Consider the following 114,588-nt stretch of genomic DNA (forward strand, 5'->3'; position numbering starts at 1 on the left):
CGACTGTTCGGTGGCCAACGCGCAGGCTACCCAGAGCGTTCCGCAGGGAATCGTTCCGGTGCCGGACTACGACGGCTGGCAGGACGTACTCGAGCGCTCACCGCTGCGTCCCTATGTCTCACCCGAGCTGGTGATCGAAAGCTCGCGCGGCTGTTGGTGGGGTGAGAAGCATCATTGCACCTTTTGTGGGCTCAATGGCTCGCTGATGGCATTCCGGAGTAAGTCGGCCGATCAGTTCTGGAACGAGCTGAGTACGTTGGTCGCGCGTCACCAGATCCTTGACGTGGTAACGGTCGACAACATTTTGGACATGGACTACTTCAAGACCTTGCTCCCTCGCATGACCGAGGCCGATTGGGATCTGCGGGTCTTCTACGAGATCAAGTCAAACCTGAAGAGTGCGCAGATCGAGGCGTTGAGCTCTGCCGGAGTCATGTTGCTCCAACCCGGGATCGAGAGTTTGAACGGCCATGTGCTGAAGCTCATGGACAAAGGAGTCGACGGCGCTACCAACGTGCGGCTTCTGCGGGACTGCGAAAACAATCACGTTACCTGTGAATGGAACTACCTCTACGGGTTTCCGGGCGAGCTTCCAGAAGACTACTGGAGTGTCATAGACCAGATGCCCGCTTTGGTCCACCTCCAGCCGCCAAGCTACTCCGATCGAATCATCATGGAGCGGTTCAGCCCATACTTCGAACGCCCCGAGCTGGGTTTCACCCGCCGCGAGCCGGCCAAGTTCTGCCGCCACATCTATGACCTGCCGGAGGCCGAGCTGGCCGACCTCGTGTATTTCTTCGACTGCGACGACGCCGGCATCACCGCGGAGGTGGCGCAGGCGTTGACGGAGGCGATAGAGCGTTGGCAGCGCGGCTATCCGCACTCAGCCCTGGTTGCCGATGATCAGGGCGCCGAGATCCTGGTGGCTGACCGACGGGTGGGCTGGCCGCCGGTCGAGCATCGGCTCACCGGCTGGCACGCGGACGCTTACCGCGCTCTCAACGGACGCCGCACCGTCAAGGGCTTGGTCACCCATCTCAGCGAGCGTGGACACAGCGTTGAGCGCGACGTGGTCGGCACCTGGTTGCAGGGTTGCCTGACGGCCGGCCTGGTCTTCCACGACGGAGACGCCTGGGTGTCGTTGGCGACCACCGACGTTCCCCAAAAGATCCACCTCTGCGAATCGGCGCGGGCGGGAGTCTCGGCATGATCCCCCTCGCCGGCGAGGTGATGCGATTGGGAGGGCGGCCCGAGCCGACGCTTCGCTTCATATGCCTGCTGCGCGACCACCTGTCCAAGGGCGTCATCACACAGTGGCGGGGCGAGCTCGCTGACACGATCGACGTGACCGCGTTGCACCATCTCCCGCCACCGACCGGCGGCGATCCGCGAATCGACGAGTGGCGAGCCGCCTTCCGGGTGGGCCTGTGCTACTTCCGGAGGGGGCCGGCGTTCATCCAGGTCAAGGATGTGCGGAACGCCGATGCTTCCGCGAACTTCGTCCTCGACGATCCGGCGCTCGTCGACGCCTTCACGCATTATCTCCAGCCGAGGTCGCTGGCCCGCCTGGAGCCCGCCGAGCGGGAAGCGACCGATGCCCTGTTGGCCGAAGGGTTGCTGCTACGCATAGGCGACCACGCCACGACGCTGCCCTATCGGATGTCGCGTTGGCCGGTGCCCGCAACGCTCATCTGAAGCGCCCGGGCCGTCGAGGAACGACCAGAGTCAGTGCCGCGTCAGCGAGATGAAAGCCGCGAGCAGTTCGATGGAGATCGCATCAGCCATCCACGGTGGGAGGAACGTGCATCATGACACCTGGCAGAACCGTCACTGCCCGGCCAGGTTGGCCGAACACTCGCAGGTTGGGGCGGCTCGTCCTCCGTCGACTCCTGCCGGTGGCGTTGGTTTTCGCCGGATCCGTCGGGGGCGCGGCCGGCCCCGCGGCTGCCGACCAGTCCAGCGTGTTGCCCACTGACTCCTACCGTTCGCACCCCGGCGGGCTGATCACCCGGAACGTGTACGACTACGCGCCGGCGGTCATCGCTGACGGCCCCTACCGGATGTGGTGGTGCAGCCAGCTCTCGGGAGGGACGGTACCCGGCGACGACATCCTGTACGCCGAATCGCCCTCCCTCGGCGGACCCTTCCGCGCTCCCGGCGGCGGCCAGCCGCTGCGGGTTTTCGACGGCACCGCGACTGGCTGGGATCAGCACACCTGCGACCCGTCGGTGGTGCGGGTCGATGGCACCTATTACATGTACTACGGCGGCTCCCGGGACGGATCACCGGATTTGACCCAGATCGGCGTGGCCTCAAGCACCAACGGCCTGCAATGGCAAAGGCTCAACCAGGGGCGCCCGATCATCACGCCCGCCTTCGAGGTCGATCGGCCCAACAGGTACGGCGCCGGCCAGCCCAGCGTCGTCCACCTCGACGGGATGTTCTACCTGCTGTTTACCGACACGACCGCCAGCGGCGCTCTCGACAACGGTGCGGGGCAGTTCGCCTGGCGCTCCACCGACCCCACCTTCCAGAGCGGCGTCGAAGTGTTCAGCGCGACCGGCTGGCAGCCACGGACGGCGGACAACGACCGCAGCTTCTCCGTGCTCAACGGTTTCTCGGTGGACTGGCAGTACTCCGACGTATTGCAGGCGTTCATCGTCGCGAGCAACGGTCCGAATTCAAGCGGGACGGTTCTGGAGTTCCTGGACCGTAACGACCTGCGCATCCACCCGCACCCGAACGGATTGCTGCCCGGCACCTGGACCGAAGGCCCCGCCCTGGTCGCCAAGCCCGACAAACACGCGATCGTCACCCCCCAAGGCGAATGCGGCCGGGTACCCATCGACGTGATCCAGTCGACCGCCACCGCACCACCGCACACCCTGGGCCACTTCGGGTTCGACCTGCTCACCGGCCGCACTTGTGGCCAACTGACCGACGCCCAGGTGGCTGCTCTGTTCAACGGCTACGGAATCGAAAGTGCCGGCCTGCCGGCCACGTACATCACCGGCGGCCGACGCCTACAGATCCAAGAGCTCGGCGTCTACACCGCCCTGACAGGTAACAGGGTGAATGTCTCTTCCCAGACGTTCCACCAAATCCCGTATGGAGCCTCCCTGCACACCGGCGTCCCGGCCGTCAGAGCCGCCGGTAGGCCGGCCGGCTACCTCCTCGACGACGGCCGGCTCTGGCCGGTGGCGGACAACCGGCTGATCACCGCCAACAGGTCGCCGGTCACCACCATCAGCGTTCAGCAATACGACAGCTACCCCAAAGCGCCGACGCTACGACACTCCTGGCAATGATGCGGGCAGGTGGGTTCTGTCGTTGATCCGCAGCCATTCGGCGATTCTGTTCCGCTGGAAACGTAGCTACAGTCGCGCGGCATGGGAGCCGCCGAGCCTGTGTCAGCTGTGCCGGACGGGGCGGGTTGGGCCGGCGGTGAGCTTCGTGACGACGCGCTCGCCACGCTGGCCGAGATGGAGCAGTGGCGGCTTCCGGCCGAGGGGTGGCGGCAGGTCGCGGGTGCCCTGGGTGACATGGCCGGTGCCATCGCCGACCGAGACGGTGACGCGCTGGATCGAGCGATCACCGATCTCGACGCGTTGAGCCCGGGGCGCATCATCCCGATCGACCTGACCTCTCCCGCCCCGAGGTCGCTGCGGCTGCGTTCGAACATGCTCGTGCACGCGTTGACCGGTGCGGAGACACTTCCGGCGCCGCCCCGTCGCGGTCCGGCGCTCGTGTCCTCCGCGCCGGTCCGGCAGGAGCTGGTGGTCCATGCGATCGCGCCGTTGGACGGTCCGTGGGCGGAGGCCGCCTACCGGCAGGTGCGGCGGATCTGGGTGGGCGTGGGAGACCTGTTGGCCGCGACCGAGCCGGTCGACGACCGCCGGCCGCCCGTGGACCTGCCAGCCACATGCGCCCTGCTGCCGACCGGTCCGATCCTCGCCGCCCGGCAGCGACCGGATCAGCGGGTCCAGGCGATCCTGCGCCGGGAACACGACGTCGTCGTCCTCTCCGTCGGCTGGCGTGCCGATCCTGACGCGCCCACCTGGGCCGGCTGCGAGCGGGAGTGGGACGCGGTCGCGGCGGGCGGCACCGGCGAGTTGCTCGGCGTCGTCCGGCTCTACCTGGGCATCACGCCGACCGCGACAACCGATGCCGTGGCCGCAGGTGACCTGTGGCAGCGAGACGGCGTATCGGTCGCCGGCTGCACGCTGTGGGAGCTGCCGCCGTTCGACGATCACCACCGGGCCGAGCGGCGCATCCTCGCGGTCGCGCCGGACGAGAGTCACGAGGTGCTCAGCGGGCTGGTGTGGTCGGGCGGCGGAGGAGCGATCGCACCGCTGACCCGATACCTCGTCGACGCCGCCAAGATCCGCTACGAGTTGCGCGTCCGGATGGCCGCCGACGGCGCCCTCCGCGCCGCCGCGGCGGGCGGCACGGAGGCAGCGGCGCTGACGGTGTTGCTGACCAAGCTTGACGACCTTTACGGCACGGTCGACATCGCGCGGTCCAACATGGCGACCGCGATGCGGGCGGTCGCGCCCGGCGCCGCGCCGCTCGGCGGCTTGTTCGCCGACGACCGCGAGACCGCCGACTGGGTGGCTTCGACCCTCGCCGACGACCAGCGCTACCTCCGAAACGCACGGGAACGTGCGCTAGCCACAAGCCGGCCATCCACGGGCGGCACGGCACCATCCCCGACCATCGGGCTGGTCGCCGCGCTGCCCGAGGAGTACGAGGCGATGGCGATGCTGATCGACGACGCGACCGAGTGGCCGATCGCCGGCGACCGTTCCCTCTACACCCGTGGCACCGTCCCCAGCGCCCAGCCGGGCCAGCCCCATCACGTGGTGCTGACGATGCTCGGTGACACGGCCAACAACGCCGCCGCGGCGGCCGTGGCCCACCTGCTGCGCAGCTTCGGATCGGTCGACCAGGTGCTGATGACCGGCATCGCGGCCGGCGTGCCCATGCCCGCCCGGCCGGACAAGCACGTGCGGCTCGGCGACACCGTCGTGTCCACCTGGGGCATCGTCGACTACGACCACGTCGTGGATCGGGACGGCGGCCTCGCCTTGCGGCAGGGCTTTCCAGTGCCGTCGCCGCTGCTGTGCGGCCGCGCGAAGGCGTTGGCGGCACAGGAGATCCGCGGACACCGGCCCTGGGAGGACGAGCTCGCCCGGCTGATCGAGCGGCGTCCGGCGTTCGCCCGCCCCGATCCCGCCACCGACGTGCTCCGCGCGTACGACGGGGACGACGTACACCCCGACCCGGCGCTGACCGGACACCGCCCCGGGCGGTCGAAAGTCCACGAAGGACGGATCGGCTCCGCGAACCGTTCGCTGCGCAACGCGAAGCTGCGGGACGCGCTGGCGGAGAGGTACGACCTGCGCGCCATCGAGATGGAAGCGTCCGGGATCGGGTCGTCGGCCTTCGCCAGCGGCCGCGAGTGGTTGGTGGTCCGCGGCATCAGCGACTACGGCGACAGCCGCATGGGCACGCTCTGGCGGCCTTACGCGTCGGCGGTCGCCGCCGCATACATCCGAGCGCTGCTGGGCTGCTGCCCGCCGCTCGATCCACACGGCGGCCGCACCGCCGGCAACGCACCCATCTAAACCAGCCGAGATCCCCGACCCAAAGTCCACGATCTGACAGCGCCGGTCCCGAGCCGGTGACTCCGTTGTGGACAGACGCCGGACCTGGGCCGATGGCACTGCCGCGGCGGTGTGTTTGGTTCGCGGTCCATCGAACGGCTGGCGGCGATGGCCGCACGCCCGTCAATGCGAACAAATGGGCATGCCGTTCCGGCTATCGCCTCGTTACCTTCCGAATTCTCCGGTGCACACCGATTGAGGGCGAGGGTTTGTGGAAGAGCACGATCGGCAGGTGCCAGAGCCGGATCCGGTCGCCGCCCGGCTCGAGCGGATAGAGGAACAGCTCGCCGAGTTCCACCGGCGTTCGGCCCATCGTGAGTCGATCATCGACCGGCTCCACGCGGAAAACCAGGAGTTTCGCGACGGCCTGCGCCGCGTGATTCTGGAGCCGGTGGTGACCGACCTGATTCGCCTCCACGACTCGATGGCGCGCGAGGCGCAGCGGCTGGCCACCGAAGAGCCGCTTGCCGCCCGGCTGCTGGAGAGCTACGCCGACGGGATCGAGCTGGCGATCGAGCGGTGCGGCTACGAGATGTTCGCGGCGGTCGCCGGCGAGGCCTACCAGTCCGGACGGCACGGCCCGGCGGGCACGGTGCCGACCCGCGATCCGGCCCTGGACAGCACGGTGGCCGAGCCGCTCTCGGCCGGCCTGCTCGAGATCGAGTCCGGCAAGGTGCGCCGCCCGGCCCGGGCCCGGGTGTACCGCTTCGAGCCGCCGGCCGGCGACGCGATCGACGTCCCGCTCGCGGATGTCGACCAACCCATCCACCCAGACCCCGTCGGGAAGTGAGTAATCCGTGGCGACTTTCGGCATCGACCTCGGCACGACCTATTCCTGCGTCGCCCGCATCGACGAGACCGGCCGACCGGCGATCATCAAGAACGCGATCGGCGACGACACCACGCCCTCGGTGGTCTACTTCGAAGAGCCGGATCACGTGGTGGTCGGCAAGGACGCCAAGGCAAACGCCAAGCTGCGCCCCGACCTCGTCGTCTCACTGATCAAGCGGCAGATGGGCAAGTCCTTCGAGATCACCGCGCACGGCCAGACACACTCGCCGGAGTCCATCTCCGCGCTCATCCTCCGCGAGCTCGCCCGCGCCGCGAGCGAAAACTGCGGCGAAGAGGTCAAGGACGTGGTGATCACGGTGCCGGCCTACTTCGGGGTCGCGGAGCGCGACGCCACGCGGAAGGCCGGCGCGATAGCCGGCCTCAACGTACTGAGCATTGTGGACGAACCGGTCGCGGCCGCCCTGCACTACGACGCCCTCTCCACCGGGCAGACCCGCACGCTCTTCGTGTACGACCTGGGCGGCGGCACCTTCGACACCACCGTCATCAAGGTGTCGCCCGAGGAGATCCAGGTCGTCTGCACCGACGGCGACCACCACCTCGGCGGCGCCGACTGGGACGACCGGCTCGCCGAGTACCTGCTCGAACAGTTCCTCGCCGAACACCCCGACTCCACGGCGGCCGACGACGAGGAGTTCCTACAGGAGCTGGCCGCCGGCGCCGAAGACATCAAGAGGCAGCTCAGCAGCGTGCAGACCCGCCGGTTCAACGCGCGGTTCGCCGGCGACGTCTCGAAGATCGAGGTGACCCGGGAGAAGTTCGAGGAGCTGACCTCGGAGCTGATCAAGCGGACCTTCACGATCACCCAGCGCACCCTGGAGACGGCTCGGGAGAAGGGCATCACCGAGTTCGACGACGTGCTGCTGGTGGGTGGGTCCAGCCGGATGCCGGCGGTCGCCGCCGGTCTGGAGGCGCTGGGCCTCGCGCCGCGGATGCACGACCCGGACCTGGCCGTGGCCAAGGGCGCGGCGCATTACGCGCTCATCGAGTCGATCAAGGTGCAGTTGCCGGAGGAGGGCACGGAAGCGCCCGAGGCCGCCGTCAAGGATGTCGCCGACCAGCTCAACATCTCGGTCGAGAAGGTGCGGGCGCTGGCCGGCAAGCGGGTCGCCACCGTCGTGCCGCGGGCCTTCGGCATCAAGGTGCTCAACCGCGACGCGCAGGGCGCCGAGTTCTACACGGTCGAGCACGTGCTGCGCGCCAACACGCCGCTGCCGGCGGAGACCGAGCCACAGCGGTTCGGCACGGCATTCCCGGACCAGGTCGAGATCGAGGTGGAGATCTGGGAGCAGTCCGGCTCGGTCGAGTCGGACGTGCTCGAAGACAACGAGCACATCGCCGAGGGTCTGATCAGCGGGCTGCCGCCGCTGCCACAGGGTTCGCCGATCGACGTCACCTTCCAGATGGAGACCGACGGTCTGTTGCGGGTGCACGCCATCGAGCTGAAGACCGGCAAGGACCTGCGCATCGAGCTCCAGATCAAGAGCGGGCTCTCCGACGAGCAGGTCAGCGAGGCCCGCTCCGCGGTGGCCCGTTACAGCGTTTCCGCGTGACGGCGGCCGGCCGATGTTCGATCAGGAGCGCTACCGGCAGGAGGTGCTCGATCCGGCGCGGAAAAGCCAGAACACCCCGCCGGCGGACCTCTTCATCCGGTACGGCATCGACACCGACCGGCTTCCCCGCGGCGACCAGTTCGACGCGCACCTGGCCACGGTCGTCAAGTACTGGCAGTCGCTGAGCCAGAAGATCACGTACCGCCGGCTCGTCGAGGCGCTCAACGCCGCGCACAAGGCACTTCAGCAGGCCCGGCAGCTCACGGTCGAGCACTTCGCGGCCGAGCGGGACCGGCTCTCCGCCGAGGTCGGTCGCAAGCTCGACGAGGCGGTGGAAGACCTGGCGGCCGGCGGCTCGGTGGTCGCCGCGTCCACCGTGGCGAAGGTGGCGGCCCGGCTCAGCGGGGCGATGGTCGAGTCGCAGCTGCGCGAGCGGCTCACCAAGCGCCGGGTGCGCATCGTCGACGAGATGTGGCCGCTGCCCGAGGCGCCGCCCGCCAAGAGCCGCGAGGTGATGCGGTCCGTGCGGATACTCGGCCTGCCGCTGTCCCTGTACGCGGTGGCCGGCGAGAAGGTCGGCGAAGGCTTTACCCTGCGTGCCGGCCTGCGGGTGACGGATGGCCCGCTGACCGTCACGATGTTCGAAGACGCGAGGGCACGGGCCGAGCGGCGGGCCCAGGACGACCGCAAGACCGCCACCGAAAACCTGCTGACCAACCTCCGCGACGCCTACGACCAGGGCACGCTCGACCAGCTCGTGCTCTGGGAGCTGATCGAGGTGTTGGCGCCGGCCGCCGAGCTCCCGATGGCCTCGGTCCGCCGCGTCGCCCGCGAGGCGACCCAGCTGGGGTTGAAGCGGGAGGAGGCCGAAGAGCTCGCCCTGGCCGTGCTGATGCGGGGCGCGGCCGCCGCCCCGGCTCGCCGCGACCCCGCTGGCGAGGTCGACGAACTGCTCGGCGGTGGTTCGCTGCGCGCGGCGGAGCGGCTGCTCGGCACCCTGCCCACCGAAGAGACCGGCGAGGTGCGGGCCCGCGTCGAGGCGGTGGCGAAGCGGGTGGCCACGCTCGCGAGCCAGGCGCAGAAGGAGATCGCCGCCGGCCGGCCCGAGCACGCCGCCGAGCTGCTCACCACCGCGCTGCGCGACGCCGCCGACGACACCGATCTGACCGGGCGGCTGCGCGCGCTTGCCCCACCGGCGGTGCCCGCGGTGACCGCCGGGACTTCCGCCGGCGACCGGGTCGCGATCGGCTGGACGCCCAGCCCGGCCCGTACCGGTGGCGTCACGTACCAGGTGGTCCGCACCCGCCGACGGCCGGCCGGCTCGGCGACCGACGGCGACGTCGTGGGGCGCACCGACGGCAACGAGCTCGCCGACAGCGCCGCCCCGGCTGGCGACGACCTCTACTACACCGTCTTCGCCTCGCGGTCCGACGGCGTCTGGTCGGCCGGTGCCAGCGCCGGTCCGGTGGCGCTGCTGCCCGAGGTCACCGGCGTGACCGTGACGGCGGGCGAGACCGGTGTCCGGGTGGGCTGGACGGCACGGGCCGACGCCAGCGCCTTCAGCGTGGTCCGCGAGCCGGGCGGAGCTCCGGTGAGCGCCACCCGCACCGGGTTCACGGAGGAGGGGCTGAGTCCGGGCCACGACTACCGGTACGTGGTCCGCGCCGGCTATCCGGGCTCGCGCGGCGCGGTCGTCCAGTCCGCCGGCGTCACGCTCACCGTCACCCCGCAGGCACCGCCGAAGGCGGTTCCGGATCTGGGTGTCGAGCCGTTGCCGGGCCAGGATCCGGGCCGGCTGCGGCTGGTCTGGACACCGCCGGCCAGCGGCAAGGTCACCCTCCGCGCGGCGGCACACCGGCCGCGCTGGCAGCGCGGCGCGGAGATCACCGAGGCGGAGCTGAGCGGGTACGGCCAGGAGCTCGCCGGGCACGCGGAGCCGGCGACGAACGACCGCGTCGCCCTGGCGGTGCCGATGCCGGCGGGACGGGTCTTCGTCACCGCGTTCAGTGCCGGCGGCGGCCGGGCGGTCGTCGGGCCGACCGTCTCGGTGACCAACACCGTGCCGGTCACCCGGCTTGCCGCCCGCCGGGTGGGTGACCGGGTGCGACTCAGCTGGGAGTGGCCCTCCGGCGTGGCGCTGGCCCGGGTTCGCTGGTGGCCGGCCGAGGCCGGTGCCGACGCACACGCGCAAGAGATCGACTGCTGGCTCCGCTCCTATCGCGACGACGGCGGCCTCGAGATCGCCACCGGGTCCGGCGCCGTGCACGTCGCGGTCGCCACCGTCAGTCGCGACGCCGAGGGCGAGAGCGTGGGCAGCCCGGTGACCGTGCTGGTGACCGGCGTCGGCGTACCGGTGAGCTACCGGTTCGTCGAGCGCGGCGTCCCCTTCCGGCGCCGCACCCGGATCGAGCTGAGCTGCGAGCAGCCGTGTTCCCTGCCCGACCTCGTGGTGGTGCAGTCGCCGGGCCGGGTCGCGCCGCTACGGCCGGAGCAGGGCACCGCGGTCGCGCGCGTGCCGGCCCAGCGCCTGGATCCGGGGCGCCCGCTGAGCGTCGACGTGGCGGTGCGGGCCGCCCGCGGACCGTACCGGCTCGGCTGTTTCGTCGACGACCATGCCGGCGCCGGGTCGGCCGTGGTGCTCATGGGTATCCCGGGAGGGCACTGAGCATGTCCAAGCTGACCTGCCCGTACTGCTACGGCACCTTCGCCGAGAAGCAGATGCGCTTTCGGTGCGGCGGCCTGCGGGCGCCGGATGGCAAGGTATGCCCGCAAAAACCTGACCCGGTGCGCGCCAAGCTGGGGGACAACAGGGTCGTGCCGCCCGTCGTGGAGGCCAACGGCAAGCGGCTCTCCGCCGTGTGCAAGGGATGCGGCAACATCGCCACGATCCAGATCTGTCCACATTGCCACAGCCAACTTCCGGTGCACTACGGCAAAATCGACAACCGCATGGTGGCGATGATCGGCGCCAAGTTCAGCGGCAAGTCGGTCTACATGACGGTGTTGCTGCACGAGCTGATCCACCGGGTGGGCCGGCGCTTCGACGCCGCGGTGATCGGCGCGGACGAGCGGACCCGGCGCGAGTTCGGCAGCGAGGAGCGCACCCTCTACTCGGAGGGCGTGCTGCCGGTGACCACCCGCACAGCGGCGGCGGACAAGGGTAGAGAGCCGTTCGTCTTCAAGTTTTCGCTCGGCGAGCGGCGGCGGTTTCGCAGCACCCTGCGACACACCGTGCTGTCCTTTTTCGACACCGCTGGCGAAGACCTGGAATCGGAGCAGGGCGTCGCGCAGAACGTCCGGTACCTCGGCAGCGCCAACGGCATCATCGTGCTGCTCGACCCGCTGACGATCCCCGGGTTGGTGGAGACTCTCGGGCTGGATCCGTCCGTGCTGCCCACCGAGAGACAGCGCGAAGCGGCGAAGGCGGACAGCCCGATCAACATCCTCACCCGGGTGACCGAGGTGCTCCAGAAGGTGCCCGGGGTGGGCCCCAACCGGATGATCGACACTCCCGTGGCGATCGCCTTCTCCAAAGTGGACGCGTTGTGGGACGCGCTGCCCGAGCCGAGCCCGCTGCGGCAGCCGGCGCCGGCCACCGCGTACTTCGACGACAACAACAGCCTCGCGGTGCACGCGTACGTCCAGGCGCTGTTGCACGACTGGGAGGGCGGGCAGATCGACCAGTTCCTGGCCAAGCACTACCGCACCTACCGGTACTTCGGCGTCTCGGCTCTCGGCGCCGTGCCACCGGCCCTCGAGCCGGGGCAGCTACGGCAGAAGGTCGCCAAGTCCGGCATCCAGCCACACCGCGTGGAGGACCCGTTTCTGTGGCTGCTGAGCCGGCTCAAGGTGATCGAGACTGGGAAGGACTGAAATGGGCGTGCCGCAGATGTACTACACCTCCTGCGAGGTGGGTCTGGCCGGCTACCCCGGCTTTCAGTTCAACGCCGCCACTCCGGGCATCGACGACGCGGTGCTGCGCCGGGTCGAGCAGTCGACGTCCTACGAGCCGCCGCGTTCGCTCGGCTACCAGCCGACCGCCGAGCAGATCGCCGGGTGCCCGGTCAACCTCTGTTATCTGCCCGGCGAGGATGGCGAGCCGTCGATCCTGGCCAACACCGCCTTCGTCGGCACCGACTACTCGCACCGCTTCGGAAACTACTTCGTGCACGCCATCAGCCTCGCTTCGGCGGGGCGCGACCTCGGCGGCGCGCTGCCGATCGACTTCTGGCGGGCCGCCTTCTGGGCCCGCTCCGAGTCCAGCCACACCCAGCTGTCCGAAGTGGACGCCGTGCCGTCGGCCCCGTTCGGCCGGGCTTCGACCGACGCGTTCCTCCAGCAGAGCGGGCGGCTCGGCTGGCTGCCGCGGATGCTGACCGCGGTCGAGCGGGCGATCGCCACCGGCGACCGGCCGGTGATCCTCCTGGAGGCGGACAGCGAGCGGGTCGCGCGCTGGATCGCCGCGATCTGCCACCTGCTGCCGCCGCCCATGGCCCGGCGCCTGTCCTTCGCCACCTACAGCTTCCGTCCCGGGCGGGGTGGTGAGCACCTGGTGGGCACCGTCCCGGAGACCGACTTCGTGGCGGACGAGTCGGCCCTGCGCAGCTATCGCCTCTTCGATTTCGTCGACGGCCACGCCTCCGACGGCGCCAGCCACCCGATGGCCGAGCTGCTGACCGCCCTGGGCCCGGAGGCCATGCAGACCGTGTGGACGCTCGCCGCGCCGCTCGCTTCCGGCCAGGAGCGCGACTTCGCCGGCTGGTACCCGCTGGCGGCCGCTGGTGCGCTCTGCGCCGACCTGCCGGTGAGCGCGGACGACCTGGCCGCGGTTGTGGACTGGCTGCCGGCCAACACGGGCAGGCTGGAGCCGGGCCTGGTGGTCGACGTCGCCGAACGCTGCCTGGACCACGACGCCATCACCGTGCCGCAGAGCATCGCCCTGATCCAGGTCGCCGCGGCGGTGCGCGACGACAATCTCCGCGCGGCGGCCGAGATCTGCGCGTTCAACCTGCTGGTACGCGATCCTTCCGCGGCACCGGCGGACCTTCCGCGGCCCGTGACCGAGGCGGCCATCCGGCACGCCACCGGCCTCGTCACCGCCAGGCTGACCCGGGCCGGTCAGCTCCCGGAGGCGCTGGCGCTGCTGACCGTGGCCGTCCGCGCGGAGCTGCCGCTCGATCGCGGCGACCTGGAGGGCTACGGCCGCGAGCTTGTCGCGCCGATGCTGCTGGACCGCCCCGACGAGCCGCTGCCCCAGGTGCTCGGCAAGGTGCCCGCGCTGCGCCGCGGCATGCTCACCGCGCTCGGCGACGCACTGTCCACCAGGGAGGCCGCGGTCCTGGCCGTCGCCACGAAGCTCGACGGCACGGTGTCGCAGGAGGAGCTGGCCGCGTACCCGCGGCTGCGCCGGCTGCTCATGGTGGCCCGGGCCGCACGCGAGCCGGAGCGGCGGATACCAACGCTGTTGCGGCTCTGCGAGACCGACCTGCCGGATCGCGCGGTGCTCGGCGCGCTGTGGCCGGAGGAGTGGAGCGTCGAAGACGCGGTCGAGGTCGTGCGCCGCGTGCCGGAGCGGTTCTGGGAGTCGCCGGCCATGGTCGACCGGCTCGACCAGGTGCTGCGCCGGCCGGACGCGCCGAACGGGCAGTGGCGGGAGTACTACGCCCTCTGCGACTTCGTGGTGGATCGAAAGCTCACCGACGACATCTCCGCCGCGGCCGCCGCCCACGCGCTCGGCATCCGGCGGGCGCGAAAGCTGGTGCAGCAGACGGGCGCCGCGCGCGGCCGGCAGCTGACCGAGCTCGTACGCAAGGCGCTCGACCAGATGCAGCGCAGCGAGCCGCTGGTGCGCGGTTGGCTCGAGGCGCAGCTCCCGCCGGTGCTGCTCGGGCTTGACGCGCAGCCGCTGGCCGACCTGCTGCCGCGGATGCCCGGGGCCCTCCGGGTCAGATACCGCGAGCGGCTGACCGAGACCCTGCGCCGGCGACCGCCCGACCTGGCACTGGCCACGACCGTGTTCGAAACGTGCGTGCTGCTGTCCCGCGTGCAGCCGGCGCTCGTGAAGGAGCTCAACGAGGTGCTGACCGCGACGGTGGCGCGGTGGAAGTCGCGCGACCTCGACCAGCTGGACAAGTGGGTCGGCGGCTCCGACAACAAGAACCTGGCGAAGTACTACACGCAATGGCGGGAGTCACGGGTGCCGCGCGGGCTCGGACGCTTCCTGCCGCGTCGGCGGCACTGAGCCTGTTTGTCGGGAGGGCAACATCCGATGTTCTATCTGTTTCTCCTGCTCATGTGGTGGGCGCTGGTCGCCACCGTCTTCATGGTCCTGAGCGTCCCGCTGGTGGTCGTGACCAGCGCCGTCTTCCTGGTCCTCTACGTGAGCGCCTACATGCGGGCCAGCGGCCGCGCGCTGGGTGTCCTGTCGCCCGGCCAGGCCGTCGCCGTGCCGGCACCGAGCATGACCGGGCCGGGCGAGCCGGCGTACGTGCACTACCTCTCCGGACCCGCGGGCCGAGACCTCAAGCAGGTCGTCCGGCTGTCCTGGGAGGAGATGCGGCTCCAGGCCCGCAAGCGGCGCGACTGGCTCAAGGCCAAGTTCTTCGGGTACGGCAAAAACAACTACTGGCGGGCGATCGGCGTGCTGTTCGGCGCCGGTCTCGTCGTGAGCTCGCTGATCACCGCCGCGGTCATGGGATTGGTGATTGTCGGCGAGCTGGCGATCTGGGGGCTGCTCTTCGTCCTCGCCAAGACGGTGCTCTACCTGCTGCGCGGGCTGGACGCCGGTCTGTCGTACCTGCGCGGGATCAAGCTGAGCTGCCCGACCTGCCACAACCGCGTGGTCTACCCGGCGTACGAGTGTCCGGGGTGCGGCACGCGGCATCACGACGTGCGGCCCGGCAAGTACGGGCTGCTGCGCCGGGTCTGCGCATGTGGCCACCGGATGCCGACGCTGCTGCTGCTCGGCAGCCACCGGATGACGGCGTACTGCTCCAACCAGGTGTGCGGCGCACCGCTGGCCGAGGGCGCCGGCACCGCGCGGGAGATAGTGGTGCCCATGGTCGGCGCGACCACGGCGGGCAAGACCCGCATGATGCTCGCGCTCGCGGCCACCCTTGTGGACGGTCACCCGATGCCCGGCATGCACGCCGAGCCGGCCGACCAGGAGACCAAACGCCGGCTCGCCGACCTACAGGAAAGCCTGCGCAAGAAGGGCGGCACCGACAAGACGCTGGCCCAGGACGCCATGCGGGGCTTCTCGTTCAACCTCAACGGCGGGAAAGTGCGGCGCCTCGTGCACATCTACGACCCGCCGGGCGAGCGGCTCAACGACTCGGCGCTGCTGCACGAGCTGCGTTTCATGCGGATCGCCGACGCGTTCGTGTTCGTCGTCGATCCGCTGGCGATCCCGGACGTGTGGGACTCGCTCGACGCCGGCGCCCAGAGCCGCTATCTGCCGGTCCGGTCCGCGCGACCACCGGACTTCATCTTCTCGCAGGTGGTGCAGAGCCTGGAGGGCATGGGTGTGCAGCCGCGGAAGAAGGCGCTGGCCGTGGCGGTCACCAAGAGCGACCTCACCGCCGGCATCCCGATCTGCGGTGAGCTCGGCGACGGCAGTGACGCGGTCCGCGGCTGGCTCAACGAGCGGGTCGGCATGGGCAACATGGTCCGCGCCATCACCAAGGCCTTCGGCGAGGTGCGCTACTTCCACACCACGGCGCGGTTCACCGGCGGCGACACCGACGACAACGTGCGCGACCTTCTCATGTGGACCCTCGGCCGGTACGGAGTGAGCTGACATGAACACCTTCAACCCCTACCAGCGCTGGCGGCACGCGGTATACGTGGGCGGTGTCGCCGTGGTCGGCCTGCTCACCGCCGCGGTCCTGCTCACGATGGTGGGCTGCCTGTTCGCGTGGTTCGGTGGCGCCAGCTCCGGGCAGGCGGGGTACTAGCGTGACCGCACCGCGGCGGAACGGGCTGACGTCCGTGCCCGCGCTCCCGCTGGCCGGTGACTCCGTCGACGTCACGCTGCCCGTCCCGGCCGGACCGGTGCGGCCGTTCGCGTTGCTGCTCGACGGACGCGGCCGGGTGATGTCGGAGTTCGACCTGGTATTCCCCGGCATGCCGGCGCACCCGTCCGGCGCGGTGCGATGCGGCGAGGCCTCGATGCGGGTGGTGCCGGCGGCCGGCGGCGATGGCGTCCGCCGCATCGCGATCGGCCTGCTGCGCGGGCTCGACGCACCGGCCGAGGCCCGGCTCGACATCGCCGGCACCTCCTTCACCGTCCACACCGATCCGGGTGACCCGGTGGTGGTGGTCGCGGAGCTCGTCCGGGATACGGCGGGCGAGTGGCGCTGCCGGCGGGCCGGCTACGGGCTCGCGTCCGCCGCACACCTGGCCACCCGGTTCCGGGCCGAGCCGGGCGGGCCGTTGCAGCGGCGCCTCACCACCTACCTGGCCGCGCTCGCCCCGCCACCGGCGACCGCCGGAGCAGTGCCGGCGCAGCGGACGGCGACAGCGGGGCTGATCGTCGGCAGCGTGTCGCTCGACCGCGGCGAGCACGCCGCGGTGGCCCGCGCCGGCGACACCTTCCGGGCGTCGCTCAACTGGAGCAGGCGCAGCAAGGATCTCGACCTCTACGCGCTCTATGTGGACGGTGCCGGGCGCGGCGGAGCCTGCTACTACCGGCAGCAGGGATCGCTGCACGCGGCGCCGTACATCTGCCTCACCTCCGGCGACCAGCGCGGGCGGGAGACGGTCGAGATAAGCCGCACCGCACACTTCCGCTACGTGCTGATCTGCGCGTACTCCGCCGTGGAGAACGGGTTCGGCTCGTTCGCCAGCTTCCACGCCTTCGTCGAGGTCGACAACGGTGACGGGTCACAGGTCCAGGTACCGCTGCACAGCCGCAACCGCTACGCGTACTGGGTGGTGATCGCGCTCGTCGACCTCCGCACCGCCGACCGGATATCGGTGCGGCACGTGGAGCGGTACTCGGCGCCGGGCAGCGAGGCACGGCCGGTGCTCTACCCGGACGGCTCGTTCCAGATGGACGCGGGTCCGGTCGAGTTCAAGACAAGGCCGGTCTGGTGACCCGCGCGACGGACGAGCGCGACGACCTCCTGCGCCGGTACGCGGACATCGCGCTGGCCGCGTCCGGAGACGGCGACCTCGACGCGGCGGCCTCGGGGCTGCACCGGCTGCCGGCCGCCCTGCCCGGCCGTGGCCGGCTGGCGGCCGCGCTTCTCGGCGCCATGGTCCGCGAGCCCAAGCTGGACATGGCGCGGCTGCGCCGCTTGGAAAGCGTCCTCGCGGTGGCCGAGAGCGACCCGCCCGCCAGTCCGAAGTGGACCAGCACGCGCGCCGCCGCGCGGGCGGTGGCGTTGCTTGTCGCGGCGGCCGAGGACCGGGTCGCCGACCCCCGCGAGGCGATGGCCGAGCTGGAGAAGCTCGCCGCCGAAGCGGGTGCGGACGCACCGGCCGCGCCGCTTCTCGAGGCGGCGCGGCAAGGTCTCGCGTTCATGGCCGCCATGCACGAGGGCGACGAGTCGGCGCTCCGCCGGCTGCCGGAGCAGTTCGAACGCCTGCGGTCCATGGGTGGCATGGCGACGCACCCCCTCGCCCAGCGGCTGACCGACCTGGTGGCGGCGACCACCGAGTTGATGGCGGCCAACCAGCGCGGCGACGACCTGACCGAGCCGATGGGCCGCGTCCGGGAGGCGGCCGAGCACCTACCGCCCGACGATCCGGTGCGGGTGGCGGCGCTGGAGGCGCTTTCCATGGCCGCCGATCTGCGCGGCGTGCCATCGGGCGGACAGTCGACGGGACCGGGCGAGGCGGATCCGGTGCTGCGCCACACGCACGCCGCCGCGATGCTGCTCCGCGACGGCGAGGAGACCGACGTCGGCAAGATCGAGGCAGCCATCGTCTCGCTTCGCGAGGCGCTCCGCCTCAGCGGCCCGGACGACACACGCCGGCCGTTCCACCTGGCCGGCCTGGCGCTGGCGATCTTCCGGCGGACCGAGGTGACCAACTCGATCGCCGGGCTCGACGAGGCCGTCACGTTGCTGACGGAGGCACGCGAGCTGGCCGGTGGCCCGCACCATCCACAGTGGTCCTGGATAGGCGACATGCTCTCCGGCGTCCAGCAGCGGCTCGGCACCTCGGCACCGCCGCACCGCACCGGCCTCGACGCGATGCGCGGCCACGCGTTCCGGGTGATGTTGCAGTCGGACCTGGCGGCCGCGACGGTCGCGGCCGCCGACGCCGCCCGCTCGGCCGTCGACACCGCGCGCTGGTGCCTACAGGCCGGTGAGCCGGCCGACGCGATCACGGCCCTGGACGCCGGGCGCGGCCTCGCCCTCTTCGCCGCGACCGAGGTGGGCACGGTCGGCACACGGCTGCGGATGGCCGGACGGGCGGCACTGGCCGACCGCTGGGACGCCGCGGTGGCCTCCGGCGACCCCGACCAACTGCCCACAGTCCTTCGCCGCGACGCGCTCGCGGTCCTCACCGAGCAGGGCTCGCCGGCCGTGCTCGACCCGCCGGGCCTGGACGAGATCCGCGAAGCGCTGCACACCCTCGACGCCGACGCGCTCGTCTACCTGGTGCCGGGTCTGCCCGGCTGGGCGGTGATCGCGCCGGCCGATGGCCGGCCCGGCTACATCCCGCTGCCCAACCTCCAGCCCGACGGAGACCTGGACGTCGAGCGGTACCTGAACGCCGCCGCCCGCCGGGCCTCGCGCGGCGACCCCGACCGCGACATGGAAGCGGACGACGACGCCGACGACGCGTTCACCGACAGCCTCGACGCCTTGTGCCGCTGGGCCTGGCGCGCGGCGATGGGTCCGCTGGTCGAGCAGTACCTTCCCCGGCTCCCTCGGCGAGCTGACGGTCGCCCGCCGCGCGTGGTGCTGGTGCCCATGGGCAATCTCGCGCTCATCCCGTGGCAGGCGGCCCGCCACCCGGACGGCCGGTATGCCGTCGAGCTTGTCGCGATCTCGCAGGCGGTCTCGGCGCGGATGCTGTGCCACGCCGCCACGCTGGCGCCGGTGCCGCTCGCACCGACCGGCCTCATCGTCGGCGACCCGGACACCGGCGACCCGTCGCGCGACCTGCTCGCCGCGCGAGCCGAGGCACACGCGATCCGGCGTGCGTTCTACCCGGGAGCCCGCTACATCGGGCGCCGGCCCGACGGCAGCAAGAGCCCTTCGGGCTCGGGCGGGGCCGACGAGGTGCGAGCCTGGCTCACCGCGACCGGTCCGGCGGCCGGGGCGATGCTGCACCTGGCCTGCCACGGGTTCACGTCCGCCAGGGCCGGCACCGGATACCTGCTGCTGGCCGGCGGTGACCGCCTGGCCGCGGAGACGCTGGGCGCGGTGATGGCCCGAAACCCCGAGCGGGCCATCGGGCTCGTCGTGCTCGCGGCCTGCCGCACCGGGCGCACCATCAGCGGCTACGACGAGGCGTACAGCCTGGGCACCGCCTTCCTCGCCGCGGGCGTGCGTTCGGTGCTGTCCACCCAGTGGAGCGTGCCGGACCGGGCCACGTCCGTCCTGATGTTCATGTTCCACCACTACCTGATGGCCGGCCGGCGGCCGGTGTGGGCGGCGCTGCGGGAGGCCCAGCTGTGGATGCTCGACCCGCGCCGCCAGGTGCCCAGCGGCATGCCGGACGAGCTGCGCGCCGAGTTGACCGGCGCGGACCTGACCGCGGTGGCGGCCTGGGCCGGGTTTGTCCACTGGGGACGATGATGCGGACGGAGGATCTGTGGCCGAGGACATCGACGGTTTGCGTGCCAGGCTCGCGGGCATGCGCGGGCCGGCCCGCACGCACACCCTGCACGACCTGGCGCGGCTGCTGGCCGACCGGTACTGGCGCACCGGGCCGGGCAAGTCCGAGGCCCTGCCGGACCTCCAGGAGGCGACCGAGGCGCTCACCGAGGCGTACGGCTACTTCGAGCCCGGCGACGAGCTGAGGGGGATGGTCGCGGCGCAGCTTGGCTGGCTGCTCGCGGCGCGGCACACGGCGCACGGCGGCCTGGAGAGCGACCGGGAGACGGGGATCGAGCGACTCCTCGAAGGCCTCGCCTACCCGCGGCTGCCGCCCGCCATGGTGCCCATCGCCCGGCTCATGCTCGGCCAGCTGTACATGAGCCGGGTCACGGGCGGCTTCATCCAGGGGGCGATGACCCTGGCGGTGCGGCCGGGCAAGGGCAGCCGCAAGCAGGCCGACGACGCCCGCCGCGCGGCCGAGTGCTTCCGGCAGGTGCTGGCCGAGTCGAGCCTCGGGCCGCAGATCACCGCCGCCGCCGAGGCGATGCTCACGCTGGCCGAGGCGCTCGCGAGCATGTTCGGCGGCGTCCCCGGCTTCGACCCCGGAACGGTGACCCGAGCGGCCCAGGCCCTTCAGCGGCTGCGCAAACAGAGCGGCGGGCCGCTGCTCTCCATGGGCAGCCGGATGGCCGGCATGGACCCACTGGACCGCCCGGTCGTCGTGATGGACGGCCCGGCCACGACACCGGCCGCGCCACGCCCCCGTCCCGCCGCTCCGGTCACCGACACCGAGGCGCTCCGGCAGGCACTGCGGGAGCGGCTGGGCGCGGACGCCGAACCCTGCGCGGCGGCGGGTGCCCTGCTGGCCGACGGCGCGCCACCGACCGATGTGGACACTGCCGACGAGCTTGTCGCGTTGGCCACCACCGTCGTGCACGCCGGCCCGGCCGTGGCCACCGACCACCTCCTGCTCGCGGTAGCGCTGATGCTGCGCGGCCGCGCCGACGACGGCCCTGGCGCGGCCGCCGATGCCGACGCCGCCCTCGACAGCGTCCGCGCCGCCACCGCGGATGTCCGGTCGCTGCCGGCGCCGGCCTTCACCCTGCTGCTGCGGCTGAGCATCTACCTCGCCCACCGGGACACCGCCGGCATTTTCCGACGTACCCTCGCCGAGATCGCCTCCGCGCTGCGGAGGGTTGGCGCCGACGCGCTCGCCTGCCCCCAGCCGTCCGGGATGGTACTGCTGCACGCCGCGAGCGGTCGGGTGTCGCTCGGTACCGAGCGCAGCCTGCCGCGCCGCACACTCGTCGTCGGTGACCGGCCACCGGCCGCCGGGATCGCGATCGTCTCCACCATCGCCAGCCACGCCCAACTGCTCGACCTGGCAACGCGCCAGCGGCGGCCGGTCACCGAGGAGCCGGTGTTCGTGGTCGACCCGCGCGCTGACCGCGAGCGGGCCACCGCGGAGGTGGAGCCGCTGAAGCGTTGCTATCCCCGCGCCGAGGTCCTCACCGGAGGCACCGCGTCCGCCGTGCTCGCCCGCCGCGGCGCGGCACTGCTGCACCTGGCCTGCGCGGAAGGTCCGGACGGGGCGCTGCGGCTCGCGGGCGGCACCGAGCTGCGCGCCGAGGCGATCGCCGCCGCTGGCCGCTGCCGTCCCGGTGGCGGGCTTGTCGTGCTGCCGGCGACCGGCGCCGCGTTTCCGGCATTGGCCGACGCCTTCCTGGCCACCGGCTGCGCCGGCGTGATCGGCTGGCTGCGCCCGGTGTCGCCGCGAGTGGCGTCCACTGTGTACCTCGCCCTGCACACCCGGCTCGCCCGGCAGCCACAGGAGCCCGCCGCCGTCGTGCACGCGGTGCGCCGCTGGCTGCGCGACCCGGATCGCAAACCGCTGCCGGGCTTCACCGCGCATCTCACCGGGATCGACACCCGCGACGTCGCCAGCGCCCTGGCGCACCGCGGCATCTGAACCCCGTTTCCCACCCCTCGCGGCAGGCCCGCGGACCACCAGATCCTTGGCATCCAACGGTCCTCGACTTTGGCGGTTTGGCTGGCTTGAGGCCCGGCCAAGCAAGGCTCCGCAAACCCCGATGCCCACCGCGCGCGGTGATCGTTAGCCCGCAAACCGCATTCTCGCCCGCGTGTCACACAGGTTTCGGGCTAACGATCACCACGCCTTCCACATGCTGACCCGATGGTCCCGTCCCGTGGGAGCTCCGGGAATGCGACGGCTGGCCGGCATGATCGTTAGCCCGATTAGGGCGTTGTCTTCGGTGTGTCACGCCCATTTTAGGCGAACGATCATGGCGCCGCCCACATGCTGAGCCACCGCCGCAACCAGTGGGAAGGGTGGGCCGGCACGGCGAACACCGCAACCACCCACCAAGAAACCAAACAAGCCGGGGACGGCCCGGCCGGAGCCCGAGGCCCCGCCGGAGGCGCCGAAGTAACCGCGACCAACAGCGGACGGGTAAGGCCGCGGGAGCAACGGAGGGTGACCACCGCGGACGTCGCGGTAGCTCAAATCTCCATTAGTCCAATCCACTATGGACGAACTGCCCGCGGTTCGGGGCCGTGCCTGACGAAGCGACCTCGACCCGAAAGCTCCATGGGTCAGCGCCGGGCCGGCACCTCGGTGACGACCGGGAGGGTGAGCGTGGACCAGTCGTACCCGCCGGCGCCGTCCACCTCGTCGTCGCGGTCGACGATGATCCGGCCGAGCCGGTCGAGTAGGCCGTGCAGCGCCATCGGTCCCCGGCGCGCCGGCCGGGCCTCGCCCAGCGGCGGCAGGTCGAACGGCGCCGAGCCGAACTGCTCTTCGGCGACCAGCAGCTTGAGCACGTCGCGGACGCTGCGGCCGGGCTCCGGCGGCTGGCTCTTGGGCAGCTCGACGCGCACCGTGCGCCCGCCGCGGGCCCATGCGGTGGCCCCGGGGTCGACGAAATCGCCGGAGTACAGCGCCGCGTGTACCCGGTAGCCGCTCGTCAGGTCGAGCAGCACGCAGAACAGGCGGCGCGTGTGCCTGTTGTGCAGGCGGATGAAGATCCTCGGCGGCACCCACGTGGTGCCCTCCCGCGTGTACCGCAGCCGGATCTCGCCGTTTTCGGCGACGAGCGACTCGGCGGTGTCGCTGGGTAGGCGACCCGGGACCGCCGGGACGATCTCCAGCGTGACAAGGCCGGCCAGCCTCGACGTCGGGTTGTCCAGGGCGTGGATCTGCCGCCATCGGGCGATGTGCTCCAGCTGCCGCACCACAGCCGAGGCCGCGCCGGTGAGCTGCCCGCCGATCACCGCGCCGTCCGGTCCTTCGACCCAGGCGGCGTGGCGGCGGGTGGCTACCCGTAACTCGGGTGTCGCACCCCCGTCGACCACGTGTACGTGCGGGGACGGGCAGCCGCCAGGGCCGGCGGTGCGCAGCGCCGCGAGGACCCGCTCGGCCGCGGCCGGGTCGTCGCCGGGCCGCCCGCCGACCGCGACCGCCGTGGGCGGCAGCGGCACCCGGGAGAGCACGACCTGGTATTGCCTTTCCTGGTCGGGCGACCAGCCGATCGGCTCCACCAGGCTGCGCTCGGTCAGGACGCTGACTACCCGGGCCTCGCGCGGCGGCCGCACGCCCGACTCGGCCACCCGCAGCACGTCGGCGCCCGTGGGCACCGCCGGCAGGCCGTGGCAGGAGCCGGCATCCAGCTCCCAGCCGGACCGGGTGTACCGGATCAGCATCCCGGTGCCGGGCGGCGCGATCACGCCGCCGAGGAACGGCTGGTCGGCCGGCCCCGGGGCCTCCGGGTGGAGCTGTGGCACCTGGCAGGTGGCCCGCAGCTCGACGTCGGTCCGTGCGGCGATCAACAGCTGGCGGTAGGTCGCCGCGCCGCCGAGGCGGCCGAGCGCCCGCAGCAACGACCAGCTGAACAGCCCGCGCCGGGCGCCCTCCAGCCGCCGCTCCTGCGCCACCTCGAACCGCCGCGCGGCCGCGAGCGCCACATGCTCCACTTCGGACCGGCCGACCGCGGACGCCGGGCGCCCACCCAGCTCGGGCAGCAGGACCTCCGGCAGCTCGGCGGCAGGCACGCCGGGCACCCAGCGCACGCCCACGTCCGGCGCCCGGCTTTCCAGGTCGAGGCGGGTGGCGCCGGCGCTGTGGCAGCTGTCCAGCACGACCGCGACGTGCGCGCGGCGCTCCGCCACCTCGTCGAGCAGCACCGACAGCTCCTTGTCGAGCAGGTCGGGTACACCTGGCGTGCGGCTGTCGGCGCACACGAGGGTCTGCATGAGCGGGCCGCTCTCGATGTGCCGAAACCGTCGTGGCACCGGCATCTCCGAGCCGTGGCCACAGAACCAGAACAGGGCGGTGTCACCCTGGCGGGCCTGGCCGAGGTGCCGCCGGATCCCGTCGATCACCGCGGCCCGGGTCGCCGCCTCGTCGTGCAGCTCCCGCAAACGCAACGTTGTGCCCGGGACCATCCGGCTGCGGAGGAACGCGGCGGCGGCCACGACGTCGTTGCGGCAGCCTCGGAGCGCCGGCACACCCGCCGCCTGGTATGTGTCCACACCCACCAGCAAGGCGTACACCGCGGTCAACGCGCACCATCCTTCTGAAAGCGATGGCTGAAGACTGCCGTGGGACCGCGGCGCGAACGAGTCGGCGAAGCGCCCGTCTTTCCGGACCGAAGAGGCCTGGCATACCGGCGACCGGATCAGCTGAGGCCGCGGCGGATGCGCCAGAAGGCGAACCCGGCCAGGAGACCACCCAGCAGCAGGTAGGTGCCGAACTCCAGCCACTGGAACGTCCAGTACCGGCTGGCTGGCTGGTACTTGACGGTGAAGTGCAGGTTCTTCTGGGCTACACAGGCCATGTCACGGCGGATGTCGCCCTTGAAGCAATCGTTGATCTGGCCGCGGGCGACCTGCTTGCCGTCAGCGTCGAGAAGGGGCACGCGGCCGGAGAGCATCCAGGAGCCGGGGACCGCGTTTCCGTACCCGCTGATGCTGATGCCGTCGGTGCCGGCGCTGAACTCGGAGACCTTCGTGTCGGCCGTGAAGGCGACGGTCTCGGTCACCGGCGGCCGCAGGTGCGGGCGGATGGTGGTAGGCACCAGGATCTGTAGCGCGGCGAACACAGCGAGCGTGATGGCCATCGCCGGGATCGTGCGGCGGGTCAGCAACCCGATGACGATGCCGGCGGTGACGGCGAACGCGGCGTAGGCCAGCGGCACGATGTTGCGCGTCGGGAAGAGCAGCGGGTCGAAGCGGCCGCCGATCAGCTTGTCGTACGGGCTGGCCGCCCAGGTGAGCAGCAGGCTGAGCGCGCCGGCCAGCGCGATGCCGGCGAGCGCGACGAACCCGAGCTTGACCGCCAGCCACCGGGTGCGGGTGACGCTCTGGTTCCACACCAGACGGTGGGTGCCGGTCTCGACCTCGCGGGCGACCAGCGGTGCGCCCCAGAACGCGCCGATGATCGCTGGCACCAGCACGACGAGGAAGCCGGACAGCAGCAGCGTCTCGAAATAGGCGTCTTCCATCACCTCGCGGGCACTGCTGAGGGAGCAGGACGCGACGCAGTCGGTGACGTTGGCGTCGTAGGTACTCCGGATCCGCAAGCCGAGAGCCACCAGGAAGATCGTGAGCGCGGCGAGGGCGGCGAGCGCGATCAGCGCCTGGCCGCGAAACTGGCGCCAGGTGAGCCAGATCATCGTTGTGCCTCCAAAGGCTGTGCGGCGTAGCCGCGGACGGGGGCGCCGGCCGCGACGGTCGCGGCCCGGGTCAGGTAGGCGAGGACCATGTCCTCGAGGTCGATGCGCTCGAAGCTCGCCTCGGGAACGAGCTGGGCGAGCATGCCCGTCGTGTCCTTGACGACCAGCGTGCTCTGGCGGGCGGTGTGCTCGGCGTGGACGATCTCGATGCCCGGCGGCAGGGCGTCGAGCTCGCCACGGGCCGCGATCACCCGCTTGTGCATTTCCAGCAGGTCTTCGACGTCGCCGGCGAGCTGGACCCGCGAGCCGGCCAGCACGACGAGGTGGTCGCACACCCGCTCGACGTCACCGAGCAGGTGTGAGGAGAGGATGACGCTGACCTCGAGCTCGGCCACGAACTCCATCAGGCTCTGTAGGAACGCCCGGCGGGCCAGCGGGTCGAGCGCGGAGACCGGCTCGTCGAAGATCAGCAGCTGCGGCCGCTTGGCCGCGGCGAGCGTCAGGGCCAGCTGGGCGCGCTGGCCGCCGGAGAGGCGGCCGGCCTTCTGCGTCGGGTCGAGGCCGACCTGCTCGATGCGCTGGCGGGCGAGCGTGGCGTCCCACTTCGGGTTGAGCCGGGCCCCGAGCCGCAGGTGGTCGGCCACCGACAGGCCCGCGTAGACCGGTGTGTCCTGCGCGACGAAGCCGACCCTCGCCAGCTGCGCCGCGCTCGCCGCGGGCTGCGCGCCGAGCACCTCGATCGTGCCCGCGGTCGGCCTGATGGTGCCGGCGGTCAGGTTGAGCAGGGTGGACTTGCCCGCCCCGTTAGGCCCGACGAGGCCGACGATCCGCCCGGCGGGAATGGTGATCGTCGCCTCCGTCAGCGCGGCGCGCCGGCCGTATCGCTTGGTCAGGCCGTCGGAACGCAGGACCGGTGTCATCGGGTCACCTCTGTGGCCTCTCGAAAGGTCGTCATGAACAGGGCCTCGATGCTGTCCGCGTCGAGGCCCGCGGCACGTGCCTTGGCCAGCCAGGCACGCAGCTCCACGCGGAGCGGCTCGTGCGCGGCCAGCGACTCGCCGGCGAGCGACTGGGTCACGAACGTCCCCACCCCGGGGCGGGGCGTGACAAGGCCGAGGTGCTCCAGCTCGCGGTAGGCCTTGAGGACGGTGTTGGGGTTGATCGCGAGCTTTGACACGACCTCCTTGACCGTCGGCAGCTGGTCGCCCACCGACAGCAGGCCGAGCCGCAGCGCCCGCTGGACCTGCTGGACCAGCTGCTGGTACGGCGAGACCCCGGAACGGAGGTCCAGATGGAAGTCGATCACGGCTACTCACTTTAACTAGGGTACTAGCACTATAGAACTATGGACCGCTCACCCGTCAAGGACGGGGTCGGCCGAAGTGCCCGTCCCGCGTACCCGTGCGGGTCTAGGTTGGTGAAATGCCTTCGCATCAGGCCTTTTCGCGGGGCTTCTTCCGTGACCGGGACCTGGACTACATGACCCGGGTGCTCCTTGGCCGAGCGGCGTACGGCGGCAGTGAAGTCGGCGATGTGCTCGCCACGATCGACCGGATCGAGGGGCGGGTCGACTGGCGGCGCGAGTGGACGCGGACCGCCCGCCGCGCCCGCGTGTCGGCCGAAAGCCAGCGGTCGCGCGGCGACGTCGTCGGCGCCGGACGGGCCTACCTGCGCGCCGCCACCTACTGGGCTTGCGTCGCCGAGGCGTACACGGAGGGAGACGACCACGAGGGGCTGCTCGGCGCGTTCCACGCGCACCGGGCCTGCTGGGACGCGTTCGTCGACTCCTTCGGTGGCGCCCACGTGCGCGTCGACGTGCCGTACGAGGACACGACCCTGCCCGGCTACCTGCTGCGTCCCGACGCCACCGGCATCCCGCGGCCGACGCTCGTACTCACCAACGGCAGTGACGGCGCGCTGAGCGGGCTGTGGAGCGGCGGCGCCGCCGGTGCGCTCGCCCGCGGGTGGAACGCGTTCGTGTACGACGGGCCGGGGCAGCAGTCGATGCTGTTGGACCGCGGCGTGCCCTTCCGGCCGGACTGGGAGGCCGTGCTCACGCCGGTCGTCGACGCGCTCGTGGCGCGGCCGGACGTCGACGGCGAACGCCTCGTCGCGTCCGGCATCAGCCAGGGTGGCTACTGGGTGCCGCGGGCGCTGGCGTACGAGCACCGGTTCGTCGCGGCGGTCGCCGACCCGGGCGTCGTGGACGTGTCGACGCGGTGGATGCACGCGGTCGGCGTGAGCATGCGCGGCATGCTCGACCGGGGCGAGCGGGAGGCGTTCAACCGGGACATGCGCATCGCCACGCTGCTGCCGGGGCTACGCCGCGCGCTGGCGTACCGCAGCCGCGCGTACCGCTCGCGGGACGACTGGTTCGACCTCTTCCGCGAGGTGCGCACGTACGCGCTGGACGACGAGACGGTCAGCCGGATCGCGACGCCGCTGCTGGTGACCAACCCCGAGGGCGAGCAGTTCTGGCCCGGGCAGCCGGAGCGGTTGGCCGCGCTGCTCGGTGACCGGGCCCAGCTCGTCGACTTCACGGCGGCGGAGGGGGCCAGCCTCCACTGCCAGCCGCTCGCCCGCCAGCTCACCGACGAGCGCGTCTTCGGCTGGCTGAGCGCTCAGTTACCGGGCGCGGCCCCGGGATCCGAAGCTCCCCAGGGCCGCGCGTCCGGTGTTTCAGGTCAGGCCTCGCAGGGCTGACCCTCCACATTGGCCTTCGACTCGGCGATTACCACGTCGGTCAGCAGGGTGTCCAGGAAGACGGCTCGCCGCACGACCGTGCCCCCGCTCGTCTGGGTGCTGTTGAGCTGGAGCGAACCCACCACCAGCGGGATCGTCAGCGGTGCGGTGCCCACGGCTACCGGTAGGCCGTTGATCTTCAGGCTGGCGATGGACGAGGCACCGGCCAGCGCCGGCTTCAGGCCACCCGGCCCGTCCACGCAGGTCGCCGACGCCGACGACCGGACCACACCGAGCTCGATGACCACCAGGCCGGCGATGATTTTCGTGGAGTCGACCTGGGCCGTCGCGGCGCCACTGTCGCCCACCGCGGGCGGCGCGCTGTTCAGGATGTCCGGGGTCTGGTCGGTGCGGGCGTCCAGCCGGCTGGTCTGGACGCTGACGATGCCCGCGCCGAGGCTCGACTGGGCGACCGTCGCGACGTCGTCGGCGCAGGGCACGTCGGCCGGGTTGGCCTGGGCCGCCTTCAGACCCGCGATCTTCACCGCGGTCGCCTGGCAGGAGAACGAGCCATCCCGCTCGTCGTCCAGGATCCGGCCCTGGCCGACACCGTCGACGATGGCGGCGCCGGTAGGTGCCGAGAGGTGCACCGCGAACGTCTCGTCCGGCTCGTTCACCGCGTCGTCGTTGATCGGCACGGAGACCTGTTTGGTCGTCTCGCCCAGGGCGAAGCCGAGCGTGCCGTTTACCGCCGTGTAGTCGCCGGGCGCCGTCGCGGTGCCGTTGGCGGTGGCAAACTTGACGGTCACCGGGTTGTCGGTCGGCCCTGTGCGGGCGACGGTGAAGACCGCCTGGCCGCCCGTCTCGGAAACCTCGACATCGTCGATCCTCAGACCGGGTACCCCGACGGTGAGCTTCTGGACGAACCCGCGGCTCTTACCGTCGACCAGAAAGTCCACAGTGCACTCGTGCGTACCGGCCGGGACGGTGCCGGCGAGCGCGACGTGCTCGGCGAACGTCGCGTCGCCGCCACTCGTGACGGTGCGGTTGGCGGGGGAGAAGGTCACGGAGACGCCGGCGGGGCAGGAGACCACCTTCGGCGTGACGGTGACCTTGATTGCCCTGATACCGGCGAGGACGGCGTCGGCGACCTTGTCACGGGCGACATCGGCGAGCAGCACCCCGCCGGTCGCGGCGGTGAGGTTGCTGAACTGGCCGGCGCCGTCCAGCGCGCCCAGGTCCACCGCGACGAGCCGGATGCCGGCCGCCTGGAGGGCTGCCGAGGTGTCGGCGAGGGAGTGGCCCCCGCTGGGGTCGTGTGACGGGGCGTCCCCGATGAGGACCACGACGCGGGTGCTGTCCGGCCGGAACGTGACGGCGCCGGTGGCCAGCTTGTAGAGCGCGTTGAAGTTGGCCTCGGGCAGGTCGCCTCCACCGACGGCCACCCACTGGTTGATGCCCGCGCGCACCGCCGCGTGGTCGTCGGTCAGTGCCTGGTTGACCCGGAACGGAACGGCGTCTGTGACGTCCTTGTACTCGGCGACCGCGAACTGGGCGGTCGGCTGGGCGGCACTCAGCTGGGCGAGGATGTCGGCGGCGTTGGTGCGGACGTTCGTGATAGCGGGCGGGAACCTGGAAGGCGTCGGATCACTATGGAGAGTGAAGCAGGCGCTACTTTGTGCCAGCAGTCTTGACTAGCGATCAATGGTCTTGTACGCAGCGCCTCGCCGTGTCGGATTGCCGACGGCTGCGAGCGTGCGCCCGGCCATTCGGGCGACCCAAAGGGGGTGGACGTTTCCGCGCGCCGGCTGGCCGTCCGGCGAGTGGACTTACTGGTATGGATCGGTGATCTCGCGCAGCTGGGTCAGGATGCCGCGCAGCTGGCTCATCCGCCGCGCGCCAAGATGCGCGACCCACTCCGCCTCGACCTCGGCGACGGCGGCCGCCGCCAGCGGGATGGCCTTGGCGCCGCGCGGGGCCACCCGGACCAGGCGCGCGCGGGCGTCGGTGGGATCCGGGACGCGCTCGACGTAGCCCGCGCGCTCGAGCTGGTCGACGAGAAAGCCGGCCGACTGCTTGGTGATCTGCGCCTGCTCGGCCAGCTCGGTCAGCCGGCTGCCCTCGGGCGCGATGCGCTGGAAGACGCGCGCCTGCGCCGGCGTGAAGTCGTCGAACCCGGCCGCGGCCAGGGCCTCGAAGACGCGCGCCTCCATGGCTCGATAGGGGATGTAGAGCAGCAGGCCGACGTTGAGGGACAGGTCAGGCACGGGTCGGCCTCCCTTGACAGCTCGCCGTGTGCTTGACACATGGTCAGAGTATCTGATTAAAGTAGTCAGAGATTCTTACTAAATCTCTGCGCTGGAGGGTCGCCATGGACAGCGAGGAGAGCTGGCGGGTGATCGCCGGGCAGCGGCGGGCGCTCGCCGACCTGCTGGAGGGCCTGTCGCCGGACGAGTGGGAGCGGCCGTCGCTCTGCGCCGGCTGGCGGGTCCGCGACGTCGCCGCACACATCGCGATGGCGCCTCAGGTGCTGAGCGTCCGCACGATGGCGGTGGAGGCGCTGCGGGCGGGCGGCCGCTTCCACCGGCTCAACCACGATGTCGCCGTGCGGCACGCCGAGAGCCGGCCGACCGGACGCCTGGTCGCCGAGCTGCGCGAGCACGCCGACTCCCGCCGGCTGCCGGTCGTCACCAGCTACCGCAACATCCTGTTCGACATCCTCGTCCACGGTCAGGACATCGCGGTGCCGCTCGGTCGCGCCCACCCGATGCCGCTGGCCGCCGCGAGCGCCGGCGCATCCCGCGTGTGGTCGATGGGCTGGCCGTTCTGGGCTCGCCGGCGGCTGCGTGGCGTGCGGCTGGTCGCCACCGACGTCGAGTGGTCCGCCGGGGCGGGGGCCGAGGTGGACGGTCCGATCGGCGCACTGCTCCTGCTGCTCACCGGCCGCGTCAGCACCGCCCTGCCACACCTGACCGGCCCCGGCGTGCCCACTCTCGCGCGTGCCGCCGCCTAGCGATGGTCACCTCGACATCGTCAACTTAGGGTTGACGATGTGCTCGCGTCAACTTAGGGTTGACGGCATGACGACGCCAACCATCAAGCTCGACGAGCTCATCGCCGCGATCAAAAACGTGCACAGCGAGCCTCTGGAGCAGCTCACCGACGCGGTCCTCGCCGCCGAGCACCTCGGCGAGGTCGCCGACCACCTGATCGGTCACTTCGTCGACCAGGCCCGCCGCTCGGGCGCCTCGTGGACCGACATCGGCAAGAGCATGGGGGTCACCAAGCAGGCGGCACAGAAGCGGTTCGTGGCAAAGGGCGAGCCGTTCACCATCGACCCGGACGAGAGCTTCCGCCGGTTCACGCCCCGCGGCCGCGTTGTCGTCCTCGAGTCGCAGGAGGCGGCCCGGTCCGCGGCCAACCCCACCATCGGACCGGCACACATCGTGCTCGGCCTGCTGACCGAGCCGGAGGCGTTGGCGGCCAAGGCGATCGTTGCCCAAGGTGTACCCCTGGATCGGGTCCGGGAGGCGGCGACCGCGGCCCTGCCGGCGGGCGGCGACCCGGTCGAAGGCCCGATCCCCTACGACAGCGAGGGCAAGAAGGTCATGGAGCTGACCTTCCGGGAGGCGCTGCGGCTGGGGCACAACTACATCGGCACCGAGCACCTGCTGCTGGCACTGCTGGAGCACGAAAACGGCAGCGGTGTGCTTTCCGACCTCGGCGTCGGCAAGGACGCGGCGGAGCAGGAGATCGCCACGCTGCTGGACGCGTCCCGGCGTGGGCAGGGATAGACGCAGCTACGCCCCCGTCCGAGGGCGGCGTCGTCCGGGCCGTGCAGCGGCACGCGTTCTGCGAGGATGCCGGGATGGCCTACGACGAAGATCTTGCCAATCGGGTCCGCGAGCTTGTCGGGCGGGAGCCGGTGGTGGAGAAGCGCATGTTCGGCGGGCTTGCCTTTCTCGCGCGCGGCAACATGGCGGTCGTCGTGCGGGGCAAGGGCGGGCTGATGGTGCGCGTCGACCCGGCTGAGTCCGGCGACCTCCAGGCCCGGCCGGGTGTCGACGCGATGGTGATGCGTGATCGCGAGCTGGCCGGCTGGCTCGTGGTGGAGCCGGCGCGGCTGGCGCTGGACGCCGACCTCAAGGAGTGGGTGGACCGGGGCTTCGCCTACGCGAAGACCCTCCCCGCGAAATGACCCCCGAAGCCCACGCGACGAGCCGCGAAGCCCACGTAACGAGCCCTGGAGCCCGCGAAACCAGCCGCGGCGTCCACGGCAACACGCCGACCGCCAGCAGCAGCGACAGCATGGGGAGCGCCCACCACCAGGGGATGCCGGCGGGAGGCGGGTCTCGCGGGGCGGCGACCCACGGCCGGGCTGTCTTCGACCAGGCCAGAAACGCGTCGCCGATGGGGAGCAGGCCGAGCGCGTACCGTTTGGTGCGCGGCGTGTCGATCGGCGCGCCGGCCACCTCGCCGTAGTTGGCCAGCGCGCCGGCGAGCCGGGCGTCGCCGTGCACCTGGGCGGCGCCGATCGTGACGACGGTCGCGGAGAGGCTGACGCCGAGCGGCAGCGGTCCCGAGTCGACGTCGCCGGGGCCGTCCATGCCCTTCGGGTACTCCCGCACGGCCGGCCCGAGGCCGAGCGGCCGCACCACGTACCGGTCGCGGAAGCGCAGGTACTGCTCGGCCGCGAAGGCCGGGTCGATCTCCACCAGAAAGCGGTGGATCACGCTCTGCGAGGTCCCTCGGGCCACCTCCTGAGGCTCGCCGGTCGCCGGGTCGACGCGGTGCGGCATCAGGCCGGTACGCGGATCGAGGCGCTCGCGCACGCCGGCGAGCCAGCGCGACACCGTGCCGGCGAAGCGGGGTGGCAGCAGCGTGTCGTGCAGCCGCAGTGACGCGACCGCCACGGTGGAGTCGACCGGCCAGGCCTGTGCCGGGTAGGCGGTCAGGTACGGCGAAGCCGCACCGTCGAACGCGGCACCCAGCGCGGCCGAGTCGTCGGCGAAGCGGCGCAGCTCAGCGGGATCGCGGTCCAGCGTGATCAGTCCGCCGCGCAGCCAGTTGGTCCAGCCGCGGTAGAAGACGCCGTACTCCGGCGTGAGGCCAGGGCTGAACGGCTCGCGGCCGGCCGGCGACTCCAGCCGGGCCAGCGCCCAGCGCGCCTCCCGTGCCGCCTCCGCCCGCCCGCCGGCCGGGCCGCGGTGGCCGAGTTCGACCCAGCTCAGCCCGTACAGCACGTGCGCGAAGTAGTACCCCTCGGGAAACAGCTCCTGCGCCCGCTCGCCCGCGCCACCAGCCAGCTCCGCGCGGAGGAACGCCAGCTGGCGGCGTACCCCGAATGGCTCGTCGGACGTGCCGGCCGTGACCGGCACGACGAGCCGGGCCACGCCGACCAGCGCGGCCAGGCTGACCACGACGGCGGCCAGCCGGCGCGACAACCGCCACATGTCAGCGGGGCGTGCTGAACGTGCTCAGGAACTTGTCGCGGAACGTGTCCATCCGCCAGACCGGTGCCTTCGGGGCGGGCTGGAGGCCCTCGCTCCAGCGCCAGCCCGCGATCCGGTCCAGCACCGCCTGGTCGCGGGTGACGATCGTGATGGGAACGTCGCGGGTGGCGCCGCCGCCGGTGAGCAGCGGTGCCGGCTGGTGGTCGCCGAGGAAGATCAGCACCAGGTTGTCGTTGCCGTAGCGTTCGACCCACTGGGTGAGCGCGGTGAGCGAGTACTCGAGGGACTGGCCGTAGGCGGCGCGGGTGCGGTCGGTGTCGCCCCACACCTTGTCCGAGGGTTCGGCGGCGTCGTGGATGGGGCCGTAGACCGAGCCGTCGCCGACGTCGTTCCAGTCGATCATGTGGGGCAGCGGCGCCCACGGCGCGTGGCTCGAGGTGAGCGGCATCTCGGCGAACAGCGGCCCGCGCTCGGCCCGGCCGTACTCCAGCCGCTGGAACGCCGAGAGCGTGTACTGGTCGGGCATCGTCGCCAGGGCGAACGGCGGCCCCTGGTAGCCGACGTTCTTGGCGTCGTAGACCTGGTCGTACCCGTAGAAGCGCCCCTCCGGCCAGGCCTGCGTGACGCCCGGCATCATGCCGACCGTGCGCCAGTCGGCCCGCCGGAAGGCGCTGCTGAGCGTGAGGCGGTCGCTGGAGACCAGCGAGCGGTACCGCTTTTGGTTGTTGATCCAGAGGCCGGAGTTGAGCGTCGCGTGCGCCAGCCAGCTGCCCCCGCCCGCCGTCGACGAGGTGAGGAACGCGCTGCGCGAGTCGAAGCCGGCAGCGGTGAGGCGGCGGGCGCCGTCGGCGAGCACCGCGTCGACCCTCGGCGCGTACAGCGGGTCCTCGATCGCGTCGCGGCCGTAGCTCTCGATGAACGTGAGCAGCACGTCCTTGCCGCGCAGCGCGGTCAGCAGCTGGTCGCCGGGCGTGTTCCGGAACGCGTCGACCGCCGCCTCCGCCTCGAAGGCCTCCTGGTCGCGCAGGCTCGCCCGGATCTGGGCCGCGTGTCCGCGCATGAGGCCGGCGGTGTCGCTGGCGGCGACCGGCGCGTCGGAGACCACGTGCGCGCCCAGCGCGGCGCAGACGAACCACGCGAGAGCCAGCGCGGCGGCGGTGCGCGTGGCGGTCTGCCGGTGCGTCACCACCTGGCGGGTCGCCCGCAGCACCGACAGGATCATCAGCACGACCACGGCGATGACCAGGAGCACCGCACCGACGACCGCGGCGATCGCGCCGGCCTTGCCGATCGCCTGGGTGAGGAAGACCACCGCGGGGTCGAAGAGGCTGACGTCGAAGATCGGGTCGAAGGGCCGGTCGAGCACCGAGTAGAAGCCGATGTCGACGACCTTCAGGATCGTGACGAGGCCGAGGCCCGCGCCGCCGGCGACCGCCACCACCCGGCGCGGCCGGGGCGGCAGGGCGAGCAGCACCGCCACGCCGAGTACGGCCTCGACCGGGATCCGGAGGAACGTCCACGGGCTGACCTTGGCCAGCTCGTTCGGGAGCAGGAGCGCACCCACCACCAGTAGCCAGGCCAGCACGGTGACGGCATGCCTCACGACCCGGCGCGTGCGGGCGAGCCTCGGCGGCCTGCTGGGCTCCCGCACCGGTGCCGGCGCGGTCGAGGCGGGCTCTACCTGGGCCGTCAACGTCCGCATGACAACTAGAACGGCCGTTTGACGGGAACAGTTCAGCGCCTCTCCGCGCCGCGAGACGCTTCCGGTAAATTTACGGAACAGTCTGATCGGGGAGGTATCCGTGAGCACCGATGACCTCGACGGCGTGCACCCGGCCTGGCTGCCGCCGGAGGCGTTCCGGGCGATAGCCGCGCGCCAGGTGCGGGTGGCGGGCACCGGCCCGCTGGTCGAGACGGTGCGGGCGGAGGTGACCCGCGCCGGAGCCACCATCGCGGAGGACGCGGAGCTGGTCCTCGGCTTTGCCGGCGAGGTGGGCTCGCTGGGTGACGAGGGGTTCGCCCTCTCCCGGCGCGATGGCGTGACCACGGTGCTGGCCGACGCGCCGGCCGGCCTGCTCTACGGCTTCTTCCACGTCGTGCGGCTGGGCGAGGCGGCGTTCACCGGCGACCGGCCCGTGGAGCGGCATGTGCCGGCGATGCGGCGACGGATGCTCGACCACTGGGACCACGTCGACGTGCACCCGGTGATGGGCCAGGTGGAGCGCGGCTACTCGGGCGGCTCGATCTTCTGGCGGGCCGGCGCGGCGCGTGACCTGGCCCGGGTGCGGGCCTACGCGCGACTGCTGGCCGCTGTCGGAATCAACGCCATCTCCGTCAACAACGTCAACGTCCACGCGACCGAGGCGAAGCTGCTCACCGAGCGCCTCGGTGACGTCGCGGCGATCGCCGACGTGCTGCGGCCGTACGGGATCCGGGTGCACCTCTCGGTCAACTTCGCCGCACCGGTCATCCTCGGCGGGCTGCCCACCGCCGACCCGCTCGACGAGGGTGTGCGCGCCTGGTGGGCGGAGGCCACCCGCCGGGTGTACGAGGCGATCCCCGACTTCGGCGGCTACGTCGTCAAGGCCGACTCCGAGGGCCAGCCCGGCCCGTTCGGGTACGGGCGCAGCCACGGGGACGGCGCGAACGCCCTCGCTGACGCCCTGGCGCCCTTCGGCGGCGTCGTGCACTGGCGAGCGTTCGTCTACAACCATCGGCAGGACTGGCGAGACCGCTCCACCGACCGGGCACGCGCCGCGTACGACCACTTCGCGCCGCTCGACGGCCAGTTCCGCGACAACGCGATCCTCCAGGTCAAGTACGGCCCGATCGACTTCCAGACCCGCGAGCCCATATCGCCGGTCATCGCCGCGATGCCCGCCACCGCCGTGGCGGTCGAGCTTCAGGTCACGCAGGAGTACACCGGACAGCAGCGGCACGCGTGCTACCTCGGTCCGATGTGGAGCGCGATACTCGGCTTCCCGCTGACCGAGGCGGCGGATGTCGCCGGGCTCGCCAAGGAGGTCGTCGCGGTCTCGAATGTCGGCGACGATCCATTTTGGACCGGTCACCCGCTCGCACAGGCAAACCTGTACGCCTTCGGCCGCCTCGCCTGGGATCCGGCGCTCGACCCGGTGTCCATCCTGGACGAATGGATCGACGTGACGCTCGGGACGGAGGTCGACCGGGAGGCGCTGCACGCGATCCTCGACGACTCCTGGCGTACCTACGAGTCGTACACGGCGCCGCTGGGCGTCGGGTTCATGGTGCGGCCGGGTCACCACTACGGCCCGGACGTCGACGGATACGAGTACACGCCCTGGGGCACGTACCACTTCGCCGATCGCGACGGCGTGGGCGTCGACCGCACCCGGGCGACCGGCACCGGCTTCACCGGGCAGTACCCCGAGCCGTGGTCGGACGTGTACGAGTCGCTGGAGCGGTGCCCCGACGAGCTGCTGCTCTTCTTCCACCACGTGCCGTACGGGCACGTGCTGCGGAACGGCTCGACGGTGATCCAGCACATCTACGACACGCACTTCGCCGGGGCCGAGCGGACCGTCGAGATGCGGCGGCTCTGGGAGCGGCTCGCCGGTCAGGTGGACGCCGGCCTCGACACGCGCGTCCGCGAGCGCCTCGACGAGCAGGTGCGTTCGGCGGCGGAGTGGCGCGACCAGGTCAACACGTACTTCTACCGCAAGTCCGGGGTGCCCGACGCGAAGGGCCGCCGCATCTACTGACGCAGCACCATCACGCCGCGCGGGTCCAGCCGGATCACCTGTCCGATGTGGACCCGTGCGCCGGTGAGCAGGTCGACGCCGCCCGCCCGGGCCACCACCTCGACCGGCTCGGTGTTGTGGTTGAGCAGGAAGAGCAGGTGCGTGCCGTCGCGGGTGACCCGCACCGCGGTCTCCAGGTCTGGCACGTCCGGGTACGGGCCGCTCAGGTTGTGCCAGTCGAGCACCTGCCGGACCACCCACGAGACGCCGGCCTGGTCCAGCCCGGCGGCCACGTACCAGCCGTAGCCCGCGCCGAACACGTTGCGGGTCACGGCGGGCGTGCCGGCGTAGAAGTCGGCCTCGTAGGTGCCGACCACGTCCGCGCCCTGCGGGATCACCAGCTCGAAGAGGAGCCGCGCGTCGACGACCGGGCCGTTGTCGAAGCGCACCGGGTTGACGAACTCGGGGCCGCGCGCGTCCCACTCGTCGACGCGCACGCCCATCAGCGGACCCAGCGGTCCCGGCACGTCCATGAGGAACGCGTTGTCGTCCTCGTCGACCCGCGCGGACAGGAACGTGGTCACCACCGAGCCACCGCGGCTGGCCACCTGCTCCAGCCGCTCCGCCAGGTCGCCCTTGACCATGTGCAGGGCCGGCGCGATCACCACGTCGTAGCGGGACAGGTCGGCGGTCACCGGCACCACGTCGACGTCGGTGCCGGCATCCCACAGCGCCTTGTGGTACGTGAGCACGACCTGCTGGTACCGGACCAGGCGGGAGGGCCCGTCGGAGAGCTCCAGCGCCCACCAGCTGTCCCAGTCGAAGAGCAGGGCGACCCGGGCCGGCGTACGTGCGCCGAGCGTGACGCCGCCCAGCCGGTCGAGCTCCGCGCCGAGCTCGGCGACCTCGCGGAAGACCCGGGTGTCCGACCGGCTGCCGTGGCCGATGACCGCGCCGTGGTACTTCTCGCAGGCGCCCCGGGACGCGCGCATCTGGAAGAACAGCACCGCGTCGGCACCGTGCGCCACCGCCTGCCAGCTCCACAGCCGCATGAGTCCGGGCCGCTTGAGCGGGTTGACGTCGCGGGAGGCGGTGTAGCTCGGCGTCTGCTCCATCAGCCAGAACGGCTGGCCGTCCTTGAGCCCGCGCATCAGGTCGTGGGTGAGCGCCATCCGCGCCTGCGACGTGTCGTCCGGCGGATAGTTGTCCCACGAGGCGAAGTCGAGGTGCTCCGCCCAGCGGTGATAGTCGATCGGCCGGAACATGCCCATGAAGTTGGTGGTGACCGGGGTGTCCGGGTCGGACTCGCGGATCGCGGCCTTCTCGTCGCGGAAGTTGGCGAGCATGGCGTCGGACATGAACCGTAGGTAGTCGAGCGTGATGCCTTGGAACGCGGTGTGGCCGGGCCCGCGCCAGTGCTCGGTCAGCGCGGACGGCGGCTCGACCTCGTCCCAGTCGGTGAACGTGTGCGACCAGAACGTGGTGTTCCAGGCGGCGTTCAGCCGGTCCAAAGTGGAGTAACGCGCCCGCAGCCAGTCGCGGAATCCGGCCGCGCACAGGTCGCAGTAGCAAGCGCCGCCGTACTCGTTGCCGACGTGCCAGGCGATGACGGCCGGGTTGCCGGCGTACCGCTCGGCGACGCGGCGCGCCATCTCCGCCGAGAGGCGGCGGAAGACGGGCGAGCTGGGGCAGGCGTTGTGCCGCTGCCCGTACCGGTGGCGCCGCCCGTCGAAGTCGGTGCGGTTGACCTCCGGGTGGGCCTTGGCCAGCCAGGGCGGGAGCGCGCCGGTGCCGGTGGCGAGGCAGATCTGCCGGCCTTCGGCGGCGGCCCGCCCGACGATCCGGTCGAGCGTGGTGAAGTCGTACACGTCGGGGGCCGGCTGGCTCTGTGCCCAGATGAAGACGCCGAGCGTGACCGTGTCGATCCGGGCCGTGTCGAAGAGCTCGTAGTCCTGCTTCCACACCTGCTCGGGCCACTGCTCGGGGTTGTAGTCCCCGCCGTACGGCACCTTCGACGTAGCGGGCAGGGCGCTCATGCGGTGAACTCCTCCGTGATCTTGTTGATCATCGGTCGGGAGGTTAACAGCAGCACGAGCGCGAAGACCGAACCCAACAGCGCGACCACGGCCTCGGAGGTGGCCGCGGTGAGAAGGCCGGTCAGCACCAGCAGGCAGGCGTTGCCGAGCGTCACTCCCGGCGTGCGGGCGATGAAGAGCAGCGCGAGCCGGGCGATGTCGATGGTCCGAAACGAGAACAGCGAGGTGATCACCAGGGCGTTGCCGAGCCAGAGGGTCACCACGATCCCGATCGCGACGAGCAGGCCGGCCCACCACCCGGGCACGCCCGCGGCGCCGAAGTTGGCCAGGCTCATGCCGATGAGAGTCAGCCAGACCAGGCAGGGCACCCAGATCCGGAGGCTGCCCAGGAAGTTGAGCCGGTATCCGCGCCAGAACGCCGCCGCCGGGTGCAGCTCGGTGAGGTCGTCGCTGCGGTTGCGCAGCGCGTACAGGGCGGCGGACAGGGCCGGGCCGAGCGGGATCGCACACGCGGCGAAGAGCGGGATGTTGGACCGGTCCGCGGCGAGCAGGAGGAGCGGCACCAACCCCGGCAGGGTGGTGAGCAGGATGAGCAGCTCGACGACGAGCAGCGTGTAAATGAACGCGGCGCCCTGCGACAGGGGGCCGTTGCCGAAGTGACGTTTGGCTCCAGCGAGCTCGCTCATCCTTCTTCCTCCCCGGTGCCCAGTAGCCGGTCGTCGTCCCACCACGGCGGGGTCTCGTCGGTGACGGCGGTGATCTCCACCAGCGTCACCTCGTGGCGGTCGAGGGTGAGGTCGAGGTCGACGCGCCCGCCCACGATCGGCAGCGCCTGATGGCGGCGGGCCGGCTCGGCCAGCTCGCGCAGCGCGTCGAGCTGCCGGCGGTCGGGGGAGCGCGGGCGGCCCATCGCGGACCACGCCGCCCAGGCGTTGCCCGCCTCGTCGCTGACCGACGAGCGCAGCGCGAACGCAGTCCCTTGTGGAGGGTCGAGCGGGATCGACAAGCTGACCGTGTGTCCGGCGGGCGCGGTGCCGAGGTCGGTGACGTCCACGGGTGCCCACGCCAGCACCGTCACGCGGCCGGTGGCGTCCCGGGTGACGAGGTGGTCGAGGCCGCGGGTCAGGAGCAGCTCGCCCATGCGCGCCATGAACGCGTACAGGTGGTACGTCGGCTTTTTGACCTGGCGGTGGGCGAGCAGCCCGAAGCCGCCGTGCAACAGTGCGGTCGGCACACCCACCTCCTCGAACACGTCGCTGAACGTCCAGTACGAGAAGGAGTCCACCAGGTCACCGCCGGCGGCCAGCACCGGGGCGAGGTAGGCGGCGTTGAACGCGGTGTCGTGCACCGGGTTGTCCGGCCGGTAGGACGAGTTGAACTCGGTGATGTGCACCGGCAGGCCGGCCAGTGCGGTGCCGCGCAGCTTGCGTCCCGGCCGGGCGAACTGTTCCAGCAGGCGGCTCGACGGAGCCAGCCGCTGGTACGTGCCGAACGGCACGTGCTGGGCCGGTCCGGAGGTGTACGCGTGCTGGCTGACGAAGTCGATGGGCACGTCGCGTGCGGCGACGAAGTCGGCGAAGCGGAGCAGCCAGTCACCGGCGTCGGGGGCGAGGGCCGGGCCGCCGACCTGGAGCCCGGCGTCGACCTCCTTGACGGTGTGCGCGGTCAGCTCGTACAGGCGGTGGTAGGCGTCCTGGTCGGCGCCGGCCCAGAACTCCTTGAGGTTGGGCTCGTTCCACACCTCGATCGGCCAGCCGCGCACCTCGTCGAGCCCGTAGCGGTCGACGAGGTGGGAGATGGTCGCGCGGACCAGGTCGGCCCACTCGGGCCAGGAGCGCGGCGGCGTGACGTTGCCGTCCCACCAGAAGACGGTCTGCTCGCCGGAGGCCAGCTCGGCGGGCATGAAGCCGAGCTCCAGGAACGGCTTGACGCCGAGTTCGAGGTAGGCGTCGACGACCTGGTCGACGTAGGTGAACGCGTGGTGCACGCGGCGGGCGCCCCGGTGCTCGAACGGCCGGTAGACGCCGACGCCGTCACTGAGCAGGCCGTGCCCCCGGATGTGGCGAAAGCCGATCTCGCGCTGGACCAGCGCCAGCGAGTCCTGGTAGTCGCGGCGGAGGGCGAGCTCGAACCGGCCGGTGCCGACGCAGTGGCGCCAAGCGCCGGACAACCGGCCGGTCGAGTCTTTCGGTACGGAGACCCGCACGGTCAGCCGTGTTCCTTCTTGTAGCGTTCGTACGCCTTCTGCTGAAGCTCCATGTACTGGTCCATGTTCTTGCTCTTCAGCTCGGTCAGGTACTTGTCCCACTCGGTGAGGGGCCGCTGGCCGAGGATGAAGCGCAGGGTCTGCTGCTCGATGTAGTCGCGCAGCGCGGTCTCCCACAGCGTCGCCTGCTCGCGCTCCTCGTCGTTGAACGGGGCCGGCGGTGGCACCACCCACGGCGCCGCCGGACGGGCGTTCAGCACCTTCTGGTACTCCTGCTCCTCCGGCGAGAAGAACGCCTGCACCAGCTCGGGCTTGCCGCCGTAGGCGAACACGCCGTTGTAGAAGCCGAAGTCCTTCTGGAGGTGCTTGGGCGCCTTGGGGTGCAGGCCGACGACGTTGACGCTGTCGACGATCTGCGGCTTGCCCGAGGCGTCCTTGGTGTAGGTCACGCCCTCGACGCCCAGCTTGGCGAACTCCTGACCGGCGTCCGAGTAGAACAGCCAGTCGATGAGCTGCATCATGGCCACGAAGTTCTTGTTGTCCTTGGCCTTCGTGGAGATCATGACGCCGTTCTCCAGGCGGCTGGCGGGGTTGACCTCACCGGCCGGCCCGACCGGCAGCGGGATCTTCTTCATCTGTGCCTTGGGGTTCTTCGAGAGATCCGCCCGGTAGTCGTTCACGAGAGCCTGCGCGTTACCAGTGATCACGAACGACTTGTCGGTGGCGATCTTCGAGCGCGCCTGGTCGTCGGTCTGGGTGAAGCTCTCCGGGTCGAGCAGCTTCTCCGACACGAGCTTGTTGAGGAAGGTGACCCACTCCTTCCACTTGTCGCTGGCGGCGGTGTAGAAGAACTTGCCGGCGGATGCGTCCCACCTCGCGTGCTCGAAGCCCCAGCCGCCCGGAGCGCCGTAGGACGAGCCGAGGATGTTGTACAGGTTGCCGGTCGGGCGGGGCTGGCTGTACCGGTCGGTCATCGGGTAGACGTTCGGGTACTTCGCCTTCATGGCCTTGAGCATCGTGTAGACCTCGTCCCAGGTCTTCGGCTCCTGTAGGCCGAGCTCCTGGAGGATGTCGGTGCGGACGACAAGGGAGTAGTCCTGCCACGCCTTCTCGTGCACGCCGGGCAGCAGGTAGTACTTGCCATCCGCCTGACGGAGACCGTCGATCTCCGGCCCGAGGTTCCACTTCGCGATCTTGTCCTTGTAGTTGGGCATGAGATCGATGTAGTCGCTGACCGGCAGGATCGCGCCGGAGGAGACGAACGCGTTCTCCGACGGGTGGTACGTCTTCGGGATGATCAGCGGGGCGTCGCCGGCGCTGATAAGCACGCTGCGCTTCTGCTCGTAGTCGCTTCCCGGCACCGCGACCTGATCGAACGTGACGTTGGTCCGCTTCTCCAGCTCCTGCCAGAAGAGCCAGTCGGGCTTGACCGGGTAGTTCGCGTTGTTGAGGAGGAGGATCGAGAACTTCACCGGCTCGGTCGCCTTGAACTGCTCGCCGACCTTGAAGTTCTCCATCGCGCCGGACCGGTTCGCGGAGAGCTCCTCGGCCGGGTCGCTGTCGTCACCGCAGGCGGCGAGGCCCAGCGTGAGAGCGAGCGCGCTGGCCGTGGCGGCCACCACGCGACGCCGGGATAGTAGGAACATCGCACCGTCCTTTCAGGAGGATGAGTATCTCGGGGTGGGACGTAAGGCTTTCGGGGCTAGCCCTTCACGGCGCCGAGCATGATGCCGGAGACGAAGTACCGCTGGATGAAGGGATAGACCGTGAGGATGGGCAGAGTGGTGAGCACGATGGTCACGGACTTGATCGTGGCGTCGACCTGCGCTTCGTCCTGTTCGGCGATGGCGCCGGCCATCTCGGAGCCGGTCGAGCCCGCGATGAGGTTGCGGAGATACACCGTGACCGGGAAGAGCTCCTGCCGGTCCATGTAGAGGAACGCGGAAAACCAGGAGTTCCAGAAGGAGACCGCGTAGAAAAGCACCATCGTCGCGACGATCGCCTTCGACAGCGGCAGCACGATCCGGAACAGGATCCCGTATGTGTTGAGGCCGTCGACGGCCGCGGCCTCCTCCAGATCAGTCGGCAGGCTTTCGAAGAACGCCTTCATGACCAGGAGGTTGAAGACACTGATGGCGTTCGGCAGGGCGATGGCCCAGACCGAGTTCTTCAGACCCAGGCTGGTGACCAGGATGTAGTTGGGGATCAGGCCGCCGTTGAAGAACATGGTGAAGACCGCGATGGTGATCAGGAACGTGCGGCCCTTGAGGTGCTTCTTGGACAGGACGTAGGCGTAGGTGGTGGTCAGGACCAGGGCGACGGCCGTCGCGACCGTCGTGTAGAAGACGGTGTTGCGGTAGTTCCTCCAGAACATCGGGTCGGACATCACGTGGTCGTACGCCGAGAGGTTGAACCCCTTCGGGAGGAGGTTCACCTGACCGCTGATGATGTACGCCTGGTCGCTCATCGAACGGGCCACGATGTTGATGAAGGGGTAGAGCGTCACGATTACCACGCCGGTCAGGATGATCGCGTTGACCACCATGAACGCGCGGTAGCCGCGGCTGGGCCGGATGCCCTTCTTCCGCCGGATCGGGCGCCGGATCGCGTCGATGGTTACCACAGGCTCGCCCCCACAGCGCGGCGGGAGATGTAGTTCGCCGACAGCACGAGCGTCAGCCCGATGATCGCCTCGAAGAGCCCGATCGCCGCGGCGTAGCTGAGGTTGCCGGAGACGATGCCGACGCGGTACACGTACGTGGAGATGACGTCCGCGGTCTCGTAGGTGAGCGGGTTGTAGATCAGCAGGATCTTCTCGAAGCCGACCGCCATGAACGTGCCGATGTTGAGGATCAGCAGTGTCATCATCGTCGGCCGGATGCCGGGCAACGTCACGTGCCAGGTCTGGCGCCACCGGTTGGCGCCGTCGATCCGCGCCGCCTCGTACAGATCCTGGTCGATGGTGGTGAACGCGGCGAGGTAGAGGATCGTGCCCCAGCCGACGGTCTGCCACGCCTCCGACGAGACGTAGATGGTGCGGAACCACTCGGGTTTCTGGATGAACGCGGCGGGTTCGCCGCCGAGCGCGTTGACGAGCTGGTTGACCACGCCGTCGACGGACACCATCTGGAGGATCATGCCGGCCACGATCACGATCGACAGGAAGTGCGGCAGGTACGACACCGACTGGACGAACCGCTTGAGGTATCGGGTGCGCACCTCGTTGAGCAGCAGCGCGAGCACGATCGGCAGCGGGAAACAGACCAGCAAGGTCAGGCCGCCGAGGATCAGCGTGTTGGTGAAGACGTCCCAGAAGGTCGGATCGCTCAGGAACATCTTCACGTACCGGAGGCCGACCCAGTACTCGCCGAAGATGCCGCCGCCGGGCCGGAAGCGCCGGAAGGCGATCACGTTGCCGACCATCGGCAGGTACCGGAAGATCACGAAGAACAGCAGCGGAAGGAGCGCGAGCGAGTAGAGCTGCCAGTCCCGGCGTATCGCGCGGCGCCACGGGTACCGGCCCTTGCGGACCTTGCGGGCTATCGGTGGGAGCGTCGGCTCCGCCAGTGTCGTCGGTGGTGGATCTAGAGTTTTCGGAGTACTCATGCGGTGCCCTCCCCGCCGTGTCCCTCCCGAACGGCTTGCTTGACCGGCACGGCGCGGTCCACGCGCACCTGGGCCAGAAATCGGCGCTCGTGGCCGACCTCGCGCTCGGCACCGGCGAGGCGCAGCGACAGCTCGGCCACCGTGTCGCCGGCCGACCGGCCGAAGCGGAGCTCCACGTCGCCGGGCTCGACGACGCGGCGGCCATGCACCCCGGTGAAGGCGGCGACGTCGGCGGGCACGGTAAACGTCACCCGCGCCGTCTCACCCGGCTCCAGTGGCACCCGCGTGTACCCGACGAGGCGGACCACCGGCCGGGTGATCTGGGCGACCGCGTCGTGCAGGTAGAGCTGGACCACCTCGGTGCCGGCCCGCGAGCCGGTGTTGCGGACCGTGACCTGCACCGTGGCGTCGCCGTCGACGGGCCACTCGGTGTCGCCGGCCGCGTCGCACCACTCGAACGCCGTGTAGCTGAGCCCGTGCCCGAACGCGAACGCCGGCGTCGGGTCCACAGAGGACACCTGGTTGCGGCGGCCCAGCGGCGGCGCTAGATAGGTGGTGGGCAGGCCGCCCGAGTCGCGGGGGATGCTGACCGGCAGCCGCCCGGACGGGCTGACCGCGCCGGTGAGTACCTCGGCGAGTGCCTGCCCGCCCCGCTGCCCGGGGAAGAACGCCTGCACGATGCCGGCGGCGGCGTCGAACTCTTCGCCGATCGCGTACGGCCGGCCGGTGAGCAGCACGAGCACGACCGGCTTGCCGGTGGTCAGCACCGCGTGCACCAGATCGGCCTGGACGCCCGGCAGGCGTAGGTCGGCGGCGTCGCAGCCCTCGCCCGACGTGCCCCGGCCGAAGAGCCCGGCCCGGTCGCCGACGGCGACCACGCAGACGTCGCTCTCCGCCGCCGCGGCGGCCGCGACCGCGATACCGGAGGTGTCGTCGCCGGTGATCTCGCAACCGGGCTCGTACACGAGGCCCGGGACCAGACGGCCGAGCGCCTCGCGCAGCGTAGGGATCTCCACGCCGACCTCATGGTCCGGGTGTTTCACGCCGACGTGGGTCGGAAACGCGTAGCAGCCGAGCATGGCGAGTGGGTCGTCCGCGACGGGGCCGACCAGCGCCACCCGCGCGCCGGGCGCGAGCGGCAGCACGCCGCCTTCGTTGCGCACCAGCACGATCGACTGGCGGGCCAGGCGCAGCGCGATGTCCCGGCCGGTCTCGTCGTCGAAGCTCAGGTCGTCGGCGCCCTCGGGCAGCGGCCGCCACCCCTCGTCGAGCAGCCCCAGCTCGGCCTTCTGGGTCAGCACCCGGTACGCGGCGCGGTCGATCAGCGCCTCGTCGACCACGCCCGCGCGGACGGCCTCGACCAGCGCCGGGCCGAACGCGTCGACCGTCGGCAGCTCGACGTCGATCCCGGCGCGCAGGGCGAGCGTGGCGGCGTGTACCGCGTCGGCGGCCACGGCGTGCAGCGTCTGTAGGAACCGCACCGCGAAGTAGTCCGAGACGACCGTGCCGGTGAAGCCCCACTCGTCGCGGAGCAGGCCGGTCAGCAACGTCTCGTCGGCCGCGACCGGGAGGCCGTCGATCTCGGCGTACGAGTTCATCACCGAGCGGGCGCCGCCGAGCCGCAGCGCCATCTCGAACGGCGGCAGCACCACGTCGGCCAGCTCCCGCCGCCCCATCTGCACGGGACCGTGGTTGCGGCCGCCGCGGGACGCCGAATAGCCCGCGAAGTGCTTGAGGGTGGCGACGACGCCGGCCTTCTCGAGGCCTCGCACGTACGCGGCGCCGATGGTGCCCACCAGGTACGGGTCTTCGCCGATGGTCTCCTCGGTGCGGCCCCACCGGTAGTCGCGGGTCACGTCCACCACGGGTGCCAGCCCCTGGTGTACGCCGGCGGCCCGCATCGACCGGCCGATGTGCCCGGCCATCTCCTCGACGAGGTCGGGGTCGAAGGCGGCGCCCCAGCTCAGCGGCGTCGGGTACGCGGTCGCGCGCCAGGTGGCGAAGCCGGTCAGGCATTCCTCGTGCACCTGCGCCGGGATGCCGAAGCGGCTGTTGGCCACGATCTCGGCCTGGGAGACCGCCAGCGAGCGGGCGCCGAGCACCGGGTCGACCGGCGCGGTGCCGAACGGCCGGGTGAGCTGCCCCAGCCCGTGCCGGATCATCTCGCTCCACGGCGCGTCGCCCGTCATGTCGGCCTGGTGCGGCGCGACCCCGCCGCCGTCGGCGTCGGCTCCCACCCAGACGCCAACGAGCTGGGCGATCTTCTCCTCCAGCGTCATGTGCGGCAGGAGTGCGCCGGCGCGCTCGGCCGGTGACAGCTTCGCGTCGCGCCACCGCGTGGCCTCGGGCGCGAGCTCCGTATCGACCGGTACCTGACTCGTCATGCCGCCCCCGGGCTCGCACACTCGAAAGTTTCCGCAACAACTCCGTTACATATGGCGGCAACTTAGGCGTCGCCGCCGATCGATGTCAAGAGGCTCGATTGCAATGGTCAACTTGGTGTATGGTCCTGTGGGTCATGCCTGGGCGTGACTGTCCCCGGCTTTGGCGAGGCTGGCCAGGGCCGGGTCGCCCACGGCGGAGTCTGCCGAAACTTCCGAGTAGGCTGCGTGAGTTTTCGATGACCGTTCCACGTCCGGTCGCCAGGCCCGGCTCCACCACGATCGCGACCATCGCCGGCGAGGTCGGCGTCTCCGTCACGACCGTGTCCAAGGTCCTCAACGGCCGTTCGGACGTCGCGCCCGAGACCCGCGCGCGCGTCGAGGAGAGCCTGGAGCGCCACAGCTACCGCCGCCGCACCAACCGGCAGTCCAGCACCTCCCAGATCGACCTCGTCTTCCACCGGTTCGACACGGCGTGGGCCATCGAGATCATCAAGGGCGTCGAGACGGTGACTGCCGCCGCCAAGGTCGACATCGTGCTCTCCCAGCTCGACGGCGCGCACAGCCCGTCGCAGCAGTGGCTCGACACCGTGTACGCCCGGCGCCCGCTCGGCGTGCTCCTGGTGCTCTGCCACCTCGGCCAGGCACAGCAGCGGCAGCTACAGCGCCAGCGGATCCCGTTCGTCGTCGTCGACACCGACAGCGCGACGTCCGCGTCGGTGCCGACCGTCGGTTCCAACAACTGGAACGGCGGCCTCCTCGCCGCCCGCCACCTACTGGACCTGGGCCACCGCCGGATCGCCGTCATCTCCGGCCCGGAAGACGTGCTGTGCAGCAAGGCTCGGGTCGCCGGCTTCCGCTCCGCGCACGACGAGGCCGGCGTACCGGTCGATCCCGCCCTCGTGCGGTTCGGCAACTTCGCCGCGTACAGCGGCAACGACATCGGCCTGGAGCTGCTCCGGCGGCCGGATCGCCCGACGGCCATCTTCGCCGGTTCGGACATCCAGGCCATGGGCGTGATGCGTGCGGCCCGGCAGCTCGGCCTCGACGTGCCCCGCGACCTCTCCGTGGTCGGCTACGACAACCTGCCGGTGGCCAGCTGGCTCGGGCCGGCGCTCACCACCGTCAACCAGCCGCTGCGCGACATGGCCGGCGCGGCGACCCGGATGCTGCTCGACCTGGCCCGCGGCGAGGAGCTGGCCACCACCCGGATCGACCTCGTGACGGAGCTGATCGTGCGGGAAAGCACGGGGCCGGTGGGCTGATGGCGCTCTTCGACCTCCCCCTGGAGCAACTGGAGCGGTACACCCCGGACGTGGCCGAGCCGCTCGACTTCGACGCCTTCTGGCACTCCACAGTGGAATCAGCGGCCGCCAAGCCGATCCTGCTCGACGTGACGCCGTATCAGAACGAGCTGTCGCTTGTGGACACGTGGGACGTCACGTTCGCCGGATACGCCGGTGACCCGATCCGCGCGTGGTACACCCGACCGGCCGGTGTGGACGATCCGATCCCCGCCGTCGTCGAATACCTGGGCTACGGCCGCGGCCGCGGGCTGCCACACGAGCGGCTGACCTGGCCGGCCGCCGGATACGCACACCTGCTCATGGACTCCCGCGGGCAGGGCGGGCAGTACGGCACCGGCGGCGACACGCCGGATCCGCACAACGGCGCGCTCGGCGGTCCGGGCCCGGTCACCCGCGGCATCCTCGACCCGCACGACTACTACTACCGCCGGCTCATCACCGACGCGGTACGCGCGGTCGAGGCGATCCGCGCGCTGCCTGGCGTAGACCCGGCGCGGGTGGCCGTCGCCGGTAACAGCCAGGGCGGCGGCCTCGCGCTGGCGGTGGCCGGGCTCGTGCCCGACCTGGCCGCGTTGCTCACCACCGCGCCGTTCATGTGCCACATCCAGCGCGCGATCGACGTGACCGACGCCGCACCGTACGGAGAGATCGTCACGTTCCTCGCCGTGCACCGCGAAGCCGAGGAGGCCGCCCGCCGCACGCTGTCCTACGTGGACGGTGTCGCCTTCGCCCGCCGCGCCAACGCGCCGGCTCACTTCGGTGTGGGCCTGCGCGACACGGTATGCCCACCGAGCACTGTGTACGCCGCCTACAACCAGTACGGCGCGGACGACCGCGCGCTCTACGCGTACCCGTTCAACCACCACGAGGGTGGCGAGGCGGTACACGTACGGCGCCAACTGCGCTGGCTCCGCTATCACCTGGAGTCGTGATCGGCCCACGGGCGGGGGAACGAGTCGCCGTCCAGCCGCTGACCCGGTGTGAGGCCGAGCGGGTCGGTGACGACATGGGCGGTGCCGCTGTAGGTCGCCGCCGCGTCCATGTAGATGACGACGTGCGCGAGCCGGGCCAGGTCGGTGCGGTTGGGCAGGGCCATGTGACCGGTGTAGCCGCTGTGGAAAGTGCAGTCGCCGGCCCGCAACGGCACGGTCACGCGGGGGACCCAGCGTAGCGAGGGGTCCAAGGCGAAGAGATCCTCCTCGTGATGGAGGTCCTGCGGGCGCAGGCCGGTGCGATGCTGGGTGCCGGGCAGGAAGGTCATGCAGCCGCGCTCGGGCGGCACGTCGACGAGTGCTATCCACGCCGACAGCGGGAGCCGGTCGCCGGCGTGTGGCCAGTACGGACGGTCCTGGTGAAACTCGGTGGCGACGTTGTTGTGCGGCTCCTTGACCAGCATCTGATCGTGCCAGAGCCGCAACGGAAACCCGGCGAGCTGCTCGGCGATCCGGCCGAGCCGCGAGTCGAAGGTGAGCGCGCGCAGGTCGTCGTCGCGCTGCCATACGTTGACGAGCTGGCTGAAGGCCCCTTGCTTTTCCAGACTCTCCGCGCGGTGCGCCGTCAGGAACGCCTCGGCGCTGGCCCGAAAGCGCTCGACCTGATCCGGATCGAGCACCCCACGCACTCGAACGAAACCGGATTCCCTATACGCCGCCACGAGTGCGTCCGGCACCCGGCCGTCGGCGCCGACATCGCTTTCACTGGATTGGTTTGTCATGCCTCCAAGTCTCGTCGGGGTGTGCCGTCGCGGGCTAGGCCGATCCCTGCCAGTAGTCGTACGATCCCGACATGCCCCACACCGCGCATGAGCTGCGGACCCTGCACGAGCACGAGCTGTTCGCCCGGGGGCCGATCTGGGGCGGCGTCCACCACCTGGGCGCGGACGTCGAGTCGCACGCGCACGACTTCGTCGAGATCGCCGTGATCGGGAGCGGTCGCGGCCGGCACGTGACAAGCAAGGGCGAGCACGAGTTGCGGCCGGGCGAGGTCGTCGTGCTGCGCCCCGGCGCCTGGCACGGATTTCGGGACTGCGTCGACCTGACCGTCGCCAACTGCTGCCTCTCCGCCCACGCCCTCCGCACCGACCTGGCTGGGATCCACGACATCCGGATCTTGCGACGGATGCTGTGGATCGAGCCGACGGCGTCCGGCGCTCAGGGCGTCGCGACAGTCACCGTCGATCAGACCGCCGCCGAGGAAGCCATCGCGCAGATCGGCCAGCTCGAACGGGACCTCGCGGGCGCGGGAGCGAGGCCCGGCCGCCTCTTGGGCCGGCTGGTCACGGTCCTGGGCATCCTCGCCGACGGCCGTAGGCCCGAAGCCACGAGCGCTGAGTCGACCGTCCACCCCGCCGTCGCGGCGACCGCCGCCCGGCTGGAGGCGACACCCGCTCGGCAATGGCGACTGGACGATCTCGCCAGGGCCGTCAACCTGGACCCCGCATACCTCGGCCGCCTCTTCACACAGCACATCGGATTGACGCCCATGGGTTTCCTCGCCCGGGTGCGGGCCGAGCGCGCCGCGACGTTACTGGCAAACTCCACCCTGTCCGCCGCCCAGATCGGCGTCGCCGTCGGCTGGGACGACCCGACGTACTTCGCCCGCCGCTTCCGGACCCTCGTCGGACTGACGCCCAGCGAATACCGCCGACGCAGCCGAGCCGTCGCCACACGCCGCGGCTGAGCGCAGCAGTGCGGCTCCGCCGGATGCCCGCGGTCCGGACCACGACGGACGTCGCGGTAGCTCAAATCTCTGTCTGAATAAGGGATTCAGCGGTCGAAGTTACCCCGACTCCGAAAGGTCTCTAGGTGGGTGGGGGTTCGAGGTCGCAGCTCAGGCGGGACCAGTTGGCCGCCGCGATGGTGTTGGGGTGGTCGTCGCCCAGCACGCGGCGGTAGCTGCCGTGCAGCGACTCCATCAGCGCGTTGGCGCCTGTGCGGTCGCCGTCGGCGCGGCGGCTGATCGCCAGGTTGCTGCCGGCGGCCAGGGTGTCCGGGTGTTCGGCGCCGAGCACCTCGCGGATGCGTGGGTAGGCCTGCTCGTCGCTGGCCCGCGCGCCGCTGAAGTCGCCGGACTGGAAGAGTTCGTCGCCGAGGTTGACCGCGGCGGCCAGCGTGTACGGGTGGTCGGGTCCGACGGTCGCCGTGAAGCGTTCGACCACATTGCGGGTGAGCTCGCGGGCGGCCGCGACGTCGCCGGCCTTGCGCATGAAGATGGCCAGGTTGTTGCCGTACGCCAGCGTGAACGCGTGGTCTTCGCCCATCGACGAGCGGTACCACTCGTACACCGGTGTGGCCCGGCGGCGGGCGCTCAGGTCCTGGCCGAGGGCCGACTCGTCGCAGGCGAGGTTCATCGCGCAGGCCAGCGAGTCGGGATGCTGCGGCCCGTGCACGCGCAGCGAGCGGGCCAGCGTGTCGGTGCTCAACGCGTACGCCTGCTCGAACTCGCCGAGCTTGCGGAGCGTCACCGCGAAGTTTTTCGCCGCGCGCAGTGACTCGGGGTGGTCTTCGCCGAGCACCCGGCGGTGGCCGTTGAGCGCGGTCTCCAGCACCCGCCGCGACTCGCGCAGGTCGCCGGTGTCGCGGAGGTCGCGCCCGTAGTTGCCGGCCGAGTAGAGCGTCCACGGGTGCATCTCGCCGTGTACGGCCCGCCGGCGCTGGAGCGTGCGCTCCTGGAGGATCAGCGCGGCCCGCAGGTCGCCGACGAGGCGCAGCGAGATGGCCAGGTTGTGGCCGGCGGTGAGTGTGCGCGGGTGCTCCTCGCCGAAGGCCTCCCGCCACCGGGACTCGATCTGCTCGTCGAGGTCGCGGGCCCGCTTTACCTGGCCGAGCGCGCGCAGGTCGGCCGCCAGGCCGCCGCCGGCCATCAGCGTGTACGGGTGGTCTTCGCCGGCCGTGCGGGTCAGCCGGTTGTAGACGTCGTCGTCGATGGCGTACGCCGCGGTGTAGTCGGCCTGGAGGCGCAGCGCGCAGGCCAGGTTGTATCGCATCATCAGCGTGGACTGGTCGTCCGGGCCGTGCTCGCGCTCCCACTGCGCGATCGCCTGCTCCGCGAACGCCTGCGCGGTGGGGTAGTCGGAGATCTTCCACAGGTAGCGGCCCACGTCGAGGACGAGCTGCCGGACATGTGGCGAGTCGGAGTCGAGCACGCCGGAGGGGAGCAGGTGCGGCCACAGGTCGGCGTAGAGCGGCCAGTACTCGGCGTTGTCGGCGTCGCCCGGGTTGGCGGCGGCCAGGATCTCGTGTACCTGGTGCAGGTTTTCCGCCCGCTGCTCCGGGGTGAGCGTGGCCCGGATGATGGTCTGCATCAGCCGGTGGAGCTGGATGCTCTGGCCGCCCCCGTCGTCGCCGCGGTCGGCGATCCGGCGGCGTACCGAGGATGTGGGGCCGGGGCGGCCGGAGTCGATGCGGGCCAGGGCGTACCGGCTGATCTCGCGCATGGCGCGGCCCATCAGCATGCGCTCGCGCAGCGCCGGGTCGAACGGCAGCAGCGCCTCGATGAACCGGTCACTGTAGACCAGCGAGACCGGGATCGGCTCGGGCGCGAAGAACGCGCAGATCTCCAGGAGCTTGGCGGCGGCGGGGCTGCGCCCGCGGAGGCTGTCGAGCGACACCAGCCAGGGCTGGGCGGAGCTGGCCTGGTAGTCAGGTGGCAGCTCCTCTTCGAGCATCCGCAGCGGCTGGGTCTCCAGCAGCTCCAGGTAGTGCGAGACCGGCATCGCGGTGGCGGCCAGCCAGGCGCCGGCCTGCTCGATGGCGAGCGGGAGGTCGCCGAGCCGCTCCGCGACGAGCTGGGCGTCGGCGTCGGCCAGGTGCGGGATCCGCCGGTGGAGGAAGGCGACGCTCTCCTCGCGGGTGAAGACGCCGACCTCGACGACGTGTGCCTCGCGGGCCCAGGCCTGGTCGCGGGTCGTGATGATCACGTGGCCGGGGCCCTGCGGCAGGTAGTCGCGGAGCTGGGCCGGGTCGTCGGCGTTGTCGAAGACGAGCAGCCACCGCCGGTGTGGCCGGCCCTGGCGCAGCGCCTCCAGGCCGGCGCGCACCCGCTCGCTGACGTTGTCGCCGGTGGGCAGTCCGAGCTGCTCGGCGAGGGCGGCCAGGGAGGAGCGGACGACGCTCGTCTGCTGTGCGGAGACCCACCACACCACGTCGTAGTCGGCGCGGAAACGGTGTGCGTACTCCAAGGCGATCTGTGTCTTGCCCACGCCGCCGAGACCGTGCAGCGCCTGCGGCACCACCGCGGTGCCTGTGGCGGAGAGGCGGTTGCGCAGGGCCTCCAGCGTGCGGCGCCGGCCGGTGAACGTGCCGTTGCGTTGCGGGACGCTCCACAGTGGTGGCTCCAGCGCGGGGAAGCGTCGCCGCGGCGTGGCGCCCTCCTCCTGGGCCGGGGCCGCCGGGCGCGGGTAGACCGGCTGGTCGAGCGCCTCCAGCAGCACCTCGGTGGCCCGCTGCTCGGTGAGCCCTGCGAGGTCGACCGGCACCCGGTCGTGGAACGGCGGCCCGACGCGCACGTTGTCGAGCCGCACCGGCACGAGGAAGGGCGTGCCGCTCACCGGGTCGCGGCTGGCCAGGAGCTTCCACAGCTCGGCCGCGTTGGGCGACTGGACGTAATCCTGGGAGAGCAGCACGATCGCCCGGGTCGCGTCGGTGAGCAGCGCGGCCACGTCGCCGCCGGCGTCGGAGTCGGCCGGGAAGTCGACCTCGCGCATCGCGACCCGCAGGCCGGCGTCGTCGAGCTCGCCGCTGATCCACTCCGCCCACATCCGGTCGACGGCCGCGTAGCTGATGAACACGTCGGAGGTGCCCGCCGTGCGGCGCCGCTCGAACGCGGCCAGCCACCGCCGGCGCACCCGCTCGTCGAGCGGCGTCATCTGCTCCACGTCGCCTTCGGTGACCACCTTGGCCAGCCGCTCGTACGCCGCCAGCAGCGAGTTTTCCTGGCGGGACCGGTCGCCGAACGCGGACAGGATCTCCTCGTACGCGTAGAACGGCTTGTACGGGATCTCGACGTCGCCCCAGTACTCGTTGACGTCTTCGGGCGACTGCCGGCTGAGGAACGGCGCGAAGCTCTGGCGGGCGTAGTCGCGCCCGGCCTCCAGCTTGCCCTGCTCGGAGTCTTCGACCCGCATCGGCACGGGCAGCAGCCGCACCGGGCGGTCGGTGCGCTGCCGGGCGATCGACTTGGCCACGGACAGGGCGCCGTCGATGCTCTGCGCGTTCATCGTGAAGCAGTCGATGACCACGTCGGGCAGGCGCACCGTGCAGATGCCGCCGCCGTCGCTCACGCCGGTGCGGCTGTCGATGAGCACGTAGTCGTAGTTTTCCCGCATGTTGCGGCGCAGCGCGTCGAGGAACGTGTTGCCGGCCATCCGCTCGTAGAACGCCGACCAGTCGAACGTGCTGACCACCCGCGTGTACGACGAGTCCTGCTGGCCGGCCGGGAGGAAGTCGAGGAAACCCCGGCCGGGAAACTGCCAGTCGAGCGAGACCGCGTAGCGCAGGACGTCGGCGTGCGACTCCAGCCACTCGGTGGTCTCCGAGTCGTGGATCGGCTGCATCATCGCGGTCGCGTAGTCGCGGATCATGTCGATCACGCCGGGCGAGGTGCGCAGCTGCTTGTCCAGGAGGAACGGGTGGTAATACTTGTGCAGCCCGGGCGACTCCAGATCCCAGTCGACCGCGAGCACGCGCTTGCCCTGGCTGGCCAGGATCCACGCGACGTTGGCGAGGGCCATGGTGCGGCCGGTGCCACCCTTGTACGAGTAGAACGTGACGATGGTGCCGCCGTTGCTCTCCGTCACGGTCGTCCCTCCCCTTTGGAAACCCTTCGCTCAAACCCGTTCTCGCTGCGCTGCGGGCGGGCCCGAGGCTCCAAGCGCTCTGCAATTTTGATTCGCTCGCTGCGCTCCCTCATGGCGCGTCGAGCATGGGGCGGTCGGAACTGACCTCCCCGCCTGGCTGCCGCTGGATGTGGCCACTCACGAACATGCGGTTGACCGCCACCTCCAGCACAGCCGGCAGATCCTGCTCGAACGCCTGGAAGGTGGGGATGTTGGAGCGGTAGAGCTCGTCATCCTCCGAGGTGCGCCGGAAAATCCGCCGGCACTCCTCGGAAAGTCGACGCCAGTGCGCCACTGTCTCGCGGTCGTCGAGGCTGCGCGGGATCAGCACGGCCGTGGTGGGCTCACGGTCGCGCGTCTCGCGGGTGTTGTACGCCGTGAGCGCCTGGGTGGCCTCCTCCAGCTCGGTCACCCAGGCGTCGACCAGCAACACGACGATCTGGTTGTGCTGGCTTGCCACCTCGGCCCGCTCGGCCAGCTCCTCCAGGTCGCCGACCCGGGAGGCGAGGCTGCGGCTCTCCGCGATCGCCGACGCGTACTCGGCGAGCGGGCTGGACCGTGTGGGTAGGTAGGGCGCCCAGTCGCGCGGGCGGTCGCCGTACACGGCGCGGTCGGAGCGGACGGAGTGCGCCTTGCTCCGGGTCAGCGCCGCGACGACAAAGTGGACGGTGAGGGGGTCGAGGGCGGCAGCCCCCTCGGATCCGTTGAGCGACTCGGGACGGCTCGGGGCCGGTGCGTGGAAGACGCTCGGCGCGCTTTCCAGGTCGGGATAGCTGTGTCCTTCCGGGATCGGGTGTGCCTCGGCGCTGTCGACGATCTGGCCGGCGAGCTCGAACACGAACTCCCGGTAGGCGTCCTGGTGGCGCTGGAGCCGCATCAGCTGGCGCACGCAGTTGTCGCCGAGCAGGTCGGAGGAGAACTGGATACGGGCCGCGACGGGATGCATCTTGCTGGGTGGAAGGGGCACCCAGAGCAGGGGCTTGAGGACTGAGGGGTCCACGCCCATCTCTTCCACGTAGCGGGCCACGCGATCGGAGAAGATCTGCCACTCCTGGCCGCAGGGACGGCTCAGAAAGTAGCGGGGGGACAACAGTGCGATGAACGATCGGCATTGGGAAAGGGCGTCCGCGAGCTCGGCCGACCAAATCGTCCCCGACTTCATGCGGGCGTCGATGAAGCCCACCTCGGCGTCTTTGTGCAGGCCCGCGCGGACCCGCACTTCCACGCTGAGATCGTTGTAGAACTGCCGGACCAGGTCGTCTTCGTCTCCGCGGGCGTAGCTGAGAAAGAAGTAGAGCAACCGCACCTCCGAGCCGGGCTTGGCCGGTCCAACCCCGGCGTTGCCGGGCGAAGCGCTCCGGCACCGAGAGACACTTAACGGTGAGTATAAATGCCGAAACCAAGCGCGACAGACCCATCTTCACCCGCAGGCGTCGTGGAGGGTCAATTCCAAGATAGAGATTTGAGCTACCGCGATGTCCGTCGTGGTCCGGACCGCTGCTCCCGCGGCCTCACCCTCCGCGGTTCACAACCCAACCCTGCCCCTGGTCGCCCACACACGCGGCTCGCAACCTCGCCTGCCCGCCGCCGGCGGGGGGGCTTCCCGTGGGGAAGCAGAGCAAGCGTGCCCGGGTCCAGGCCCGCAATGTCCCCGACATTGCCCGTTCCCGGCGCGAGGAGTGGGCGCGGAGGGTGGGGCCGCGGGAGCAGCGGTCCGGACCACAACGGACATCGCGGTAGCTCGAAAATGTCTTGGAATGGATCTTTTAGGCCCGGCGTGCTCCGGCCGGCCACAGGACCACCACGGGTACGCCTTCCGCCTGTGCCGCGGTGACGACGTCGGCGGTGTCGCCGAGCTTGCGCGAGGGCAGCCCGTCCCAGACGGCCAGGAGCAGCTCGGACTGGCGCAGCACCTCTACGCTGGCGGCCTTGAAGGCGCGCCGGTCGGAGTGGCGAAACGGCATCCGCGACACGTGCGTGGCCTTGCCCAGCAGGCGGTCGAAGTCGTCGCGGTCGACGAGCCGCTCGCGGTAGTCGTCGGCGGGCAGCACCACCGCGAGGTCGCCACCCCGCTCGATCACGGCCCGCGCGAAGATCTGGTCGGCGCCGTCACACAGACAGGTGATGCCGCGCAGCTTGCCGCCCGCGTACCGGCCCAGCTCGGTCGACAGCGCCTCGTAGACCAGAGCGGCGGTGTCCGCCTCCAGCCGGGCGTGTCCGGTGATCCCGATGCGCGCCATTACGAACCTTCCCTCATCCGTACGATGCGAAAGCCGGAGTCGGCCAGCATCGCGGGCAGCTCGCGGATGGCGTCGGAGTTGACGGTCCGGATGCTGTCTGGCAGATCGGCCCAGCTCCGGATCGCCGGGTGCAGCATACGGTCGTCGTCGCGCTCCTCGGCGAACCGCCAGCCCTCGTGCAGCCGGGCGCGTAGCCACCGATCGTGCTCCATACTGGCCAGTCGAGACACCTCGTGGCCGGTGAGCGAGTGCTCGCCACCGGCGGCCACGCGCGGCGCCAGCACGCAGTCGATCGCCCGCAGCTTGCGGCCGATGTCCGCCGCCTGGGCGCGGTTTTCGCCCTTGAGGCGGTCGGGCAGGCGGTGCCAGGGCACCATCGACGGCGTCTCGTCCGCTCCGTCGCCGCGGCGCTGCCGCGCGACGAGGTAGCTCTCGTGGATCACCCGGGCGAGGCGCTCGCCCAGGTCGTCGCGGATCAGACCGGGGTCGCAGGCCGCGTCGACCACGCCGAACAGGCGCAGCGTGCCGGAGACCTCGTCGAAGAGCCGCTCGTCGCGGGCGCCGTCGAAGGCGGCTTGCAACGTGGCCAGCTGGTCCTGTCGCACGATCACGGTGCCCGCGCCGCCCCGCCACAGCCGGTCGGCGATCAGCGCGGTCTTCAGCGCCCGCTGCTCGTCCTCGTAGCAGATGAACACCCGGTCCGGCGCCGCCGGCGCCGCCTCCGACGCGAGCACGGTGAGCAGATCCTCGTCGTACGGCGTGAGGTCGCAGGCCTTGCTGAGGAACGGGTAGCGGAAGGTCAGCTCGTCGATCAGCTGGGTGGCCGCGGCGTCGACCACGGCCACCTCGACCCGCCACATCGCGGCCGGCGCGAGCACCCGCCACTGCCGGGCGATCTCCACGATGATGGCGCGGCCGAACGCCGTGGCGCCGACGACGAGGAACCGGGGCGGCCGGTCGAGCGGCGGGATGATCGGGTCCTTGGTGAGCAGGTGTCGCGCGGCCAGGTCGTCGATGTTGAAGAAGTCGAGCCGGATCTTGGGCGGGTCGGTCGTGCCGAGGTGCCGCGCTTGCAGTGCCAGGCACAGCTCGGGATCCTGCACCTGGGCGTACACGGCGAGTGGCCGCTCGCCGCGCTCCCGGCGGCCGGCCGCGAGCGCGACCGCCGTGTTGGTGGCGCTGTCTTCCGCGCACGCGTAGAGGGCGCTGGCGTGTGCGACGCCGGCCGCCCGCAGCACGTCCGGGTTGCGGGCGTCGCCGAGCACCCACAGTGGTCCGCGCCGGCCGTCGGGCACTCCGATCCGGCTCTCGGCGATGTGCACCACCCGGTGTCCGGTCGCGCGCAACTGCCGGGACAGGCTCATCGCCATCGGGCCGTCCCCGCAGACCACCACGTGACCGCGGGCCCGCCGGGCGCGCAGCCGCTGCGCCTCCGCGGCGAAGACGAGCCGGAGGGCCTCGACGAGCGCGTAGAACGTGACGCCGGGTGCCGCGAAGCGGGCGATCTCCAGCGAGATCGGGTAGGGCCCGTTGTCACCCGTCGTCGGCGACTCGAGCACGAAGAGCTGGAGCGCGCCGTAGAGGACGTCCGGGAACCGGGCCGAGGGCCCCATATACTGATGAAGCCCTATGTATCCAAACAGGAGGGACAGGGCCGCGGCGGTGGCGAAGAGGGCACGCATGCCGACGACAGGGGTGTACCGCTTGTCACCGGCCACGCCCACCTCCCCATCGGTGCGTAGTCATTCTATTACTGAAAGCGATCAATGGCTCTCATGATTTTGTTCAGCATGGCTGTACGATGCGGGGCGTGACCACTGCTCTGCCGCCTGTCGGCGAGCGCATCCGTGAGGCGCGGATGCGCCACGGCATGAGCCTGCGTGCCTTGGCGCGGGCGGTGGGCGTGTCGGCAAGTCTGATCTCCCAGATCGAGACCGGCAAGAGTCGCCCGTCGGTCAGCACCCTCTATGCCATAACCCGGGCCCTGGAGATCTCCGTCGAAGACGTCTTCGACGGCGCCGAGCCGGACGGGGCGGCCGACCTCGGCTCACCGGCCGGTGTCGTGCTCCAGGCGGTGCACGGCGTCACCCAGCCGGCCGGGCACCGCATCGGCCCCATCGTCCGTCCCGAGGCGCGTGAGGTGCTGCAACTCGACTCGGGCGTGACCTGGGAGCGGCTCGGTCACCTGCCCGGCACCCGCATCGACTTCCTGCTGGTGACGTACGCGCCGGGCGGCAGCTCGTCCAGCGGCGACCAGCTCATGCGCCACTCCGGCCTGGAGTACGGCTTCGTGCTGGAGGGCGAGCTGACCCTCACGCTCGGGTTCGAGGAGCACCTGCTGCGCCCCGGCGACGCGGTCTCGTTTCCGTCGAGCACGCCACACCGCTACCGCAACGACGGGGTCACTCCCGCGGTCGGCGTCTGGTACGTGCACGAGGAGCCTTGAGAAGTGCTGTGAACCGTTAAGTGACGCTTGACACGGGCCATTAACACGTCCTTCACTGAGGGGGTCGCCTCAGTGAGGAGGACGCGGTGGCTATCCGCACGTTCGGGACCAACGCCGTCGACTGGGAAGAGCGCATCGACCTGGATCGGCTGCGCCGTGAGCGCCTTGACCGGCTCAAGGCCCAGCTGGACGCGTCGGAGTTCGGCGCGCTGCTCACGTTCGACTTCTCCAACATCCGCTATCTGACGTCAACACACATCGGCACCTGGGCGATGGACAAGCTGATCCGGTTCGCCGTGCTGCCGCGCGGCGGCGAGCCGGTGATCTGGGACTTCGGGTCAGCCGCCCGCCACCACCAGCTCTACAACCCGTGGCTCGACGGCACCGAGCGGGCCCGGGCCGGGATCTCCACGCTGCGCGGGGCGTTCCACCCGGACGCGGGCATCGCCGCCGACGTGGCCAAGAAGGTCGCCGACGTGCTGCGCGAGCACGGCGTGGCCGACGCGCCGGTCGGCGTCGACATCGTCGAAATGCCGATCCTGGCGGCGCTCCAGGCCGAGGGGCTGACGGTCGTGGACGGTCAGCAGGTCTTCCTGGAGTCCCGGCGGATCAAGACGCGCGACGAGATCAGCCTGCTCGCGCAGGCCTGCGCGATGGTCGACGCGGCGTACGAGGAGCTGTACGAGTTCCTCCGCCCCGGCGTGCGGGAGAACGAGTGCGTGGGCCTGGTCAGCAAGGTGCTCTACGACCTCGGCAGCGAGTACGTCGAGGGAGTAAACGCGATCTCCGGCGAGCGGTGCGCGCCCCACCCGCACGTGTACAGCGACCGGCTGATCCGTCCCGGCGACCCGGCGTTCTTCGACATCCTGCACAGCCACATGGGCTACCGCACGTGCTACTACCGCTGCTTCGCCGTGGGCAGCGCGTCGCGCGGGATGCGCGACGCCTACACCCGTTGCCGGGAGTACATGGACCAGGCGATCGCGCTGGTCAAGCCGGGCACGACGACCGCCGACATCGTGTCGCTGTGGCCGCGCGCGGAAGAGTTCGGCTTCCCGGACGAGATGGCCGCGTTCGCCCTCCAGTACGGCCACGGCGTCGGCCTCTCCATCTGGGAGAAGCCGGTCTTCAGCCGGCTCGTCTCGCTCGACCATCCCGAAGTGCTCGAAGAGGGCATGGTCTTCGCGCTGGAGACGTACTGGCCGGCGGGTGACGGCTACTCCGCGGCCCGGATCGAGGAGGAGGTCGTGGTCACCGCCGACGGGTGCGAGGTGATCACGAAGTTTCCCGCCGAAAAGCTGCTGATCGCCGGGCGCCGCTACTGGACCGTCGACGGCCCGCTGCCCGGCGAGCGCGAGGCACAGTCGCATCTCAACACCCCGAACGGGAGCCGCCAATGACGCCCGAGGAGCTGCTCGACGCGTACGCGGAGATGGTCCTGATCCGGCGCACCGAGAAGGCGGCGCACGACCTGTTCATGTCCGGGCTGGTCAAGGGCACCACCCACCTGGCGGCCGGGCACGAGGCGGTGGCGGTCGGCGCGAGCGCCGCGCTGCGGCCGGACGACTACGTCTTCGCCACCTACCGGGGCCACCACCACGCGCTCGCGCGGGGTGCGACGCCCGAGGAGTGCCTGGCCGAGCTGATGAGCCGGGCCACCGGCCTGTGCCAGGCCAAGGGCGGCTCGATGCACCTGACCAAGGCGGCCAACGGCATGCTCGGGTCGTACGCGATCGTCGGCGCCCATCTGCCGATGGCGGCCGGGGCGGCCTGGTCGGCGAAGCTGCGCGGCAGCGGCCAGGTGGCGGTGGCGTTCTTCGGCGACGGCGCGACCAACATCGGCGCGTTTCACGAGGCGCTCAACCTGGCCGCGGTGTGGTCGCTGCCCGCGCTGTTCATCTGCGAAAACAACCTCTACATGGAGTACACGCCGATCGAGGCGGTGACCGCGGTGCCCAACCCGGCCGCCGACCGCGCGGGTGGCTACAACATGCCGGCCGAGATCATCGACGGCAACGACGTGGTGGTCGTGCACGAGACGGTGGCGCGGGCGGCGGAGCGGGCGCGCAAGGGCGACGGGCCGACGCTGATCGAGGCGCAGACCTACCGCCACTTCGGGCACAGCCGGGCCGACCCGGCCAAGTACCGCCCGGCCGACGAGGTGGAGCGGTGGATGAAGCACGACCCACTCGACGTGGCCCGCGCGCGGCTCGAGGCGCTGGGCGTGTCACCCGAGGTGATCGCGGACCGCGACCGGCGGGCGGCGGCCACTGTGGACGAAGCCATCGCGGCGGCCAAGAAGGCGCCGGAGCCGGAGCCGGCGCTGGCGTTCACCGACGTGTGGGCGGACGGGGGAGCGGCATGGCGGACGTGAAGTTCACCTACCGGGACGCGGTGGCCGAGGGGATCGCCCGCGAGATGCGCCGCGACCCGAGCGTCGTCTGCCTGGGGGAAGACATCGGCGCGGCGGAGGGCGTGTTCAAGACGACCGTCGGGCTCTTCAAGGAGTTCGGGCCGTCGCGGGTGTGGGACACGCCGATCTCCGAGCAGGCGATCGTCGGAGCGGCCATGGGCGCGGCGATGACCGGCATGCGTCCGGTCGCCGAGATCATGTTCAGCGACTTCCTCGCCTGCTGCTGGGACTACCTGGCCAACGAGATCCCCAAGGCGCGCTACATGACCGGCGGCCAGGTGACCGTGCCGCTGGTGGTGCGCACGGCCAACGGCGGCGGGCTCGGCTTCGGCGCCCAGCACTCGCAGGCCGTGGAAAACTGGGCGTTCACCGTACCCGGACTGAAGATCGTGGCGCCGTCCACGCCGGCCGACGTCGTCGGCCTGATGGCGGCGGCGATCCGCAGCGACGACCCGGTCGTCTTCTTCGAACACAAGGCGCTGCTCGCGGGCTCCGGGCCACGCCCACCGGAAGATCACCTGGTCGAGCTCGGCCAGGCGGCGGTCGCCCGGGAGGGCACCGACGTCACCATCGTGGCGCTGGCCTCCACCGTGCCGATGTCGCTGAAGGCGGCCGAGCAGCTGGCCGGCGAGGGCATCTCGGTCGAGGTGATCGACCTGCGCTGCCTCATCCCGCTCGACATGCGCACCGTCCTGCGTTCGCTCGAGCGCACCTCCCGGCTCGTCGTCGTGGAGGAAAACCCCTACCAGGGCGGCTGGGGCGCGACCGTCGTCTCGGTCGTCGCCGACGAAGGTTTCGAACTGCTCGACGCACCGATCAAGCGGGTCGCCGGGGCCAACGTGCCACTGCCGTTCGCCGACTCGCTCGAGGCCGAGGTGATCCCGACCGTCGACAAGGTCACCGACGCGATCCGAAGGCTTTCCGCATATTAAGGGAGACCCTCATGCCCAACCGCATCCTGCTCCGCGGCGGCCATATCCTCACGATGGACCCTCAGCTCGGCGACCTCCCGAAGGGCGACGTGCTGATCGAAGATGACAAGATCGCCGCGATCGAGCCGCAGATAGCGGCGGACGCCGAGGTGGTCGACGCGAGCGGGCGGATCGTGATCCCCGGCTTCGTCGACACCCACCGCCACACGTGGGAGGCGGCGATCCGCGGCGTCGCGCCCAACGCCACGCTCGACGACTACTTCGTCGACGTCCTCGACACGTTCGCGCCGGTGTACACGGCGGAGGACGTGTACGCGAGCAACCTCGCCGGCGCGCTGGAGTGCCTCAACGCGGGCATCACCACGCTCGTCGACTGGTCGCACATCAACAACACGCCAGACCACCCGGACGCCGGCATCCGCGGCCTACAGGAGGCGGGCATCCGGGCGCAGTACGCCTACGGCAGCGCCAACACGTCACTCGCCGACTACTGGTTCGAGAGCAAGATCGTGATCCCGAAGGACGACGTGCGCCGCATCCGGGACACGTACTTCTCCTCCTCCGGCGGGCTGCTGACGATGGCCCTGGCCACCCGCGGTCCCGGCTTCTGCACCGACGACGTGGTGCGCGCCGAGTGGGAGATGGCCCGCGACCTCGGCATCCCGATCACCGTGCACGTGGCGATGGGCCGGCTGGCCGGCCGCTTCGGCATGATCAAGCAGCTCGACGGGCTGGGCCTGCTCGGCGCCGACACCACGTACATCCACTGCTGCTACTTCAGCGAGGAGGAGTGGGAGCTCGTCGCGCGCAGCGGCGGCACCGTCTCCATCGCGCCGCAGGTCGAGGTGCAGATGGGCCACGGCTGGCCGCCGGTGGCCAAGTCCATCGAGTACGGGCTGCGCCCGAGCCTCTCGATCGACGTGGTGACCACGGTGCCGGGCGACATGTTCACCCAGATCCGCAGCGCGTTCGGCACCGACCGGGCGCGGCGCAACGAGGTGTACTGGCAGAAGAACGAAGCGGCCGAGGGGCACCTCACCGCCCGCCAGATGCTGGAGATCGCCACGCTCAACGGCGCGCACGTGGCCGGTCTGGAAGACCGCACCGGCTCGCTGACGGTCGGCAAGCAGGCCGACATCGTGCTGATCGACGCGGGCGCCATCAACATCGCGCCGGTACACGACGCGGTCGCCGCCGTCACCCTGTGCGCCGACGTGTCCAATGTGGAGGCCGTACTGGTGGCCGGCGAGTTCCGCAAGCGCGACGGCAAGCTCGTCGCGGACGTCGCGCGGGCCCGCCAGCTGGTGGAAAACTCCCGCGATCGCCTGTTGGGCGCGGTGGCCTCCCGGAAGGCCGTGCCGGCGTGAGCGAGCGCAGCGAGCGAACCGTTAGGCACAGCCGGCTTGGAGCCTCGCGGCCGCCCGCGGCGAAGCGAGGACGGCCGTGAGCGATTCACGCCATGTCGTACGGCGGGCGTCGGAGGCGGCGTTCGCCGCCGTCTCCGACGGCTTCTCGCAGTGGTCCATCGTGGACGAGAGCGTGCCCGGCGCGGTGCACACCGGGTTCGCGGTCTGCGAGCTCGCCGCCGGTGCCTCGGTGCCCAGCCGGGTCAACTGGTTCGAGGAGTCGGTCTACCTGCTGAGCGGGTCGGCCGTGATGGACACGCCGGGCGGCTCGTACCGGCTGGAGCCCGGCGACTACGGCCTGGTCAACACCGGCGTGCCGTACGCCTGGCGCAATCCGGGCGACGAGCCGGCCCGGTGGGCGCGGATGCAGGCGCCGCAGCCGCGCGAGCGGTTCGGCGGCGACGCGCTGGCGGTGCCCCTCGCCGCCGCGGGGCCGGTGCTCCCGGTCGACCCGCGCGACCCGCGCACCCAGGCGTTCGGCCACATCTCGCCGCGGCACATGGACCCGGGCAAGCAGAGCCAGGACCTGCTCGCCGTCTCGGCCAGCATGCGTACCGCCCTGCTGGTGTACAGCGGCATCACCGTGAAGATGATGGTGGACAGCGACCTCGGCGCCGACCTGTCCACGATGTTCATGGTCCAGTACGAGCCGGACGGCGTGGCGGGCGCGCACGACCACCCGTTCGAGGAGACCTACCTGATCCTGGAGGGCGCCACCGACGCGACCTTCGACGGCGAGACGTACCGCCTCGAGGTCGGCGACGTGGCCTGGGCCGGGGTCGGCTGCGTGCACGGCTTCGCCAACGCGGGCGACGGGCCGGTGCGCTGGCTGGAGACTCAGGCGCCGCAGCCGCCGCCCCGCCATTCCTACCGCTTCGCCCGTGACTGGACGTACCTTCGCGAGGTTGTCGACAGGGAGGCTCGATGAGTGTTGTGGTTGTCGGCGGTTCCGCGGGCATCGGCCTGGAGGTCGCGCGGTTCTTCGCCGACCTCGGCGACGACGTCCTGTTGACCAGCCGGGACGCCGGCCGGGCCGAGCGGGTGGCCAAGGAGGTCGGTGCCCGCGGCGCGGCGCTCGATCTCGCCCAGCCGGAGACGATCGCCGACGCGCTCGCCGGGGTGGAGCGCGTCGACCATCTCGTGCTGGCCGCGATCGAGCGCGATCACAACACCGCCGCCGAGTACGTGATCGAGCGGGCGCTGCGGCTCGTCACGCTCAAGCTCGTCGGCTACACCGAGGTCGTGCACGCGCTGCTGCCGAAGATGCACGCGGGCAGCTCGATGGTGATCTTCGGCGGCCAGGCGATGCAGCGGCCCTACCCGGGCTCCACCACGGTGTCCACGGTGAACGGTGGCGTGGTCGGGCTCGTGCACACGCTCGCCTGCGAGCTGGCCCCGATCCGGGTCAACGGCATCCACCCGGGCATCGTGGGCGACAGCCCGTACTGGGAGGGCAAGCCGCTCGACGCGGTCGTGGCACGTACGCCGCTCGGTCGGCTGGCGGTCATGAACGAGGTCCGCGACGCCGTTGTCTTCCTGCTCCGCAATGGGGCGATCAACGGTGTCAACCTGCCCGTCGACGGAGGCTGGCTGCTCAAGTGAGAGTCGCGATCATAGGTACCGGCCGGATGGGCGGCGGGATGGCGGTCCGGCTGCGCGAGTCGGGCGCCGACGTCGTGGTGTGGAACCGCACTCCCGAGAAGGCTTCGGCGACCGGCTGCGCCGTGGCACCCACCGCCCGCGAGGCGGCGGCCTCGGCCGACGTCGTGATCGTGTCGCTCGCCGACGACGCCGCGGTGCTCGCCGCCTACGACGGGCCGGACGGCGTCGCGGCCGGGCTCCGCGCCGGCACGGTCGTCGTGGAGAGCAGCACGGTCGACCCGGAGACGGTACGCCGGCTGGAGCCGCTCGTGTCCGGTCGCGGTGCCACGCTGCTGGACGGCCCGGTGTCGGGCAGCATCGCGCTGGTCGAGAAGGGACAGCTGACGTTCATGGTCGGCGGGCCCCCTTCCGGCGTCGACAAGGCGCGGCCGGTGCTCGACCTGCTCGGCCGCCAGGTCTTCCACGTCGGCGAGCTGGGCTCGGGCGAGGTCGTCAAGCTGGCCGTCAACACCGTCGTGCTCGCGCTCAACCAGGCGCTCGCCGAGGCGCTCGTGCTGGCCGACCGGGCCGGGGTGCCCCGCGAGACCACGTACGAGGTGCTCGCCAACAGCGCGATCGGCTCGGCGTTCGTGTCGTACAAGCGCGCGTCGTTCGAGCGGCCGGACGAGACACCGGTGGCGTTCAGCCTCGACCTCGTCGCCAAGGATCTCGACCTGGTCCGCCAGCTCGCCGAGCGGGTCGCCGCCAGGATGCCCCAGGCGGACACCAACCTCGGCGTGGCTACCGCGGCGGTGGCCGCCGAGCTCGGCGGCCGCGACATGAGCGCCGTCGCCGAGTACCTACGGCAGCTCTAGCCACTGGCGGGTGCGCTTGCCCGGCAGGTAGGGCGAGTCGAGGCGCTTGGCCAGCACGCCGCCGACGCCCTGCTCGCGGCTGGCCTGCCGGGCGAACTCGCCGCCGCCGGTGAAGTGCGGTGGCACGAGCCAGTGCGGCCCGGCCAGCTCCAGCGCGGCCAGCAGCTCGCGCCGCTCGGTGTACGGCAGGTCCACGGTGGAGCGGCCTTCGACCCAGAGCAGGTCGACGACGAGGTACTGCACCGGCACCCGGGAGGCCAGGCGGCGGGCGGCCGCGCCGTCGGTGACCCGGGCGCGCGGGCGCAGCGCCGCCTCGCTCACCCGGCCGGCCGCGTCGAACGCCACGATCACGCCGTCGAGCACGCACTCGGTGGGCGCCAGCGCCTCGGCCATCTCGCGCAACTCCGGGTACGAGGCGGTGACGTCCTTCTCGTCGCCGCCGAGCACCCGCGGCCGGCCGCCGGACACGTAGGTCACCGCGCGCACGCCGTCCCAGGCCAGCTCGTACGCCCACGCGTCGTCGTCGGCGGGCAGCTTCGCGGCGCGTACCGGCAGCATCGGCGCGACGAGGTCGGGCATCGGGCTGAACCCGGCCGGCGGCGGATCCATCCGGTGGATCATCCAGTTCTTGCCGTCGGTGCGAAACAGTACGTACCGGCCGGAGACCCGCTCGCCGTGCAGCGTGACGATCACCTCGCGGTCGCGCCACTTCTCGGTCTCGTACGTGCCGCGGTCGAAGATGGTCATCCGGCCGCCGCCGTACTCGCCCGCCGGGATCTCCCCGTGGAAGTCGAGGTACTCCATCGGATGATCCTCAGTCTGTACTGCGAGGTTGTTGCGCGCCGGGTCGCGGGGCACGCCGCGCGGCACCGCCCAGGAGACGAGCACGCCGCCGCGCTCCAGCCGCAGGTCCCAGTGGAGGCTGCTGGCGTGGTGCTGCTGGATCACGAATGCGTCGTCGTCGCCCGCCGCCGGCCGCCCCTCCGGCACCGGCTCCGGCGTGCGCTTGGCATCCCGCTTGCGGCGGTACTCGTCCAGCCGGTCGCCCATAGTCGCAATTGTGGCCGCGTCGTGGCGGCATCGCATGGGCCCCATCTGGGTACCGTGGAAAGCACCTAGCCACCTGGCCCCAGGGGCTGGCGACGTCCCGGTCGGCGCGAAGCGACGATAAGGGACGGAGCCGGCATCCCGGGGCCTAGGCGAGCGGAGCGAGCCCAGCTAACTCAGCCCCGGGGGTGAGGCGTTGGCCTACTTCACCGTCATCCGCCTCGGCGAGGCCGCCCTGGTCTACGCCGAGGGTCCACTCGATGCCACCGTCGCCGCCAGCCTCCACGACGCGCTCGCCGACATCGTCGACGAGCGGGCCACTCCGATAGTCATCGACCTTGTCCGCGTGCCGACCGTCAACGACGGCATCGTCACGGCTCTCGCGGCGGCCGCTTCACGCGCCGCCCAGCAGGGCCGGGGCCTGGAGCTGCGGCTGGCCGCCGGCCAGCGCTTTACCGTGACCGGCGCGGCCCAGCTGCGCCAGGTGATGGGGAGGGCCTACCCGACGGCAGCCTGACCGGTCTCCAGCCGGCGCAGTGCCGCCTCCAGGTGGGGCGGCACCCGGCGGCGGTGCCGCAGCACCCAGGGCAGCTCGGCGAGCGCGTCGTGGAGGCCGCCGCGCCCGTCCGAGGTGGACAGCGCCCGCGCGGCCTCCCGCACCGCCCTGGTCGCCGGCCGTCGCAGCCACGTCGTGAGCAGGTCGTTGCGGATCATCATGCGCCGCCGTGCCGCCGGATCACGGCCGGTGGGCAGGGGCAGGTGGCGCACCACGAGCGTGGGCAGGTAGGCCAGCCCCCAGCCCCGCACGGCCAGGTCCATCGCGAGGAGCGCTTCCTCGCCGTACACGTGGAGCTTGGGCTGGAATCCGCCGACCGCGAGGAAGACGTCTCGCCGGACCACCGCGGCGCAGGCGAGAAAGCCCAGCACCGACGGGCCCGGCTGGGTCGGCGTGGTGCCGAGCGGCGCGGCGGCCATCGCGGCCGAGACCGGGTCGAGCCGCGCCGTGGGCCCGACCAGCACGCGGGCCGCGAGCAGCGCGGTGCTCGGATGCTTGTCGAGCGCGTGCGCGGCCTGGTCGAGGGCGTCGCCCTCCCAGTAGGAGTCGTCGTCGGCGAAGGCCACGTACGGCGTATGGGCCAGAGCGGCACCGGCGTTGCGCGCCGCCGCGCCGGCGTTGACTGGCAGGCGCAACACCCGCACCCGCGGGTGCCGCGCCGCGACGGCCGCCGCGGTGCCATCGGTCGACGCGTTGTCCACGAGGATCACCGGCGCCCGATGCCGAGGGAGCGTGTCGAGCAGCTGCTCACGCCGGTTGTGGCTGGCTACGACGACCGTCACTTTACGCACGGCGCGCTGGATACCCCGCTTCCCGCCGGACATGCGATCGGGGGCGCCCGGTTGGGCGCCCCCGATCAGTGCGGAGAGAACGAGGTCAGGTGGAGCAGGCGGTGCCGTTCAGCGTCCAGCCCGTGGGGGCGCCGTTGGTGCCGCCGTGCGTGCCCTGGAAGCCGAACGTGGTGTTCGCACCCGGGGCGATCGAGCTGTTGTGGCCGACGTTGCGGGCGCTGACCGAGGAGCCGCTCTGGGTGACGGTCGCGTTCCAGCTGTTGGTGATCTGCTGGCCGCTCGGGAACGAGAAGCCGAGCGTCCACCCGTTGACCGTGCTGGAGCTCGTGTTGGTCACGGTCACGTTGCCGGTGAAGCCGTTGTTCCACGAGTTCGCCGTGTACGCGACCCGGCAGGCGCCACCGCCGCCCGGCGGGGGCGTCGTGTTCGGCGGCGGTGTGGTGTTCGGCGGCGGTGTGGTGTTCGGTGGGTTGCCCTGGTTGACGGTCGTGGAGAACGAGTTGACGCCCAGGCCGACGCCGCCGTTCCACGGCTCGAAACCACCCTGGATGCTGGTCAGGTACCAGGAGTTGGTGATCGCGCCGCGGTTGCGGATGTCGTTGATGAAGTCCAGGACGTTGAAGCTCCAGCTGTTGATCGGCGACGGCGCCACGTACGAGATGACGTTGTTGGAGCCGTTGCTGCCGCGCCAGACGTCCCAGGTGCGTCCGCCGACGTTGCCGGAGCCGACCGAGGAGCCGATCGGCTGGATCGGGCCCTGGCGGTTGAACCAGATCATGATCTCCATCTGGTTGACCCCGTCGCGCTTGGGCGTCGGGTCCAGCCAGATGTCGAACGAGGCGTTGTACGTGCCGCTGGCGTACGTGTAGCTGATGTTGGTCGGGATGCTGCTGATCTGGCTGACCTGGAGCGGCAGGTTGGTGCCCGGCGAGCAGTTGGTGTAGTGGCAGCCGAAGAAGACCGACGGGTACGACAGCGGCGCCCCGTTGGTCGCCGCGCTGCCCTGCTGGCTCACGATCGAAAAGCCGGTGTTGGTTACGTTGATGCACTGCTCGGCGTTGGAACCCCAGCGGTTGTTCTGCACGACGTAGCGGCCCTGGATCGTGGTCGAGCCGAACTGCTCACAGATGCGGACGTCAGCCTGCGCCGGCGAAGCGGCGGTGGTGATGACCGCGGCGGTGCCCGCGAGGAACAGGCCGATCGCGGCGAACGCGCGTATCGGGCGTTTCATGGGTGCTCCTTCTCGTGGTGGGACGGGTCCGGGTGGGTCGGACGGGAGCGCTCCCATGAGGTTAGGACATATTCACGCTTATGAAAACATGCTGCGCGCCGCCCGTAACTGATCCGTGGCCCGGGCGAGCGCGTCGGTGATCCGTTGCTCGCTCTCCGGTCCGATGCGGGCGGCCGGTACGGACAGGCTGATCGCGTCGGTCGGCGGGTCGGCGAGGGGCACCGCGATCGCGAAGCACACGATGCCGTCGGTGTTCTCCTCGCGGTCGACGGCGTATCCCCGTTCCCGGGTCAGCTCCAACTCCGCGTGGAGCGCCTCCCGGTCGGTGATCGTACGGGCGGTGAGCCGGGGGAGCGGCCAGCGCAGCTGGCCGTCGGGGTCGGGGCTCCGGGCGAGCAGCGCCTTGCCCAGCGCGGTGGCGTGCGCGGGCAGCTTGCGCCCGATCGCGCTGTACAGCCGCAGCCGGTGCACCGATTCGCGTTTGGCCAGGTAGACGACGTCCGGGCCGTCGAGCCGGCCGAGGTGCACGGCCTCGCCGAACCGCCGGGACAGGTCGTCGAGCACGCCGGACACCACCCCGACCGCGTCGTCCGCGTCGAGGTAGGCGGCACCCACCTCCAGCGCGCGCACGCCGAGGCCGAAGCGGGTGCCGGTCGGGTCGGTCTCCACCCAGCCGCGCCGGGCCATCGTGCGGAGGATGCCGTGCAGGCTGCTCTTCGGGATGTCGAGCGCGCGGGAGAGCTCGACCAGCGAGCGGCGCCCGGGGGACGCGGCCAGCGCCTCGAGCACCTCGAGGGTGCGGTCGGCGGACTTCACGGGGGGTTGGACCGACGTCATGCGTTCCATTATGGTCATGTACGTGACCGACGTTCAGTATGTTGAACAGACCATCGGTAAGAACCGGCTGCTCCCGGTCGTTGTGCTCGAAGACGCGCGTGCTGCCGAGCCGCTCGCCGCCGCGCTGACGGCCGGAGGGCTGCGCAGCGTGGAGGTGACGTTCCGGACCGACGCGGCCGCCGAGGCGATCCGCGTCATGGCGGAAAACCCCGAGCTGCTCGTCGGCGCCGGCACGGTGCTGACCCGGGCACAGGTCGACGCGGCGGTCGAGGCGGGGGCGAAGTTCGTGGTCAGCCCCGGGTTCAGCCCCGTGGTCGTGGCCCACTGCCGGGAGGCCGGCCTTCCGGTGTACCCCGGTGCGGCCACGGCGACGGAGATCCAGATGGCGCTCGACGCGGGGCTGTCGATCGTCAAGTTCTTCCCCGCCGAGCAGGTCGGCGGGGCCAAGATGATCAAAGCGCTGGCCGCGCCGTTCCGGTCCGTGCGGTTCATACCCACCGGCGGGGTAAACACCGGCAACCTGCCCGACTACCTCGCGCTCAAGGCGGTCTTCGCGGTCGGCGGCACCTGGATGGTCGCGCCCGACCTGCTCGCGGCGGGCAAATGGGACGAGGTCACCCGACTTACCGCGCTAGCGGTCGCGCAAGCGGAGCAAGTGGCAACAGCGGTCGCGATGACGAAGGAGAACCGGTGACGCTCCAGATCAAGAACGCCGAGGAGTGCCGTTACGACCTTGTCTCGCTCGGCGAGATCATGCTGCGTCTCGACCCGGGCGAGGGGCGGGTGCGCACCGCGCGCAGCTTCCGCGCCTGGGAGGGCGGCGGGGAGTACAACGTGGCCCGCGGGCTGCGCCGCTGCTTCGGCATGCGCACGGCGGTGGTCACCGCGTTCGCCGACAACGAGGTGGGCCGGCTGCTCGAAGACCTCGTGCTCCAGGGCGGCGTGGACACCACGTTCGTGAAGTGGCTGCCCTACGACGGCATCGGCCGCGCGGTGCGCAACGGGCTCAACTTCACCGAGCGCGGCTTCGGTGTGCGCGGCGCGGTGGGCACCTCCGACCGCGGGCACACCGCCGCCAGCCAGCTCCGCCCCGACGACGTCGACTGGGACCACCTCTTCGGCACGCTCGGCGTCCGCTGGCTGCACACCGGCGGCATCTACGCCGCGCTCTCCGAGACCACACCGGACGTGATCGAGGCGGCCATGTCCGCCGCGCGCCGGCACGGCACCGTCATCTCGTACGACCTGAACTACCGGCCTAGCCTCTGGAAGGCGGTCGGTGGCAAGGAGCGGGCGCAGGAGGTCAACCGGCGGCTCGCGCGGTACGTGGACGTGATGATCGGCAACGAGGAGGACTTCACCGCCTCGCTCGGCTTCGCGGTGCCGGACACCGACGAGTCACTGTCCACGCTGGAGGTTGCCAACTTCCGCCGCATGATCGAGGAGGTCACGAAGGAGTACGGCAACTTCGCCGTCGTGGCCACCACCCTGCGGACGGTGCGCAGCGCGACGGTCAACGACTGGGGCGCGATCGCCTGGGCCGACGGCGCGTTCGCCGAGGCGACCCACCGGCCGGAGCTGGAGATCCTGGACCGGGTGGGCGGCGGCGACAGCTTCGCGTCCGGCCTCATCTACGGGCTCATCAGGACCGGAGACCTCCGCACGGCGGTCGAGTACGGCGCGGCGCACGGCGCGCTCGCGATGACGACACCTGGCGATACGTCGATGGCGAGCCTCAAGGAGGTGGAGGCACTCGTGCGCGGCGGCGGTGCGCGGGTGCAGAGGTGAGCGTGCGCCAAAACGTGAGACTTGCGTAGCGCAATTGCGTGTTCGGGGGACTACCCTTAGCGCCATCGGGGCCTATCCTTGGCCGGTCGCTCCGAGTAGTCTCTTGGCTTCAACGCGTTGCCCCTCCCCCGCGCCGGGGCTGGAACAATCTCCGGAGGCGTTCGCACATGCTCGGATCCAGCCTGCGGATCCTCGTTGTCGGTGCCGGCATCGCCGGCCTGGCAGCCGCCCGCGCACTGCGCCTTGCCGGCTTTCGCCCGGAGGTGGTCGACAAGCTCCCCGCGTCCACTGTGGCGGGTGCGGGCATCTACCTGCCGGGCAACGCCACGCGCGCCCTGCGCGAGCTCGACCTCGACGCCCCGGTGCGGCCGTGCGGTGAGGTGGTGACCCGGCAGCGCTTTCTCGACGCGGAGGGGCGCCAGCTCTGCGAGGTCGACCTGGCCGAGCTGTGGGAGGGCGTGGGCGAGTGCCGCGCGCTGCCCCGCGCCGACCTCCACCGGGTGATGCTCAGCGGGGCCGGCGGCGCGGTGCGGCACGAGACCGAGGTGACCTGCCTCGAGGTGGTGGCCGGCGAGACCGCCAAGGTCCAGTTCGGTGACGGCTCCAACGCGGAGTACGACCTGGTGGTCGGCGCCGACGGCCGGCGCTCCTCGGTGCGCACGATGGCCGCGCTCGGCGGCGCCGCGGTCCCGGTCGGCCAGGTCATGTACCGCAGCGTGGTGACCGGCGGGCCGAAGGTCGGCGAGTGGACCGCCGTGCTCGGCAAGCGGGCCGCGTTCGTCGTGATGCCGATGGGCGCGGGGCGGCTGTTCTGCTACGCCGACGAGGCCGCCTCGGCCGCGCCGGCCGACCCGCTCGACCGGGTGCGGGAGGTCTTCGGCGGCCTCGGCGGCCCGGTGCCCGCCGTGCTCGAAGCGATAGAGAAGGTGCAGGTCGCGGTTACCGACGAGGTCGAGATCGGCAGCTGGTCGGAGGGGCCGGTCGTGCTTGTCGGCGATGCCGCGCACGCCACCGCGCCGACGCTCGCCCAGGGTGCGGCCATGGCCCTCGAAGACGCCGTGGTGCTGGCCGAGTCGCTGCGCGGGGCGGCCTCGGTGACCGACGCGCTCGACGAGTACGAGCGGCGCCGCCGCCCGCGCACCCGCTGGGTGCTGGAGCGCACCCGCGACCGCGACCGGCTGCGCGACGAGGCGCCCGCGATCCGCGACCCGCTGCTCCGGGAGCGCGGCGAAGCCATCTTCGCGGAGCACTACAAGGGACTCGTGGCTCCCTACTAACCCCCGTAGTTGATGGCCGCCGGCGGAGGACTATCCTGCCCGTTGGACCGCCAGATCAAGAGCCAGCACACACCCGGAGGCCCTGCGTGACCACCGTCGCACCGAAGCCGATCGTGACGCGGCCGTGGCCGGTCCGAGAGCCGGTCAAGGGTTCCGCGATCGCCCGCATCCTCCGCACGACGGACGCGAAGCAGATCGGGATCATGTACATGATCACGTCCTTCGTGTTCTTCATGATCGGCGGCCTGATGGCGCTGCTGATGCGCGCCGAGCTGGCCCGTCCGGGCATGCAGTTCCTCTCGCCCGAGCAGTACAACCAGCTGTTCACGATGCACGGCACGATCATGCTGCTGTTCTTCGCGACGCCGATCGTGTTCGCCTTCGCCAACTTTGTCGTGCCGATCCAGATCGGTGCGCCGGACGTGTCGTTCCCCCGGCTCAACTCCTTCGCCTACTGGCTGTACGCGTTCGGCGGCACGCTCGCCCTGGCCGGCTTCATCACGCCGGGTGGCGCCGCCGACTTCGGCTGGTTCGCGTACGCGCCGCTCAACGACGCGGTCAACTCGCCCGGCGTGGGCGCCAACATGTGGATCGTCGGCCTGGCCATCTCCGGTCTCGGCACGATCCTCGGCGGCGTCAACATGATCACGACGATCCTCACGCTGCGCGCGCCGGGCATGACGATGTTCCGGATGCCGATCTTCACGTGGTCGATCCTGATCACCGCGCTGCTCGCGATCCTGGTCTTCCCGCTGCTGGCCGCCGCGCTCTTCGCGCTCGCCGCCGACCGCATCCTCGGCGCGCACGTCTTCGACCCCGCCACCGGCGGGCCGATGCTGTGGCAGCACCTCTTCTGGTTCTTCGGGCACCCCGAGGTGTACATCGTCGCGCTGCCGTTCTTCGGCATCATCAGCGAGGTCGTGCCGGTCTTCAGCCGCAAGCCGCTCTTCGGCTACAAGGGCATGGTCGGCGCGATGATCGCCATCGCGGCGCTGTCGATGAGCGTGTGGGCGCACCACATGTTCGCCACCGGCCAGGTGCTGCTGCCCTTCTTCAGCTTCCTGAGCTTCCTGATCGCCGTCCCGACCGGCATGAAGTTCTTCAACTGGATCGGCACCATGTGGCGCGGCCAGTTGACCTTCGAGTCGCCGATGCTCTTCGCGATCGGCTTCCTGGTGACGTTCCTCTTCGGCGGCCTGTCCGGCGTGCTGCTGGCCAGCCCGCCGGTCGACTTCCACGTCTCCGACTCGTACTTCGTGGTGGCCCACTTCCACTACGTGCTCTTCGGCACGATCGTGTTCGCGGTGTACGCCGGCGTCTACTTCTGGTTCCCGAAGATGACCGGCCGGATGCTCGACGAGCGGCTGGGCAAGATCCACTTCTGGCTGACGTTCATCGGCTTCCACACCACGTTCCTGGTGCAACACTGGCTCGGCAACGAGGGCTTCCCGCGGCGGTACGCCGACTACCTGCCCGATGACGGCTTCACCACGCTCAACACGATCTCCACGATCGGCTCGTTCGTGCTGGGCGCGTCCACGCTGCCGTTCCTTTACAACGTGTGGAAGTCGTACAAGGCCGGCCAGGTCGTCGAGGTCGACGACCCGTGGGGCCACGGCAACTCGCTGGAGTGGGCCACGACCTCGCCGCCCCCGCTGCGTAACTTCGACCGCATGCCGCGCATCCGCTCGGAGCGCCCGGCCTTCGACGCGAAGTTCCCGCACCTGGCCGCCGGTTCCCAGTCGGTCGCCGGCCCGCCGGAGGGCGGCGCGAAGCCGCTGACCAGCGAGTCGCGGGGCGGCGCCACCTACCAGGAGGACACCTCCACCGAGATCGACCGCTAGCCCTACAAAACGGATCGCGGTGCCTGCCTTGCCGGTGGGGCACCGCGATCCTTCTGTTTGGTGCGGCCGCTATCGTGCTGTCCGTTACCTAAATGTGATGTCGCTCGCGGTAGGTGTGTCAATGTTCATAATTTGGACATAGCGCCTGCGAATTTCGAGATGTCGTGACGCTATGTGCTCGTCCCATGGGTTTGATATTTCATCGGGTTGAGGTCGCCGCCAACCGGTCTCTATGCTCGCCGCGCCTCGGCCGGGCAGGTTAACAAATTGACCCATGGAGGAACTCGTGCGACTACGCCTAACTCGCAGGTTACTGTCCATTCTTGGTTTTGCCACGCTGGCCTTAGCGGCTCCATCCGCTGCGTTAGCGGTCAATGTCTCGTCAAACGACGGTTCCGGTACGCAGAACGTCACGCAATGGTTCGGCAACGGCGCGACGCTATCTGGGACTCTGAAGTCAACCAGTGGCAGCGCCGTCTACTACTCCGGACTCGTGGCAATCAACAACTGTGACGACAGCACTTATGGCCGTTACTCCTCCAACACCACCAGCACCAGCGGTCAGACGAGGGGTGGGACGATTTCCGCTCTCATCGGCGTCTGGCCCTGTAGCTTCGAGGGAGTGAAGGCGCGGGTCTGCAAGGACGTCAACAACCTTCCTGACCCGTGTGGATCTTGGTCCTCCACCATTAGGCCCTAGCATCTCGCAGATGCTCGGGCGGCCGGGTAACATCACCACAGCAAGGTCGGTCCTATTTTCCGTCGGTCCAGGATATAGGTCCGAGTTCGCACAATAAGCCGCGAAAATCGCCCGACGGCTCACTGGGCTCGACAGTCCGTCGGCCCAGTGAGCCACCACTTCGTGCCGGAGCCTGTTCGGGGGCAAAGTGCTAGAGGTCAGAGACGTTCAGTTTCGTTACGGTCCGAAGACCGTGCTCGTCGGAGTGTCGCTGGATCTGACGAACGGAGCAAACCTGTTCCTGGGCAGAAACGGGGCCGGCAAGACCACCCTCATGCGCGTCCTTGCCGGTGCCGTCCGCCCTGACGCGGGAGATGTGCGGCTGAACGGCAGGTTGTTCAGTGGGCGGTCCACGTCGGGGCGGCAGGTGCTGCGACACATCGGGTGGCTCCCCCAGGACTTCGGCTTTCCGCCGCGTATGAAAGTCGACGAGTTCGTCGCGTATGCGGCGTGGCTGAAGCAGGTGCCAGCGGCGCAGGTTCTGGCACGGAGCAGCGCCGTCCTCGAAGTCGTCGATCTCGTGCGGCAAGCCCACCAGCCGCTGAAGAGCCTCTCTGGCGGGCAGCTGCGAAGGGCCGGCCTCGCCGCCGCGCTCGTAGCCGATCCGGACGTGCTCATTCTGGATGAACCAACCGCGGGGCTGGATCCTGAGCAGCGCGACGCGTTCCACGAGCTCATCCGACAGATCGGGCACGAGAAGGTCGTCGTCGTGGCGACGCACCTCTTGGAGGACGTCGAGGCATTGGCGGGGCACATCGTGGTGATCGACCATGGCTCGGTCCGGTGGCAGGGCGATCCAGGCGGGTTGGAGCGACTTGGCGGCGGTGGTTCCGGCCTCAGCGGTCTGCGGGCCGGTTTTCAGGCGGCGATCGGCCAGAAGCCGTGAGAAGCCTCGCGCCCGGCAGGTTGACCTCCGTCGACCTCCTCATCGGCCTCGCCGTAGCGGTGGTCACAGCCGCTCAAGGCATCCTGGTGGTGGCGACGAAGTCGGAGCGGTGGGCAGGACACTGGCCGAGCAGCAGCGCGGCGGTCGGCTGGGCCACCATTTGGGGATGTTGCATCGGGTCGGCCGCGGCCGCGTTGCTGGTCGCCGCCGCCCGGCGCCACAACTATGACCATCTGATCCAGGGGTCGTCCCGAGGCCGTCCGGCGATCTTCGGTGCCGGGCTGCTGGCCATCGGCGCCGGCAATCTCGCGGGCTACCTTGCCGTGACCGGCTACCTGCTTTCGACAACCGGGCCGGAGGCTACCCACGGACGGCTCAATGTCCTCGACTTGCTGTCCACGCTGGCCGCGGTGCCACTCGCCGTTGGCCTCGGTGCCGCGGCCGGGCGGGTCCTGCCAACGCGGCTGGCGCCGGTCGCGGCGGCGGTCCTCCCGTACGCGATCTACATGCTTCTCGTGTATGGGAGCGCGTACAGCGGAAACATCGTGTTCACGGACATCTCCCTGGCCGATGACACCGACCGTACCTATCTGCGACTGCCGACCGAGTTGGTCATCGGTCGCGGGGTTTTCTGGTTGGCCGTGGGGGCCGCGTTGATCTGCTGGGCGCTGCACGCCGGCCGTTCGGCATACACGGCGGTCCTGATCGCCGGATTCGGAGCCTCGGCCGTCCTGCTCACCGCGGGTACGCGGTATGAGGTGCCGAGCGAGCACCAGGCAGTGTGCGTCGAAGGCAGGCCCACGGTCTGTCTCGACCGCGCACATGATCATCTCGTCGACGAATACGTCCGTCGCGTCCGGGCCAACGCCGCCGCGCTTTCGGGGATCGACTTCACCCGGCTCACCGTGACGCCGATCGAAAGCTTCGGCGACACCGCGCCCGTAAGCGGTGAGGTCGTCTTCGCGCCCATCGTCAAGCGAAACACCTCACCGGCACACCAGATCGATTCCGCCTCCTTCGACGCCGCGTTCGGCGCTGGTCTATTCCTCACCTCGTGTCACGACGCCAACGACGGTGAGCGGCCGGCCGGTGCCGAAGACAGCCTCCGGACTGCGGTGGCGTTGTACCACTGGTGGCTCAGTGCCCGCGACCTGCCTCTCGACGGCAGCAACTATCCAGGTGAGATCGACCTGAAGTCGGTCCTCGCTGCTGATGCCTCGACAGCGGCTGTGGACAAGAGGCTGTTCGCGCTGTCGCCGGGCGAGCGGATGGCCTGGCTACGGGAGCATCAGGCCGCCATCCTGAGCTGCCGGGCGGGTCCGCTGCCGTGACGGTGCCGCACAGCCTGCGGGTACGCGCCCGGATCGTGCTCGCATTCGCCGGCGCGCGCGGCGTGACGCCGCGGTCGGTCGCCGCATACGCCGGGCTCTGGCTTGCCATCGGCCTGGGCTCCCGATTCAGCATGTCCGCGCTGGGTCTGCGGTTTGCTCCGCCGGGCAGCTCGTCGCTGGATACCGTGGCGGTGGTGTTCATGTTGCTCCCGGCAACCGCTCTGGCGAACGGCACCGCGAGTCGACTTCCGGCGCTGGAGTCGGTGCGGTCGCGCGGAATGCTCTATGCGAATTCCCTATGGGTCTTCGTGCTGGTCGGTGGGGGCACGCTCGTCGCGTTGGCGACCGCCTTCACCTGGCACGCGTCGATCAACCAGCTTTCGCTCTTCTCGACCTGGTTGATCGTGCTCTCGGTGACGCTGGTCCTCGGCGCGGCCCTTACGACCACCGCCGCGGCCATGGGCACGCTCGCACTTGTCGCGGTCTTTGGCACGCCAGGCCTCGTGCCGTGGCGATTCAACCTGCTCTACAACGTGACAAACGCCCGCGTCGCGGCGGTCGTCGGCCTGCTGCTGCTGCTGACCGGCGGCGCCTTGCACGTGGCAAGGCATACCAGGCCACAGGCCGGATGAAACCTCAAGGGGTGAGGGTGACGCCGGCGGCCTTCATCTCGCGGAGAGCGGCCTCCGTCGTCGCCGGTGCCACGCCTGCGGTCAGGTCGACCAGCACTGTCGTGTCGAAGCCCTCGCGGGCGGCGTCTACGGCGGTCGCCCGTACGCAGTGGTCCGTGGCGATGCCGACCACGTCGACCTGTGTCACGTCGCGGGCGCGGAGCCAGTCGGCGAGGCCGGTGCCCTCGTCGTCGTGGCCCTCGAAGCCGGAGTAGGCCGCGGCGTGTTCGCCCTTGTGGAAAACCGCGTCGATGCGGCCCGTCGCCAGGGCCGGGTGGAAGTCGGCGCCGGCCGTGCCCACGACGCAGTGGCGCGGCCACGAGTCGACGTAGTCGGGCGGGCTGCCGAAGTGGGCGCCGGGGTCGATGTGGTAGTCCTTCGTCGCCACCACGTGGTCCCACGGGCCGTTGGTCAGCGCGCCGGAGATGCCGGCGGCCACGGCCGCGCCGCCGTCGACGGCGAGCGAGCCGCCTTCGCAGAAGTCGTTCTGGACGTCCACGATGATCAACGCACGAGTCATGAAGGGCTCCTAGGAAGCGGGAACGATCGTGACGGGGACGGCGGGGTCTCCCGCGGAGAGCTTGAGGCCCTCCCACGGGATCGAGATCAGGCATTGGCGCAGGTGGGCACGCGACTCGGCCAGCGTGGGCAGGCCCATGGGCTCGCCACCGGCGACGTACTGGTGCTGGAGCAGGCGGTCGCCCAGATGGCGGTCGGGCACGCCCTGGGTCACCACGATCTCCTCGGTGGCGGTGCCGGTCGGCTTGTGGCGCCGCACCGCCGTCTTGCGGCCGCCGACCGTGGCCTTGTTTTCCGAGCGTTTGACCACCGGGCGCCCCTCGACCTCGACGAGCTTGTACACAAGGCCGGCCGTGGGCGCGCCGGAGCCGACCACGACCGCGGTGCCGGCGCCGTACATGTCGACCGGCTCGGCGGCGAGCGCGGCGATCGCGTACTCGTCGAGGTCGCCGGAGACGATGATCTTCGTCTCGGTGGCGCCCAGCGAGTTGAGCAGGTCGCGGGACTGCTGAGCGAGCACCGAAAGGTCGCCCGAGTCGAGGCGGATGGCGCGCAGCTCCGGGCCGGCGACCGCGATCGCGTTGCGGATGCCCTGGCTGATGTCGTACGTGTCGACGAGCAGCGTCGTGTCCTTGCCCAGCGCCTCGATCTGGGAGGCGAAGGCGGTCGGCTCGTCGTCGTGCAGCAGCGTGAACGCGTGCGCGGCCGTGCCCGCGGTGGGGATGCCGTACCGGAAGCCGGCCTCGAGGTTGGACGTGTACTCGAACCCGGCCAGGTACGCGGACCGCGCGGCGGCGACCGCGGCCTCCTCGTGGGTGCGGCGCGAACCCATCTCGATCACCGATCGGCCCCGGGCGGCGGTGACCATGCGGGCGGCGGCCGCGGCGATCGCGCTGTCGTGGTTGAGCACCGAGAGGATGAGCGTCTCCAGCAGCACGCACTCGGCGAACGTGCCGGTGACGGTCAAGATCGGCGAGCCGGGAAAGTAGAGCTCACCCTCCGCGTACCCCTCGATGTCGCCCGAGAAGCGGTAGGCCGACAGCCACGCGGCGGTCTCTTCGTCGACCACGCCGCGGCTGCGCAGGTGGTCGATCTCGGCCTCCGTGAACCGGAAGTCGCGCACCAGGTCGACGAGCCTGCCGGTGCCGGCGACCACGCCGTAGCGGCGGCCGGTCGGTAGGCGGCGGGCGAAGACCTCGAAGACGCACCGGCGGGCGGCGGTGCCGTCCTTGAGCGCGGCGCTGAGCATCGTCAGCTCGTAGTGGTCGGTCAGCAGGGCGGTCACGCCACACAGCCTATGGCTCCGGCACCGCTCGCAGGGCGTGAGCCAGCTCGCTCCGGTTGGTGACGCCAAGTTTCCCGTACACCCGTTGAAGATGGTTTTCGATCGTGCGGGTGGAGAGAAAGAGCTGGTCGGCGATCTGCTTGCTGGCGACGCCGGCCGCCGCGAGGCGGGCGATCTGCCGCTCTCGCTCGGTGAGCGCGGGGCGCGCCGCCCGGAGCGCGGGCGTGCGGAGGGTGTCGCAGCGGGCGAGCAGGTCGCCCAGGCGGGCGCTCGCCTCGGACCGCTCGGCGCCGTTGGCGGCCCGCAGCCGCACGACCGCCATCGCGGCCGCGTCGGCGGCGAGGAGGAGCAGGCCCCGCTCGGCGAACGCGTCGGCCACCGCCAGCAGCTCGGTGCCGTCGCCGGCGGCGGCCGCGTGCCGGGCCAGGAGGGCGGTGAGCGGGCCGTCGACCACGGCGGTCAGCTCGGCGAGCCGCTCGGCGACGGTTTGCGGCCCGCCGACCGGCAGGTTGGCACAGCCCAGCCGCACCAGATCGTGCAGGATCAGCGCCTCGTGGGCGGCGAAGCCGTCGCCGCGCAGCCGCTCGACGAGCGTGACCAGCCTCTCGATCGCCCGCTCGACCTCGCCTCCGCAGGCCGCCACCCAGGCGCGGGCCTGCTCCCGCCACGGGTAGAGGACGGCCATGCCGGGGCGGTGGGTCTGGTCGGAGTCGGCCATCGCCGCCTTCGCCTCGTCTGCCTCGCCGAGCAGGGCCGCCGCGTGCGCCCGCTCGGCGTGGGCGAGGCCGGCGAAGACCCGGCTGCCGGCGAGGACGGCGCAGGCCTGGAGGCTGCCGCGAAGCGCCTCGCCGGTGCGACCGCGGAGCCGGGCCGCCTGGGCGCGCACCACGGACATGTAGCCGGAGCCGAGCCGGAAGTCGCCCGCGTCGGCCAGGTCGGCGAACTCGTCGGCCACGATCGCGTCGATGCCGGCCACGTCGCCGGCGAGCGCGAGGCGGGTGCCCCGGGCCAGCTCCAGGGCGAGCTGGAGGTATGGCATCTCGGTCTGCCACCGCGGCGCGTCGGCCTGCACCTGGTCGGTGACGCGGGCGCTCTCGGCGAGCTGGCCGCGCACGGCGTAGGCGTGGGCGAGCACGCACTGGGCCAGCGCGTGCGCGGAGGCCGGTGCGGTCGGACTGTCCACGATCGACTGTGACAGCCGGCAGGCCGTTTCGGTCTCGAGCCGGTGCATCCGCATGATCGCCTCGAACGAGTGCACGCGGGCCCGGAAACCGGGATCGGCGACGGTCGCGGCGTCCGCGGCGATCTGGTCCACAGCGGACTCAAGGCCGAGCCCCCAGTAGGAGACCAGCCCGCGCACCACCAGCCACCGGCTGCGCCGCTGGTCGGAGTCGATCTCGTCGCGCACCGACTCGAGGATGGGGAGCGCCTCCTCGGGCCGATCCATGAACATCAGGATCGCGGCCAGCAGGTCGGCCGCGTCGAACCCGCCACCCGTGTCGAGCGCGGCCCGGGTGAGGCGGGCGCCGAGGTGCATGTTGTATCGGCTGAACGCCTGCGCGCCCGCCTGGAGCAGCATCGCCGGATCGGTGGCCGTGCCGGAGTCGAGCCGCCACTCCGCCACCCGGAGGAGGTCGTCACGGCGGCGGATGCCGGCTCCCTCGACGAGCGTGGCGAGGCGGGCCTTGAGCCGCATGGCCCGGGTGACCGGGCAGCGCTGGCGCACCACTTCGCCGTAGAGCGGGTGGGCCAACCGGACATGGTGGCGGCGGTCGCTCGCGGCGACGCGGATGAGCCCGCGCTCCTCCGCGCTCTCCACTGGCGCCTCGCCGGCCGCCTCGATCAGCAGCGACAGCCCGATCGGCTCGCCGAACGCGACGAGCTCGATCGCCTCCCGCACGTCGTCGCTGAGGTCGCCGATGCGCGCGTCGATCAGGTCGGTGAGGCGGGGCGCGAGGTCGAACTCGCCGGTCCAGCGCCACACCCCGTACGGCCGGGTCAGCTCGTCACCGGTCGCGGCGGCGATCACGAGCTCGCGCAGCAGCAGCGGGTTTCCCGCCGAGAGGCGCCACAGGCGGTCGGCGGAGGCCGTGTCGACCGGGCCGCCGAGCATCTCGACAAGCAGCGCATGGGTGTCGGCCGCGGAGAGCGGGGCCAGCTCGTCGTGGTCGACGAGGTCGTCGGTCCACAGTGCACGAACCGGCAGCGGCACCTGCTCGCCGGTGCGCAGCGTGCCCAGCACGGTGGCGTGCGCGTCGCGGGCGACAAGGTAGACAAGCGCGGCGGACGAGGGGTCGAGCAGGTGCGCGTCGTCGATCGCGAGCACCATCGGACGGCCCGCGGCCTCGCGGTGCAGCGAGTCGACGGCCCACCGCAGCAGCCCGGCCGGCGACACACCGACCGGCTGGTCGCCGGGGAGCACCTGCGCCAGCCCGCCGAACGGCAGCCCGGCCACCGCGATATTGGCCGTGGCATTCCAGACCGCGTATCGCTCGGGGGGCAGGACGCTGACCGCCTCACGCAGCAGCCGGGTCTTGCCGATGCCGGCCGTGCCGCTCAGGATGAGGCCGCGGCGGCCACCACTCGTGGCCGAGGCGACGATGCGGCGCAGCTCATCGGCTCGGCCGACGAAGTGCCACGGGCCCACTCGCGGAGCATATAGAGCCTCCTCATGACACGCGGACCGCCGGATGTGCCAACTTGAGTAGCGGAGTGGTCAGCGCTGAGTAGCGGCCGGGCTGCCATGCGCCACCGCGGACCAATAGCGTTCCGATGCGCGGATGAGGCGGCGTCCTGGGAGGCGTAGATGGCGGCAGCGGTTGGCGTGGTGGACTCGGTGGGGGCCGAGCCGGGCGCCGAGGGTCGGCGCGGGATCCGGCTCCGTGTCGACCCGGTGCAGTCCGTGCCGGACGAGCCGACAGCGGTGGTGGTGGCCGGGAGTGGGCGCGGCCTCCTTCTCGACGCGCTGCTCGGCGCGTCCGGCCCGGCGCCAGACCTTCCCGAGGGCGCCTATCTCGTGGTGCGGCCGGGGCTCCGGGTGGCGGCCTGGGCGTACGTGCCGGGTGCCCGGCTGCCCCAGCCGTACGACCTGGCGGGGCCCAGATCGGGCGGTTTCGTCCGGCCGCCGCGGCGGGTGGAGCTCTCGCTGCCCGACCCGCTGCTGCGGCACTTCACGCTGATCCGCGCGCCCGATATGTCCACACTGGACATGGCCGGCGGCCGGATCCTGCTCGACGTGGTCCGCCGCGCCGGCGCCATGGTCTACGCCGGAGACGACGAGTCGGATCTTGTCACCCGCGTGGCCGAGTCCGGCGCGGCGGTCTTTCGCGCGGTGCCCGGCGAGGAGGTCGAAGGCCGGGTCTTCGACGTCGGTCCCGACATGGCCGACGTCGCACGGCTCCGGCGCGCGCTGGTCGAGTGGGCGGGTGCGGAGGCGCTGGCCCGGGCCAGCGCCAACCCGCCGATGCTGCCCGGCGCCTACGGCACCGTGCGGGTGACCGGCGGCGCCCACGAGTCCGGGTGGGCCGAGCGGCTCGACCGGGCCTGCGTTTCGGCCGCGCACACCGTCCGGCAGCGGCTCGCCATCGAGCTCGCCAACGTGCACCTGCGGGGGGTGCAGGAAATTGTCTTCGGAGTCGGCTCGGCCGGCCTGCCCGACGCGCTCGACCGCGAGATGCACGCGGTATCGCTGCGGGCCGTGGCCGAATGCGACGCCGCCGTCGACCGCATCCTCGACGACGCCCTCACCCAGGTGCTCGGCGGGATCCCGCCCGAGGGGGTACGCCGCCGGGTGGCGCTCGCCGTGCGGCGGGAGGTCGCCGCCGAGGGCGGTGCGTCCGATCCGGCCCGGGTCCTGCTGGTCACCAGCACCGGCGGTGTCGCCACGATTACCGGCACCGGTGCGGTGACCGCGCTCGCCGCGTACCGGGAGGAGGCCGACCGCGCCGTGCTGCCGCCACTCGGCGTCGGGCTCTCCGGTGCCTGCTACCAGTACTGGGCCGCGCCCGAGCGGTCCGACCCGGGACACACCCGCAGCTGGTTGCAGCAGGCCGTGCGCGGTGTGGAGCTGGAGCTGCTCGCCGAGGTGTCGCGCCGCTTCGAGGCCGTGCGGAGGTCGCTGAGCGCTCTGCTGACCGAGGCCGTCGACCACGGGATCCTACTGGCTTGAGTAGTTAAACCACTCATTCGCCCCAAAGCGGGACGTTGGAGTTCCTCGGTTCCGCGATTGCGGTGGCACGATGGGGGGCATGGCGGCTCCACAGGTTGCGCCGGTCGAGACTCCGGACATTGACGAGGTGCCGGTCGCGGACCGGGCATGGGTGACGATCGTGTGGGACGATCCCGTCAACCTGATGTCGTACGTCACCTGGGTCTTCCAGAAGCTGTTCGGCTACAGCAAGGACAAGGCCGAAAAGCTGATGCTCGACGTGCACCACAAGGGAAAGGCCGTGGTGTCGAGCGGTGCCCGGGAGAGGATGGAGCACGACGCCTCCCAGCTGCACGCGTACGGCTTGTGGGCCACGGTCGACCAAGCCTGAAGGGGCTTCCATTCTCGTGAGTATGTTCCGCCGGTATGGAGAGCACTGCGTCGCCTCGTTCGCCGCGGACGAGGTGCGGGTGCTGCGCAAGGTGGCCTCGGAGGTGGTCGGCCTGCTGAGCGAGGGCTTCGACCACGAGGACCCGGTGGTCGAGCGGCTCTTCCCGGACATCTATCCCGAAGATCCGCACAATTCGGCCGAGTTCCGGCGCTACACCGAGGGTGACCTCAAGACCAGCAAGATCGACCAGGCCGGCGCGATCCTGGCCGTGCTCCCCTCCGACGGCGGCGGCGAGGTGCGCCTCGACTGGGACACCGCCGAAGCCTGGCTCCGCGCGCTCAACGACGCCCGGCTCGCGATGGGCGTGCGGCTGGAGATCAAGGCCGAGACCGACCTGGGCGAAGAGCTGGACGAGGCCGTCCTCCGCGACCCGACCTCGTCCCGCGTCTTCCAGCTCTCGGTGTACGCCTACCTCGGCTACCTCCAGGAATCCCTGCTCAACGCCCTCACCGACTGAGGAGCGTCAGCTCCTCGGGGGTGAGCTCGAGGTCGACGGCGGCCACCGAGTCCTGGATGCTCGCCGGGCGGCTGGCGCCGGGGATCGGGATGACGACCGGCGACTTCGCCAGCATCCAGGCGAGGCACACGCGCTGCGGGCTGACCCCGTGCGCGGCGGCCACCTCCGCGAACGGCGCGAACCGGCTGCCCAGGTCGCCGGCCTGGGCGATGCCGCCCAGCGGTGACCAGGGCAGGAATGCGATGCCCAGCTCGTCGCAGAGTTCCAACTCCGGCTCCGAGAAGCGGTACGCGGGGGAGAACTGGTTTTGCACCGAGACCAGCCGGCCGCCGAGGATCTCCTGGGAGAGCCGGATCTGCTGCGGGTTGGCGTTCGAGATGCCGGCCATGCGGATCTTGCCGGCGTCGAGCAGGTCGCGGATGGCGCCGACCGAGTCCTCGTAGGGCGTGCGCGGATCCGGACGGTGGAACTGGTACAGGCCTATCGCCTCGACGCCCAGCCGCTTGAGCGACGCCTCGCAGGCTTCCTTGAGGTACTCCGGCGAGCCGTCGAGCGTCCAGCTGCCGTCGCCCGGCCGCAGGTGGCCGCCCTTGGTGGCGACCACCACGCCTGACGTGTCGCCGCCGTAGCTGGCCAGCGCGCGGGCGATCAGCGTCTCGTTGTGGCCGACGTCGTTGGCGTACAGGTGGTAGGCGTCCGCGGTGTCGATCAGGTTGACGCCGGCGTCCAGCGCGGCGTGGATCGTGCGGACGGAACGCTCCTCGTCGGGCCGGCCCTCGATGGACATCGGCATGCCGCCGAGCCCGATCGCGCTTACCTCGACATCTCCGATGCGGCGAAACTCCATGGCAACCACCCTGGACCCGCTCGCGCCCCCGATCCAACAGAAGAAACTGCTGAGATTGAGCGCATAGACTGCTGAATCGTGGAGTTGAGGCACCTGGAGTACTTCGTCGCCGTCGCCGAGGAGCAGCACTTCACCCGGGCGGCGGAGCGGATGCGGGTGGCCCAGTCCGGGCTCTCCGCGTCGATCCGCTCGCTGGAGCGGGAGCTTGGCGCGCCGCTGTTCGTCCGGTCGACGCGGCGGGTCGAGCTGACCGAGGCGGGCCGGGCGCTGCTGGCCGAGGCGCGGCGCACGCTCGCCAGTGCCGACGCGGCCCGCCAGGCGGTCGCCGCGGTCAAGGGGCTGCTGCGGGGCACGCTCGCGGTCGGCGCCGAGCAGTGCCTGGGCGTCGTCGACGTGGCGCGGCTGCTGGCCGACTTCCGCGACCGGCACCCCAACGTCGAGATCATGCTGCGCCAGGGCGCCTCCGCCGACCTCTGCGCCGAGCTGCGGTCCGGCCGCCTCGACATGGCTTTCGTCGCCACCGACGCCAAGCCGCCCGAGCAGCTCGACCTGATCCCGCTCGCGGCAGAGCCGATGATGGTGGTCTGCCACCCGGCGCACCGCTTCGCCGACAGCGCGGCGGTCGACTGGGATGAGCTGGAGAAAGAGATCTTCGTCGACTTCCATCGCGGCTTCGGCGCCCGCGAGCTGACCGAGGAGGAGTGCGCCGACCGGCGGCTGTCCCGGCGCGTGGCGGTGGAGGTCAACGACGTGCACAGCCTGCTCGACTTCGTCGGCGCCGGGCTGGGCGTGGCGGTCGTGCCCCGCCCGATCGCCCGCAAGCGCCCCACGCAGGTGCGCGCGGTGCCGCTGACCGGCGCCTCGGCGTACACGTGGCGGGTCTCGGTGGCACTGCCCGGCGGCCGCCCGGCCAGCCCGCCCGCGTCGGCGCTGTTGCGCCAAGCACAGCTCACCGGGTGACCAGCGGGCTACAAGGTAAGCTGTACGCCGTGCTGACCATCGACCGGGCGATCGTCGACGCGATCTTCGCCCACGCCCGCCGGGATCACCCGGATGAGGCGTGCGGCGTCGTCGCCGGCCCGGTGGGCAGCGACAAGCCGGTCCGGCACATCCCGATGCAAAACGCGGCGCGCTCGATGACGTTCTACGAGTTCGACTCGATGGAGTATCTGCGGGTGTGGCGGGAGATGGACGACCGTGACGAGGAGGCGGTGGTGATCTACCACTCGCACACCGCCACGGAGGCCTACCCGTCCCGCAGCGACGCCTCCATCGCAGGCTGGCCCGAGGCGCACTACCTGCTGGTCTCCACGCGCGATCCGGCCGTCGAAGAGATCCGGTCGTTCCGCATCGTGGACGGCGCCGTAACCGAGGAGCCGGTCCGGATCGTTGATGCGACCGTGGATCCGCACGCCGTCCAGACCTACATGTTCGGGCAGAGCCCGGCGACGGTCGACTACGAGTGTTCCGGCCGCTGAGCACTCGCGCCGTTAAAGCCGTTGTCGATCTTTCTCCGAGGAGTTTCTGTCATGGCCATCGAGGTTCGCATCCCCACCATCCTGCGCAATTACACCGGCGGCGCGAAGGTCGTCGAGGGCAGTGGAGACACGCTCAGCGATCTCCTGTCCGACCTTGACGCGCGCCACTCCGGCCTGCGTGGCCGGCTCGTCACCGAAGAGGGCAGCCTGCACAGGTTCGTCAATGTGTACGTCAACGACGAGGACGTCCGTTTCCTCGGCGCGCTCGACACCAAGCTCTCCGACGGCGACACCGTGACGATCCTGCCGGCCGTGGCCGGCGGCGCGTTCGGGTTCGCGGCCGCCGCCGCGATCCTCGGCAACCGCCTCTAGGCGGCGCGCCATGGCGCGATACGACAGCCTGCTCGACGCTTGCGGGGGCACGCCGCTGGTCGGCCTGCCCCGGCTGTCGCCGGTGGTGCCCGAAGGGGCGCCACCGGTGCGCCTCTGGGCCAAGCTCGAAGATCGCAACCCGACCGGCTCGGTCAAGGACCGGGCGGCGCTCTTCATGGTGCGCGCCGCCGAAGAGTCCGGCCGCCTCCGGCCGGGCGACACGATCCTTGAGCCGACCAGCGGCAACACCGGCATCTCGCTGGCCATGGTGGCCAAGTTGCGCGGCTACCGGCTGGTCTGCGTGATGCCGGAAAACGTCTCCACCGAGCGGGTCCAGCTGCTCCGCATGTACGGCGCCGAGATCATCTTCTCGCCCGCGGCGGGCGGTTCCAACCAGGCGGTGGCGACGGCCAAGCAGATCTCCGCCGAGCACCCCGACTGGGTGATGCTCTTCCAGTACGGCAACGAGGCCAACGCCCGCGCCCACTACGAGACCACCGGCCCGGAGCTGCTGCGTGACCTGCCGTCCGTCACCCACTTCGTCGCCGGGCTGGGCACCACCGGCACGCTGATGGGCACCGGTCGATACCTGCGGGAGAAGGTCGAAGGCATCGAGATCGTGGCCGCCGAGCCGCGATACGGCGAGCTCGTCTACGGGCTGCGCAACATCGACGAAGGGTACGTACCGGAGCTTTACGACGCCACGGTGCTGACCCGCCGCTTCTCGGTCGGCACCCGTGACGCCGTGCTGCGCACCCGCCAGCTCGTCGAGGTGGAGGGCCTGTTCGTCGGCTTCTCGACCGGCGCGGTGCTGCACGCCGCGCTGGCCGTGGCACACGAGGCGGTCAAGGCCGGTCGCCGGGCCGACGTGGCGTTCGTCGTCGCCGACGCGGGGTGGAAGTACCTGTCCACCGGTGCGTACGGCGGCACCCTCGCCGACGCCGAGGAAGCCCTCGAAGGCCAGCTCTGGGCCTAGGCCGGGGCTTCCCGGCCGCATGACTGGAACACCAGTGCTGTTATCCGGCTGCTTTTACAGCACTGGTGTTCCAGTCGTGGAAGGCGGTCGGGCGGCGGCGTGGGTTCGTGGGTCCGTCCACAGTGCCGCCGCGCCGCGGGCTTGCACCGCAAGGTCGGCAATGGAGACCGGGCGAATCCTGGGGCACCACGCGGGGCTAGACCGCGCGTACCGTAAGCACGATCGAGGCGATCAACGGGATCGTGGCGAGGGCCAGCATCACCCACGGGAGGCGGCGGCGCTGGATGGACATAAACGCGCCCACCGTCAGCCCGATGCCGATCAGGCCCACGGCGATAAACGACGGTTCGTACCAGGTCGCTGGATTGCCCCGCCACAGCAGCAGCACCGCCCGGGTCGCCACAAGCAGGCCCACCAGGCCCAAGCCGGTCGCCCAGGCGCACATGCCGACGAGCTTGGTGGTCGGCGGCGCGGGGTCGTTGGAGCCGGGCAGGCGGAAGACGCGGGCCACGCCGGACGGCGCCGAGCTGGGCTCCGGCTGGGCTTCGCGCTGGATGCGCAGGCCGAGGCCCTCGACAAAGGAACGTTCGGAACTCGACTCGTCAGCCTGGGTCGACACGTGGTTTACCGTCCTGTCGCGGGTGTGGGGCGGGGCTCACCCTGTGCAACGGACCCGTCTCACTCCGCGTAACGGTGATGGTGGAGAGCCACAGGAAACCCACGATTCTCACGGGCGATGTCACCTTGGCGACATGTTGTATCAGTTCTTTCTGTCGCGCCCTGGTCACGGCGTAGGCTGCGCACCGTGACAGACTCGACGGTAAGGATCTTCGGGCCAACCGCCGAGGGCCTTTCCATAGCCGAGCGTGAAACCGGAGCCGCGGGATGCGACTGACGGTGCTGGGCTGCGCCGGCAGTTTTCCGGGCCCCGAGTCCGCCTGTTCGGCGTACCTCGTCGAAGAGGACGACTTCCGGCTGCTGATCGACTTCGGTTCGGGCTCGCTCACCGCGCTCCAGCGGTACGCCGGACTGCACGCCGTCGACGCGATCCTGCTCACCCACCTGCACTGCGACCACATGCTCGACGCCTGCACGTACGTGGTGGTCCGCCGCTACGACCCGTCCGGCCCGCTGCCGCCCATCCCCGTGTACGCGCCGGCCGGCGCACCGGACCGGATCGCGGCCGCGTACAGCCAGGACGAAGGGCCGGTCGACGACGTGTACACGTTCTACGGCCTCCAGCCCGGCACGTTTCCGATCGGGCCGTTCACGGTCACCGTCGACCGGGTCAACCACCCCGTCGAGACGTACGGCGTGCGCCTCGAGTCGAAGGGGCGGGTGCTCACGTACTCGTCCGACACGGCACCCTGCGAGGCCCTCCTGCGGCTCGCGCTCGGCGCCGACCTGTTCCTGTGCGAAGCGAGCTATCTCGATGGCATGGACAACCCGCCAGACCTGCACCTGACCGGGCGCGAGGCCGCCGAGGTGGCCACCAAGGCCGGCGTTGGCCAGCTATTACTGACGCATCTCGTTTCCGCGTGGGGCAGCGAGGCGGACACGCTCGACGCCGCCTCGGCGGCGTTCACCGGGCCACTGGAGATCGTCAGGCCTGGATCTCGATACGAGATCTGAAGTTTGCACCACTGTTCGCCGATGCGTCAGGTGGGTGTAGCCTCCCGCACCGGCGCAAACCCCACGGTGAGCGCATGCGTATCGCGATCATCGCGGAGTCGTTCCCCCCGGACGTCAACGGCGTCGCGCACTCCGTCGTCCGCATCGCTGAGCACTTGGTCAGGCGCGGCCACGCACCCCTGGTCATCGCTCCGGCCCCGTCATCGTCGACTCGGGGCCTGACTGGCGCGCACCCGTTTCCGGTGGTCCGCGTGCCGAGCATGCCACTGCCGCGCTATCGCAGCCTGCGGCTCGGCCTGCCCGGACCGAAGCTCACCGACGCGCTCGTCGCCCACGCCCCCGACATGGTCCACCTCGCCTGCCCGTTCCTGCTCGGCGCGCGCGGTGTCGCGCTCGCGCAGCAGCGGCGGATGCCCTGCCTCGCCGTGTACCAGACCGACGTGGCCGCCTACGCGCGCACCTACGTCGGGTGGGGCGAGCAGGCCGTATGGAAGTGGATGCGCACGATCCACAACGGCGCCGACCGTACGCTCGCACCCTCCACCCGCTCCGCCGCCGACCTCGTCGCGCACGGCATCCAGCGGGTGTGGCTGTGGCAGCGGGGCGTCGACGTCGTGCGGTTCGACCCGGCCAAGCGCCACGAGCTGGTTCGCAAGGCACTGGCGCCGAACGGCGAGGTTCTCGTCGGGTACGTCGGCCGGCTCGCCCCGGAAAAGCGGGTCGACCTGCTCGCCCGCACCTCCGAGCTGCCCGGCGTACGGGTGGTGATCGTCGGCGACGGGCCGGCCCGGCGCGACCTGGAGAAGGCGCTGCCGAAGGCGGTCTTCCTCGGCACCCGGCACGGCGCGCAGCTGGCCCGGCTCTTCGCGAGCTTCGACGTCTTCGCGCACACGGGGCCGCACGAGACATTCGGCCAGACGATCCAGGAGGCGCTCGCCAGCGGGCTGCCGGTGGTCGCCCCGTCCGCCGGCGGGCCGCTCGACCTGGTGACGCCCGGGGTCAACGGCACGCTGGTGCCACCCGAGGACGGCGAGGCGCTCGCGGACGCGGTCGCCGAGCTGGTGACCGACGGTGAGCTGCGCCGCCAGTACGGCATCAACGCCCGCGCGGGCGTCGAGGGCCGCACCTGGAGCGCGGTCGGGGACGAGCTGATCGCTCACTACGAGTCGATCCTGGCCAGCCCCGGCGTCACCCGCCACGTCCGAGTCGCAGCATGAGGATCGTCAGGCTGGCGAACTTCGTCATGCCCCGGTCCGGCGGCCTCCGCACCGCCCTTCGCTGCCTGGGCGAGGGCTACCTCGCGGCGGGCCACGAGCCGGTGATGATCGTGCCCGGCCCGGAGATGTCCGACGAGATGACGCCGCACGGCCGCGTGATCACGCTGCCCGGGCCGGAGGTGCCCGGCAGTGGCGGCTACCGCCTGCTGATCACCGGCCGGCGGCGGCTGACCAAGCTGCTCGACCGGCTGGAGCCGGACCACATCGAGGTGTCGGACCGTTCGACGCTGCGGTGGACCGGGCGGTGGGCCCGCGACCGTGGCGTGCCGTCGATGATGGTGTCGCACGAGAGCCTCGCCGGCCTGCTCACCGTGTGGGGCGTTCCGGAGTCGATCCGGGTGGGCTTCGCCGACCTGGCCAACAAGCGCACCGCGCGGGCGTACGACCGGATCGTCTGCACCACCGCGTGGGCGGCCGCGGAGTTTCGCCGGCTGGGTGTGGAAAACCTGGTCGAGGTGCCGCTCGGCGTCGACCTGGAGACGTTTCACCCGAGCCGGCGCGACCACGACGTGCGTGCCCGGTACGCGGCCGACGACGAGGTGCTGCTCGTGCATTGCAGCCGCCTCTCCGGCGAGAAGCACCCGGAGATCGCCGTCGACACGGTGGCCGCGCTGCGCGCCGCGGGCGTACCGGCGGTGCTCGTCGTGGTGGGTGACGGGCCGCGGCGCGAGGCGCTCGAGCAGCGGGCCGCCGGGCTGCCGGTGCGCTTCCTCGGCTTCGTGGCCGACCGCAACGACGTGGCCAACCTGCTCGCCTGCGCCGACGTGGTGGTGGCCCCTGGGCCGGTGGAGACGTTCGGCCTGGCCGCGCTCGAGTCGCTGGCGTGCGGCAGCCCGGTCGTCGTGAACGCCGCGAGCGCGCTGCCCGAGGTCGTCGGCCCGGCGGGCGTCGCCGCCGCCGGCACCGGCGCCGACTTCGCGGAGGCGGTGCTCCGGCTGCTCGACCGCCCGGAGAACCAGCGGCGGGCGGCGGCGCGGGCGCGGGCCGAGCAGTTCTCCTGGCCCGCCGCGGTGGAGGGCTTCCTGCGGGCACATGGCGCGCCGGTTTCCACGGGGAGTTCCGTGTGTTGACCTTCGTCGCCCTCGGCGACTCCACGACGGCGGGCTTCGGCGACCCGATGCCCGACGGCAGCTGGCGCGGCTGGGCCGCCCTGCTCGCGGACGGGCTGGCGCCACCCGGGCAGGTCGCGTTTCACAACCTGGCCGTGAGTGGCGCCCTCTCCGCCGACGTCGCGCGCGACCAGCTGCCGGTCGCGCTGGACCACAAGCCGGACGTCGCGGCCGTGCTGGTGGGCGTCAACGACACGCTGCGGCGCGGCTTCGACGTATCCGCGATCGGGAACACGATGGACCACACGATCGGGTCGCTGCACCGGTCCGGCGCGCTCGTGCTGAGCGCCTGCTTTCCCGACCCGGGCCGGCTCTTCGGGCTGCCGGCGCCACTGGCCCGCCCGATCTCCCGCCGGATCGCCGCGGTCAACGCGGTCACCCACGCCGTCGCGGCCCGCGTGCCCGGCGTGCACCTGGACCTCAACCTGCTGCCCGAGGCGTACGAGCCTCGCATGTGGAGCGTCGACCGCCTGCACCCCGGCGAGCGCGGCCACCGGCTGCTGGCCGGCTCGTTCTACGACCTGCTCGTCGCCCGGGGCGGCCCGGTACACCGCCGCCCCGACCCCGAGCCCGGCAACCCGCCGCCGAGCCGGGGCGCCCGCGTGTGGTGGATGGCGACACAGGGCAGTGCCTGGCTCTACCGCCGCTCGCGCGACCTCGTCCCGTCACTGGCCCGCATGGCGATCGCCGAGTGGTGGTACGACCTGCGCGGCCTCGCCCACGACCTGGACGAGACGGTCCAGAAGGAAACCAGCCGAGCGCTCGACATGTTCGTCGACACCCCACCAGGCCTGACCACCATCCAGAAACCAATTCCAAATAGACAGTGAGCTACCGCGATGTCCGTCGTGGTACCGACCGCTGCTCCCGCGGCCTCACCCGTCCGCTGTTGGTCATGCGGTGGGTCTTGCCTCGCGGAGGTGGCAAGCGGAGGCCGGGGATTTCGGCGAGCGCCAGCTCGCCGCCGGCCTGCGCGGTCTCCGGCGGGAGCGGCGGTCCGCCGCTGACGCGGCCCGGGAAATCCGCCTGACGAAACGTCGCTCTGACCGCGGCATGGGGTGGAGGAGGAGTGGTCGTCTTCGGGACATAGGGTGTGGCCATGGGACGACCGGACGGGCGCGCGCCCGACGAACTGCGGCCGGTGACGCTGACCCGCCAGTGGAGCATCCATCCCGAGGGATCGGTGCTCGTGGAGTTCGGCGCGACGCGGGTGCTCTGCACGGCGAGTGTGACCGAGGGTGTGCCGCGCTGGCGCAAGGGCTCGGGCCTCGGCTGGGTCACGTCGGAGTATTCGATGCTGCCGCGCGCCACCACCACCCGCTCCGACCGGGAGAGCATCAAGGGGCGGGTCGGCGGGCGTACCCATGAGATCTCCCGCCTGATCGGGCGCAGCCTGCGGGCCTGCATCGACCTCAAGGCGCTGGGGGAAAACTCGATCGTGCTCGACTGCGACGTGCTCCAGGCCGACGGCGGCACGCGCACGGCGGCGATCACCGGTGCCTACGTGGCCTTGCACGACGCGGTGAGCTGGATGGCCAAGCGCGGGCTGTTGGCCGGTAAGCCGGCCGACGCGGTGCACCGGTCGGTCGCCGCCGTCAGCGTTGGCGTGTTCGACGGTCAGGCCCGCCTCGACCTGTGCTACGAGGAAGACGTGGCGGCCGAGGTCGACATGAATATCGTGTGCACCGGTGCGGGCGACTTCGTCGAGGTGCAGGGCACCGGCGAGTCCGGGGTGTTCGACCGGGCACAGCTCGACGCGCTGCTCGACCTGGGTGTGGCCGGCTGCCGCCAGCTCGCGGCGATCCAGCAGGCGGCGCTCTGATGACCAAGCTGCTGCTCGCCACGCGCAACGTGAAGAAGCTCCAGGAGCTACAGCGGATCCTCGACAAGGCGCTCGGTCCACACGCGATCGAGCTGGTCGGGCTGGGCGACGTGCCGGAGTACCCGGAGGCGCCCGAGACCGGCCTCACCTTCGGCGAAAACGCGCTGCTGAAGGCCCGCGAGGGGGTCAAGTACACCGGCCTGCCCACGGTAGCGGACGACTCCGGGCTCGCGGTCGACGCGCTTTCCGGCATGCCCGGGGTGTTCAGCGCGCGGTGGTCCGGCCGGCACGGCGACGACAAGGCCAACCTCGACCTCGTGCTCGCCCAGATCGGCGATGTGCCGGACGAGCACCGCGGTGCGGCGTTCGTGTGCGCGGCGGCGCTGGTGCTGCCCGGTGGCAAGGAGCACCTTGTCGAGGGCCGGCAGGCGGGCCGCCTGATCCGCACCCCGCGGGGCGACGGCGGTTTCGGCTACGACCCGATCTTCCTGGGTGACGGGCAGGACCGGACGAACGCGGAGCTCAGCGCCGAGGAGAAGGATCTGATCAGCCACCGCGGTAAGGCATTTCGGGCACTGGCGAAGGTCGTCGCGAAGACTCTCGCCGAGGCGCCTCGATAGCCACCGTGGGGAGCGCCGCGGGGCGCTTGTGGCGGCGGAAGGTCCACCACCGGTAGAGCACGTAGTTGAACACAAGGTTGGTGCCGCCGGCGATCACGCGGGCGACGATGAGCGGCACGCCGATGGCCTGTAGCGCGAGCACGGCGGTGAGGGTCAGCACGTAGTCGCCGAGGACCTGCGGCAGAAAGCGGGCCAGCTGCGGCCCGACCGCACGCCTGTGCGCGTGGAAGGCGAAGTGCCGGTTGAGCGCGAAGTTGAGCGCGTACGTGGCCCAGAAGGCGAGCGTGACCGACACCACATTGGGCAGTGGCGTGAACCGGTGCAGGAGCGCGAGCAGCGTCAGGTCGAAGGCGAAGCCGATAGCCGCGAGTAGCAGGAACCGCGGCAACGAGTGACGCGCGATGGCGGTGACGCGTCCGCGCCAGCGAGGACCCACGGACGGCAACCCTAGCTCAAGCCAGGGGGCCGATCGCTTCCTCGACCGTGCGGAGCATCGCCCGGCCGCGTACCGTCGCGCGGGCCCGCTCGAGCACCGGGGCGAGGAACATGTCCGGTCCCGGGTCGCCGGCGAACTCGCGTACCGTCGCGATCGCGATCTCACCGGCCGGCGACGGGCGGAGCGGCTGGCGCAGCTGGAGGCCGCGTACCGCGGAGAGCAGCTCCACCGCCAGCAGGCTGGTCAGGTTGTCGAGCACCCGGCGCAGCTTGACCGTGGCCGCCCAGCCCATCGAGACGTGGTCCTCCTGCATGCCGGACGTCGGCAGCGAGTCGACCGAGGCGGGCGAGGCGAGCCGGCGGTTTTCCGCGACGATGCCGGCGGCCGTGTACTGGGCGATCATCAGGCCGGAGTTGACGCCCGGGTCCGGCGAGAGGAACGCGGGCAGGTCGCGCGAGCGGCACACGTCGAGCAGCCGGTCGACCCGCCGCTCCGAGATAGCGCCCACCTCGGCCGCGGCGATGGCCATGAAGTCGGCCGCGAACCCGAGCGGCGCGCCGTGGAAGTTTCCGGTCGACTCGACCCGGCCGTCCGGGAGTACCACCGGGTTGTCGACCACGCTGGCCAGCTCGCGCCCGGCCACCTGCGCCGCGAACGCGAGGGTGTCGCGGGCCGCGCCGGCCACCTGGGGAGCGCACCGCATCGAGTACGCGTCCTGCACCGCGTGCACCATGTCGTTGCGATGCGAGTCCATGATCCCCGAGGCCTGGAGCAGGCGGTGGATGTTGGCCGCGGAGACCGCCTGGCCGGGGTGCGGGCGGATCGCGTGCAGCTCAGGCTGAAACGGACGGTCGGTGCCGAGCATGGCCTCGATCGCGAGCGCGGCCGTCACGTCGGCCATCGTGAAGAGGTGCCCGGCGTCGTCGATCGCCAGCAGCAGCATGCCGAGCATGCCGTCGGAGCCGTTGACGAGGGCCAGCCCCTCCTTCGCGGCGAGCGTGATCGGCCGCAGCCCGGCCCGGTGCAGCGCCTCGCCGCCGTCCACCCGGGCACCCGACTTGTCCAGCACCCACCCTTCGCCCAGCAGCACCAGCGCGCAGTGGGCGAGCGGGGCCAGGTCGCCGGAGGCGCCGAGCGAGCCGTGCTCCGGCACCCAGGGTGTGACGTCGTGGTTGAGCAGGTCGACGAGTGCCTGCGCGATCAGCGGGCGCACGCCGGAGCGGCCCAGCGCGAGTGAACGCACGCGCAGCAGCATCATCGCCCGCACCACCTCGCGGGGCATCGGGTCGCCGACGCCGGCCGCGTGCGAGCGGATCAGCGCGTGCTGGAGCTCGGCCCGGCGCTCGGGCGCTACGAACGTGTTGGCGAGCGCGCCGAACCCGGTCGAGACGCCGTAGACCGGGCGCCCCTCGCGCTCGATGCCGTCGACGATGGCGCGGCTACGCTCCATCGCGTCGACTGTGGACAGTGCGAGGCGCACCGGCGCCTGCGCGCGGGCGACCGCGGCGACGTCGGCGGCGGTGACGCCGGTGGGCTGGACGGTGACGGTCATCGCGAGAGCACTCCATTGTGCACGGTGTGGCGGACGAGAGGCACGCCCGGCCGGTAGGCCAGGTGCAGGTGGGACGGCGCGTCGAGGACGACGAGGTCGGCCCGGGCGCCGGGTCGCAGGACACCGATGTCCGTGCGGCGCAACGCCCGCGCGCCACCCGCGGTGGCGGCCCAGACCGCCTCCGCCGGGGTCATGCCCATCTCGCGAACGGCCAGCGCGATGCAGAAGGGCATGGAGGTGGTGTACGAGGAGCCTGGGTTGCAGTCGGTGGCGAGCGCTACCGTCGCCCGCGCGTCGAGGAGGCGCCGCGCGTCCGGGTAGGCCGAGCGGGTGGAGAACTCGGCGCCCGGCAGCAGCGTCGCCACCGTCGAGGAGCCGGCGAGAGCGTCCACATCGGACTTCTCCAGGTGGGTGCAGTGGTCGGCGCTGGCCGCGCCGAGCTCCACCGCCAGCCGTACGCCGGGGCCGGGGCCGAGCTGGTTGGCGTGCACCCGTACCCCCAGGCCGGCGGCCTGCCCGACGGTCAGGATCGCCCGGGAGTGGTCGGCGTCGAAGGCGCCCCGCTCGCAGAAGACGTCGATCCACCGGGCGTGTGGCGCGGCCGCGCGGAGCATCGGCCCGCACACGAGACCGACGTAGTCGTCCGGCCGGTCGGTGTACTCGGCCGGCACCACGTGCGCGCCGAGAAACGTCGTCTCCTCCGTGAACTCGCGGGCGATCCGCAGCGAGCGGACCTCGTCGGCGACGCTCAGCCCATACCCACTCTTGATCTCGATCGTGGTGGTGCCCTGCCGCAGCGCCTCGCGGCGCAGGCGGTCGACGGTTTCGCGGAGGTCGTCGTCGCTGGCCGCGCGGGTGGCGGCGACTGTGGTGCGGATGCCGCCGCCGGTGTACGCCTCGCCGGCCATGCGGGCGGCGAACTCGGGCGCCCGGTCGCCGGCGAAGACGAGGTGGGCGTGGCTGTCGACGAAGCCCGGCAGCACCGCCGCGCCCTCGGCGTCGAGTCGGCGGTCGGCCGGCTGGGCGTACGCCGCGCGGCCGAGCCAGGCGATCGTGCCCTCCTCGACCAGCACCGCGGCGCGCTGGATGATGCCGAGCGGCCCACGCCCGAGCGCCGGGTCGTTGGTGACCAGCTCGCCGATGTTGTCGATGAGGAGATTGCTCATGTGATGGCGTCCTTGAGAGCGCGTGGCACGTCCAGGTGTGCGTGCTGTCCATCCTGGACGACCGTGCGACCGTCCACGATGACGTGTGCCACGTCGGCGGCGGTGGCGGCGAAGATGGCGCCGTGCGGGCCGGTGCCGGCGGTGCGCGCGGTGTCCAGCCGCACCGTGACGAGGTCGGCCCGCCGGCCCACCGCGATCGTGCCGGCGTCGCCCCAGCCGAGCGCGGCGTGACCGGCGGCGGTGGCGGCGTGCACGAGCTCGGTGGCGGAGAAGTGGCCGCGCCGCTCGGTGCGCAGCCGCTCGTCCATCTCCACGGCGCGGGCCTCCTCGAAGATGTCGATGACCGCGTGGCTGTCGCTGCCGAGGCAGAGCGGGCTGCCCGCGTCGGCGAGCGCGCGGGCCGGGCCGATGCCGTCGGCGAGGTCGCGTTCGGTGGTGGGGCAGAGGCACACGGCGGTGTCGGTGTCGCCGAGCTCGGTGCGGTCGGAGTCGCTGAGGTGGGTGGCGTGTACGGCCGCCGTGCGCGGGCCGAGCGCGCCCGCGTCGGCCAGCAGCTCGGTGGGCGTGCGGCGGTGGTGGGCGAGGCAGGCCGCGTTTTCCGCGCGTTGCTCGGAGAGGTGGACGTGCAGTGGCGCGCCGCGGTTGTCCGCCCACTCGACCACCACGGGGATCTGCTCGGCCGGCACCGCGCGTACGGAGTGGACGGCGGCGCCGACCCGGGCGTGGCCGGGTGGCGTGAACGCGGACACCCGCTCCGCCCACCGCACCGCGTCACCGTCTCCGAAGCGTCTCTGCACACCGGCCAGCGGCTTGCCATCCACAGTGGACGTGAGGTAGCAGGCGTCGAGCAGCGTGATCCGGATGCCCGCCTCGGCGGCCGCCTCGACCAGCGCGGCCGACATCTCGTTGGGGTCGGCGTACCGGGTGCCGTCGCTGTCGTGGTGCAGGTAGTGGAACTCACCGACGCAGGTGACGCCGGCGAGCGCCATCTCGGCGAATACGGCGCGGGCGAGCGCGCGGTAGCTGTCCGGGGTGAGGAGGGCGGCGATCGCGTACATCGTGTCGCGCCAGCTCCAGAACGTGCCACGGGCCTGCGTACGCCCGCGCAACGCGCGGTGGAAGGCGTGCGAGTGCGCGTTGGCGAGGCCGGGCAGGGTGAGCCCGGCCAGCCGGGTGGCGCCCGCTGGTGGGGAGACGCCCGGGGTGACGGCGGTGAAACGGCCGCCGTCCACCTCGACGAGGACGTTGGCGGCGGGCCCGTCGGCCAGCCACGCGCACTCGGCGTGATAGACGGTCATACCAGCTCGTCCAGGACCCTGGCGAGCGCGTCGACCCCGGCCTCGCAGTCGGCGTCGGTGGCGTGCTCGGCGGGGGAGTGCGAGACACCGGTGGGGTTGCGGACGAAGAGCATGGCGGTCGGCACGTACGCGGAGAGCACACCGGCGTCGTGGCCCGCACCGGTGGGGAGCACCGGCGCGTCGAGCACCTGCGCGAGGCGCGTCACCAGCCCGCCGTCGAATGCCACCTCGGGACTGACCGACTCTTCGGTCAGCGTCACCGCCGTGCCGTCGCGGGTGGCCCGCTCGACGGCCCGCTTGTGGATTGCCTCGACCATCTTCTCCAACGCCGGCGCCTCCGCGGCCCGCACGTCGAGCCAGCCACGGACCAGGGAGGGCACGGCGTTGGTGGCGTTGGGCTCGACGGACACCCGACCCATCGTCGCGTGGGCGCCGCGCAGCCGGGCCTCCTTGTTGGCGGCCAGCACCGTGTACGCGTAGGTGAGCATGGGGTCGTGCCGGTCGGCCATGCGGGTGGTGCCGGCGTGGTTGCCCTCGCCGGCGAAGTCGAGCCGCCACCGGCCGTGCGGCCAGATCGCGCTGCCGACACCGACGGGGTGGTCGAGGGCACGCCCTTGCTCGATGTGCAGCTCGACGAAGCAGCCGACCCGGCTTGGCAGATCGGTGCGGCCGGCGGGCTTTCCCCCCAGCGCCTCGGCGAGCGTCACGCCTGAGCGATCGGTCAGCGCGGCGGCCCGGTCGGGGTCGAACAACCCGGCCAGCAGCCGCGAACCGAGGCATGGCACGCCGAAGCGGGCGCCCTCCTCCTCGGCGAAGGCGGCGACGCCGATCCTCCTCCCGGGCCTCAGCCGGTCGAGGGCCAGAAACGCGCTCACTATCCCCAGTGGACCGTCGTACGCTCCGCCGTGCGGGACCGAGTCGAAGTGGCTGCCGGTCAGGATCGCCGGGCCCGCGCCGTCGCGCCAGGCCACGAGGTTGCCGTTGCCGTCCTCCTCCACCGGCATGTCGCGCGCGTCGGCCTGGGCCCGAAACCAGTCGCGGCAGGCCAGCTCGGCCGGCTCCCACGCGTAGCGCAGGTAGCCGCCGCTGCCCGGGTCGCGGCCGATGGGTGCGAGCTGGTCCCACAGCTCCCGGAAGCTCGTCACGACTCGCCCATCGGCACGCGGACGCCCTTTTCCGCGGCCACGTCCGCGGCCAGCTCGTAGCCGGCGTCGACGTGGCGGATGACGCCCATGCCGGGGTCGTTGGTGAGCACCCGCTCGATCTTCTGCCCGGCGAGGGCGGTGCCGTCCGCGACGCAGACCTGGCCGGCGTGGATCGACCGCCCGATGCCCACGCCGCCGCCGTGGTGGATGGAAACCCACGAGGCGCCCGAGGCGGTGTTGACGAGCGCGTTGAGCAACGGCCAGTCGGCGATCGCGTCGGAGCCGTCGGCCATGCTCTCGGTCTCCCGGTAGGGCGAGGCGACCGAACCGCAGTCGAGGTGGTCGCGCCCGATCACGATCGGCGCCTTGAGCGTGCCGTCGGCCACCATCTCGTTGAAGCGGACACCGGCGCGATCCCGCTCGCCGTACCCCAGCCAGCAGATCCGGGCCGGCAGCCCCTGGAAGGCCACCCGCTCGCCGGCCAGCCTGATCCACCGCGCCAGCGACTCGTTTTCCGGGAAGAGCTCCAGCACCGCGCGGTCGGTGGCGGCGATGTCGGCCGGGTCGCCGGAAAGGGCCGCCCAGCGGAACGGGCCCTTGCCCTCGCAGAACAGCGGCCGGATGTATGCCGGGACGAACCCGGGGAACGCGAACGCCCGCGGGTAGCCACCCAGCTGGGCCTCGCCGCGGATGGAGTTGCCGTAGTCGAAGACCTCGGCGCCGGCGTCGAGGAAGCCGACCATCGCCTCCACGTGCGTGGCCATCGAGGCGCGGGCGCGGTCGGTGAACTCCTCGGGTTTGCGCGCCGCGTAGTCCGGCGCGTCGCCGAGGTCGACGTCGACCGGCAGGTAGCTGAGCGGGTCGTGCGCGCTGGTCTGGTCGGTGACGATGTCGACCTCGACGCCCCGGCGGAGCAGTTCGGGCAGCACGGTGGCGGCGTTGCCGACCACGCCGACGGAGAGGGCCCGGCGCTCCCGTTTGGCTTGTGTCGCCTGCGCCACCGCCTCGTCCAAAGTGGACGCCACGGTGTCCAGATAGCGGGTCTCCACGCGGCGCGCGAGCCGTGCGGGGTCGACGTCGACGATCAGGCAGGCACCGCCGTTCATCGTCACGGCGAGGGGCTGGGCGCCGCCCATCCCGCCGCAGCCACCGGTCAGCGTGAGCGTGCCGGCCAGTGTGCCACCGAAGCGTTTGGCCGCGACCGCCGCGAAGGTCTCGTACGTGCCCTGGAGGATGCCCTGCGTGCCGATGTAGATCCAGGAGCCGGCGGTCATCTGCCCGTACATGGTGAGGCCGAGCCGCTCCAGCCGCCGAAACTCCGGCCAGGTGGCCCAGTCGCCGACGAGGTTGGAGTTGGCGATCAGCACGCGAGGCGCCCACTCGTGCGTGCGGAAGACGCCCACCGGCCGCCCCGACTGCACGAGCATCGTCTCGTCACCGGCGAGCGTGCCGAGCGTGCGCACCAGCGCGTGGTACGACGGCCAGTCGCGGGCCGCCTTGCCGGTGCCGCCGTAGACGACGAGGTCGTCGGGGCGCTCGGCCACGTCGGGGTCGAGGTTGTTCATCAGCATCCGCATCGCGGCCTCCTGCGGCCAGCCCGGTGCGGTGCGCTCGGTGCCCCGCGGGGCCTTGATGGTCGGCATGATCCCCCTCGGCTCGCGTCAGCTTGTGAAGACCTGGCGGCGGACGACGGACTGCTCGAACTCCTCCAGCCGGCGCTGCGCGTCGTCCGGCGCGGCGTCGCAGATCGCCTGGAGCACCACCATGGAAAGCGCCATCGGCGCGGTGTGCAGGTCGAAGACGAGCTGGGTGCCGACCGCGGCGGTGAGCGTGACGTCGGCGCACTCGGCCGCCGGGCTCATCGGCGAGTCGGTGATGACCACGGTGGACAGCCCGGCGGCGCGCGCGTCGCGCAGCGCGTCGAGCGACTCGCGCGGGTAGCGGGGGAGCACCACCGCCAGCAGCGCCGTGGCACCGGCGGCGCGAGCCTGCTCGAGCCGGTCGGCGAGGAGGCTGCCGCCCGCGTCGAGCACCCGCACGTCGGGCAGGACCTTGGCGGCGAAGTACGCGAAGTAGGCGGCCAGCGGCGCGGCGGCACGGAGGCCGAGCACCGGTAGCGGGCGGCTCGCCGCGAGGAGCGTGCCCGCGGCGGTGAGCGTCGCGCGGTCGGCGAGCTGGTCGGCCAGGCGGTCGAGGTGGCGCACCTCGCCCCGCACGGCCTGCTGCATCTCGTTGGCCGCCGGGTGCGGGCCGGCCACCGGGCCGTTGCCGGTGAGCTCGCGGAGCCGGCGGCGGAGCGCGGGGAAGCCGTCGTAGCCGAGCGCCATCGCGAACCGGGTCACCGACGGCTGGCTCACCCGGGCCAGCTCGGCGACCTCCGCCGCGGAGAGGAACGCGGCCGCGGACGCGTGCTGCACAAGGCTGTGCGCGATGCGCCGCTGCGTCGGAGTGAGGCGGACGCCCTGGAAGAGCCCGACCACCCCGCCGGTTTCATTCACGACCTGACTCTATGCATGAACTCATTCACCCGCAACGGGCTTGGCTTAGGTCTCGCTTAGAGACATTGCCTTGTGGCGGTGCGGTCCGTCAGCATTCGGCGGTGCTCGTTGGTCGCCGCTGGCTGTTCATCGGTGCCGCAGCCCTGCTCGCCGCCGTGATCGGCGCCGTGCTGGCGCTGCGCTCCGGCCCCTCGCCCGCGTGTGCCGCGCCGCCCACCGGCAGCACGGTCCACCGCGGCAAGGCCACCTTCTACGACTCCAAGGGTGAGGGCGGCAACTGCTCGTTCGTGAGTGCCCCGGCCGACCGCCTCTACGTCGCGCTCGGCCCCTCCGAGTACTCCGCGGGCGCCGCCTGCGGCGGTTACCTGGACGTCACCGGTCCCAAGGGCAAGGTGCGCGTGCTGATCATGGACCAGTGCCCCGAGTGTGAGCCCGGCCACATCGACCTGAGCAAGGAGGCGTTCGCGAAGATCGCCAACCCGGTCGACGGCATCGTGTCGATCTCGTACAAGGCCGCCGCCAACCCGACCGTGCCCGGTCCCCTCAGCTTCCGGATCAAGGAGGGCGCGTCCCGGTACTGGTTTGCCGTGCTGGTCGTCAACCACGGCAACCCGCTGCGCTCGGTCGAGGTCAAGTCCGGCTCGACGTTCCGGGCGACCCAGCGCGCCGAGTACAACTACTGGATCTACGAGAGCGGGCTCGGCCCCGGCCCGTACACCATCCGGGTCACCGACGTGTACGGGCAGCGGGCCACCGCCACGGGTATCAGGATGGCGCCTGAGCAGGTGCAGAAGGCCAGCGTCCGGCTGTACGGCGCGGGTGCCGCCCCCAAGTCCACGCCTTCGCCCACGGCCTCGAAGTCGCCCGCCGCGAAGCCGAAGCCGAAGGCGAGCCCGTCGCCGTCGAGCGTCCCGCCGTCACTGGCGCCGGCCGCCGCCATCGACCAGCAGCTCGGGTCGGCGGCCGCGGCTGGCTGCTAGCGCAGCGGGAGCCACATCAGGGTCTCGTCGCGGTCGTCGCCCGGACCGACCCGCAGGGCACCGGGCAGGCGGCCGACCTCCTTGTATCCGAGGCCGGTGTAGAACCGCTCCAGGCCGAGCCCACCGCGCACCGTGACGTGCAGCGCCTCGCGGCCCAGCTGCCGGGCCACCCGCTCGGCCTCCCGCATGAGCGCGACCCCGTATCCCCGCCCCTGGCAGTCGGGGTGGACCATCACCCGCTTGAGCGTGCACCAGTGGTCCTTGAGCGCGAAGCGGTTGTCCACGAAGATCAGCATCGCCACGAGCCGCTCGCCCTCGTAGCCGGCGAGCAGCCGGTCCGGCCCCTCCTCGACGCCCGCGAAGGCGGCACCCGCCATGGCCAGCACCTCGTCGCGGGTGACCGGCTCGACGAACCCGACCGCGCCGCCCGCGTTGGTGACCTCCGTCCACAGCGAGACGATCTCGTCGCGCAGGCCGGGCGTCAGGGCGGGGTCGAGCTCGAACCGGATAGCCATACCCCCATCCTGCCGGGCCACCGAGAGTAGTCGCGGACCCGACAGGGGCAGCGTGTCAACCGGATGGAGGGCTGGTTCGTCGTGCATGTATGTCGAACACCGCCGGGCGCGTGCTCCGCGCCACCACCACCGCGATCGCACTCACCGCCGCCCTGGCGGCCTGCCAGAACACGGCGACGGAGGAACCGTCGGCCGGGGTCCAGACGACGACGACCGAAGAGAGCGCGCCGCCGCCCACCACCGGAGCGCCGCTGGCGCCGAAGACCCAGCGGCCGGCCGATCCACCGAGATCGGCCGGACCGGATCCCTGTGACGGGATACACCGCAGCAGCGGGTACGGGCCGACCCAGATGGGCCCGCACACCACCGACGAGCTGTACCTCGTCCGCGTCGAGCGCCGACCCTGCACCGATCTCGTGGTCTTCCGGGTCAACGGCACGGCCGGCTTCGGTGCCCACGCCGAGTACGTCAAGGCCGCCCGCGAGGCCCGCTCGGGTGACCCGATCGAGGTGCGCGGCGGTGCGTTCGTGGAGATCGTGGTCTTCGCACCGGACTTCGCCCGCGCGGGCAGCGGTCACCAGCCCGGCCGCGCACCGTGGAAGGTGGGGCAGGAGGTCGCCGGCGTGCCGAGCGGCTGGTCAGCGCTGCGCGAGGTGGCCTTCGCGGGCGTCAACGACGGCAGCGAGACGGTCTTCGCGATCGGCGTGCGGGAGCGCCTCCCATTCACGCTGACGTGGCGGGCGGGCGACGGCTACAGCGAGGTGAGCCTGGAGATCGCCCACCGCAAGCCGGACAAGAGGCAAAACTGCGCGTGCGGGAGAGGGGACTCGAACCCCTACGTCCTTTCGGACACCAGGACCTAAACCTGACGCGGCTGCCAATTACGCCACTCCCGCAACCGCAAGGAGTGTACTCAGTCGAGACCCAGATCCTTGCGCAGCTTGGCGACGTGACCGGTGGCCTTGACGTTGTACATCGCTCGCTGGATCCGGCCCTCCTCGTCGAGCACGAACGTCGAGCGGATCACGCCGGTCACCGTCTTGCCGTAAAGCTGCTTCTCCCCGTACGCGCCGTACGCCGTCAGCACGGATTTGTCCTGGTCGGAGACGAGCGGAAAGGTGAGCGCGTCGCGCTCGCGAAACTGCGCCAGCTTGGCTGGCTTGTCCGGCGAGATGCCCACGACCTCGTAACCCGCGGCCTGGAGCGACGCCAGCGAGTCGCGGAAGTCACAGGCCTGCTTGGTGCAGCCGGGCGTCATCGCCGCCGGGTACGCGTAGAGCACGACCTTGCGACCGCGCAGCTCTTTGAGGGAGAGCGTCTCGCCGGTGTCGGTGGGAAGCGAGAAGTCCGGCGCCGTGTCGCCGGGCGTAAGGCGAGGTGTCTCGGTCATGACCCGAACCCTACCGGAACATGGCTTATTGCCAGCTCTTGGCAAGAAAGCATGAGCAGAAATAAGCTCCCTGGTTATGGATGCTTTAGCGCTCCACATCTCGAACGGGGTGCTCAACGGCCCCGTATCGGCCATATACGGAGTGATCGCCCTTGTGGCGCTCGCATACTGCATCTCGCGCAGCCGGGGTGACCTCGACGACCGGCTCGCGCCGATGGCCGGGCTCGTCGCGGCGTTCATCTTCGCCGTGCAGATGCTCAACTTCCCGGTGCTGCCGGGCGTCAGCGGGCATCTCCTCGGCGGCGCGATGGCCGCGCTGCTGGTCGGGCCGTGGGTGGGCGCGCTGTGCGTGTCGGTCGTGCTGATCGTGCAGGCACTTGTCTTCGCCGACGGCGGCGTCACCGCCCTCGGCGCCAACGTCACCAACATGGCGCTGGTCGGCACCGCCGTCGCGTACCTGTTGGTCGCCCTGCTGCTGCGCGTCCTGCCGCGCACGCCGACCGGGCTGGGGATCACCGCGTTCGTCGCGTCGGTGGTGGCGGTCGTCGCGGCGTCGCAGAGCTTCGTGCTCCAGTACGCGCTTGGCGGCACCACCGACCTCGAGCACTACAGCCTCGGCGCGATCGCCGCGGTCATGGCCGGCACGCATCTCCTGATCGGCATCGGTGAGGGCCTCATCGCGGCGGTCACCGTCGTGACCGTGGCCAAGACCAGGCCCGATCTCGTGTACGCCCTGCGCGGCCTCAAGCCGGTGCGGCCGGCGACCGCGGAGGGGGTAACGGCGTGAAGAAGACGACCTGGTTCATCCTCGGCGGCCTCCTCGTGGCGCTGCTGCTCGCCGGCGTGGTGAGCAACTTCGCCTCCGGCTCGCCGGACGGGCTCGACTCCGCATCCACCAAGGGCTGCACGCTCAACGAAAACGACGAGATCACCGGCGGCTCCTGCATGGCGCAGAACGCGAAGGACAGCGAGACGTCCGATAGCCCCTTCGCCGACTACGGGATCAAGGGCATCGGAAACTCGGCCCTCTCCACCGGGATCGCCGGTGTCACAGGAGTGCTGCTGACGTTCGCCATCGGGGGTGGGCTCTTCTGGCTGGCGCGGCGCCGGCAGCCAGCCGAGTCGCGCGAATGAAAGGGCTCTACCTCGAGCGGGACACCCCGCTGCACCGGCTCGCACCCGAAGTGAAGATCGCGGCGATGGTGTCCGCGACCGTCATCGTGGTGATCACCCCGCGCGAGGCGCTCTGGGCCTTCGCGGGGTATGCCGCGCTGGTCGCCGTCATCGCCGCGATCGGGCGGGTGCCGGCCGGCTGGCTCGCCAAGCGCTCGCTGGTGGAGCTGCCGTTCGTGCTGCTCGCACTCGCGCTGCCGTTCCTCGCGGCCGGTGAGAAGGTCACGTTTCTCGGGCTCGAGGTGTCCCGCGACGGCCTGTACGGCGGCTTCAACATCCTGGCCAAGGGCACGCTCGGTGTACTCCTGTCGCTGATCCTGGCGGCGACCACGACGACGCGTGACCTGATCGTCGGGCTCGACCGGCTGCGCTGCCCGCAGATCATCACCCAGATCGCCACGTTCATGCTCCGCTACCTCTCGGTGCTCGGCGGTGAGGCCCGGCGGATGCGCGTCGCGCGCATCTCGCGGGGTGACGACCCGCGCTTCCTGTGGCAGCTGCGCGGCTTCGCCTCCGGAGTGGGCGCGCTGTTCCTGCGCGCGTTCGAGCGGGGCGAGCGGGTCTACCTCGCGATGGTGGCCCGCGGGTACGAGGGGCGCATGCCCGCCGCCTGGCTCGCGGCCGGCGCCGCGACGCGCGACCAATGGCTGGCTGCCGCTACGGTGCCAGTGGTGGCGGCGGCGATCGGTGGCACGGCGGTGATTCTCGGATGACTGAACCACTCTCGTTGGACGTGCGTGGAGTGCAGTACACGTACCCCGACGGACACGTGGCCCTGCGCGGGGTCGACCTGTCCGTGCGGCGGGGCGAGCGGGTGGCGCTGCTCGGTCCCAACGGTGCCGGCAAGACCACGCTCGTCCTGCATCTCAACGGCATTCTCACTGGGGGTGGGGGATCGGTCGCGGTCGGCGGCCTGACCGTCGACCGCGACCGCGCCACGCTGGCGGAGATCCGGCGCCGGGTCGGCATCGTCTTCCAGGACCCCGACGACCAGCTCTTCCTGCCGACGGTCGGCGAAGACGTCGCGTTCGGCCCGGCCAACCTCGGGCTGCGCGGCGCCGAGCTCACCGCCCGGGTCGACGAGGCGCTGGCCGCGGTGGGGATGAGCGAGCACCGCGACCGGGCGCCGCACCACCTCTCGTTCGGGCAGCGGCGGCGGGTCGCCGTGGCCACCGTGCTCTCGATGCGGCCGGAGATCCTCGTGCTCGACGAGCCGTCGTCCAACCTGGACCCGGCGGCACGGCGCGAGCTGGCCGAGATCCTGCGGTCGCTGCCGGTGACGCTGCTGATGGTCACCCACGATCTGCCGTACGCGCTGGAGCTCTGCGACCGCTCGGTGATCCTCGACGAGGGCTCCATGGTGGCCGACTCGCCCACCCGCGAGCTGCTGGCCGACACGGATCTGCTGGCGCGACACCGGCTGGAGCTGCCTTACGGCTTCAGCGTGCCGGACGCGGTTGGTGGGCACAAATAGCGCCGGTCAGGCGGTGGCGCGGGCCAGGCTCACCCCGCTGGCGATGATCCCGATATGGCTGAACGCCTGCGGGAAGTTGCCGATGAACGCGCCCGTGGTGGGGTCGATCTGCTCGGACAGCAGACCCACCGGGCTCGTCCTGGCACACAACGACGTGTACAGCTCGTGCGCCTGTTCGAGCTGTCCTTGCTGGACGAGGTTTTCGACCAGCCAGAAGCTGCACAGCACGAAGGCGCCCTCGTCGCCTTCGATCCCGTCGGGCGCGTCCTGGTGCAGGTAGCGGTAGAGCAGCCCGTCTCCGGCGGACAGCCGTCGGGCGACGGCGGCGGTGGTGGCGATCATCCGCGGGTGGGTGGCGGGTATCACCTGCCGCAGCGGGAGGGCCAGCAGGCTGGCGTCGAGCACGCCGCCGCCGTCGAGATGAGCGCTGAGCGTCTGCGCCTGCTCGTCCCAGGAGCGCTCCAGGATGCGTCGGGTCAGCTCGGCGGCCGCCGCGCGCCAGCGGGCCGTCGGTCCGGGCAGGCCGAGCTTTTCGCCGAGCGCCGCCGCCCGGTCCAGCGCCACCTGGCACATCCCGGCCGAGTACGTGAACACGCGGCCGTCGTTTCGTATCTCCCAGAGTCCTTGGTCGGGCTCGCGCCACGCCGTCTCGGCCGCGTCGGCGAGGCCGCGCAGTTGGGCCCACAGCGCCGGTTGAAGCTCTCCGCCGCCGCGTACCCATTGGTCGGCGCAGTCGAGCACTTCTCCGTAGACGTCGTGCTGGCGCTGGTCGGCCGCCCCGTTGCCCCAGTGCACCGGCGCTGACCCGCGGTAGCCCTCCAGCCCGGGATCGGCGACCTCGCCGGGCACCGGGCCGCCGTCGAGTGTGTACATGATTCGTGGTTGCCGGCTCTGCTCGAAGGCGTCGAGCACCCACCCGAGAAACGCGTCCGCTTCGTTCCCGAACCCGATGCGCCGCATGGCGAACACGGTGAACGCGGCGTCGCGGACCCACGCGTAGCGGTAGTCCCAGTTGCGGACGCCGCCTATCGGTGCGGGCAGCGAGGATGTGGGTGCCGCGACCATGGCGCCGTTGTCCCAGTCGTCACAGAGCTTGAGAGTGATCGCCGAGCGGCGGACCAAAGCCTCCTGCGGGCCGCTGTAGGTGAGGTGGGCCATCCAGCGTCGCCACGCGTCCGCCGTAGCCGCCAGCATGTCCGCGGCGTCGAAACGGTGGTGGCGGTGCACTCGGCCCCAGGAGAGGACCAGGTCCACATGTTCGCCTTCGTGCAGCTCGAAGGTGACCGGCAGGCTGGTCAGCGGACGGCTGGCGCGCAGATGCAGTCGCAGGTCAGGTCGGCGGGACGGGCGGATCTCCAGGCCGTCGAGCGCGGCGCGGGTCTGGCCACCGTCGCGGGGCCGCAGGTCGATCTCCATCCGGACGGTGCCGTCGAGGACCCGCGCGGAACGGACCAGCTCCGCGCGGCCGGCCGGTGCGTCGTCGGTGAGGTCGGCGCCGGAGCGCACCACGATCGCATCGGTGATCTGGAGCAGGCCGGTAGCGGTGCGAAGCTCGGTGACCAACACGGCGGTGTCCGGGACGTAGTGCTGGCGCGCCTCGCGCAGGTCCCCGGCGGTGACGGTGAAGTGCCCGCCTCGCCGCTTGTCCAGCAGGCCGCCGAGCACCGGCTCGGCGTCGAAGTGGGGCAGACACAGCCAGGGGATCGAGCCGTCGAGGCCGACGAGCGCCACGGTGGCGCCGTCCCCGATCACACCCAGGTCCTCCAGCCGGAGGTAGCCGTCGGGTCGCTGTACCGGCCGCAGGGGAGGGTTCGGGTCAAGCATTGGACGCTCCTACCGAGCCAGGACCCGGCCACCGAACAGGGCCAGCGTCTCACCGGTGATGTAACTGCTGTCGGCGTTGCTGGCGAAGAAGAGGAACGCGGGAGCGATCTCCTCCGGCTGCGCCGGCCGGCCCAGCGGTACGCCGTCGGTCTGGTCCCCGTAACCGGCCATTTGCTCGGGGGTACGGCTGGAGGCGTTCAGCGGCGTCCACACCGGTCCGGGCGCCACGCAGTTCACCCGGATACCCCGCCCGATCAGCTCCGTCGCCAGGGACTTGGTGAAGGTGTGGATCGCACCGTTGGTTTCCGCGTACCCGATGAGCGAAGGGTTGCCCTCGAACCCGGCGACCGAACCGCAGTTGATGACGCACCCGCCCGCGGGCAGGTGCGGCAGGGCCGCGCGAGCCATGTAGAAGTAGCCCGACACGTTGGTGTGGAACAGCTCGTGAAGGTCCTCGTCGGAGACGTCCGCCAGCGACGAGTACTGGAACAAGATGGCGGCGTTGTTGACCAGGATGTCGAGCCGGCCGAGCTCCGCGATGGTGCGCTCGACCGCCGCGTCACAGAACGACGAGTCCTTCACGTCGCCGGTCAACACCAGGCACCGCTGTCCCTCTTTCTCCACCAGCTCCCGGACGTGGTCCGCGTCCTCCTGCTCGGCGGGCAGGCAGACGATCGCCACGTCCGCGCCCTCCCGCGCGAACAGGACGGCGACGGCGGCGCCGATGCCGCTGTCCCCGCCGGTGATCAGCGCCGTGCAGTCGGTGAGCTTCCCGGACCCGCGCAGCGCGGTCGCCTGGTTACGCGGGCGAGGATCCATCCTCGCGTCCAGCCCCGGTCGCGACTGGGACTGCCCGCGAAACGGCGGCGCGGGCTGCTCGACAACTCTGTTCATGACAAAACGCCCCCCGTCAGTCGTCCCGCGCGGATGCCCGTCGCCGCACCGGCTAAACCTGACCGCCCGTTCGAGGGCGCCGCGCGGCCGGCTGTCACTGTGATGGCCAGCCCCTCGCGATGGCCGGGCCCTCGGCAAGGTCGCGATCCAGGTCGCCCGACAGAAGCAAAGTGCCGTATAGCCCGATGGCTATACGGCCGGCTCTTCCGCGTCGGTGACCCCTCCGGTCAGGAACAGGAAGCACGCGAAGCGGCTTACGAACAGGCGATGCGCGACATGGGGCCGCCGCGGATGTTCCGGATGGGCCCGGACGGCAAGATGCAGGAGGTCAGCTGGGCCGCACTCGAAAAGGATCATCCGCCCGCTGTGCCGTGACTCTTGCGACTTCGCGGTTGGCCACCGTGAGGAAGAAGCGGAGTTCCTCGTCGGCATCGGCATCGGCATCTGGGCGTCGAGAAGTTCGACTTCGAGGTCGGCGAGGCGTTTGTCGAGGAAGCGGTTGTTCGAGCGGGCTGCCTGCGGCTTCTGTTCGAGGACACGGTTGACCTCGGTGAGCCGGCGGAGACGCTGTTTGAGCTCGATAGCGGTGGCCACGAG

97 protein-coding genes, 1 tRNA gene and 1 pseudogene (2 of these 99 only partly in view) are annotated in these 114,588 nt (G+C 71.2%); 57 read left to right on the plus strand and 42 right to left on the minus strand.

The genetic code is table 11. The annotated features are described in order from the left end of the window. From ACTMTJ_RS31715 to ACTMTJ_RS31780, 14 genes are all read left to right on the plus strand, one after another. Nucleotides 1-1,210, plus strand: the 3' portion of a protein-coding gene (locus tag ACTMTJ_RS31715) for a RiPP maturation radical SAM C-methyltransferase (protein WP_441222320.1). It extends 653 nt beyond the left edge of the window; only the last 1,210 of its 1,863 coding nucleotides appear in the window; the start codon falls outside the window, past its left edge; it ends in the stop codon at nt 1,208-1,210. Beyond that, nucleotides 1,207-1,695 carry a DUF5825 family protein gene (locus ACTMTJ_RS31720; protein WP_441222321.1) on the plus strand — a complete coding sequence of 163 codons (489 nt, stop codon included), beginning with the start codon at nt 1,207-1,209 and terminating at the stop codon, nt 1,693-1,695. Before ACTMTJ_RS31715 ends, ACTMTJ_RS31720 begins: the two co-directional genes overlap by 4 nt. Nucleotides 1,696-1,895: 200 nt before the next feature. Continuing rightward, entirely contained in the window at nt 1,896-3,308 is a 1,413-nt protein-coding gene (locus ACTMTJ_RS31725) for a hypothetical protein (RefSeq protein WP_441222322.1), read from the plus strand. Nucleotides 3,309-3,389: 81 nt separating this feature from the next. Next, nucleotides 3,390-5,627 carry a CATRA conflict system CASPASE/TPR repeat-associated protein gene (locus tag ACTMTJ_RS31730; protein WP_441222323.1) on the plus strand — a complete coding sequence of 746 codons (2,238 nt, stop codon included), beginning with the start codon at nt 3,390-3,392 and terminating at the stop codon, nt 5,625-5,627. Nucleotides 5,628-5,898: 271 nt separating this feature from the next. Next, nucleotides 5,899-6,456 carry a molecular chaperone GrpE gene (locus tag ACTMTJ_RS31735; protein ID WP_441222324.1) on the plus strand — a complete coding sequence of 186 codons (558 nt, stop codon included), beginning with the start codon at nt 5,899-5,901 and terminating at the stop codon, nt 6,454-6,456. A gap of 7 nt (nt 6,457-6,463) precedes the next feature. Further along, complete coding sequence (locus ACTMTJ_RS31740; RefSeq protein ID WP_441222325.1) at nt 6,464-8,071, plus strand: Hsp70 family protein; 1,608 nt, start codon at nt 6,464-6,466, stop codon at nt 8,069-8,071. A 13-nt stretch (nt 8,072-8,084) separates the two neighbouring features. Continuing rightward, nucleotides 8,085-10,736: a hypothetical protein gene (locus ACTMTJ_RS31745; protein WP_441222326.1), complete on the plus strand. Its 2,652-nt coding sequence runs from the start codon at nt 8,085-8,087 to the stop codon at nt 10,734-10,736. Between the two features lie 2 nt (nt 10,737-10,738). Beyond that, nucleotides 10,739-11,944, plus strand: coding sequence for a hypothetical protein (locus ACTMTJ_RS31750; RefSeq protein ID WP_441222327.1), 1,206 nt, complete (start codon nt 10,739-10,741; stop codon nt 11,942-11,944). A gap of 1 nt (nt 11,945) precedes the next feature. Beyond that, nucleotides 11,946-14,312: a GTPase-associated protein 1-related protein gene (locus ACTMTJ_RS31755; protein WP_441222328.1), complete on the plus strand. Its 2,367-nt coding sequence runs from the start codon at nt 11,946-11,948 to the stop codon at nt 14,310-14,312. A 27-nt stretch (nt 14,313-14,339) separates the two neighbouring features. After that, nucleotides 14,340-15,869: a TRAFAC clade GTPase domain-containing protein gene (locus ACTMTJ_RS31760; protein WP_441222329.1), complete on the plus strand. Its 1,530-nt coding sequence runs from the start codon at nt 14,340-14,342 to the stop codon at nt 15,867-15,869. 1 nt (nt 15,870) lies between these two features. Then, nucleotides 15,871-16,026, plus strand: a complete 156-nt coding sequence (locus ACTMTJ_RS31765; RefSeq protein ID WP_441222330.1) for a hypothetical protein — start codon at nt 15,871-15,873, stop codon at nt 16,024-16,026. 1 nt (nt 16,027) lies between these two features. Then, complete coding sequence (locus ACTMTJ_RS31770; RefSeq protein ID WP_441222331.1) at nt 16,028-17,167, plus strand: hypothetical protein; 1,140 nt, start codon at nt 16,028-16,030, stop codon at nt 17,165-17,167. Then, the gene (locus tag ACTMTJ_RS31775) at nt 17,164-19,827 is read left to right on the plus strand and encodes a CHAT domain-containing protein (RefSeq protein ID WP_441222332.1); all 2,664 of its coding nucleotides are present in this window, start codon (nt 17,164-17,166) and stop codon (nt 19,825-19,827) included. Before ACTMTJ_RS31770 ends, ACTMTJ_RS31775 begins: the two co-directional genes overlap by 4 nt. Nucleotides 19,828-19,843: 16 nt before the next feature. Beyond that, nucleotides 19,844-21,817 (plus strand): hypothetical protein, encoded by a 1,974-nt coding sequence (locus ACTMTJ_RS31780; RefSeq protein ID WP_441222333.1) that lies wholly within the window; start codon nt 19,844-19,846, stop codon nt 21,815-21,817. A 644-nt stretch (nt 21,818-22,461) separates the two neighbouring features. Here ACTMTJ_RS31780 and ACTMTJ_RS31785 read toward each other — a convergent pair. From ACTMTJ_RS31785 to ACTMTJ_RS31800, 4 genes are all read right to left on the minus strand, one after another. Then, nucleotides 22,462-24,417 carry a caspase family protein gene (locus ACTMTJ_RS31785; RefSeq protein ID WP_441222466.1) on the minus strand — a complete coding sequence of 652 codons (1,956 nt, stop codon included), beginning with the start codon at nt 24,415-24,417 and terminating at the stop codon, nt 22,462-22,464. 125 nt (nt 24,418-24,542) lie between these two features. After that, the gene (locus tag ACTMTJ_RS31790) at nt 24,543-25,538 is read right to left on the minus strand and encodes an ABC transporter permease subunit (RefSeq protein ID WP_441222334.1); all 996 of its coding nucleotides are present in this window, start codon (nt 25,536-25,538) and stop codon (nt 24,543-24,545) included. Next, nucleotides 25,535-26,458 (minus strand): ABC transporter ATP-binding protein, encoded by a 924-nt coding sequence (locus ACTMTJ_RS31795; protein ID WP_441222335.1) that lies wholly within the window; start codon nt 26,456-26,458, stop codon nt 25,535-25,537. Before ACTMTJ_RS31795 ends, ACTMTJ_RS31790 begins: the two co-directional genes overlap by 4 nt. Then, a complete protein-coding gene (locus ACTMTJ_RS31800; RefSeq protein ID WP_441222336.1) occupies nt 26,455-26,844 on the minus strand; it encodes a GntR family transcriptional regulator in 390 nt (129 codons plus the stop codon). Before ACTMTJ_RS31800 ends, ACTMTJ_RS31795 begins: the two co-directional genes overlap by 4 nt. Nucleotides 26,845-26,960: 116 nt before the next feature. Here ACTMTJ_RS31800 and ACTMTJ_RS31805 point away from each other — a divergent pair, with 116 nt between their 5' ends. Continuing rightward, nucleotides 26,961-28,241, plus strand: coding sequence for an alpha/beta hydrolase family protein (locus tag ACTMTJ_RS31805; protein ID WP_441222337.1), 1,281 nt, complete (start codon nt 26,961-26,963; stop codon nt 28,239-28,241). On the opposite strand, the gene ACTMTJ_RS31810 is transcribed toward ACTMTJ_RS31805, so the two are convergent. Continuing rightward, nucleotides 28,223-29,908: a Calx-beta domain-containing protein gene (locus ACTMTJ_RS31810; protein ID WP_441222467.1), complete on the minus strand. Its 1,686-nt coding sequence runs from the start codon at nt 29,906-29,908 to the stop codon at nt 28,223-28,225. The genes ACTMTJ_RS31805 and ACTMTJ_RS31810 overlap by 19 nt on opposite strands. Before the next feature lie 141 nt (nt 29,909-30,049). Continuing rightward, nucleotides 30,050-30,487, minus strand: a complete 438-nt coding sequence (locus ACTMTJ_RS31815) for a MarR family winged helix-turn-helix transcriptional regulator (protein WP_441222338.1) — start codon at nt 30,485-30,487, stop codon at nt 30,050-30,052. A 104-nt stretch (nt 30,488-30,591) separates the two neighbouring features. On the opposite strand from ACTMTJ_RS31815, the gene ACTMTJ_RS31820 reads away from it, so the two are divergent. The 3 genes from ACTMTJ_RS31820 to ACTMTJ_RS31830 all read left to right on the plus strand — a co-directional run bounded on the left by ACTMTJ_RS31820 (nt 30,592) and on the right by ACTMTJ_RS31830 (nt 32,418). Further along, complete coding sequence (locus tag ACTMTJ_RS31820) at nt 30,592-31,233, plus strand: maleylpyruvate isomerase family mycothiol-dependent enzyme (RefSeq protein ID WP_441222339.1); 642 nt, start codon at nt 30,592-30,594, stop codon at nt 31,231-31,233. A gap of 67 nt (nt 31,234-31,300) precedes the next feature. After that, entirely contained in the window at nt 31,301-32,014 is a 714-nt protein-coding gene (locus ACTMTJ_RS31825) for a Clp protease N-terminal domain-containing protein (RefSeq protein ID WP_441222340.1), read from the plus strand. A 74-nt stretch (nt 32,015-32,088) separates the two neighbouring features. Further along, nucleotides 32,089-32,418 (plus strand): TfoX/Sxy family protein, encoded by a 330-nt coding sequence (locus ACTMTJ_RS31830; protein WP_441222341.1) that lies wholly within the window; start codon nt 32,089-32,091, stop codon nt 32,416-32,418. Here ACTMTJ_RS31830 and ACTMTJ_RS31835 read toward each other — a convergent pair. Together ACTMTJ_RS31835 and ACTMTJ_RS31840 are read right to left on the minus strand one after the other, a co-directional pair. Then, nucleotides 32,363-33,673: a hypothetical protein gene (locus ACTMTJ_RS31835; protein ID WP_441222342.1), complete on the minus strand. Its 1,311-nt coding sequence runs from the start codon at nt 33,671-33,673 to the stop codon at nt 32,363-32,365. The genes ACTMTJ_RS31830 and ACTMTJ_RS31835 overlap by 56 nt on opposite strands. A 1-nt stretch (nt 33,674) precedes the next feature. Continuing rightward, complete coding sequence (locus ACTMTJ_RS31840) at nt 33,675-35,375, minus strand: sulfatase (RefSeq protein WP_441222343.1); 1,701 nt, start codon at nt 35,373-35,375, stop codon at nt 33,675-33,677. A gap of 100 nt (nt 35,376-35,475) precedes the next feature. On the opposite strand from ACTMTJ_RS31840, the gene ACTMTJ_RS31845 reads away from it, so the two are divergent. Continuing rightward, on the plus strand, nt 35,476-37,413 hold the full coding sequence (locus tag ACTMTJ_RS31845; RefSeq protein ID WP_441222344.1) for an alpha-glucuronidase: 1,938 nt from the start codon (nt 35,476-35,478) through the stop codon (nt 37,411-37,413). Here the strand turns inward: ACTMTJ_RS31845 and ACTMTJ_RS31850 are convergent. Genes ACTMTJ_RS31850 through ACTMTJ_RS31880 form a run of 7 tightly spaced genes read right to left on the minus strand, consistent with a single transcriptional unit; the run spans nt 37,407 to nt 47,624 of the window. Next, complete coding sequence (locus ACTMTJ_RS31850; protein ID WP_441222345.1) at nt 37,407-39,428, minus strand: beta-galactosidase; 2,022 nt, start codon at nt 39,426-39,428, stop codon at nt 37,407-37,409. The genes ACTMTJ_RS31845 and ACTMTJ_RS31850 overlap by 7 nt on opposite strands. Beyond that, on the minus strand, nt 39,425-40,114 hold the full coding sequence (locus ACTMTJ_RS31855) for a DUF624 domain-containing protein (RefSeq protein WP_441222346.1): 690 nt from the start codon (nt 40,112-40,114) through the stop codon (nt 39,425-39,427). Before ACTMTJ_RS31855 ends, ACTMTJ_RS31850 begins: the two co-directional genes overlap by 4 nt. Then, nucleotides 40,111-41,634: a GH39 family glycosyl hydrolase gene (locus ACTMTJ_RS31860; protein WP_441222347.1), complete on the minus strand. Its 1,524-nt coding sequence runs from the start codon at nt 41,632-41,634 to the stop codon at nt 40,111-40,113. The genes ACTMTJ_RS31855 and ACTMTJ_RS31860 overlap by 4 nt, the downstream gene beginning before the upstream one ends. A gap of 2 nt (nt 41,635-41,636) precedes the next feature. Beyond that, on the minus strand, nt 41,637-43,280 hold the full coding sequence (locus ACTMTJ_RS31865) for an ABC transporter substrate-binding protein (RefSeq protein ID WP_441222348.1): 1,644 nt from the start codon (nt 43,278-43,280) through the stop codon (nt 41,637-41,639). Nucleotides 43,281-43,336: 56 nt separating this feature from the next. Further along, a complete protein-coding gene (locus ACTMTJ_RS31870; RefSeq protein ID WP_441222349.1) occupies nt 43,337-44,257 on the minus strand; it encodes a carbohydrate ABC transporter permease in 921 nt (306 codons plus the stop codon). Continuing rightward, the gene (locus tag ACTMTJ_RS31875) at nt 44,251-45,240 is read right to left on the minus strand and encodes an ABC transporter permease (protein ID WP_441222350.1); all 990 of its coding nucleotides are present in this window, start codon (nt 45,238-45,240) and stop codon (nt 44,251-44,253) included. Before ACTMTJ_RS31875 ends, ACTMTJ_RS31870 begins: the two co-directional genes overlap by 7 nt. After that, nucleotides 45,237-47,624 (minus strand): glycoside hydrolase family 3 N-terminal domain-containing protein, encoded by a 2,388-nt coding sequence (locus tag ACTMTJ_RS31880; protein WP_441222351.1) that lies wholly within the window; start codon nt 47,622-47,624, stop codon nt 45,237-45,239. Before ACTMTJ_RS31880 ends, ACTMTJ_RS31875 begins: the two co-directional genes overlap by 4 nt. A 236-nt stretch (nt 47,625-47,860) precedes the next feature. Between ACTMTJ_RS31880 and ACTMTJ_RS31885 the strand changes: the two genes are divergently transcribed. Then, nucleotides 47,861-48,886: a LacI family DNA-binding transcriptional regulator gene (locus ACTMTJ_RS31885; protein WP_441222352.1), complete on the plus strand. Its 1,026-nt coding sequence runs from the start codon at nt 47,861-47,863 to the stop codon at nt 48,884-48,886. Next, nucleotides 48,886-49,860 (plus strand): acetylxylan esterase, encoded by a 975-nt coding sequence (locus tag ACTMTJ_RS31890; protein ID WP_441222353.1) that lies wholly within the window; start codon nt 48,886-48,888, stop codon nt 49,858-49,860. Before ACTMTJ_RS31885 ends, ACTMTJ_RS31890 begins: the two co-directional genes overlap by 1 nt. Here the strand turns inward: ACTMTJ_RS31890 and ACTMTJ_RS31895 are convergent. Next, complete coding sequence (locus ACTMTJ_RS31895; RefSeq protein ID WP_441222354.1) at nt 49,845-50,642, minus strand: phytanoyl-CoA dioxygenase family protein; 798 nt, start codon at nt 50,640-50,642, stop codon at nt 49,845-49,847. The genes ACTMTJ_RS31890 and ACTMTJ_RS31895 overlap by 16 nt on opposite strands. A 71-nt stretch (nt 50,643-50,713) precedes the next feature. Here ACTMTJ_RS31895 and ACTMTJ_RS31900 point away from each other — a divergent pair, with 71 nt between their 5' ends. Then, on the plus strand, nt 50,714-51,607 hold the full coding sequence (locus tag ACTMTJ_RS31900; protein ID WP_441222355.1) for an AraC family transcriptional regulator: 894 nt from the start codon (nt 50,714-50,716) through the stop codon (nt 51,605-51,607). A 121-nt stretch (nt 51,608-51,728) separates the two neighbouring features. Here ACTMTJ_RS31900 and fxsT read toward each other — a convergent pair whose 3' ends face one another. The 4 genes from fxsT to ACTMTJ_RS31920 form a co-directional block, all read right to left on the minus strand. Continuing rightward, nucleotides 51,729-55,724, minus strand: coding sequence for an FxSxx-COOH system tetratricopeptide repeat protein (gene fxsT / locus ACTMTJ_RS31905; protein ID WP_441222356.1), 3,996 nt, complete (start codon nt 55,722-55,724; stop codon nt 51,729-51,731). A gap of 109 nt (nt 55,725-55,833) precedes the next feature. Continuing rightward, on the minus strand, nt 55,834-57,063 hold the full coding sequence (locus tag ACTMTJ_RS31910) for a TIR-like protein FxsC (protein ID WP_441222357.1): 1,230 nt from the start codon (nt 57,061-57,063) through the stop codon (nt 55,834-55,836). A 466-nt stretch (nt 57,064-57,529) separates the two neighbouring features. Continuing rightward, nucleotides 57,530-58,003, minus strand: a complete 474-nt coding sequence (locus tag ACTMTJ_RS31915) for a hypothetical protein (protein WP_441222358.1) — start codon at nt 58,001-58,003, stop codon at nt 57,530-57,532. After that, nucleotides 58,003-59,721, minus strand: coding sequence for an NAD-binding protein (locus ACTMTJ_RS31920; RefSeq protein ID WP_441222359.1), 1,719 nt, complete (start codon nt 59,719-59,721; stop codon nt 58,003-58,005). The genes ACTMTJ_RS31915 and ACTMTJ_RS31920 overlap by 1 nt, the downstream gene beginning before the upstream one ends. Nucleotides 59,722-59,813: 92 nt before the next feature. Here ACTMTJ_RS31920 and ACTMTJ_RS31925 point away from each other — a divergent pair, with 92 nt between their 5' ends. The 8 genes from ACTMTJ_RS31925 to ACTMTJ_RS31960 all read left to right on the plus strand — a co-directional run bounded on the left by ACTMTJ_RS31925 (nt 59,814) and on the right by ACTMTJ_RS31960 (nt 67,656). Beyond that, nucleotides 59,814-60,449: a helix-turn-helix domain-containing protein gene (locus ACTMTJ_RS31925; RefSeq protein ID WP_441222360.1), complete on the plus strand. Its 636-nt coding sequence runs from the start codon at nt 59,814-59,816 to the stop codon at nt 60,447-60,449. 86 nt (nt 60,450-60,535) lie between these two features. Beyond that, complete coding sequence (locus tag ACTMTJ_RS31930) at nt 60,536-61,849, plus strand: M24 family metallopeptidase (RefSeq protein WP_441222361.1); 1,314 nt, start codon at nt 60,536-60,538, stop codon at nt 61,847-61,849. Beyond that, nucleotides 61,846-62,823, plus strand: coding sequence for a thiamine pyrophosphate-dependent dehydrogenase E1 component subunit alpha (locus ACTMTJ_RS31935; RefSeq protein ID WP_441222362.1), 978 nt, complete (start codon nt 61,846-61,848; stop codon nt 62,821-62,823). Before ACTMTJ_RS31930 ends, ACTMTJ_RS31935 begins: the two co-directional genes overlap by 4 nt. Next, complete coding sequence (locus ACTMTJ_RS31940) at nt 62,811-63,794, plus strand: alpha-ketoacid dehydrogenase subunit beta (RefSeq protein ID WP_441222363.1); 984 nt, start codon at nt 62,811-62,813, stop codon at nt 63,792-63,794. The genes ACTMTJ_RS31935 and ACTMTJ_RS31940 overlap by 13 nt, the downstream gene beginning before the upstream one ends. 11 nt (nt 63,795-63,805) lie before the next feature. Next, on the plus strand, nt 63,806-65,161 hold the full coding sequence (locus ACTMTJ_RS31945) for an amidohydrolase family protein (protein ID WP_441222364.1): 1,356 nt from the start codon (nt 63,806-63,808) through the stop codon (nt 65,159-65,161). A gap of 76 nt (nt 65,162-65,237) precedes the next feature. Beyond that, the gene (locus tag ACTMTJ_RS31950; RefSeq protein ID WP_441222365.1) at nt 65,238-66,128 is read left to right on the plus strand and encodes a cupin domain-containing protein; all 891 of its coding nucleotides are present in this window, start codon (nt 65,238-65,240) and stop codon (nt 66,126-66,128) included. Next, on the plus strand, nt 66,125-66,802 hold the full coding sequence (locus tag ACTMTJ_RS31955; protein ID WP_441222366.1) for an SDR family NAD(P)-dependent oxidoreductase: 678 nt from the start codon (nt 66,125-66,127) through the stop codon (nt 66,800-66,802). The genes ACTMTJ_RS31950 and ACTMTJ_RS31955 overlap by 4 nt, the downstream gene beginning before the upstream one ends. Continuing rightward, nucleotides 66,799-67,656: an NAD(P)-dependent oxidoreductase gene (locus tag ACTMTJ_RS31960; RefSeq protein WP_441222367.1), complete on the plus strand. Its 858-nt coding sequence runs from the start codon at nt 66,799-66,801 to the stop codon at nt 67,654-67,656. Before ACTMTJ_RS31955 ends, ACTMTJ_RS31960 begins: the two co-directional genes overlap by 4 nt. Here the strand turns inward: ACTMTJ_RS31960 and ACTMTJ_RS31965 are convergent. Beyond that, entirely contained in the window at nt 67,642-68,706 is a 1,065-nt protein-coding gene (locus ACTMTJ_RS31965; protein ID WP_441222368.1) for a DNA polymerase ligase N-terminal domain-containing protein, read from the minus strand. The genes ACTMTJ_RS31960 and ACTMTJ_RS31965 overlap by 15 nt on opposite strands. Nucleotides 68,707-68,899: 193 nt before the next feature. Between ACTMTJ_RS31965 and ACTMTJ_RS31970 the strand changes: the two genes are divergently transcribed. After that, nucleotides 68,900-69,220 (plus strand): STAS domain-containing protein, encoded by a 321-nt coding sequence (locus ACTMTJ_RS31970; protein ID WP_441222369.1) that lies wholly within the window; start codon nt 68,900-68,902, stop codon nt 69,218-69,220. Here the strand turns inward: ACTMTJ_RS31970 and ACTMTJ_RS31975 are convergent. From ACTMTJ_RS31975 to ACTMTJ_RS31985, 3 genes are all read right to left on the minus strand, one after another. Beyond that, on the minus strand, nt 69,202-70,050 hold the full coding sequence (locus ACTMTJ_RS31975) for a glycosyltransferase family 2 protein (protein ID WP_441222370.1): 849 nt from the start codon (nt 70,048-70,050) through the stop codon (nt 69,202-69,204). The two genes, ACTMTJ_RS31970 and ACTMTJ_RS31975, sit on opposite strands and share 19 nt — an antisense overlap. An 85-nt stretch (nt 70,051-70,135) precedes the next feature. Further along, nucleotides 70,136-71,281: a GH12 family glycosyl hydrolase domain-containing protein gene (locus ACTMTJ_RS31980; protein WP_441222371.1), complete on the minus strand. Its 1,146-nt coding sequence runs from the start codon at nt 71,279-71,281 to the stop codon at nt 70,136-70,138. Nucleotides 71,282-71,359: 78 nt separating this feature from the next. Further along, complete coding sequence (locus ACTMTJ_RS31985) at nt 71,360-72,118, minus strand: IclR family transcriptional regulator (protein WP_441222372.1); 759 nt, start codon at nt 72,116-72,118, stop codon at nt 71,360-71,362. A 22-nt stretch (nt 72,119-72,140) separates the two neighbouring features. On the opposite strand from ACTMTJ_RS31985, the gene eda reads away from it, so the two are divergent. From eda to ACTMTJ_RS32020, 7 genes are all read left to right on the plus strand, one after another. Next, the gene (gene eda, locus ACTMTJ_RS31990; protein ID WP_441222373.1) at nt 72,141-72,812 is read left to right on the plus strand and encodes a bifunctional 4-hydroxy-2-oxoglutarate aldolase/2-dehydro-3-deoxy-phosphogluconate aldolase; all 672 of its coding nucleotides are present in this window, start codon (nt 72,141-72,143) and stop codon (nt 72,810-72,812) included. Beyond that, entirely contained in the window at nt 72,809-73,906 is a 1,098-nt protein-coding gene (locus ACTMTJ_RS31995; protein ID WP_441222374.1) for a sugar kinase, read from the plus strand. The genes eda and ACTMTJ_RS31995 overlap by 4 nt, the downstream gene beginning before the upstream one ends. 167 nt (nt 73,907-74,073) lie before the next feature. Continuing rightward, nucleotides 74,074-75,183, plus strand: coding sequence for an FAD-dependent monooxygenase (locus ACTMTJ_RS32000; RefSeq protein ID WP_441222375.1), 1,110 nt, complete (start codon nt 74,074-74,076; stop codon nt 75,181-75,183). Nucleotides 75,184-75,269: 86 nt separating this feature from the next. Continuing rightward, on the plus strand, nt 75,270-77,027 hold the full coding sequence (gene ctaD, locus ACTMTJ_RS32005) for an aa3-type cytochrome oxidase subunit I (protein WP_441222376.1): 1,758 nt from the start codon (nt 75,270-75,272) through the stop codon (nt 77,025-77,027). A gap of 932 nt (nt 77,028-77,959) precedes the next feature. Continuing rightward, nucleotides 77,960-78,652, plus strand: a complete 693-nt coding sequence (locus ACTMTJ_RS32010; protein WP_441222377.1) for an ATP-binding cassette domain-containing protein — start codon at nt 77,960-77,962, stop codon at nt 78,650-78,652. A 194-nt stretch (nt 78,653-78,846) separates the two neighbouring features. After that, entirely contained in the window at nt 78,847-79,983 is a 1,137-nt protein-coding gene (locus tag ACTMTJ_RS32015) for a hypothetical protein (RefSeq protein WP_441222378.1), read from the plus strand. Continuing rightward, on the plus strand, nt 79,980-80,615 hold the full coding sequence (locus ACTMTJ_RS32020) for a hypothetical protein (RefSeq protein WP_441222379.1): 636 nt from the start codon (nt 79,980-79,982) through the stop codon (nt 80,613-80,615). Before ACTMTJ_RS32015 ends, ACTMTJ_RS32020 begins: the two co-directional genes overlap by 4 nt. Nucleotides 80,616-80,619: 4 nt before the next feature. Here ACTMTJ_RS32020 and ACTMTJ_RS32025 read toward each other — a convergent pair whose 3' ends face one another. The 3 genes from ACTMTJ_RS32025 to ACTMTJ_RS32035 are packed head-to-tail and all read right to left on the minus strand — an operon-like array spanning nt 80,620 to nt 85,105. Continuing rightward, a complete protein-coding gene (locus tag ACTMTJ_RS32025) occupies nt 80,620-81,174 on the minus strand; it encodes an isochorismatase family protein (protein WP_441222380.1) in 555 nt (184 codons plus the stop codon). Nucleotides 81,175-81,183: 9 nt separating this feature from the next. Continuing rightward, the gene (locus tag ACTMTJ_RS32030) at nt 81,184-82,458 is read right to left on the minus strand and encodes a nicotinate phosphoribosyltransferase (protein WP_441222381.1); all 1,275 of its coding nucleotides are present in this window, start codon (nt 82,456-82,458) and stop codon (nt 81,184-81,186) included. A 10-nt stretch (nt 82,459-82,468) separates the two neighbouring features. After that, nucleotides 82,469-85,105, minus strand: coding sequence for a LuxR C-terminal-related transcriptional regulator (locus tag ACTMTJ_RS32035; protein ID WP_441222382.1), 2,637 nt, complete (start codon nt 85,103-85,105; stop codon nt 82,469-82,471). A 159-nt stretch (nt 85,106-85,264) separates the two neighbouring features. Between ACTMTJ_RS32035 and ACTMTJ_RS32040 the strand changes: the two genes are divergently transcribed. From ACTMTJ_RS32040 to ACTMTJ_RS32050, 3 genes are all read left to right on the plus strand, one after another. Further along, nucleotides 85,265-86,626: a hypothetical protein gene (locus tag ACTMTJ_RS32040; protein WP_441222383.1), complete on the plus strand. Its 1,362-nt coding sequence runs from the start codon at nt 85,265-85,267 to the stop codon at nt 86,624-86,626. A 79-nt stretch (nt 86,627-86,705) separates the two neighbouring features. Next, nucleotides 86,706-86,996: an ATP-dependent Clp protease adapter ClpS gene (clpS, locus tag ACTMTJ_RS32045; RefSeq protein ID WP_173039686.1), complete on the plus strand. Its 291-nt coding sequence runs from the start codon at nt 86,706-86,708 to the stop codon at nt 86,994-86,996. Between the two features lie 22 nt (nt 86,997-87,018). After that, complete coding sequence (locus ACTMTJ_RS32050) at nt 87,019-87,513, plus strand: DUF2017 domain-containing protein (RefSeq protein ID WP_441222384.1); 495 nt, start codon at nt 87,019-87,021, stop codon at nt 87,511-87,513. On the opposite strand, the gene ACTMTJ_RS32055 is transcribed toward ACTMTJ_RS32050, so the two are convergent. After that, entirely contained in the window at nt 87,503-88,360 is an 858-nt protein-coding gene (locus tag ACTMTJ_RS32055; RefSeq protein ID WP_441222385.1) for an aldo/keto reductase, read from the minus strand. The genes ACTMTJ_RS32050 and ACTMTJ_RS32055 overlap by 11 nt on opposite strands. Nucleotides 88,361-88,438: 78 nt before the next feature. Between ACTMTJ_RS32055 and ACTMTJ_RS32060 the strand changes: the two genes are divergently transcribed. The 4 genes from ACTMTJ_RS32060 to ACTMTJ_RS32075 are packed head-to-tail and all read left to right on the plus strand — an operon-like array spanning nt 88,439 to nt 91,186. Further along, nucleotides 88,439-89,320, plus strand: coding sequence for a LysR family transcriptional regulator (locus tag ACTMTJ_RS32060; RefSeq protein ID WP_441222386.1), 882 nt, complete (start codon nt 88,439-88,441; stop codon nt 89,318-89,320). Nucleotides 89,321-89,349: 29 nt separating this feature from the next. Beyond that, complete coding sequence (locus tag ACTMTJ_RS32065; RefSeq protein ID WP_441222387.1) at nt 89,350-89,838, plus strand: Mov34/MPN/PAD-1 family protein; 489 nt, start codon at nt 89,350-89,352, stop codon at nt 89,836-89,838. Between the two features lie 51 nt (nt 89,839-89,889). Then, a complete protein-coding gene (locus ACTMTJ_RS32070; protein ID WP_441222388.1) occupies nt 89,890-90,210 on the plus strand; it encodes a MoaD family protein in 321 nt (106 codons plus the stop codon). A 10-nt stretch (nt 90,211-90,220) separates the two neighbouring features. Next, entirely contained in the window at nt 90,221-91,186 is a 966-nt protein-coding gene (locus ACTMTJ_RS32075) for a PLP-dependent cysteine synthase family protein (RefSeq protein WP_441222389.1), read from the plus strand. A gap of 196 nt (nt 91,187-91,382) precedes the next feature. Here ACTMTJ_RS32075 and ACTMTJ_RS32080 read toward each other — a convergent pair whose 3' ends face one another. After that, nucleotides 91,383-91,805 carry a hypothetical protein gene (locus ACTMTJ_RS32080; RefSeq protein ID WP_441222390.1) on the minus strand — a complete coding sequence of 141 codons (423 nt, stop codon included), beginning with the start codon at nt 91,803-91,805 and terminating at the stop codon, nt 91,383-91,385. 266 nt (nt 91,806-92,071) lie between these two features. Between ACTMTJ_RS32080 and ACTMTJ_RS32085 the strand changes: the two genes are divergently transcribed. From ACTMTJ_RS32085 to rdgB, 6 genes are all read left to right on the plus strand, one after another. Continuing rightward, nucleotides 92,072-92,818 carry an MBL fold metallo-hydrolase gene (locus ACTMTJ_RS32085; protein ID WP_441222391.1) on the plus strand — a complete coding sequence of 249 codons (747 nt, stop codon included), beginning with the start codon at nt 92,072-92,074 and terminating at the stop codon, nt 92,816-92,818. Nucleotides 92,819-92,892: 74 nt separating this feature from the next. Then, nucleotides 92,893-94,035, plus strand: a complete 1,143-nt coding sequence (locus tag ACTMTJ_RS32090; RefSeq protein WP_441222392.1) for a glycosyltransferase family 4 protein — start codon at nt 92,893-92,895, stop codon at nt 94,033-94,035. Further along, nucleotides 94,032-95,165, plus strand: a complete 1,134-nt coding sequence (locus tag ACTMTJ_RS32095; RefSeq protein WP_441222393.1) for a glycosyltransferase — start codon at nt 94,032-94,034, stop codon at nt 95,163-95,165. Before ACTMTJ_RS32090 ends, ACTMTJ_RS32095 begins: the two co-directional genes overlap by 4 nt. Next, nucleotides 95,159-96,034, plus strand: coding sequence for an SGNH/GDSL hydrolase family protein (locus ACTMTJ_RS32100; protein WP_441222394.1), 876 nt, complete (start codon nt 95,159-95,161; stop codon nt 96,032-96,034). The genes ACTMTJ_RS32095 and ACTMTJ_RS32100 overlap by 7 nt, the downstream gene beginning before the upstream one ends. 269 nt (nt 96,035-96,303) lie before the next feature. Beyond that, nucleotides 96,304-97,026, plus strand: coding sequence for a ribonuclease PH (gene rph / locus ACTMTJ_RS32105; protein WP_441222395.1), 723 nt, complete (start codon nt 96,304-96,306; stop codon nt 97,024-97,026). Next, the gene (rdgB, locus tag ACTMTJ_RS32110; RefSeq protein WP_441222396.1) at nt 97,026-97,646 is read left to right on the plus strand and encodes an RdgB/HAM1 family non-canonical purine NTP pyrophosphatase; all 621 of its coding nucleotides are present in this window, start codon (nt 97,026-97,028) and stop codon (nt 97,644-97,646) included. The genes rph and rdgB overlap by 1 nt, the downstream gene beginning before the upstream one ends. Here the strand turns inward: rdgB and ACTMTJ_RS32115 are convergent. The 7 genes from ACTMTJ_RS32115 to ACTMTJ_RS32145 are packed head-to-tail and all read right to left on the minus strand — an operon-like array spanning nt 97,573 to nt 105,741. After that, nucleotides 97,573-98,082 (minus strand): GtrA family protein, encoded by a 510-nt coding sequence (locus ACTMTJ_RS32115; RefSeq protein ID WP_441222397.1) that lies wholly within the window; start codon nt 98,080-98,082, stop codon nt 97,573-97,575. The genes rdgB and ACTMTJ_RS32115 overlap by 74 nt on opposite strands. 16 nt (nt 98,083-98,098) lie before the next feature. Further along, on the minus strand, nt 98,099-99,634 hold the full coding sequence (gene hutH / locus ACTMTJ_RS32120; protein ID WP_441222398.1) for a histidine ammonia-lyase: 1,536 nt from the start codon (nt 99,632-99,634) through the stop codon (nt 98,099-98,101). Further along, on the minus strand, nt 99,631-100,800 hold the full coding sequence (gene hutI, locus ACTMTJ_RS32125; protein ID WP_441222399.1) for an imidazolonepropionase: 1,170 nt from the start codon (nt 100,798-100,800) through the stop codon (nt 99,631-99,633). The genes hutH and hutI overlap by 4 nt, the downstream gene beginning before the upstream one ends. Continuing rightward, the gene (locus tag ACTMTJ_RS32130; RefSeq protein WP_441222400.1) at nt 100,797-102,098 is read right to left on the minus strand and encodes a formimidoylglutamate deiminase; all 1,302 of its coding nucleotides are present in this window, start codon (nt 102,096-102,098) and stop codon (nt 100,797-100,799) included. Before ACTMTJ_RS32130 ends, hutI begins: the two co-directional genes overlap by 4 nt. Next, nucleotides 102,095-103,243: an allantoate amidohydrolase gene (locus ACTMTJ_RS32135; RefSeq protein WP_441222401.1), complete on the minus strand. Its 1,149-nt coding sequence runs from the start codon at nt 103,241-103,243 to the stop codon at nt 102,095-102,097. Before ACTMTJ_RS32135 ends, ACTMTJ_RS32130 begins: the two co-directional genes overlap by 4 nt. Continuing rightward, a complete protein-coding gene (hutU, locus tag ACTMTJ_RS32140) occupies nt 103,240-104,886 on the minus strand; it encodes a urocanate hydratase (protein WP_441222402.1) in 1,647 nt (548 codons plus the stop codon). Before hutU ends, ACTMTJ_RS32135 begins: the two co-directional genes overlap by 4 nt. A gap of 18 nt (nt 104,887-104,904) precedes the next feature. Then, nucleotides 104,905-105,741: a MurR/RpiR family transcriptional regulator gene (locus ACTMTJ_RS32145; protein WP_441222403.1), complete on the minus strand. Its 837-nt coding sequence runs from the start codon at nt 105,739-105,741 to the stop codon at nt 104,905-104,907. A 101-nt stretch (nt 105,742-105,842) separates the two neighbouring features. Here ACTMTJ_RS32145 and ACTMTJ_RS32150 point away from each other — a divergent pair, with 101 nt between their 5' ends. Then, a complete protein-coding gene (locus tag ACTMTJ_RS32150; RefSeq protein WP_441222404.1) occupies nt 105,843-106,721 on the plus strand; it encodes an expansin EXLX1 family cellulose-binding protein in 879 nt (292 codons plus the stop codon). On the opposite strand, the gene ACTMTJ_RS32155 is transcribed toward ACTMTJ_RS32150, so the two are convergent. Further along, nucleotides 106,718-107,236, minus strand: coding sequence for an N-acetyltransferase family protein (locus ACTMTJ_RS32155; protein WP_441222405.1), 519 nt, complete (start codon nt 107,234-107,236; stop codon nt 106,718-106,720). The genes ACTMTJ_RS32150 and ACTMTJ_RS32155 overlap by 4 nt on opposite strands. 350 nt (nt 107,237-107,586) lie before the next feature. On the opposite strand from ACTMTJ_RS32155, the pseudogene ACTMTJ_RS32160 reads away from it, so the two are divergent. Beyond that, a pseudogene (locus tag ACTMTJ_RS32160) lies at nt 107,587-108,006 on the plus strand (AMIN-like domain-containing (lipo)protein); the annotation flags it as partial. A 42-nt stretch (nt 108,007-108,048) separates the two neighbouring features. Here ACTMTJ_RS32160 and ACTMTJ_RS32165 read toward each other — a convergent pair. Beyond that, nucleotides 108,049-108,132: transfer RNA gene (locus tag ACTMTJ_RS32165), tRNA-Leu, on the minus strand. 17 nt (nt 108,133-108,149) lie between these two features. After that, entirely contained in the window at nt 108,150-108,626 is a 477-nt protein-coding gene (gene bcp / locus ACTMTJ_RS32170) for a thioredoxin-dependent thiol peroxidase (RefSeq protein ID WP_441222406.1), read from the minus strand. Nucleotides 108,627-108,702: 76 nt separating this feature from the next. On the opposite strand from bcp, the gene ACTMTJ_RS32175 reads away from it, so the two are divergent. From ACTMTJ_RS32175 to ACTMTJ_RS32190, 4 genes are read left to right on the plus strand one after another with little or no spacing between them, the layout of a single operon-like run. Continuing rightward, nucleotides 108,703-109,413: an energy-coupling factor ABC transporter permease gene (locus ACTMTJ_RS32175; RefSeq protein WP_441222407.1), complete on the plus strand. Its 711-nt coding sequence runs from the start codon at nt 108,703-108,705 to the stop codon at nt 109,411-109,413. Beyond that, nucleotides 109,410-109,760, plus strand: coding sequence for a PDGLE domain-containing protein (locus ACTMTJ_RS32180; protein WP_441222408.1), 351 nt, complete (start codon nt 109,410-109,412; stop codon nt 109,758-109,760). The genes ACTMTJ_RS32175 and ACTMTJ_RS32180 overlap by 4 nt, the downstream gene beginning before the upstream one ends. After that, nucleotides 109,757-110,512: a cobalt ECF transporter T component CbiQ gene (gene cbiQ / locus ACTMTJ_RS32185; protein ID WP_441222409.1), complete on the plus strand. Its 756-nt coding sequence runs from the start codon at nt 109,757-109,759 to the stop codon at nt 110,510-110,512. The genes ACTMTJ_RS32180 and cbiQ overlap by 4 nt, the downstream gene beginning before the upstream one ends. Beyond that, nucleotides 110,509-111,273, plus strand: a complete 765-nt coding sequence (locus ACTMTJ_RS32190) for an energy-coupling factor ABC transporter ATP-binding protein (RefSeq protein WP_441222410.1) — start codon at nt 110,509-110,511, stop codon at nt 111,271-111,273. Before cbiQ ends, ACTMTJ_RS32190 begins: the two co-directional genes overlap by 4 nt. A gap of 6 nt (nt 111,274-111,279) precedes the next feature. Here ACTMTJ_RS32190 and ACTMTJ_RS32195 read toward each other — a convergent pair whose 3' ends face one another. The 3 genes from ACTMTJ_RS32195 to ACTMTJ_RS32205 all read right to left on the minus strand — a co-directional run. Continuing rightward, nucleotides 111,280-113,097, minus strand: coding sequence for a glycoside hydrolase family 15 protein (locus ACTMTJ_RS32195; RefSeq protein ID WP_441222411.1), 1,818 nt, complete (start codon nt 113,095-113,097; stop codon nt 111,280-111,282). A gap of 9 nt (nt 113,098-113,106) precedes the next feature. Beyond that, nucleotides 113,107-113,991 (minus strand): SDR family oxidoreductase, encoded by an 885-nt coding sequence (locus ACTMTJ_RS32200; protein WP_441222412.1) that lies wholly within the window; start codon nt 113,989-113,991, stop codon nt 113,107-113,109. A 189-nt stretch (nt 113,992-114,180) separates the two neighbouring features. Beyond that, a protein-coding gene (locus ACTMTJ_RS32205) for a hypothetical protein (RefSeq protein ID WP_441222413.1) crosses the window boundary here: on the minus strand, nt 114,181-114,588 show its 3' portion. 165 nt of this gene lie beyond the right edge of the window; the window shows 408 of its 573 coding nt (coding positions 166-573); its start codon lies off the right edge, out of view; the stop codon is at nt 114,181-114,183.

The sequence above is a fragment of the Phytohabitans sp. LJ34 genome (assembly GCF_052068095.1).
Lineage (GTDB): Bacteria > Actinomycetota > Actinomycetes > Mycobacteriales > Micromonosporaceae > Phytohabitans.

Excerpts from the sequence above, each read along its gene's own strand:
- ACTMTJ_RS31720 (WP_441222321.1), top strand. The coding sequence starts at position 1,207 with ATGATCCCCCTCGCCGGCGAGGTGATGCGATTGGGAGGGCGGCCCGAG.
- ACTMTJ_RS31730 (WP_441222323.1), top strand. The coding sequence starts at position 3,390 with ATGGGAGCCGCCGAGCCTGTGTCAGCTGTGCCGGACGGGGCGGGTTGG.
- ACTMTJ_RS31745 (WP_441222326.1), top strand. The coding sequence starts at position 8,085 with ATGTTCGATCAGGAGCGCTACCGGCAGGAGGTGCTCGATCCGGCGCGG.
- ACTMTJ_RS31750 (WP_441222327.1), top strand. The coding sequence starts at position 10,739 with ATGTCCAAGCTGACCTGCCCGTACTGCTACGGCACCTTCGCCGAGAAG.
- ACTMTJ_RS31755 (WP_441222328.1), top strand. The coding sequence starts at position 11,946 with ATGGGCGTGCCGCAGATGTACTACACCTCCTGCGAGGTGGGTCTGGCC.
- ACTMTJ_RS31760 (WP_441222329.1), top strand. The coding sequence starts at position 14,340 with ATGTTCTATCTGTTTCTCCTGCTCATGTGGTGGGCGCTGGTCGCCACC.
- ACTMTJ_RS31765 (WP_441222330.1), top strand. The coding sequence starts at position 15,871 with ATGAACACCTTCAACCCCTACCAGCGCTGGCGGCACGCGGTATACGTG.
- ACTMTJ_RS31790 (WP_441222334.1), bottom strand. The coding sequence starts at position 25,538 with ATGATCTGGCTCACCTGGCGCCAGTTTCGCGGCCAGGCGCTGATCGCG.
- ACTMTJ_RS31795 (WP_441222335.1), bottom strand. The coding sequence starts at position 26,458 with ATGACACCGGTCCTGCGTTCCGACGGCCTGACCAAGCGATACGGCCGG.
- ACTMTJ_RS31805 (WP_441222337.1), top strand. The coding sequence starts at position 26,961 with ATGCCTTCGCATCAGGCCTTTTCGCGGGGCTTCTTCCGTGACCGGGAC.
- ACTMTJ_RS31820 (WP_441222339.1), top strand. The coding sequence starts at position 30,592 with ATGGACAGCGAGGAGAGCTGGCGGGTGATCGCCGGGCAGCGGCGGGCG.
- ACTMTJ_RS31825 (WP_441222340.1), top strand. The coding sequence starts at position 31,301 with ATGACGACGCCAACCATCAAGCTCGACGAGCTCATCGCCGCGATCAAA.
- ACTMTJ_RS31830 (WP_441222341.1), top strand. The coding sequence starts at position 32,089 with ATGGCCTACGACGAAGATCTTGCCAATCGGGTCCGCGAGCTTGTCGGG.
- ACTMTJ_RS31835 (WP_441222342.1), bottom strand. The coding sequence starts at position 33,673 with ATGTGGCGGTTGTCGCGCCGGCTGGCCGCCGTCGTGGTCAGCCTGGCC.
- ACTMTJ_RS31840 (WP_441222343.1), bottom strand. The coding sequence starts at position 35,375 with ATGCGGACGTTGACGGCCCAGGTAGAGCCCGCCTCGACCGCGCCGGCA.
- ACTMTJ_RS31850 (WP_441222345.1), bottom strand. The coding sequence starts at position 39,428 with ATGAGCGCCCTGCCCGCTACGTCGAAGGTGCCGTACGGCGGGGACTAC.
- ACTMTJ_RS31855 (WP_441222346.1), bottom strand. The coding sequence starts at position 40,114 with ATGAGCGAGCTCGCTGGAGCCAAACGTCACTTCGGCAACGGCCCCCTG.
- ACTMTJ_RS31865 (WP_441222348.1), bottom strand. The coding sequence starts at position 43,280 with ATGTTCCTACTATCCCGGCGTCGCGTGGTGGCCGCCACGGCCAGCGCG.
- ACTMTJ_RS31875 (WP_441222350.1), bottom strand. The coding sequence starts at position 45,240 with ATGAGTACTCCGAAAACTCTAGATCCACCACCGACGACACTGGCGGAG.
- ACTMTJ_RS31880 (WP_441222351.1), bottom strand. The coding sequence starts at position 47,624 with ATGACGAGTCAGGTACCGGTCGATACGGAGCTCGCGCCCGAGGCCACG.
- ACTMTJ_RS31885 (WP_441222352.1), top strand. The coding sequence starts at position 47,861 with ATGACCGTTCCACGTCCGGTCGCCAGGCCCGGCTCCACCACGATCGCG.
- ACTMTJ_RS31890 (WP_441222353.1), top strand. The coding sequence starts at position 48,886 with ATGGCGCTCTTCGACCTCCCCCTGGAGCAACTGGAGCGGTACACCCCG.
- ACTMTJ_RS31895 (WP_441222354.1), bottom strand. The coding sequence starts at position 50,642 with ATGACAAACCAATCCAGTGAAAGCGATGTCGGCGCCGACGGCCGGGTG.
- ACTMTJ_RS31900 (WP_441222355.1), top strand. The coding sequence starts at position 50,714 with ATGCCCCACACCGCGCATGAGCTGCGGACCCTGCACGAGCACGAGCTG.
- ACTMTJ_RS31915 (WP_441222358.1), bottom strand. The coding sequence starts at position 58,003 with ATGGCGCGCATCGGGATCACCGGACACGCCCGGCTGGAGGCGGACACC.
- ACTMTJ_RS31935 (WP_441222362.1), top strand. The coding sequence starts at position 61,846 with ATGACGCCCGAGGAGCTGCTCGACGCGTACGCGGAGATGGTCCTGATC.
- ACTMTJ_RS31940 (WP_441222363.1), top strand. The coding sequence starts at position 62,811 with ATGGCGGACGTGAAGTTCACCTACCGGGACGCGGTGGCCGAGGGGATC.
- ACTMTJ_RS31945 (WP_441222364.1), top strand. The coding sequence starts at position 63,806 with ATGCCCAACCGCATCCTGCTCCGCGGCGGCCATATCCTCACGATGGAC.
- ACTMTJ_RS31955 (WP_441222366.1), top strand. The coding sequence starts at position 66,125 with ATGAGTGTTGTGGTTGTCGGCGGTTCCGCGGGCATCGGCCTGGAGGTC.
- ACTMTJ_RS31965 (WP_441222368.1), bottom strand. The coding sequence starts at position 68,706 with ATGGGCGACCGGCTGGACGAGTACCGCCGCAAGCGGGATGCCAAGCGC.
- ACTMTJ_RS31980 (WP_441222371.1), bottom strand. The coding sequence starts at position 71,281 with ATGAAACGCCCGATACGCGCGTTCGCCGCGATCGGCCTGTTCCTCGCG.
- ACTMTJ_RS31985 (WP_441222372.1), bottom strand. The coding sequence starts at position 72,118 with ATGACGTCGGTCCAACCCCCCGTGAAGTCCGCCGACCGCACCCTCGAG.
- ACTMTJ_RS32000 (WP_441222375.1), top strand. The coding sequence starts at position 74,074 with ATGCTCGGATCCAGCCTGCGGATCCTCGTTGTCGGTGCCGGCATCGCC.
- ACTMTJ_RS32025 (WP_441222380.1), bottom strand. The coding sequence starts at position 81,174 with ATGACTCGTGCGTTGATCATCGTGGACGTCCAGAACGACTTCTGCGAA.
- ACTMTJ_RS32040 (WP_441222383.1), top strand. The coding sequence starts at position 85,265 with ATGGCGGCAGCGGTTGGCGTGGTGGACTCGGTGGGGGCCGAGCCGGGC.
- clpS (WP_173039686.1), top strand. The coding sequence starts at position 86,706 with ATGGCGGCTCCACAGGTTGCGCCGGTCGAGACTCCGGACATTGACGAG.
- ACTMTJ_RS32050 (WP_441222384.1), top strand. The coding sequence starts at position 87,019 with ATGTTCCGCCGGTATGGAGAGCACTGCGTCGCCTCGTTCGCCGCGGAC.
- ACTMTJ_RS32055 (WP_441222385.1), bottom strand. The coding sequence starts at position 88,360 with ATGGAGTTTCGCCGCATCGGAGATGTCGAGGTAAGCGCGATCGGGCTC.
- ACTMTJ_RS32070 (WP_441222388.1), top strand. The coding sequence starts at position 89,890 with ATGGCCATCGAGGTTCGCATCCCCACCATCCTGCGCAATTACACCGGC.
- ACTMTJ_RS32075 (WP_441222389.1), top strand. The coding sequence starts at position 90,221 with ATGGCGCGATACGACAGCCTGCTCGACGCTTGCGGGGGCACGCCGCTG.
- ACTMTJ_RS32085 (WP_441222391.1), top strand. The coding sequence starts at position 92,072 with ATGCGACTGACGGTGCTGGGCTGCGCCGGCAGTTTTCCGGGCCCCGAG.
- ACTMTJ_RS32090 (WP_441222392.1), top strand. The coding sequence starts at position 92,893 with ATGCGTATCGCGATCATCGCGGAGTCGTTCCCCCCGGACGTCAACGGC.
- ACTMTJ_RS32095 (WP_441222393.1), top strand. The coding sequence starts at position 94,032 with ATGAGGATCGTCAGGCTGGCGAACTTCGTCATGCCCCGGTCCGGCGGC.
- rph (WP_441222395.1), top strand. The coding sequence starts at position 96,304 with ATGGGACGACCGGACGGGCGCGCGCCCGACGAACTGCGGCCGGTGACG.
- rdgB (WP_441222396.1), top strand. The coding sequence starts at position 97,026 with ATGACCAAGCTGCTGCTCGCCACGCGCAACGTGAAGAAGCTCCAGGAG.
- hutH (WP_441222398.1), bottom strand. The coding sequence starts at position 99,634 with ATGACCGTCACCGTCCAGCCCACCGGCGTCACCGCCGCCGACGTCGCC.
- hutI (WP_441222399.1), bottom strand. The coding sequence starts at position 100,800 with ATGAGCAATCTCCTCATCGACAACATCGGCGAGCTGGTCACCAACGAC.
- ACTMTJ_RS32130 (WP_441222400.1), bottom strand. The coding sequence starts at position 102,098 with ATGACCGTCTATCACGCCGAGTGCGCGTGGCTGGCCGACGGGCCCGCC.
- hutU (WP_441222402.1), bottom strand. The coding sequence starts at position 104,886 with ATGCCGACCATCAAGGCCCCGCGGGGCACCGAGCGCACCGCACCGGGC.
- ACTMTJ_RS32155 (WP_441222405.1), bottom strand. The coding sequence starts at position 107,236 with ATGGCTATCCGGTTCGAGCTCGACCCCGCCCTGACGCCCGGCCTGCGC.
- bcp (WP_441222406.1), bottom strand. The coding sequence starts at position 108,626 with ATGACCGAGACACCTCGCCTTACGCCCGGCGACACGGCGCCGGACTTC.
- ACTMTJ_RS32175 (WP_441222407.1), top strand. The coding sequence starts at position 108,703 with ATGGATGCTTTAGCGCTCCACATCTCGAACGGGGTGCTCAACGGCCCC.
- cbiQ (WP_441222409.1), top strand. The coding sequence starts at position 109,757 with ATGAAAGGGCTCTACCTCGAGCGGGACACCCCGCTGCACCGGCTCGCA.
- ACTMTJ_RS32190 (WP_441222410.1), top strand. The coding sequence starts at position 110,509 with ATGACTGAACCACTCTCGTTGGACGTGCGTGGAGTGCAGTACACGTAC.
- ACTMTJ_RS32195 (WP_441222411.1), bottom strand. The coding sequence starts at position 113,097 with ATGCTTGACCCGAACCCTCCCCTGCGGCCGGTACAGCGACCCGACGGC.
- ACTMTJ_RS32200 (WP_441222412.1), bottom strand. The coding sequence starts at position 113,991 with ATGAACAGAGTTGTCGAGCAGCCCGCGCCGCCGTTTCGCGGGCAGTCC.